Genomic DNA, 115,343 nt, shown 5'->3' with positions numbered 1-115,343 from the left:
GATGTGGGTTTCTAAAAATGGAGTACAAACCTTAAGCGGCGATAAATGTACTGTTGGAAGTTTTCAGCCTCACGTTAAAAATGCACCTGTTACACATACTTTAAATGTTCAAAACGGCGATATGATTTATTTATTCTCTGATGGCATTACCGATCAGTTTGGCGGACCCGCGAATAAAAAAATCAAGAAAGAAATTTTCAATGACCTTGCTCTCATCTATACAAATGATGTCAAAAAGCAAAAAGAACATTTTGAAACTAAGTTAAAAAACTGGCAGGGAAAAAATGAACAAACCGATGATATGGTTTTAATTGGATTTCGTATTTAATTAGCAAATAGATTTCTCTACAGATTTTTGTTAATTCTTCGTATGACTCAATTCAGCTCTGTATTTTCGATTGTTTAAGTCTGTGTTTTCAATTATTAATTCTTTATCGGTTAATTTTACAATCATCCAATCGTAGCTAGCCATTTTCGGGAAGAAATTGGTTTGTAGATTTATATGACTTTTCTTTTTTGAAAATATCCATCTGTCACCAAACCATCCTTCTTCACAATTAAATTTAGCCTTGAATGCATACATGTTATTGTCATAGGTGTCTTTACTTGTTTCAAAACCAAATCCTGTATTTTTACGTATACATGTTGCAGACGCCATACTTCCTAATCCCCCCCATGTCACAGTAACTTCATCCAGAGTATGATCATCGCCATTAATAGTATATTTATTTAAATACCAGCCTTTATTACAGAGTCTTTGTTTAGCGGTACGTAAGTTTATCATTTCATTTTCAGGATATTTTTTACATCCTAAAAACAAAACAAACAGAATAAGTGCACTTACTTTTAAATGAATATTTTTTAACATTTTGAAAGGCCTGTCGCAATCTAATGTACGAATATTCCCTGGTTATTAAAATATCTCATGGTGTTAATAAATCCCTTATTTGTTAATCAAAATTCGTCTAAGGGTTTTACCATATCTAAAGTAAAACCTTACATTAGTGCGCTCTTTTTAAAAGGGTTTAAATATTAGAATTATGAAAGAAGTTTATATAGTAGCAGCCGTTCGTACTCCAATGGGTTCGTTTGGCGGAACATTAGCAGGTGTACCTGCAACAAAATTAGGCGCAGCAGCCATTAAAGGTGCATTAGAGCGCATTAACTTAGATCCGAAACATGTTACGGAAGTATTCATGGGCTCTGTTATGCAGGCGAATTTAGGACAAGCTCCTGCTCGTCAAGCCGCGAAATTTGCAGGCTTACCTGATACTGTTCATTGTACAACTGTAAATAAAGTATGTGCTTCAGGTATGAAAGCAATTATGTTAGGCGCGCAAAGTATTATGTTGGGCGATAACGATGTTGTTGTAGCAGGTGGAATGGAAAGCATGAGCCAGGTTCCCTATTATTTAGAGAACAACCGTTGGGGCGCAAAATATGGTCACGGACAAATCATCGATGGTTTAGCGAAAGATGGTTTAACAGATGTATATGGTAATTACCCAATGGGAAATTGCGCTGAAATCTGCGCGAAGGAAAAAAGCATTACCCGCGAACAACAAGATGCTTTTGCAATTGAATCTTACAAGCGTTCAGCAGCAGCTTGGTCGGCAGGAAAATTTAATGATGAGATCATTCCTTTAACCGTTAAAACAAAAAAGGGAGATGTTCTTTTTGCGGAAGATGAAGAATACAAAAATGTAAACTTCGAAAAAATTGCGGCTTTAAAACCGGTGTTCGTTAAAGACGGAACTGTAACTGCTGCGAATGCTTCTACCATGAATGATGGCGCTTCTGCTGTTATTTTAATGAGCAAAGAAAAAGCAGATGCTTTAGGAATTAAACCTTTGGCAAAAATTAAAGGATACGCGGATGCTGAACAAAATCCGGATTGGTTTACAACTACGCCAAGTATCGCGGTACCACGTGCAGTTGAGAAAGCAGGATTAAAAATGAGTGATATTTCTTATTACGAATTAAACGAAGCATTTGCTGTAGTTGGTTTAGCGAATATGGAAATCATGAAGCTCGATCCTTCTAAAGTTAACGTAAACGGTGGAGCAGTATCATTAGGACATCCATTAGGTTCTTCAGGATGCCGTATCATTGTGACTTTAATTAACGTATTAAAACAAAACAAAGCGAAGTATGGCGCTGCCGGAATTTGTAACGGTGGAGGCGGTGCTTCAGCAGTTGTCATCGAGAACTTACAATAATAAACACAAACAAACACAAACAACGAGAAAAGGCCTGTGGAGTAATTCTGCAGGTCTTTTTGTTTTATATTTCCCGCGGATAACGCAGATTTTCGCAGAAGTCAATTTATATAACCGCTAAATTATGCGTATAGTTTTGTGTCCATCCGTGAAATTCGTGGCTAATAAGATGTCTCGACTACTACCGATAGTTATCGGGACGACATGACATTCGCTGTGATTTGTCTTTCCGACCGAAGGGAGGAATCTGTTCTTTATTTTCCCGCGGATAACGCAGATTTTCACAGAAGTTAATTATTGGATTTACTAACTAACACAGATTAGTTTGATTCGTGTCATTAGTGGCTAATATTTCCTCAAACAACATACGTGAAAATCCGTGTAATCAGTGGCTAACCCTTTAATTTGAAATCTTTATCTAAAAACTTATCTTAGTACCATGTATTTCGGTGTTTGTTTATTAAGTGTGGTGCCTTGCCGTAAGGAAGCTTCTAATACCAGCGAAATGGTAACGCAGCTTTTATTTGGGGAACATTACAGCGTAAAGGAACAAACCGAAGATTGGGTGCAGATTGTTACCGCTTACGATAAATACGAATGCTGGATTAATAAAAAGCAACACACCAAAATTTCTGAAGCAACTTTCAAATTACTCGATTTGCAAACGCCGATTGTGACCACCGAGTTAATGCAGTTAATTACCAATAAAAATTCGGGACTCACTTTTCCGATTCCCATCGGCGCTACCTTGCCTTCGTTTTTAAATGGAGAATGCAAAGTGGAGAATACAGTTTTTTCGTTTGACGGGAGCTCTACCAATTCATCTTATAAAAAAGAAGCCAAAGATATTCTTGCAAGCGCACACTTATTTTTAAACGCGCCTTATTTATGGGGTGGAAGAAGTGTATTTGGCATTGATTGCTCGGGCTTCACACAATTGGTGTACAAACTCAATGGGTATAAATTACCGAGAGACGCCTACCAACAAGCTGAATTAGGACATCCTTTAAGTTTTGTGGAAGAAGCGGAAGCCGGTGATTTAGCTTTCTTCGATAATGAGGAAGGAAAAATCATCCACGTGGGAATATTACTCGACAATCAACGCATCATTCACGCATCGGGACAAGTAAGAATTGACAGATTTGATCATTACGGCATTTTTCATTCAGAAAATAAAAAGTACTCTCACATGTTAAGAGTCATCAAGAGAATTATTTAATTTTAAGTGATTTTTTTTGTGTCTTGTTGCGAGTCTCTTGTTTTATGCAACGTAGGTCTCGTGAATAGTGGTCTTAACCTCGTAAATTTCTTTTTCTGAAAGCTTGTCCAGAACTTTTACAATACGTTGTCGGTCGATAGTCCTTATTTGATCAAGAACCACCCAGCCTTTTGTTTTATTATGTTTAACCGGAACTCTTGTCGGATAGCTTTTCGAATTACTTGTCATTGGCGCAATAACAATTGTCTGAAGGTATTTATTCATTTCATCCGGTGAGATAATGATACAAGGGCGAGTTTTTTTCATTTCACTGCCAATTGTGGGATCGAGATTAACCAACACAATTTGATATTGTTTTAACTCCATTCTTCGAAATCTTCGTCTTTAAATACATCAGAAATAATTAGCTTATCATCACCGTTCTCATGCATTTTTTTAAAAGCCTTATCCCAGCCTTTTCTTGCTTTTGTTTTTGGTTTCAGAATGATATAACCTTTTTCAAGAACCAATTCAATTGTATCTTGAATGTTATATTTTTCAAGAATGGTCTTAGAAAGGCGAATGCCTTTTGAATTACCTATAGATATTAATGAAACGTCCATTAGATGTATATGAATGTAATTACAAAGTTATTACATAAAATCTAAATGTCCAAATATATTTTTTGAGCGATAGACTTATTTAATTCCCTCTTCCTTATCCAATTCAGGTGTGCGGTAAATGGTGGCCATGAATTCCTGTGTGCCTTCTGTTCTTCGTATTGATTCAGCAAAGTATATACCGATAACAATGCTTAGTACTAAAATAAGTACGCTCATTAACCTGACGTAAATAGACTCGGAATTGAACCAAATTAAAGTTGATATTATTACTCCAATAATTACAGGTGAAGCAAATATTTTTAACCAATTTATAACCTCAAAAACATCATCTAATGGATTTTTATTACCGTTGCCTGCAACAAAGACTGCATCGCATTTGATATTTGGGTATTGATTTTTTAAATCGTAAAAGCATTGTTGAAATTTTAACCAATCTTTAGGTAACACCTTTTTGGCATGCCCACAATTTGTAAATCTAATAACATTTGGTAGGTCAACTGAATTTGAAATCATGTCCCAAAATGCATCCCAATTTTTACCATAATACGATGGGAAATTTAATTCTGCAGATAGTTTATTATGAAAGTCTAAACTTGATTTAATGCCACCAAGGTCTATGGTTTTTTGTGTCATTGTTTTGCACTATTGATATTACCTAAAAACTAATAAAGGGAGATAAAAAGATTTTAATCCATGAAATAAGGTCATATATTTTATCGAAGAAGCTCATGGTAAGATTTTATTGTATTATTATTTTAGGGTTTATCGCCTAGCTGATGTTATATCCAGTGTATTTATAAGTCAAGTAGTTTTAGCAGAGATTAATTTAAGTTTTAATTCTTCGCTAAAGTCGCTTTCGTAGATTATGGAATAAACAATTTCAGCTAGCAAGCCTTTATCAATTCTATTGTCGGCCACGTCTACCGCAATGTTTTCCATTTCAATCAAAAATCTATTTACTTCAAAACCTAGACCGTTAATTTCCATGAAATATGCTGATAATGCAATTGATGATCTTTTATTGCCGTCATTAAAAGCATGATTTTTATTTATTGAGTAAAATAGATGTGTGATTTTGTCTTCTATATTTGGATAGTAATCGTCATTTTGTATATGTTCCAAAACGCTATCCAAAAGTCCGATATTCAAAGCGCCAGAATTTCCTCCTGATTTTTCAATTATGTCATCATGCACCTGGACCGCATGGTTTGTATCGAAATATACCATGCTATCTATCTTTTAATCTTTTAAACACATCAATATTCTCGTCAATTCTTTCATTGAGTGTTTTGCTTTTTTCTCCAAGGAATCTTTGATAGTCCGAGAGGTCTATACTGCTGATATAATTTTTTAAATTATCATGAAGGGCTTGTCTGAACCCATAATCACGAGTGGCCATTTTTGTTCGAGCGTTTTCAATATGTGGTTTGTGTAGTGGATGATCAGAGAACTTCTTCAACAATTCATCCATTTCATGTTTGGAAAGTTTTCTCCCAAGCTCTTTATACCTGAGTTCCATTTCATGTGCAAGACCAGTTTCAAAAGAAGCAATTAGATTAAGAATTTCAGAATACATTGTGTCTCTAACATTTTCGCTTTCTTCGAGCATGAGTATTTGTTTGTATTCTTTTGCATTTTCAAGGAATATGCACTTGTATATTTCATCAGTGAAATAGGCGTATTTATAATTGCCCATTTCAATATATTGATGTAATGCTGTGGTGAATTCTTTTCGATAATGCGGCTCTTTTAACATGCTATGAAAAAAGTCCTCATCTCGTTGATTAATGTACTTAGTTGAGCCGCCTAACTTTTGATTTAGTGTATCTAGAACAATGTCTAACATTTTGCTACGAATTGCTTTCGCCATTTCGCTTTCAACCAGCAACATTCCGAAATTGAGAAAAGCACGAAAATTGAAGACGCCCAGTTGAGTAGTTTTAGCTGGCAGGTTAAGTATTCCGCCAAATTCTTTTTTGAAGTCTTTTAAGCTTGTTCCTTTGAATAGTTCGTATCCATTATGTCGCAATTCATTTTCATATTTTGTCAAATATGAGTCTATTGTGCTAGTGTCGACACCATAGAATTCTGCGATTTGTTCTTTAGTAAATCTATATTCACCTTGGAATAGCATTCCGGCTACTCCTAAATATTTTTGTATATTTGTAACAGCCTCAGGATTATTTAAAATATTTTGCCTGTCTATAGGCGATACTGTCAAATCTTTCATTTTAACTTTTGTTAATAAGTTGTTAGTTGCTCACCTTGTCAATAAGGTAAGCAAATGTAAACAAATTGATTGTCAGTGATTTGAATACCCTTAAAATGTTGAAAACTTGTTGATTCTGTTAGAATCTAGTCTTCGTGCCGCTGCATTGGCTATAACGTTCCCCGGATTTACGATGTGCGGCTTATTGCCGTCAACAGTCTATACCCGAAAAACTATATTTAAAGATAAATGTTTTTTAGCGAAAGCCGCAACAAATATTTCTGTCTGCGCAGCAGGCTTTGCGGCTGAAGCGATAACCCGTGTCCGCCCAATGGCACCAGACTACTTTTATTGGTTTGTGTGGCACAAAAAAATTTACCACACATATTTCTGGTTTATTTTATTTGTTTTATTATCTCTTTCATTTTCTCAATTTCCTTCTTATTGAGTTTTTCTTCATTAATCATAAAGGATAGAAGTGTCGATGGAGAGTCACTAAAATAACCAGATAGCATTTTTTTTACTTTCAATTTCCTGTATTCGGATTTAGAAATTGCCGGATAATATTCATATGTTTTTCCGTAACTATTATACTTGAGATAACCTTTACTAGCCAAAATTCTTGCTACGGACGAGATTGTATTATATGGAGGTTTTGGTTCGTCATCAATATCAGCTAGTATATCTTTTACAAACGCTTTTTGCAGTTTCCAAATTATTAGCATGACCCGTTCTTCCGCTTTTGTTAGTTCTTCCATAGTTATTGGTGTTTTTTTGATCGTATTGAGATACTAATTTTTCTTTTTAAATTCGTGAGTTACAAAATTAAGGCCTTCTCGATGGGTAAAAAGGCATCCTGTTACATCATTTTTATTATCTAGAACAAACTCGATAGTGTTGGCGTTTTTATAAAGGGTAGAGTCAGCAAATTTGTGGTCTGAGACATATTGTAGTTCTTTTGTCCAACTTGCCGGATCTTGCGTCCATGGAATTCCGGCAATCGATTTTTTTTCAAGCTCCACCAAAACCAAGTAAGTCACTAATGAGTTGTTCTTAATTTTTATTTCTAAGTTAACGGGACCAGGTTTGGATGGAAGATAAACGCCACAGTATTTTATTAATTCTAAATGATTAGCCGACGACGTTTTTGATTGGGTATTTCTATGAGTAAGCGACTTAGATCTTTCAAGATAAGAGAAAGATAATAGCAGAATTGATGTAATTGGAATAAGAACAGTGAATAAAAGCTTATGTTTTGCAGAAGTCCTCTGCTTTGCTATCATCAAAATCCTGCGTTTAATATGTTCACCAGTAAAATTTGTGGATAGATCAAACACTTTACCGTCTGATGCTAAGTTTAATAGTAAACGGGCATAAACTTTTTTGTTTTCTCCATGACCTGCAATCCTTTCATCAACTATATATTCATGAATTTCTTGTATGGATTTTTTTAAATAACCCATTAATGGGTTGAACCAAAAGACTATGCCTGCTAATTCAAAAAAGATAAGATCAAGTGTATGATATTGTTTAATATGCACTATCTCATGATTTTTAATAAGCAGCAATTCTAGAGCAGAAAGACTTTTGTAATTACTATTAATAAAAATATAATTAAAGAAGGAAAAAGCAGGCACTTCATTTTTTAAATTAACTATCCAATAATTCGCTTCTTTAACTTTAGGATTTTTCCTTATGAAGCTAAGGATGTTATTCAAATTCTTTAAAAATGAATATAATTTAAAAGCAACTCCTGTAGTGTAAATGATTAGGACGAAATATAACAGTATTATTTGGGTTGTAAATTGCGGAGTTGTATTTACTAAATTGGTCTGAGTAGGATTGTTAATATATGTGTCTGATGTCTTTGTTGGCAATTGAAGTACATTTGATATTGACTCTTTTGTGAATATATGAGTATCCCATTGAATTGGAATAATGATTAATGGTAATACTAAACTTAAAGTCAGACTACAAATAAGATAAAATCTCATCCATGAGAAGTGTGTAAGATTACATATCAAAAGTCTGTATGTTGCTACAAAGAGTAATAGGCATAATGAACTCTCAAGTAGGTAAATAACAAGGATGTTTGTCATGGGTTTACGATTTTAAGCAAAACTATAACTTATATTTCAGTTATACAACTTAATAATACGTTAATTAACTTATTTTTACGTTTAAGGCAATAAATTGTCTGCAAATTGGATAATTGATGTTTCTGTCCGTCCGAAATAATTTATCTACCGAGAGTCGACATATTACCTGTAAGTTCAATAGATGCTAACAAAATCATGCATTGCTCACCAATTTGTGGTAATGGGGAACGTTCATTAAAACTAAATTCTTTTATCTATTCAAGTAATTACTTGCTTCTTGTCCGTAGAGTTTTTTGCCGTTTTGGTACACTGAGATGAATGCATCGGTAATTCCTAATCCAATTACTTCATCACGTAATTGTTTCGCAAATTTAGCATCGGTAAAATTACCAACCGTGTAAATATATAATCCGTTTACAAACTTAGCATCTACCGGCCAGGTTTTGATGTTTAAGAATTTAGAAGCCACTTCATTTGGCACCTGATTACGGTAAGCGCCTATTTGTACCTTAAAGCTTACACCTTCATCGCCAACTTTCACACCATTTTCAGGTGTTGGAGCAGGAGCAGAGGTAACATTGTTTTTAAACGGCGCAACCGTTGGTGTAGGTTCTTCAGTGCCCGCAGTTGCTTTAGGAGGTAAACCGCCTGTATTTTCACTTGGGAATACAATCGGATTCTCAGCTTCCATCTTTAAATTCTGATTTTCCGATTTTATTTTTTGTCCTTCTGTGAACGGAACACGTTTACCATTATAATAAGCAGAAACAAACGCGTCTTTAATACCTAAGTCAACCACTTTGCGTTTATCACTCACTACTTTTACATCGTCGTTATAGATACCGGCTGTATAACGGTATAATCCGCTAGGCAATTTTTCAGTATAAATTGGTTCCAGTTTCCATAATTGAGAGCGGGTGATTTCACGCGAGTAAACACCAATCTGAACGGTAAATAAGAGACCGTTTGATTTTTCTAATTCTTTCGTTACTACTACAAATTCATTTTTAGGCACAGCAGGCGCGATGTTCTTGGCAATGTTGGCGTTGTTAGGAATACCTGCACTGGTATTGTTGGTAGCAATAACTTCTTTACCCTCTTTCTGTAAAATATTAATCGCCTCATTAACCGTAATACGCTGACCGTTATAGAACACAACTACAAATGCATCGTTGTAGCCCATTTTACGTAAATCATTTTTAACGCCGGTTGCTTCTTCAAACTTCTCAAAATTACCCACGGTATAACGTAAGAAACCGTTAGGCGTTGTTTGCGCATTAACAGGCGTTAAACCTTTGAATGTATTATTAGGAATAGGTGATTTAAACGCACCAACCTGTACGCGGAAGACAAGTCCATCCGGGATTTTTTGATCCACAGGAATTGGATTAGAAGCGCTGTAAACATTACCGGTTTTAATTTCTAAACCTTTTACATTTAAAGTAACCTGATTCGTTCCGGCGCTTGTTGTTTCTTTTGAAGTATTAGTAGTTGCAACAGGTTCAGACGTTTCTTTTACAGGTTTCTCTTTTACTGTCTTCACCAGCTTTTCTTTCATCGGTTTAGTGGTTGCCACCGGCTCAGAAGTTTCGGTTACAGGTTTTTCTTTTACAGGTTTAGTAGTTGTTTTGGTTGGTTTCGTGTTTTTAGCAATAAGGTCTTTCTCGTACGCTTTGTTTAAAGCAACCACAGCTTCCTGACTCTTTTTAGCCGCCTGGCTTAAGTAATCCTTCTTTAATTTAGCATCCGATGTTTGGTTAGCTTTATCGTTCAATTGTTTGCTAGATGTAATTAAATTTTCAGCATCCGCTTTATTCTGTTTTTGTTTTTCATTTAATACAACAGGCAATTGCTCGTTAAGCGTTTCATACTCCATCACATTAGCACGGTTCAGATTTTCAAGTTCGGTATTTTGTTTTTGCAACACGGCGTCTTTCTTCATCTTTAACTCCGGACTGATATTATCTTCCGCGTTGGTATTGATTACCAATGGAGCAGGAGAGTAAGTTAAATCGTATTTACGTAATGAACGGATGATTTCAGCTTGTTTATTTAGAACTTCCGCTTCTTTTTCTTCCGCGTTACTGTAAGCACCTAATTTAGCCGAAGAATTGGTTATGCTGTTGGCTTCATCTCTTAAATTACTTGCTTGCTTTTTGGAATTATTAATTTGTGTAAGGGCATCTTGTATTTCCGCTAATTCAGGCGCTTCTGCGGTTTTTGCTTTTTCTATGTAATTAGCAATGGCCGCGTCGTTGTATTTCAATTGCGCCTCGTTCAATTGTTTTTGTAAGTCGGCGCTATTTGTTTTTGTAATAAACGATTTGTTTTCAAGTTCTGTGATTTCTTTCACCAACTGATCTTTCTCTTCACCTGTTTTCTCAGCAGCTTCTTTACGTTTATCAGAAGCTTGTTTGTCGTAAGTATCCGCTTCGTTATTTAATTTATCAATGTTCGCTTTGGTTGCTTCGATACCCATCTGACTTCCCGGTGTTTTCTTAATCTCATCTTCGATAGCACCGTATTCGTTACCTAAAGCAATAAGGTTAGTGATGGCATTGGTTTTCACAGAAGAGGCTTCACTGTTTTTATGTGCCACAGGATTCTGATCGATAAAGCCAATCGTTGATTTAACCGATTCATCCTTCACCACTTTATATTCAGGATTGATGGTTGGTGTATTTGCGGCAACAGAAGTAGTTGTTTTAGGTGTAGAAGTTTTTGTAGGCGTTACGGTTGCAACCGGTTCCTTGGTTTCTTTTACAGCCGGTTCTTTTGTTTCCTTCACCACAGGTTCTTTCGTTTCTTTAACAGGTGTTTTTGTTTCGTTTACGGCAACTGTACCGCTGGTAACAGGTTCTTTTGTTTCCTTCACAGGTGTTTTAGTTTCAGTAACTGCTACTGTATTTGTTGTTACAGGTTCTTTAGTTTCGGTAACAGGCGTTTTCGTTTCAGTAACCGCTACTGTATTCGTCGTTACAGGTTCTTTGGTTTCCGTTACAGCAACAGTATTGGTGGTAACAGGCTCTTTAGTTTCAGTAACAGGTTCTTTTGTTTCTGTAATTGGTTTTTCATTGGAAGCAATCGCACCGCTTTGTAATTGTTCATTCGCTTTAGTTAAGAGCGCCAAGGCTTCAACTTCTTTTTTATTTGCTTCTAATAATAAGTTCTGTTTTGCTTCGCTGTTGTTTTCGGTTAAAGCTTTGCTGATTAATCCCACCGCTTGTGTATTGGCTACCTCGGCTTGTTTCTTTAAACTAACGGCTTCCGCATTGCTATTGTTTTTAATGGCAGGGTTTTGCGATAACTTGGTGTTTTGCGCTTTAAATTCGTTTTGATTGGCTTTACTTAAGGTCATATACGCATCCAGTTTTTCTTTGTTCAACTGGTTGTATTTCTGATTAACCTGACTTAACACGCCTGCATTCGGGTTTTCATTAAATTCAGCTTTTTTAAGTTCGTAACCCGGATTTGATTTTAATAATATTTTGATGGCTTCTTGTTGTTTTGCTAAAGCTTCCGCTTCTTTTTCTTCTGCATTACTGATGGTACCTAACTTAGCGGCATCACTGCCGAGTCCGTTAGCCTCGTCGCGCATCGCAATAGCCTGTTTCAAATAATTGTTAGCCTCCGTATTTAATTTATTGGCTTCATTTAAATTGGCGGTGTTTTCAGGTGTGTTTTTGTTTAAATAAGTAGCCTGATTAACTAGCTCAGTAATATTTTGGTTATTTAAATCGAAGTTAAACTTGTTTTGTTTTTTAGTTAAGTCCGCCGCTTCTAAATATTTTTTATTCGCATCTGTATCCAATTGTTTAGCCTCAGCTAATAACTTTTCTTTTTCATCGCCGGATTTAGTGTTAGCAGTCGCGCGCGTTTCTTTAGCTTTTGACGATAGAGCATCACCTTGCGCTAATAATGCCTCCTTATTTCCACCCGCACTAGTTGCTGTATTCGTTTTAATGGATTCTTCCGCTTTGCTAATGGCCTTATCTAATTCAGCTTTGGTTGTTTCGGTTGATTTTAATTTAGTTTCTGCTTCTTTCTTTAAGTTAATCGCATTCGCATCTTTATAATCATTATACGCAAAGGCCGGATTGTTAGAAGTATTTACATTGGCTTTAAGCGCCGTTAATTTATTTAAATCGTCTTTACCATCAAAGGCAATGGTGTTGGCTGTTGATGCCGATGTTGTATTCGACGTAATGGCCGTTGTTTTATCGGATGTAGCAGTTGGCGAATTGGTAATCGCCACCGCCGGTTCTTGTCCGTTTATTTTATTCGTATTAGCCGCTATCTGCTTTACGTTAGCATCTTTTTGTTTTTGATAAGCTGCAATTTCATTTTTAAGTGCTGTTTTTTCAGCTTCTGTTTTGGCAGACTTTAATTTATTATTGTCGGCAACGATTAAAGAAGTTAACTCTTTATTATAATCGGATAAAATAATATTTGAGCTTTGAAGATTTTCCTTGCTTTCGTTTCCGGCAATCGGATTGAGTTTCTCGTTATACTTCGCCGCTACACTTTCAGGTGTAACTTTGGCCGTAACCGGAGTTGAAGAAGTGGTGGTAGTTGTTGCAGACGGAAGAATAGGAGTAGCCACCGCGGTTTTGGAATCGGTTGTTTTGATTTGATTCGCTAAGTAAAGTTCTGTTTCATTTGTTTTAGCGGCAGTTTTTAAATCTTCTACTTTCTTTTCATTAGCAGCTAATTCAGTGTTTTTCTTTTCTAAATCAACTTTTAATTCATTAACTTGAGCCGTTAAACTTTTCTTAAGAGATTTATCTTTCGTGTTTTTAATTTCGGTTTCATTCAGATTAATCTCTTTATTGATATCAATAATTTCATTTTTAATTTCATTGGATTTAGCTTCCGCTTTGGCTATCTCCGTTTGTTTTTGCTCGGCGTTTGATTTTATTTTCTCATAAACGGCATCCGATTCTTTTTTAGGTTCTCCAATAGCTGATACTTGTTGCTGTAATTCATTCAGTTTGTTGGCCGCTTCTTTATTGTTCTTGTTTTTTGCAACGCTTTCCAGTTGCATGGCGTATTGATTGTTTAAATCAGCTTCGTTTTTCTTGGCAAGGGCATCCTTCTCTAAACTTTTCGCTAATTCGTTTAGCGTTTCAGCCACCTTTGCGGCCGATTCTGCATCCGATTTAATCTTCTCAGCTTCTTTTACTGCTTCTTCCTTTTTAATAGGATCTGTTACAGAAATGGCATAAGTAGCCGCTTCATCCGCTTGAGTTTTTAATTTATCCGCTTCTATTTTCTTTTGTTCAGCTAATTCTTTCGCATCACTTGCATCCTGGTTAATCTTGTTAGCTTCGGTATAAGCTTCTTGTGCATCTTCTTTAGCAATGTTTACTAATTGGTCGTTACTGTAAGTCGGTTTTACAGCCGTGGTAGAATTTGTATTGGCTGCGTTAACTTTTACATCCTCATTCGGTTTTTTTGTATCTGTAACCGGTGGCGTTACAGTCGGGTTCGTTGTGGTAACGGCTTTAGGATCTTTTTCGTTAGTAGCTAACGGTTGACTTACAGTGGCAGCTTTGACGTCGTTTTCATTAACCTCAAGTTTCGCTTTCTTTTCAATTAACTCTAAGTATTGTAAATAGCTGTTGTCATCCGGTGGTGAATCGAAGTAATTGATAATCTTCAACACTTTATTATCGTAAGAAATAGATTGCTTAAATGGCGCAAATGAAGTGGCCATTGGAAGAATTACTTTATCGGATTGTACAGGCAATCCCGGAGTTTCTACAGTGTATAATAATTTACCGCCGTTTGGAACTTCCATCGAATAATCGCCATTATCTTTTGCCTGAAACACGCCAACTACTTTACCGGTTTCCATATCCTTTACGGTAATTTTAGAAAGTAAACTTTGACGCGCATCTTCTTTTAAAACGGTTCCCTTAATAAAGGCAACAGTCATAGGAACGCGTTCTGTTTTTACTTTTAATACATCAATTTTACCCGGTGGACTTTGACGACCGGTGGAGAAGTAAGCGTATTTTTCGGATGAATCGGTAACGAATAAATAATCATCATCCGGTGAGTTTATTGGGAATTCTAAATTAACAGGAGAAGACCAGGTTCCTGTTGCATCATCATAAGTAGATTTGAAAACATCATATCCACCCATGCTGTTAAAGCCTTTTGAACTGAAGTATAAAGTACGACCATCAGGATGGAGGAAAGGATAATCCTCATCAAACTCAGTATTAATGGTTGGAAGTTTAACTGGTTTTGAGAATTTATCGGGAGAAACTTTCACGGCGTAATAAATGTCTCTTCCTGTACTGCCATCTTCACCAAAACTGGAGAAATAAATTTTATCACCTGATTTCGGAATGTAAACAACTGATTTCTCTTTTTTCTTTTTATCGTAAGAAGTGCGGAATTGATCCGGTTTTACTAGGAGCTTTCCGCCGATGGTACTTAAGTCGTAACTTCTGAAATAATCGGTTTCATTCAGTTGTTTTTTATTCATCACCACCAATTCGGAAAGGGATGCTAACAAACGTTTACCATTAACGCAGGAAGTAATCTCTTTATCGACCTGAAGTTTCTTTTGTTGTGAGGGGCTGCCCACTTTTTTATACTCTTTGTAAAAATAAATTGCCTCATCAAACAGGTAATTGATGTGGAAAGCCTTTGCATAATAAAACTTAGCGTCTTTTGGGGCATCTGAAGGGTGAGTGGCTGCAAATTTTAAGTATGAAAAACATTTTTTCTTATCTGCTTCCGAATACAACATACAAACTCCTAATTTGTAATTCAACTCCGGATCTTTTGGGTAAAGCGCCACTAATTGCGCGTAAAGATTGTAGGCTTTTGTAAAGTCATCATCATCAAAAAGTTTGTCGGCCTCTTTTCTTAATTCCTGTTCGTTTTTAAATTGCTGCGCATTTAAGTTACTGGATAGCAGTAAATTAATAAGAATAAATCCAATAAAGAAAACCCGGGTTTTGGAAAACATACCGTTTATACGGACAAATGAATTGATATGATACAGAATTTTAGTCAAAATTAGCATTTAAGCTATATATAAGATGCTATTTACCAATTTTTTTCACAATTTTTTTTTGGCGAAAAAATTAGTTTTTATCGGTGCTTTGTTAATTGTTAAAAGTCCAATAATCCAAAACTTTTTGATTAACTTTGCAACCTAACCAATAAAAAAAACCAAAATGATTAAAAAATTACTTTCTGGAGTTGCAGTTTTCGCTGCAGCATTCTCTTTCGCTCAAAGCGGTAAACAAGTTGTTGATATCGGTGTTCGCGAGACATTAAGTTCTAACACAGGTTATGCAAAAACCAGCGCAATGCCATTACAGTGTGATACACTTTACAACTTTAACGCATTTGCTCCAACTACAACTGTGACTATTTACACTATTCCAGGTTCAGCTTGTTCACCTTCATCTACAATCCCTGGTTACGGTGGATTCGTAGCAGGTAACAACTGTTATGGTGATGCTGCAAAAGCTACTTATTACGCAGGTTCAGCTTATAGCGCATTAACTTCTCCGTCTGTTACAGGATGTTTCGTAGTAATGTACAAAAACCCAACTACTGGTCGCGGTACTAAAGGTGCTCCAACTAATACTATGGGAATTAATATTTATAATGGTTCAATGGCCGGTGGTCCATCACCAACTACTGCTATCGGTGGTACTTCAGCTACAATGGGTCAGGTATTAACTGCATTTACTTCAACCAGCTCTATTGGTGTTGTTCCATTTGCATTTACAACTCCTGTTGCTATTTCAGGTTCAGGTTTCTTCGCTTCAGTTGAATTACCAACTATATTAGGAGATACTGCTGTAATTTACCAAATGTTCCAGGCTCCAACTACAAGTGGTTGGGAAAAAGATGCTACCGGTGCTTGGTTTGATATGAAAACTAACTGGGGTGGAACTATCAACTTCGAATTAGGTATTTGGCCTATTTTAGGTTGTTCTTCAATCACAGGTTTAACTGAGAATGAATTAGCAAACTTCTTCCAAGTTGTTCCAAATCCATCTAATGGTATCTTCACTTTAGTATCTACTTTGTCTAACTTAACTTATGATGTGAATGTAACAAACTCATTAGGTCAGGTTATCATTAGCAAAAAAGGTATTAATGGTGCAGCTGTTAATGAACTTAATTTAACTGAGTACAACAGTGGTGTTTATTTCGTTAATGTAACTTCTGGTAACAACACTATCACCAAGAAATTAATCTTAAACAAATAATTAATTTCTTAAATTAATTTAAAAAGCCCCGGTTTTCCGGGGCTTTTTTGTTTTGAATACTTTAAAAGCTTTTTTGCTAAGTATCAAATACCTATTTTTGCAAAGCATTGAAAAAAATCACCAAATACCTTTTCGTTTTTAGTATCATTATCCTTTTTGCTTCATGCGAAGCCTGGCGCTTTAGCCGTTTAACAAAAAGTTCAGATTACGAGAAAAAACTGGCAAAGGCAGCCGAATATTATAAAAAGGAAAATTACGTGAAAGCTATTCAGCTTTACGACGAATTAATTCCTATTTATAAGGGTAGCGAAAAGGCTGAAGAGGTATATTATTATTACACTTATTGTAATTATTACCAAGGTGATTACGCTCTTTCGCAGTACCACTTTAAGAATTTTGTGCGTCAATTTCCTTCCAGTAAACATGCCGAAGAGTGTTATTTCATGAACGCGTATTGCTATTATTTAAATTCACCATACTACACCCTCGATCAAACGGATACAAAAAACGCGATAAAGGAATTCCAAACGTTTGTGGATAATTTTCCCGAAAGCAGCCGTATTGACACTTGCAATGTTTTAATCGATAAATTACGCCAAAAGCTTGAAAATAAGGATTATGACATTATGAAACAGTATTTTAAGCTGAGTGATTACAAGGCTACGATTACCGCCAGTAAGAATTTTATAAAGGAGTTTCCTGACTCAAAACATGTGGAAGAGAGCTATTATTTGATGATTGACTCTTACTATTTGCTGGCCATTAACAGTATTCCTTCAAAAAAACTCGAAAGATTGGATGGAGCTATTGATAATTACTTAAAATTCGTAGATTTGTATCCCCAAAGTAAATTTTTGGAAAAAGTAGAAGCTGTTTATACAAGCAGCAAACAAGTAAAAGAGAATTTAATTAAAGCGCAATAAAATGGATTTTAAAAAGACTAATGCCGAATTAACTACTGTAACTCGTGATATCCGCAAATTTGATGGAGTTACCGGAAATATTTATGAAGCGGTGGCTATCATGAGCAAACGTGCTAACCAAATCAGCTCTGAAATGAAGGAAGAGTTATCGGCAAAATTACAGGAATTTTCAAGTCATTCTGATAATTTAGAAGAGATTTTTGAAAACCGTGAGCAAATCGAAATTTCAAAATTCTACGAAAAGCTTCCTAAACCAAGCTTAATTTCTGTTCAAGAATTTTTAGAAGACAAAATCTATTACCGTAACCCAAACAAAAGTGAATAAGATTTTATCTTAATTATATTAAAGGCAGTCGGCTTTACGCTTACTGCCTTTTGTTTTTATGGTGCTTCAGAATAAAAATATTGTTTTAGGTATTAGCGGAGGAATTGCTGCTTATAAATGCGCTCATCTGGTTCGACTTTTTGTGAAAGCCGGTGCTCAGGTTAAGGTGGTGATGACGCCAAGCGCTAAAGAATTTGTTACGCCCGGAACTCTTTCTGTTCTCAGTAAAAATGAAGTACTGATTGATTTTTTTGATATCCGTTCTAATTGGAATAACCATGTACAATTAGCCGAATGGGCCGATTTGATTTTAATAGCTCCGGCCACGGCAAACACCATGGCAAAAATGGCTCAAGGAATTTGCGATAATTTGCTTTGCGCGGTGTATTTATCGGCCCGTTCTAAGGTTTATATTGCACCCGCCATGGATTTGGATATGTATCAGCATCCAAGTACTAAATCAAATTTGGAGACTTTAAAAAACAATGGAAATATCATTATTCCTGCCGAGAGCGGTGAGTTAGCCAGTGGTTTAAGCGGCGAGGGTAGAATGGCTGAGCCTGAGAATATTATTAAGTTTATTGAAAGTGATTTATTAAGTACTATGCCTTTGGCAGGTAAACAGTTTTTGGTGAATGCAGGGCCTACTTATGAAGCTATCGATCCGGTAAGATTTATCGGTAACCGAAGTTCAGGTAAAACCGGAATTGCAATTGCTGACGAACTGGCTGCGCAAGGTGCTGCGGTTACTTTGGTATTAGGACCTTCGGCTTATTCGCCAAAAAACAAAAATGTTAATCTCAAGCGCGTAGAGTCGGCGCAAGAAATGTATGAGGCTTGCACAAAAGTTTATGACCAATGTGATGTGGCTATTTTAACGGCCGCTGTGGCGGATTATAAACCTTCTGCTGCGAGTGATATAAAAATTAAAAAGAAGGATAATGAAATGAGCTTAGAGCTCACAAAAACAAATGATATCCTTGCCGAATTAGGCCGTAAAAAGAAAAAACAGATATTGGTGGGTTTTGCGCTTGAAACGAATGATACTTTGGATTATGCCCGCAAAAAGCTGGAAGTAAAAAACCTGGATATGGTTGTAGCTAATACCACTTCTGAAAAAAATCCGGCTTTTGGTGCCGACTTTAACACCGTTACTATCATTGATAAACACAATAATTTGGTTAATTTTGAGTTTAAAAGTAAACAAGAAATAGCCGTTGATGTCATTAACCACATTAAAGCTCATTTTCTAACTATTAAATAATGTTCAAAAGGATTTTTATAGCACTCTTTTTTGTTTTTGCGGGATTACAGATTTCGGCGCAAGAATTAAATTGTCAGGTAAGTATTGTTTCGCAACAAGTGCAAGGTACCGTTGAAAAGCAAGTGTTCGAACAAATGCAAAAAATCGTTTTTGAGTTCATGAATAATACCAAATGGACTAAAGATTTATACACCCAACAAGAACGTATAGATTGCTCCATTTTAATTAACGTAACACAGAAGTTAAGTACGGATGAATATCTGGGAACCATACAGATACAAAGTCGCAGACCGGTTTACAAAAGCTCATATTATTCCCCGCTTTTCAATTATATTGATGAAAATTTTCAATTCAGATTTCAGCAGTTTACGCAGCTTGAATTTAACTTAAACACTTTCCAAAACAACTTAACTTCCGTTCTTGCATTTTATGCTTATGTAGTAATCGCCATGGATTACGACAGTTATTCGCCATTAGGCGGAACTCAATATTGGCAAATGGCGCAAACCATCGTTAACAATGCTCAAACCACTTCCGAAAAAGGTTGGAAATCATCTGAAGGAACAAAAAACCGCTATTGGTTAATCGAGAATCAATTGCAACCCGTATTTCAGGGCATCCGCGATTGTAACTACAAATATCACCGCGAAGGATTGGACATTATGAGTGATAAGGTAGATCAAGGTCGTGCTAACATTTTAAGTTCCCTTGATTTATTGATTCCGGTTTACAACAATCGTCCTGCTTCCTTTAACATGCAAATTTTCTTTAATGCCAAGGGCGATGAATTGGTGAATGTATTTTCTAAAGGCTTGCCTGAAGAAAAATCAAAAGCCGTAGAAAAGCTTATGTTGGTCGACCCGGCTAACACCACGAAGTATTTGAAGATCTCAAATAACTAATTTTCCTTTTCACAATACGCTGTGCATAAAAGCAAGCCGGCTTCCCCCTAAAGCACCCGTCGATTTGCAATATTTGTAATATGCGTAAATCCCTATTACTTATAGCAGCAAGCGCGCTATTGGCTTTCTCTTGCGGCGACGAAAAAAAAGAAACATCTACCAAAACGGTATTTAACTATAATGAAATGGCAGGAATCACCTCATTAGATCCTGCCGCTTCGAGTAATCTCGAAAATATTTGGGCCGTTAATCAATTATTTAATGGTTTGGTTCAAACGGATGATAAGTTAAATGTTATTCCGTGTATTGCCCAAAAATTTTCAGTGAGTAATGATGGATTAAAGTACACGTTTTATTTACGCAGCGACGTATACTTTCACGATAACCCTGCTTTCGAAAACGGAAAGGGCCGTAAGGTAACGGCAAAAGATTTTGTGTTCTCATACAACCGCTTGTTTGATGCAAAAGTGAGCAGCGCTTTATCACTTTTAAATAATATCGACCGAAGCGAAAAAACAAATTACAGTGGTTTTGCCGCTATCAATGATTCTGTTTTTGAGATTTATCTAAAAGAACCATTCAGTGCGTTCTTGAATATTTTAACCATGAAATATTTTTCAGTGGTACCTCATGAAGCTGTTGATTTATACAAACAGGATTTTAGAAGAAATCCCGTAGGCACCGGTCCCTTTGTTCTTAAAATGTGGGAAGAAGGAACGAAACTTAACATGATTAAAAATCCGAATTATTTTGAGACTGATGAGAAAGGAAATAAGTTACCTTATTTAGATGCTGTATCTGTTTCGTTTGTAAAAGACCGTGAAACTGCCTTTATGGAATTATTAAACGGAAAGTTTGATATGTTAAGTGGCGCTGATGCCTTTAATATTAACGAGGTGTTAGATAAAAGCGGAGAACTTCGCGATGTTTACGCTAAGAAGTTTATACTTCAAAAACAAACCTTCCTTAAAACCGATTATGTTGGTATTTTAATAGATGAGAACATCGACATTGTAAAAAACTCTCCTTTACGATTAAAAAAGGTACGCCAAGCAATTAATTATGGTTTCGACCGCCAAAAATTAATTACTTATTTAAGAAATAATGTGGGTGTTGCGGCTACTGCCGGATTTATTCCGAAAGGATTAAAGGCATACGATACCACTAAAATTAAGGGCTACGTTTTCAATCAGGATAAGGCACGTCAGTTACTGACTGAAGCCGGTTTCCCGGGTGGAAAGGGCTTGCCTGAAATTACTTTACATACTACAGATAATTACAAAGAGCAAGTTGAGTTTATTCAATCGCAATTAGCTGAAATCAATGTGAAAATGAAAATCAGTGTTGATAAGCCTTCTGTTTTACGTCAGGCGGTTGCTTCATGCGAATATAACATGTATAAAAAATCATGGGTGGCAGATTATGCCGATGAAGAAAACTACATGAGCATGTTCTACAGCAAAAATTTCTGTCCGGCAGGCTTTAATTTTTCACATTACAAAAATCCTGATTTTGATATCTTATTTGAAAACGCCATTCATGAGACAAATGATAGTATAAAAACGGTATTGTATCAAAAAATGGATCAAATGGTTATGGACGACGCTCCGGTTATTCCATTATACTACGACCAAATTATCCGCTTGGTTAGCCACAACATAGAAGGCTTATCTACCAATCCAATGAACCTTTTAAACCTTAAAACGGTTACTAAAAAGCAACACTAATTATTTAGTGTTTTGATTTTACGTTTTATTTTCTAAATTGCATCTAATATGATTGCGACTGACATATCCGTTTCCAAGCAGGAGGTAGAAAATGAATTTTATCGTTCCACCGAACGTTTTCAGGTAATTACCTGTTGGGTAGGGGTTGTGCTGAATTTGGTATGGTTCATCAGCGATTATTTTATCATTCCTGATTATTGGATTCCGTTTTTATTATTCAGAGCATCTGTATCCGGAATTACAGCACTTATACTGCTTTCCAAAAAATTCCATAAGCTTAACATATACATGACGCTTTTCGTTTTGGTGTTGGGTATCTCCATACAAAACGCATATATGTGGAGCGTAATGGATTTGGAACATTTACAGAAGCACGCTTTTGCCTACATGGTGTTGTTTATTGGTGTGGGTATGTTGGTGTACTGGGATTTTATTTATTCTATCATTCTACTCATCATCACTGTTATTTGCAACATTGCTTTTTACGCCGCAAACAGTAATTTAAGTGTTGATCAGTTTGTTATCAGCGGAGGTTTATTGGTGCTTACTGTAGCTCTGTTTAGCGCCTTTCTGATTCGTACACGTTATCGTTTAACCTTAAATGAAATCAGGAGTCGACTTGAATTGGCCAAATCAAAGGAAGTGATAGAGGAGGAGAGAAACACCGTAGTAGAGCAAAAGAAGGAAATTACAGATAGCATTAATTACGCGAAAAGAATTCAACGCGCTTTCATTCCTACCGAAATTGATTTTAATAAACACTTCGCCGATAGTTTCGTTTTGTTTCAACCGAAGGATATTGTAAGCGGTGATTTTTATTGGGTAAGGAAAAAGGATGATTTTATTTACTATGCAACCGGAGATTGTACCGGACATGGTGTGCCCGGCGGATTTATGACGATGTTGGGCTTGTCTTTTTTGGAAGAAATCATTGATACCAGAAAATCAATAGATCCGGCAGAAATATTAAACCTTTTGCGAGATAAAATCATTAATACACTAAAGCAGGGAGCCAGTACAGAGGAGAATAAAGACGGTATGGATATTGTTTTGTGTGGTATAAATACTAAAACAAACGAATTGCAGTATGCAGCGGCCAATAATTCATTTTATGTAGTGCGTAACAATGAAATTATGGATATGAAAGCCGACAAGCAACCTTGCGGATTTTTTCATGACCCAAAACCATTTACAACGCAAAAATTTCAATTAGAAAAGGGTGATATTGTTTATACGTTCACGGATGGTTACGCCGATCAGTTTGGAGGACCAAAAGGAAAGAAGTTTCGTTATAAGCAATTTGAAGAGATTATTCTGACTAATCACACAAAAAAATTTCAACTACAAAAAGACACTTTAATGAAAGCGTTTTATGATTGGAAAGGGAATATGGAGCAAACTGATGATGTGTTGGTAATTGGCGTTAAGATTAATTGATTTTATAGCATAAACCGAATAAGAACGAATCGGTTTTGTAACCTAAAGTTCCTTCCGCAAATAAGCCTATATCCTTATAAAAGTAGTACTTAATCGTAGCAGTGATTCCTGCCATTGGCAACCATTGTTTATCGCGATAATTTACCGGTAAACCTGCCTGTTCTTTCTCAATAAAATGATAATGGCGGTAACGAGCTCCAAAGATAACTCCGCTGCATACATCTAATTTTTCGCGAATAAAGTAGGTTAAGTGATGTGTAAACCTAGCCCCAAAAGCAAAATCACTCCAGCTTTTTTCCCATTGATTGTTTTTATCATCGGTGTAAATTCGTTTGGCCGACCAAGTAGAAAAGTACGGACCAATGCCAAGTCGTGAATTACTTACCTCTCTTATTCGGCTAAAACAATAATCTAAACCTATTGCAATAATGGGTGTTTTGTAATAATCGGTTGTTTGCGAGTTCGTGATATTTTGATCGAGATGACGAATGGCAGCAGATGAACCAAGATAGATAACTTTGGTGCCAAGGTCGTATGATTGACCTTTGATTTTAAAATTTATAAGTATGAATAATGCTATGAAAGAACACCACTTCATTAAACAGCCTTCAAATAATTTCGTATTTCATTGGCGTAAGCCTCATTCATTTGTCCGATTGGTATAGAATATATTGTAATATTGTGACTGCCTGCTATACCAAAAAGCATTTCCTCAATTTCTTTATACAGTAAAGCTTTAGTTATGAAACTTACTTTTGGAGTTTTTATTTCGCGTATCTCGGAACCATGGAGATAGAAATTCACTTCATGATCCAATTGCACACTCTTACTGAACCTGTGTTCCAGCACTTGTTGAATGATGGTATCTAGAACCTTTTCGTCTTTTGTAATTACATTTAATAAAATCATATCAATTAGGCTTTATAGTTTAAGTTACCTTTCAGGTGTACAAGTTGTAACACCGTTTCAATGAATTTAAGTTTGTATTCCGCTAACTTAAGCTCAGTTTCCAGCCATTTATTTTCACGCATATTCAATAGAAACAAGGAGCTTTCTCCATTATCAAATTTTAATTTTTCAGCTTCCAAAAGTCGTTTGCTGAGCGCCACATTTTTGGCCGCGTTATTAATTTGCTCCGTAATAACTGTGAGTGCTTTAACAGTAAAATTAATTTTATTGTTGAGCTCATTGCTTTTTGTCTCCGTTTCCAATTTGGCATTTAAAACATCTAAGCCGGCTATTTTATATTCGTTTCTTGGTGTTCTTAAAAAAAGCGGAAAGGAAAGGGTAGCGCCCCATCTGTAATTATTGCTTGTTAATTGGGGATTAAAGGCACCGTTATCGTTTGTGAGAAAATTGTATTTAACGTCTAATTGTGGTTTTATCATCTCGGCTTTTAAACGTTTATCTATTTTTAAAATATTTTGCTTGATTTTATATTGTTGAATGATGGGGTTGTTAATACTATCAATATTCAATTCACGCACCATGATGTTTTTATATACTTCAAATAATTGATCGAGAGAGTCGGGTGTGAAATCAAATTGTAAATCGGTATTACCGTTTTGAAACCAGTTAAATGAATTCACCGATGCTTTTTTCTTTCTGTTTTCGATTTCAAGGGCTTGTAATTCAAGAACGCGACTTTGATAAATGATAGACGCTTCAACCGTGTCAATAAATGGTTTTTCGCCAATTTGCGCCAAGGCGCTAATACCGTTATTTCTGATTTGAGCGAGTTGAATAAAATACCTGTAGATGGTAAGTTGTTTATTCACAAAACTTAATTCACTGTACGCATTAATCGCGTTAAATAAAACATCATTCACAATTTCATTTCTCTCCGCTTTACCATAATCGATGTATTCACGTGCTTTTAATACGCCGGCACGTCGTTTATCAAAAAACATACCTTGCAAGAGTGCCGCCTCAAAGCCAACAAATGGTAAACCATACGAACTGGTTTTTGATTCCGGATTTAAATAAATACCATCACCAAACTCATAACCCGCTTTTAAATATTGTGAAGTAAAAAGTGGTTGTTTTATTTCTGAATTTAAAACCGAATAGTAGTTATTTCCATCAAAATATTTATTGTTGTAATCGGCTTTAATAAACGGATCATACTGACCTCTTTGCGCTTTTAAATTTAATTTAGCCTGATGGATGAGATTGTCGGCACGCTGTACCAGAGGATAATTCTCTTCTATATTACTAATGTATTGTTTAAGGCTTAAGCCTGATGGCATCATCGAACTCTGTCCCATTATTAAACCATGGCAAAATACTAGTAGAAGAGTTATGTGTTTTAGGTTTGCCATTTTATTTAGTTCCTTTTGAATTTTTAGCTGTTTTTGTTTCTTGATAAAACTCAGGCGGAAAACCATTCACCTTTCGCCATAATTCATAGATAAGCGGAACATCCTTTAATAAAGCAAAGCCTTTTACACCACCACCAATTTGAATAGCGTCAGGCCATTTCTCTCCCTTTTTATTTACGGCAAGAACTCTGAATTTTCCATTATCACTAATGGTTTTATCAATTGCTGTTACTTCTGCGCTAAAAGTTCCAAAACTAACACCCGGCCATCCGCTAAATACAAATGCCGGCCAACCGTCAAATATCACTTGTACATTTTGTCCTTTACGCATTAACGGTAAATCAATTGGATCGACATATAATTCAATGCTTTGTTCTTTGCTCTCCGGAACAATACTGCATATAGGTGAACCTTCTTTAATAACTTCTCCAACTCCTTGCGAAAAAGTTTTTGTAATAAATCCGGTTTGTGGCGCTAATACGTAGTAATAAGTTTGTCTCACCGAATAATTCGCTAATTGTCCTTGCATTTTGGTTAAGGTCGCTTCCGCATCGTATAAAGCAGACATACTCGAAAATTTATCCGACTCGGCTTTCATTAATTTTTCATTGTAATCTTGTCTTACCGAATTAAGTTCAAGTTCAATGTTTAATAATTCGTTTTTACTGTTAATGAATTTGTTTTCGCTGTCAATTTTTTTAGCTAAGGCATCCTGTACTTTTACTTTTCTGTTTTCAAGATCTGTTTTTGAAATTACTCCTTTGTTTAATAAATCCTCATAGCGTTTAAATTGTTCTTCGGCAACCTTATAGTTATTAGCGCTGCTAATCATTTCGGCACTGTCGCTGGCTAATTTATTTTTTCCTTGTAAGAATTTATTTTTAATCTGTTCTGTTTTTAGTTTTAGATTAGAAGTTAAGGCGTCAACCTGTAAATCGATGGCGTTAATTTTCTGTTCATAGGACACAATCGATGATTCTTTGGCTTTAATTTGACTTTCGGAACGACTAATGAGTTGCGGATCGAAATACTCATCTTTTACTTCTGAAATGAAGGCAATGGTATCGTTTTGCTTTACATAATCACCTTCATTTACAAACCATTTTTCAATTCGACCAGCAATGCGTGAATTAATTGTTTGCGGTCTGTTTTCCGGATTCAATGTTGTTACTTTTCCGTTTGCTTCAATGTTTTGTGTCCACGGAAAAAACAATAAACCAAGCGCAGTAAATAAAACCGTATAAGAAAGCGCTTTAATTGCTTTCGAATATTTATGGCGGTATATTTTTTGAAATACGGGTTCGCTGATGCGGGCATTATTTAAAAAAGAAGAGGAGGGTTGTGCTTCAAAAATTTCTTCCACTTTATAAAGCGCGGTAATTAAATCATATACGGTGCTTAAGTTGGTCACCAGTTTCTCAACCGAATTTATCACAAGCAACACAATGATTTCGGAGGCTACAAATTGTCCGATATTCAATTCGCCTGTTTGAACCAAAAATGCACCAACGAATAAAAGAATGCTCACGAAAATGGTTTTAAATGTTAAGATAACTTTGTATTGAGTTTCTAATACTTTGTAATGTAATTGTCTGTTAACAAGGTATTCGTCTAACTCCTGCTGCGCTTTAATTTGATTTTCCGGAGACACTATGGATTGACAATAACTTGCAAATTGATTTCCCAGGTTATATTTGTTTTTAGATGTTTTAATACTCGTATCTACCGCTTTCTGTCCGTAATTTTTCAAAATAAGATAGAAAGAAATAGTCATGATGAAACTAAAAATGAGGAACCAAGAGCTGTAAGCAGGTAAAATAATTAAACCGAATAAAATACTTATAACTGCAAATGAAAACTCAAGTAATATTTTACTGATTCCTTTTTGAAGTGTTACCACCTCGAAGAATTGATTAATCTTACTTGTAATATGTGTACCTCTTTCTTTTTCGCCAAGCAAATGGGTGATTTTTTCGGATAAGGAAGCAAAGATCTTTTCATGAAGGGTTTCGTTAATACGCATTTGCCATAATTGAAATAATCCGGCAAAAAGAACAGCCAAAATGGTAATGCCTGCTAATAATATTAATGAGGCTGAGAATTGTCCCGCCATTGTGTAAGTAATAATACCTTGAATACCCAAGGGGATGATGAGATACATAGCACCCTGCAGCGTGGCTAAAAGGTAAATTCGGTACAGTGTTTCCCTTTCATTAAAGAACCATTTATATATTAATTGAATCGGCTTCATTTTCATAATTTATGCATCAAAGATAGTAATAATTGTTAAAAAGATAGTATTACTATCATATAAAGTAGTATTATTTAAGATTTTTTATACATTTGTACCATCATAACAATATTATGGAGTTCTCTGTTCATATAAAAATGAATGAAAAGTTATTTTTACGCGACCCCGAACAATCGGAACTGGGCCGTAAAATACTTAAGCATGGTCTCGAGCTTATTAATAAGCTTGGGTTCGAAGAGTTTACCTTTAAAAAACTGGCGGTTGCCATTAATACAACAGAGGCCGGTATCTACCGTTATTTTGAAAATAAACACCGCCTCCTGATTTATTTAATGACTTTTTATTGGAGTTATCTCGAATATAAGATTGTTTTCTCCATCAATAATCTCACTTCTCCTGAGAAAAAATTAAAGAAAGCCATCGAATTATTGGTGATTGAAGGGGATGATGCGGAAGTGCCTGACTATTTAAGCGTAAAAAGATTGCAACAACTTGTTATGTGGGAAGGCTCTAAAGCGTACTTAACCCGACACGTAAGCAGCGATAATAAAGACCGATTGTTTAAACCTTATAAAGATTTGTGCGCACGTCTGTCAGATTTGATTTTAAGTTACAGTCCTAAATACAAATTCCCGCATTCATTAGCCAGTACGGTGGTGGAAATGGCTCACGCGCAAAAATTCTTTAAAAATAATCTGCCTGCTTTAACAGATTTTCCAAATGAAAAGGAGGATAAAAAACTGATAGTATTCCTGGAGAACCTTTTGTTTTCAACTATAAGCACAAAATAATTTTACGGAAGTTTAAACTCCATTTTACTGTCCGGATTGCTCACTTTACTGCTTTCTTTATAATTGTCTACTTCAACATGAACAATATTTATCTGCTCTTTCAGAAAATCATACAATAAAGTGGTTTCAATTTTCAAATTTTTCGGTTTAGCGATTTTTTCAATTTCCAAATACGTCCAAATGCAGTCTTCTTCTTTTTCATAACCTAAATATTTTAGGCTACAAGCTTTACCATCGATTGAAATTTTAAGCCTCTTACTAATATATTCCGCTAATTGTTTGTCAACTTCTTTTTTATCTTTTGGGTTTAATAGGTCGGTAGTTTTTCCTGAACTTCTTTTAATGGCATCTTCCAAATCATTGGTAAACATTTTGCAGGAAATAGCCATACTTTTTTCGGCTGTATTGTATTTTAATTCAGTTACACTTAAATAGTACGGATGCATCAACATCCAATAGTATAAAAAAATACTTTTTATAAGAGCCATTTTTTATTTACTGTTATACATTGTAAATTTAGCAAAATGATTAACAACTCCATTTGGTTTAGCACGGGCTTCGAGCATATTTTAGATTGGCATGGTTACGATCATATGTTGTTTATGGCCTTATTAGCACTCTCATACCCTACAACTCAATGGAAAAAACTTTTGGGCTTAATTACCGCATTCACCCTCGGTCATTCTTTAACTTTAGCACTTAGCGTTACCAACCTTATTCATGTTAACCAATCTCTCATTGAGTTTCTGATTGTACTTACTATCGCTGTTACAGCCTTATTTGTACTCCTGAAAAACAAAAATACCCCAAATAGGGGGACGGTAATTTACGTGATAATTTGTTGCTTTGGTTTAGTACACGGAATGGGTTTTTCTTTCCTGCTTAAATCCATGCTGGGGCACCAACAATCTATCGTTATGCCTTTGCTGATGTTTAATTTAGGATTGGAAGTCGGTCAGGTCATTTTTGTGGCAGTATTATTTGGTTTGTTCTTTCTAATGAATAAAAAACTGAGCTCTGTCGAAATGTACTTTAAAACCGGACTTACATCACTTATTTTCGTTGTCGCTTTAATTTTATGTTACTCACGTTTTCTAAATATCCTTCAGGAATGAAAAAAATAACAACGGCTTTGGCCGCATTTGCTTTTTTGTTTTCGCAATCGCAAAACATTCAGAACAATCCAACTTCTAATCACGGCAATAAATTCGAACAGCTTGGTACTATTTTGCAAAGTCCGAACGAATACCGTACTGCTTCCGGTGCACCGGGAACAAAATACTGGCAACAGAAAGCGGATTACGATATCGATGTAACTTTGGATGAGAAAAATCTTACTGTGTTGGGTAGCGAGTGGATTACATATTATAATCAATCACCCGATAAACTCGAATACCTTTGGTTACAGCTCGATGAAAATCAACACGACCCAAATGTGGATGCTAATTATTTTGACGAAAACAAAATTGATCAACCGGTGACGAAAGATGAGTTAAAGGGACTTACCCGCAAACAAACTTTAGTGGAGCTTGGCTTGGGAGATAAAATTTTGGAAGTAACAGATGAGTTGGGAAAACCGCTCAAGTACACAATCAATCAAACCATGATGCGTGTTGATTTACCAAAAGCATTGAATGCAGGCGCAAAAGTTAAGTTCAAAGTAAAATGGAAATATAAAATGAGCAACCGTATGGAAACAGGTGGTCGCGGTGGTTATGAGTTTTTTCCTGAAGACGGCAATCATATTTTTACGTTAACCCAATGGTATCCGCGCATGTGTGTGTATAGCGATTTTCAAGGTTGGCAACACAAACAGTTTACAGGTCGTGGTGAGTTTGCATTGGCTTTCGGAAATTTCAAAGTGAAAATGACAGTTCCTGCCGATCACGTGGTTTGTTCTACCGGCGAAATTCAAAATGCTGCACAGGTTTTAAATGCAACACAAATGCAACGCTGGCAAAAAGCGCAAACATCAACAGACGTGATTGAAGTGGTAACATTAGAGGAGGCAAAATCAGCAGAAAAGAATAAATCAACGGCAACCAAAACCTGGATTTTCAAAGCGGATAGCGTTCGTGATTTCGCTTGGGGATCGTCAAGAAAATTTGTGTGGGACGCTATGCCTGCTTTTGTTGGGAAGCATAAAACCATGTGTATGAGTTTTTATGGAAAGGAAGCGTATCCTTTATACCGTAAGTACTCAACTAAAACGGTAGCACATACCATTAAAACATATTCTAAATACACCATCGATTATCCGTATCCTGTTGCACAAAGTATAGAAGCAGCAAATGGTATGGAATACCCAATGATTTGTTTCAATTTCGGAAGAGCGGAGAAAGATGGTACTTACACCGAAGGAACTAAAAACGGAATGTTACTCGTAATTATCCATGAGGTGGGGCATAACTTTTTCCCAATGATAATTAATAGCGATGAACGTCAGTGGAGCTGGTTGGATGAAGGATTAAATACTTTTGTTCAATTTTTGACAGAGCAGGAGTTTGATCCGAATTTTAATTCACAACGTGGACCTGCGCACAAAATGGTTGATTATATGCGTTTACCTAAAAATCAATTGGAGCCCATCATGACGAATAGCGAGAACATCATTCATTTTGGTCCGAATGCCTATGGTAAACCCGCAACAGCTTTAAACATATTACGTGAAACCGTAATGGGCCGCGAATTATTTGACTTCGCTTTTAAAACCTATTGTACGCGCTGGGCATTTAAGCATCCAACGCCGGCAGATTTTTTCCGTAGCATGGAAGATGCCTCAGCCGTTGATTTAGATTGGTTTTGGAGAGCTTGGTTTTACGATATTACACCGGTAGATATTGCCTTAGATACAGTAAAGGCTTATCGCTTGGAAAATGGAAAACAAATTCCGATGAAAATGGATACAATAAAACATTACCCTGCACCAAAGCAATTTGAGCACATTACAAAAATCCGTAACCGTGAGTCTGGCATGAAGTTTTTAATTGATGTGGATACTACTTTACGCGATTTTTATTATTACTACAAACCTGAACAAACAGTAACGAAAGAAGTGAAAAATCGTTTCGAAAATTTGGAATTAATGCCAGATAGTCAGTTTAATAAGATCAAGAATAATTACGTTTACGAATTAAAATTCAGTAATAAAGGCGGAACTGTGATGCCTATTATTATTAAGTGGAATTATGAAGATGGGACAACGGAAATTGATAGAATTAACGCTTACATATGGCGCAAAAATGAAAACGAAGTCACCAAAACATTCATGAAGCCAAATAAAGTGGTGTCAATTCAATTAGACCCGTATAGAGAGACCTGTGATATCAATGAGAAAAATAACAACTGGAATATAGCAGGAGAACCCGCTAAATTTGATGTGTTTAAAAACAAAGCTGTCATACGCGGACAAAGCACAGGTGAGAATCCGATGCAAAAGGCCAAGCAAAAGTAATTAAGCAGCTTTTAATACTTCTATTTTAATTGTATCTTCGTTATAGCACGGAAATCACCGTGTTAAACGTATGTTATCCAAATTCAACTTATCGGCCATTACTGCGATTGTCATTTGCTTGTCTCAATCTTGCATTAACCACAAGCGTTTAATCAAGGAAGAGGTTGTTTTAAATGATAGTAATTCAGTTACAGGAACTGTATTTTATACCGATTCAACTAAACTTAAATTAAAACGTATTGATGAGTCAACCACGATTGTTAAGTGGAGTGATGTAGACACCATTATTGGAAAAAAGTTCAGTACATTCTTTTTAGGCTTTAATACCGGTATTTATAACTCGCCATATTTTTCAGTGTTCAGAAATGAATCGTATCCGGGTAGTGGTGCGGGCATGCAGTTGAAGTTGGGATGGGGCTTACGCGGAACAAAAATGTATTATTTTCATTATTCCTATAATTCTGCATCACCTTATAATGTAAAGAAGTTTGGATTAGGATTTCAGCGCTATGTTTATGGAAATTACACAACCAAGAGGAATTGCTTTTTTGTAGGTTCCGATTTGAATGCCATGGCCATTCGTTATAATAACGGATTACAATTTACCTTTGAACCATACAGCGGATTTGAACGCAAATTGAACGAACAGCTACGTTTACATGTAAAGCTTGGCATGCAGTTTAATCTCGCGAATAAGAACAATCAAAGCGGCGTAAATTTCAGCGTTGGGTTACATTTCTTAAAGAAGAATTACAAGAAGTACTATACTTCATTAAATAACAATCATCGTTTACCACGTAAATGAAGAGGTTAATCATATACCTGTTTGTGTGTTTCAATCTGAGCTCCTTTGCTCAGATTGGAAGTAATGTGTTTAACGATACCGTTGTTCACGTCATAAAAGTGACAATTGACCTCGAACATTGGTTTGATACTTTAGAGAATGATTTTGATTTGAATTTTGCCAATCCTGATTTGTATCCTGAGGTGTACCGCAAAAGTAATGTGACTTTCGATGGAGTTTCCATTATGAACTGTGGCTTTCGAGAAAAAGGAAATGCCTCTAATTCCATTGCTAATTTTGGTAAAAAGAAACCTTACAAAATAGCCTTCGATGAGTTTAACAACAATCAAACATTTGATGGTTTAAAGAAAATTAACCTGAATAATTTTACTAACGATCCTTCTTTAATGCATGATGCTTTATGTAATAAATTATTCAGAGATGAAGGAATTCCTGCACCGCGTACTTCCTTTGCTCGCTTGTTTGTGAATGAAGAGTATATTGGTTTGTATATTATAATAGAAAATGTAGATAAAACCTTTTTGAAAATGCATTACGGAAGTGCCTTTAATGATGGGAACTTGTACAAAACGGATAGGGGAGCGCAGATGTTTTTGCAATGGTTGGGTAATGACAAACAGGCGTATAAAGACAAAAAGTTTAAACTCAACACCAATGAAACAGCCGACGACTGGACCGGCTTTATCAATTTTGTTGATTTAATAAATAACGATTATTCGTCCGATTTCAGACAAAAATTAGAGGCACGCTTCGATATACATACATATTTAAAAGTTTTGGCAATAGAGAAGTGTGTGAGGAGTTGGGACAGTTATTGGGGTGGAGGAAATAATTTTTATCTCTACGATCATCCCGATGGAAAAATAAGATGGATTCCTTGGGACATGAACGAAACATTTCAGGATATTAAAATCATAAGCGGAACATCCTTGTTAAACGGATATTTAATCCCAACCCCACAGATTAATGACCGACCATTAATCAAACGTATTTTCGATTATGATGATTATAAGAACGAATATTTGGATTTCAGTTGCCGGTTGATTCAAAATAACTTCACCTTAAATCATTTGGGAAAGTACGCCGTAAAGCGCCATGCCCTCATTGATTCTTCCTATAAAACCGATCCGTATAGATATAATTCTTATGAAGATTTTAAATATGCTTTAACGGAAGAAAATAAAGATGAAGTTTCATTAACTAAATCTTCTTTTGTTTTAAGAATACGATATCCCGGTATTTTTCCATTCATCGAAATGCAAAGAGAGTGGGTGGTAGATCAACTGAAAGGCTGGGATAAAACCTGTTCTATTGAAGACAAAGGACTTTATAATTTGACTGTATTTCCTAATCCTTCTTCTGATTACATCAATATTTCGAATGAAACAGGAGGATTTGAATTTGCACAATTTATGCTTTATGATTTTACCGGAAAGCAAATCGTAAAAACTGATTATCAATTAATGGAGTCGTCTTATTATACCTTACAACTTGCTACTCCACCTCCGGGCATTTATTTGTTGATCAAAAAGTCAGCGAGTGGTAAAATTGGTCGAGCCAAAATTGTGATTCAATAATCTTCTGCTAAAAACGAATATTAAAGTAATGCTTTTTAGTGTCTATTACTATGCTTTGGAAATCAGCAAGTTAACTTCTTGTTAAATGAGTGAATAGCCTTGCTGGTTTCCTGCATTTTTTTAATTTTGGATACTCTTTAACTGTCTCCCCCGGTTAACGAAACGACATTAAGAATATGAAGAAAATTTATCTGCTACTTTTTTCAATTGCCGCATTTGTTTCATTTGCACAATTACCAAACTGTAATAATTATTATGCAATGCCCGGAACTACGATGTATGAGAGTTCAACAGGCATTCCTAATACATCGACTTTATCTGCGATTAACGTTCCGGGAGCAGGTTTAGCAATTGGTCCTAATTTCGGTTTTCCTGCGCCAAATCCAACATATTGGACAACCTCTGCCGGAAACTATTGGTACCATAATGGTGCAATTTGGGTTAACACCGGACAATCTGCGGGGGTGGCCGCAGCTGTAAATCCTGGCGCAAGTAAAAATTTCTTATATAATATTGTTGGAGGTAGCGGACAAGTTTGGAGATGGAATGGAACAGGCCCGGCAGTTTTATTGGCTACAATTCCTGCACTAGCCGCGGGCGGACCTTTTGACTTGGTGGGTGATGATCAGGATAATTTTTATTATTTACGTACACAAAACCCTCAAGGATTACATGTTTACAACTCATTGGGAGTTCTAACTTGTTCTTACGCTGTAACAGGTATTGCTACGGCAGGAGCCGGTGGAGGTTTTGCAATCGTTGGAAATACAGTGACTGCCAACAACGGTACCGGTTATTATGTTGGTGTAATTTCAGGCACAACTGTCAACTTTACTTTAACACCTTCTACTTATCCGGCTCCCGGCGATTTCGGTTCTTGTTATTTACGTACTGATTTCCCTGCTACGATTACTGCTACGCCAAACGCTTCCATTAGTTGTACAAATACAATGGTAACGCTAACCACAACAGTTCCTGCTTCCATAACACCTGTAACTTATACTTGGTCAGGTCCCGGAATTATAACATCAGTGAATAATGCTAGCGTGAATGTAACTGCATCCGGTGTTTATACGTGTAACATGACAAGTCCGGGTTGTCCTACAAAATCAGCTAGCATAACTTATACTGTTATTAATGCCGGTTCAGTTATCACTCCTACAGTAACTAAATCAGGAAATTTAACTTGTACAAGTCCAGCCGCTACTTTATCTGTTTTACCTAATACAGCACCCCATACTTACACTTGGACAGGTCCGGGTGTTGTTGGGCCAAATAACTTATCCACCGCAATTGTAAATGCCGCAGGTGTGTATACCGTTATAGTTAGAAATCCGGTTACGGGATGTCTTGGCACCGGCACAATCAGTGTAACCAGTTCAATAGCTCCTCTTACAATTAGTGTTTCACCTGCTAACCCTGTAAAATGTTCTGCAGGTCCCGGAGTTACTTTAACCGCAAGCGGTGCCACGAATTATACGTGGACGCCTTCTGCTACTTTATCCTCTTCAGTGGGAACTTCTGTTATCGCAAACCCAACCGTTACCACCACTTATACCGTTAGGGGAGTGACTGGAGTTTGTACTGGCAGTACGGTAATAACAGTGTCTGTAATACCTTCACCAACCGTTAATGCGAGCGCTACTCCAACATCAGTTTGTGCAGGTTCTCCGGCTACTTTAAGTGCCACGGGAGCTACTACTTATACATGGAATCCCGGTGGATTAACCGGGGCTAACGTAGTGGTGACTCCAACTATTACAACAACTTATACTGTAACGGGTGCTAATGCAACCTGTAGTAATACGAGAACGGTAACACTTGTTGTAAATCCAGGCCCAACACTTACCGCCACCGCAAGTCCGACGAATATCTGTAGTGGAGCGGGAACGACTGTGACATTAACATCAACGGGTGCAGTGAGCTATACCTGGAATCCTGGTGGAGCAACGGGAGCAACAACAACAGTGAGTCCGAGTTCAACAACAGTTTATACAGTAACCGGTGCCAACGCATCAGGATGCCGCAGTACGCGAACCGTTACTGTTCAGGTAACACCAACTCCGACATTAACGGCAGTGAGCAACCCAACAGCAATCTGTGCAGGAAGTTCAGCGACTTTAACATCAACGGGAGCTACAACATATACATGGAACCCTGGTGCATTAACAGGTAGTTCAACGGTGGTGTCACCAACAGTAACAACCACCTATACCGTAACAGGTGCAAACGGTGCTTGTACAAGTACGAGAACCGTTACTTTAATCGTAAATCCAAATCCAACTTTAACAGCGAGTGCATCACCAACCGCTATATGTTCAGGTAACAGCACAACATTAACGGCAAGTGGAGCGGTAACTTATACCTGGATGCCTGGCGCATTGACAGGAGCGACAACTGTAGTAACACCCGGAACAACCACAATTTATACAGTAACCGGTGCAAACGCTTCAGGTTGCCGTAGTACGAGAACCGTTACTGTATCAGTAACTCCAACCCCAACAGTTAACGTAACGGCTAGTCCGACTGCGATCTGTGTTGGAAGCAGTGCAACATTAAGTGCAACCGGTGCAACCAGCTATACCTGGAATCCGGGCGGTTCAACAACATCGAGTATCGTTGTAACACCAACTACAAGTACAACTTATACAGTGAGAGGTGCTACAGGAACTTGTTCAAGTACCAGAACCATCACCTTAATCGTAAATCCAAATCCAACAGTAACAGCAGTGGTAAGTCCGACTGCGATATGTTCCGGTAGCAGTGCTACTTTAACCGGAGGCGGAGCTTTAACATATACCTGGATGCCGGGCTCCTTAACAGGAAGTAATGCTGTGGTGTCACCAACAATAACGACCACATATACCTTAACGGGAGCAAATGCTACCGGTTGCAGAAACACCAGAACAGTAACCTTGGTTGTGAATCCAAATCCAACTTTGACTGCTACAGCAAGTCCGACAAACATTTGTGGTGGAGCAGGAACAACTGTGACATTAACATCAACGGGAGCAGTGAGCTATACCTGGAATCCTGGTGGAGCAACGGGAGCAACAACAACTGTGAGTCCGAGTTCAACAACAGTTTATACAGTAACCGGTGCCAACGCATCAGGATGCCGCAGTACGCGAACCGTTACTGTTCAGGTAACACCAACTCCGACATTAACGGCAGTGAGCAACCCAACAGCAATCTGTGCAGGAAGTTCAGCGACTTTAACATCAACGGGAGCTACAACATATACATGGAACCCTGGTGCATTAACAGGTAGTTCAACGGTGGTGTCACCAACAGTAACAACCACCTATACCGTAACAGGTGCAAACGGTGCTTGTACAAGTACGAGAACCGTTACTTTAATCGTAAATCCAAATCCAACTTTAACAGCGAGTGCATCACCAACCGCTATATGTTCAGGTAACAGCACAACATTAACGGCAAGTGGAGCGGTAACTTATACCTGGATGCCTGGCGCATTGACAGGAGCGACAACTGTAGTAACACCCGGAACAACCACAATTTATACAGTAACCGGTGCAAACGCTTCAGGTTGCCGTAGTACGAGAACCGTTACTGTATCAGTAACTCCAACCCCAACAGTTAACGTAACGGCTAGTCCGACTGCGATCTGTGTTGGAAGCAGTGCAACATTAAGTGCAACCGGTGCAACCAGCTATACCTGGAATCCGGGCGGTTCAACAACATCGAGTATCGTTGTAACACCAACTACAAGTACAACTTATACAGTGAGAGGTGCTACAGGAACTTGTTCAAGTACCAGAACCATCACCTTAATCGTAAATCCAAATCCAACAGTAACAGCAGTGGTAAGTCCGACTGCGATATGTTCCGGTAGCAGTGCTACTTTAACCGGAGGTGGAGCTTTAACATACACCTGGATGCCTGGTTCCTTAACAGGAAGTAACGCAGTGGTGTCACCAACAATTACCACAACCTATACCTTAACAGGAGCAAATGCTACAGGTTGCAGAAACACAAGAACAGTAACCTTGGTTGTGAATCCAAATCCAACATTTACAGCAACAGCAAGTCCGACAAACATTTGTAGTGGAGCAGGAACGACAGTTACCTTAACATCAACAGGAGCAGTGAGCTATACCTGGAATCCTGGTGGAGCTACAGGAGCTACAACAACGGTGAGTCCAAGTTCAACAACAGTTTATACAGTAACCGGTGCCAACGCATCAGGCTGCCGCAGTACGCGAACCGTTACTGTTCAGGTAACACCAACACCAACCTTAACAGCAACAAGCAACCCAACAGCAATTTGTGCAGGAAGTTCAGCTACCTTAACATCAACGGGTGCTACAACATATACATGGAATCCTGGCGCATTAACAGGTAGTTCAACGGTTGTGTCACCAACGGTAACAACCACCTATACTGTAACGGGAGCAAATGGTGCTTGTACAAGTACCAGAACAATTACATTAATCGTAAATCCAAATCCAACTTTAACAGCGAGTGCCTCACCAACCGCTATATGTTCAGGCAACAGCACAACATTAACGGCAAGCGGAGCGGTAACATATACCTGGATGCCTGGTGCATTAACAGGAGCGACAACTGTAGTAACACCTGGAACAACCACAATTTATACAGTAACCGGTGCAAACGCATCAGGCTGCCGCAGTACGAGAACCGTTACTGTACAGGTAACTCCAACCCCAACATTAAACGTAACGGCTAGTCCGACCGCGATATGTGTTGGAAGCAGTGCTACATTAAGTGCAACCGGAGCAACCAGCTATACCTGGAATCCGGGTGGTTCAACAACATCGAGTATCGTTGTAACACCAACTACAAGTACAACTTATACAGTGAGAGGAGCCACAGGAGCTTGTTCAAGTACCAGAACCATCACCTTAATCGTAAATCCAAATCCAACGGTAACAGCAGTGGTAAGTCCTACAGCGATATGTTCCGGCAGCAGTGCTACTTTAACTGGAGGCGGAGCTTTAACATATACCTGGATGCCGGGCTCCTTAACAGGAAGTAATGCTGTGGTGTCACCAACAATAACGACCACATATACCTTAACGGGAGCAAATGCTACAGGTTGCAGAAACACCAGAACAGTAACCTTAGTGGTGAATCAAAATCCAACACTTACAGCAACAGCAAGTCCTACGAATATCTGTAGTGCTTCACTTACAACAGTAACATTAACAGCTACCGGAGCTGTATCTTATTTGTGGTTGCCTGGAGGTATGAGTGGCAGTACAACAACCGTTACTCCAACTTCTACAACAGTTTATACAGTTGTTGGAACAAGCTCTGTAGGTTGTATCAGTAACAGAACTGTCAGTGTTTTAGTCACACCAACTCCTACATTAACAATTACAAGTTCACCAACCGTATTATGTGTTGGTGGATCTGCAACGTTAACAGCAAGTGGAGCTACCGGTTATACTTGGAATCCAGGTGTAAGCACCGGAACTAATGTTGTTGTTTCTCCAACTGTAAGCACAACTTACACTGTAACGGGTGCTAACGGAATTTGTACATCTACTCAAACATTAAACTTAATTGTAAATCCTAATCCAACGATAACAGTAGCAAGTAGTAATTCGGTTGTTTGTTCGGGAAGTAGCGCTACTTTAACAGCAGGAGGCGGGATAACATACACCTGGAATCCGGGAGCACTTACAGGAACGAGTGTGGTAGTGAGTCCGACCGTTAGTACAACTTATACTGTTATTGGCAGTAATGCCTCAGGATGTGTAAGCACAGCAACCACGTCGATTGGTGTGAATGCATTACCAAGTTTAACTACGGTTGCGACACCAAGTGCAATTTGTATTGCAGATACAACCACATTAACCGTAAGCGGTGCACTAACATATACCTGGAATCCGGGTGCAATAACAGGAACAGTTATTACGGTGAGTCCGGGCACCACAACAACTTACACAGTGTTAGGAACCAACGCTAACGGATGTATTGGTGCAAGTACCATCAATGTCAATGTTTCAGCCGTGCCTGTTATTTCAGTTAGCGGAACACCAACATTAATGTGTACATCATCATTAACCAGCGTAACCTTAACAGCAACCGGCGCGACGAATTATTCATGGACGCCGGGAGCGATTACGGGTTCGGTTGCGGTTGTTTCGCCTACAACATCAACTGTATATACTGTTACCGGCAATAATGGCGCTTGTAATGTTACGGCAACGGTTGGCGTGTTAGTGATTAACTGTAACAACACGGTATTCGGATTAACGAAAGCTGCCGGAACACCTGTATTTGTGAACGGAGATTATGAAGTGACCTATACAGTAACTGCTGTGAACGCGTCGACGGTAAGTTTAACAAACATCACGCTTAACGAGAATTTAAATAATACCTTCCCTTTACCAACTACTTATACTTTGGTTGGAACGCCTTCTGTTACATCGATGGGAAGCAGTTTAACCATCAATCCATTGTTTAATGGTTCAACCGATATTAGTTTAACAACACCATCAACAAGTACATTGTTACCATTATGGAAAGACACCATTGTATTTAAAGTGAAAGTAACGCCGAATAAAGTATTTTGTCCTTTTAAGAATACAGTTATTGGATTTGCGACTCAATTCGGCAGTGTAGTGGTGGCGGATAGTTCTAACAATGGATTCATTTGGGATCCGGATGGAGATGGCGACCCAACTAATAATGATACTATGACTGTCGTTTGTTTTGAGGAGTATACTTTGGAAATTCCAACCGGCTTCTCGCCAAATGCGGATGGTGTGAACGATTTATTTGTGATTAAAGGATTAAACGGACGTAAAGTAAAGTTAACTGTGTTTAACCGTTGGGGAAATAAAGTTTATGAGAATCCTGAGTATGATAATACTTGGAATGGAACTGTGAATATTTCTTCCGTGAAGTTTGGTAACGAAAAATTACCGCAGGCGACTTACTTCTATATTGTAGAATTCCTGGATGGAGAAACAGAGCCTGTGACAGGCTATGTAGTATTACAGTACTAGAATCAACTAGAAAATAAAAAAGGCTTCCAACTGGAAGCCTTTTTTATTTGTACGGATAATGATTAATAGAAAGATTTAATAGTTTGAACAATGTAATTAATTTCTTCATCTTTTAATCCCGGATACATTGGCAGGCTTAAGCAGGTTTCCGCGATTTCTTCAGCTAATGGGAAATCTCCCTTTTTAAAATTCATTTCTTTGTAAGCTTCCTGTAAGTGTGGTGGAACAGGGTAGTGGATTAATGTGCCGATTCCGTTTTTAGTTAAATGCTCTTGTAATTCGTTACGTTTTTTTGTGCGGATAACATAGAGATGAAAATTGCTTGTGCATTTTTCAGCTAAATAAGGTAAAATTAAATCACCAACACCCTTTAATTGTGTAGAAAACTTTTCTGCGATGTCATTTCTTTCTTTATTCCAACTATCCATTACCGGAAGTTTAACATCCAATAAAGCAGCTTGTAATTCGTCTAATCGTGAATTGATACCTTTAATTTCGTTATAATATTTTTTTTGTGAGCCGTAGTTGCGAATTACGCATGCTTTTTTGTACAATGCTTCATTATCTGTTGTAATGGCACCGGCATCACCAATGGCGCCTAAATTTTTCCCCGGATAAAAACTGGTAGCATTAATATCACCAAAGCTTCCTGAGATTTTTTCATTGCAATAAGTACCTTGAGCTTGCGCATTATCTTCAATTACATAAAGATTATGTTTTTTTGCAATTGCCATTATTTTATCCATTTCGCATACCTGACCATATAAATGAACAGGAATAATGGCTTTTGTTTTTTTAGTAATGGCTTTTTCTATTAAATCAGGATTGATGTTATAGGTTTTAGGATTCGGTTCAACCGGTACAGGTGTTGCTCCAACATAAGACGCGGCCAGCCAAGTGGCAATGTAAGTATTCGATGGTACGATTACCTCGTCGCCCGGCCCCACGCCTAAAGCTTTTAAAGAAATGATAATTGCATCCAGTCCATTGGCAACACCCGCAGCATATTTTGTTTTAGAATAAGCAGCATAATTTTTTTCGAAGGTAGTTAGGCTATTGCCCATAATATACCAATGGCTGTCGTAAACTTTTTCAAATGCTTTCATCATGTCAGGTTTTACCTGATCGTGCATTTTTTTAAAAGATAAAAAAGGTATTTGCATGTTTAGAACAATTGTAATCAAATATAAGCTCAATTATTTTTTAATAAAAGGATGATTTAAACAAAATGATAAATCATTGATGTTATTATCGGCAGAGAGGAGGTGATAGCGTTAATTATATTTGCACGTAAATAGCTGAATTTATATACTGTAAATGTCTATTAATTAATCTGTTATTTAGAGAGTGAAATTTTATGAATTAGAAGCTTTTTAATATATTTGATTTTCAGTTTCTTAAATGAGAAAATTACAGCTTTTATTTTTACTTTTTTTTGTTCAGGTCACTTTTTCCCAAATTAATTTAAGGAAAGATAAGTGGAATTGGCAATTTGGCAATTCATGTGCTTTAAGTTTTAGTACTGGTGTTCCGATTGGTTATTCGAGTATGATTAATGCTTTTGAGGGAGGCGCTTCAATTAGTAGTTCAACAACGGGTCAATTATTGTTTTATACAGACGGAGCAACTGTATGGACAAGGAACAATACTGTTATGTTAAACGGAACCGGATTGAATGGTGATAATTCTTCTACCCAATCGGCTGTCATTGTACCCTTTCCGAATGATACGAATAAGTATTATATTTTCACTACCGATCAGGGGGGATATGCAGGTCCTAATATTGGCGCTTATTATTCAGTAGTTGACATGACGCTAAATGGAGGTTTGGGAGCTGTAACAATAAAGAACACCTTGCTTTTGTCCGCTCCGGTTACAGAGAAAATTGTTGCTGTTAGGTCATGTAATGGAACTGATTCATGGGTAATAACGCATAAGTTTAATTCAAATGCTTTTTACGCTTTTCCAATCACAATCACTGGTGTTGGGATGCCGGTAATTAGTAATATAGGCTCATTTCACAATAACGGTTCAACATTCTCGTATGAAACTGTAGGATGTATGGCGGCTTCAAACGATGGTAACAAGTTGGCGGTTTCAATTTACGACTTTACAAATTTGCTGGAACTTTTCGATTTTAATCGTGTTACTGGTGTTATCACTAATTCAATTTCAATTAGCACAGCTGACTTAGGTATGACCAAATTTCAACCTTACGGCTTAATTTTTTCGCCCGACAACTCGAAGTTATATGTTACGCATACAGATGAAAATATTACGCTTCAAAAGTCAAGTTTAATTCAATTGGATGTTTCCTTATGGAATAAGGCGGCAATTTTATCTTCCCAATATGTAGTAAATGTTTTGAATAGCAGTTATTTTTATTTCACCCTGGCTCTTGGTCCTGACAATAAAATTTATGCTACAAGGACTGGAAGTTCAAATAAATTTCTTGACGTTGTAAATAATCCTAATGCCGCCGGAGCAGCATGCTCATTTTCATTTAATGCCGTTAATGTTAATCCGGGTGTGCTATTAACCAGGGGCTTGCCTAACTTTATGTCGGAAAATATAAACGTTAGTGCGGTACTTTCCCCAACATCTGTGTGTGCCGGCTTTAATGCAACACTTACCGGCATTGGTGCAAGCAGTTATACATGGAATGGGGGAGCGTTTACGGGAAATTCACTAGTTATTTCACCAACAGTAAGCACTACATATACAGTTACAGGTACAAGTGGAGCATGTGTATCAACTAATACAATTGCTGTTAACGTTTTTAATACACCAAGTATTAGTTTAGCGTATTCACCAAGCGTAGCATGTGCTAGTAGTCCGTATACATTAACAGCCACAGGAGCCTTAAATTACACATGGATGCCGGGTAATATTAGCGGTAATCCAATTGTCGTTACACCAAGTACCACTACTACTTATACCGTACTTGCAACTAATGAGGCATGTAGCACATCCTCTACAATACCGGTTTTAACGAACCCTGTACCAACACTCTCGGTCGCTGTTAGCACTGCCTCTTTGTGTAGCAATTCCGTTTCATCGGTTACCTTAACAGCATCCGGTGCTACTTCTTATACTTGGAATCCTGGAAATTTAAACGGAAATAATCTTGTAGTTAATCCAACATCCACAACCATTTATTCAGTTACAGGAACTAACGCTTTTGGATGCACAGGTACAGAAACCGTTAGTGTTTTAATTATACCAACTCCTACTTTAAATGTACTCGCAAGTCATGCAGCTATTTGTACCGGTGGCTCTGCGACCTTGACTGCAAACGGAGCAGCTAATTATACGTGGACTCCGGGCCCATATTCAAATAGTGTAATTGTTGTTTCTCCAACAACTACAACAACGTATACTTTGCTTGGAGCTAACGGACTTTGTACAAGTACTGAAACGGTATCATTAAATGTAAATCCTGTACCTTCTATAACAGCTAGTGCAAGTACTACTAACATTTGTAGCGCATCTAATTCATCGGTAATATTAACAGGAGGAGGTGGTAATACGTATACATGGAATCCGGGAGGTTTAACAGGTTCAACTGTTGTTGTGAGTCCTACTTCAACAACTAATTATACAGTTACCGGTGAAAATGTTTTTGGATGCAAGAGTACTAATAACGTATCAATTTTTGTATCGCCAACTCCTACATTAAATACATCTTCAAGTGCTTTGATGTTTTGTTCTGCAACAACTGTTACTTTAACAGGTAGCGGTGCTTCGACATATACTTGGAATCCAGGTGGACTCATTGGTTCAACGGTGGCCGTTACACCAACTATATCTACTACCTACACATTAAGTGGTACACTGGGTGTTTGTTCGGACACAAAAACAATTTCCTTAACTGTAAATCCTCGGCCAATTGTTACAGCCTTTTCTAATACTGCGTCTGTTTGTGAGGGTAATAGTGCAACATTAACATCTTCGGGAAATGCAACTATTTATACATGGATGCCTGGCTCTTTGAGCGGTTCAAGCGTTATTGTAACTCCTACAGCAACTATTATTTATACTGTAACCGGGGTTAATTCATTTAACTGTACAAATACAAACACAGTGCAGTTAGGTGTTTTTCCTAATCCAACTGTTATTCCTTTAAGCAGTTCTGGTAATATTTGCAGTTCAAGTAACACTGTAATATTAACAGCTAGTGGGGCAAATAATTATACATGGAGTCCGGGTTCATTAATAGGATCAACAGTTACTGCCAACCCGGTTTCATCAACAGTTTTTACAGTTACCGGAATGAATATTAATGGTTGTATTAATACAAAAACAATTAGTGTATTAGTTACACAAACTCCATCATTGAATTTATCTGCAACACAAAATACCATGTGTGCCGGTACAACAGTTACGCTTACTTCTTTTGGAGCTCCTTCCTATGTCTGGAATCCGGGAATAACAACAGGCAGTGTATTAGTTGTTTCGCCTTCCGGCTCAATTGTTTATACTGTTACCGGATTAAATGGTATTTGCTCAGATACAAAAACAATTTCATTAACGGTTAATCCAATTCCAGTAATCTCAACAACATCAAGCCCGTCTGTACTTTGCGTAGGACAAACAGCATCATTGGCAGCTAGCGGGGCAAATACTTATACTTGGACGCCAGGATTTTTAACAGGTTCTGTGATAACTGTGACGCCTTTGGTATCAACAGTGTATACAGTGCAAGGTGTTAGCGTTGAGGGTTGCTTAGGTGTCACTTCGGTTTCTATAACCGCATCACCTGTACCAACCGTTGTTGCAGTTACTAATCAAACCGTTGTTTGTGAAGGTTCATCGCTACCAATTACATTAACTGCTAATGAGGCTAATACCTATACTTGGATGCCGGGAAGCTTAAGTGGTAGTGTAATTAGTGTGCCTATTTCTTCTTCACAGCAATTTACGGTTATAGGTGGTGTTGGTGATTGTTATTCTTCCACTACAGTATCGGTTACATCAGTGGATTGTAACAAAGTTTTCGGTATAACTAAAGCTGCCGGCACGCCGCAATATAAGAACGGTATTTATGACATAACATTTACTTTAACTGCAGTTAATGCAAGTAGCGTAAATATCACAAATATAGCACTGAATGAAAACCTTAGTTCTGCTTTCCCATTACCAACTACCTTTTCCCTTGTGGGGACGCCAACATTGACTCCGATAAGTAGCGGGCTTGCTATAAATCCCTCTTTTAATGGAACAAGTGATATACAAATAACTAAAGCATCATCCAGTACTCTCTTTGCATTTGCAAGGGATACTATAGTGTTCAAGATGCAGGTAACAGCAAATGGTGTGTTTTGTCCATTTAAAAATACTGTAATTGGCAATGGTACTTATTACAATATATTATCTCTTGCAGATAGTTCTAATAACGGTTTTATCTGGGACGAAGACGGGGATGGAAGTGCACTCGATGATAATATTGTAACTGAGATATGTTTAGAAGAATATACATTGGAGATACCTACAGGTTTTTCTCCTAATTCGGATGGTGTTAATGATTTATTTGTGATTAAGGGATTATATAACACAAAAGTAAATTTATCAGTGTTTAATAGGTGGGGAAACAAAGTATATCAAAAAGATGAGTATGATAATACATGGGATGGAATACCGAATGTTTCATCTTTCAAGTTTGGTGAGGGGAAGTTACCTCAGGGAACATACTTTTATGTTGCAGAGTTTCCGGATGGAGAACATAAACCCGTTACAGGTTATGTAGTTATTCAATACTAATTATTCGGAGAAGCATTGTCCTTTTCAAAACCAAATTTCTCATCAATTACAAAATTTGGTCTGTTACGCGCGGCATCGAATGTGCGGTATAAATATTCACCGATGATTCCTAATGAAATCATAATGAAAGAAGAAACGAATAATAATACAAGCATTAAGGAACTCCATCCTTCCACATTAATACCATTGACAAAGCGGTTGATGATAATGGATGCAGCATAAACCAAAGCTAAAAAACCTAAAACAAACCCAACAACACTAATCATTCTTAATGGTAAATAGGTAAATGCCACAAAACTGTCAATGAAGGTTTTCATCTTTTTAGAGAAGGTCCATCCTGATTTTCCAATTTCGCGTTTACGGCGTGTATACGGAATACTAACGTATTCAAAACCCATCCACATGAAAAGAGTAGGAAGGTGGAAGTTCTTCTCATTCATCTTTACAATCTGATCACGGAGTGCTCTATCGAATAACCATAAATCAAAGCCACCCTTTGGCGCATTTTTTAAAATCCATTTTCTAACCAGGTTGTGATATGTATTAGAGAATAGTTTCGTTAAAAAGGAATCTTCACGGTTTGCTTTTTGCGCTAACACTAACTTATATCCTTTTTGCCAATGTGCATATAATTGAGGAATGAGTTCAGGCGGGTCTTGTAAATCGGCTGATAGAATCACACAACAATCGCCGGTTGCATGACAAATACCGGTAAAACTTGCATTATTTGCACCGAAGTTACGGGCCAGTTTTATGATTTTCACTTTATCAGGATGCGCTTGGTGAACTTTCTTTAATTGTTCCCAAGTGTTGTCTTTTGAACCGTCATCTACAAAAACATATTCAATTTCTGTACCTGCCGGAAAGTTTTTTTCATTCTCCAATAATACCGGAAAAGTAACGGGAATGTTATCGCCGTTAAAATAGCATGGTGTTATGATACTTATTTTAGGCATGGCTCTTAAAAAAACGTTCTAATGCGTTAATGTTTTCGGTTTTGAATCGATAGTGGAACTGCGCATGAATTTTAGCGCCCCAACCTTCTTTCCATTCACACAAACCAATATTAATGTCATTCCCATTGTTATTGGCAGTTCCTAAACCAAAAAACAATTTATCTTTCTGATATAAATGTATTAAATTATTAAATAGTAAATCAATAGCTCCTGAATCGCGGCCGTAATCGTTTGAGGAAATATATTGACAATGAACACATCCGTTAAACTCAAATAATGTTACGCCGGCAACAATTTCATTATTGATATAGGCATTCACTTGTTTTATTTGTTCCGGAAAGCGCGCATGTAATAATGTAATTTCTTCCAAGCTGTGTACTGGCGCTGAACCGAATTTATCCCTCAAGTTCGGAACTAAAATATGGTTCCAGTAAGCCGCGAAATCATTATCAGATTTAATTTCCGTGTTAACCTTTTCTCCTTTTTTTACACTTCTTCTTCTTCTTTCCTGAAACTTAATTTCATTTTTATAATCTATCACAAACGCTGTATCCACTTTGCTAACTTGAGCGTTTAAAATATTCAAAACAAAATGTTCTAAGTCGTTCACCGTTTTGCATAAATAGGAGGGAACTGGTTTATAAACAATTTCAGTAACACCTAATAATGAGAAATAAGAAAAAACTGAATGATAATATTCAATGAGCTTTTTTACATTTCTTCTTTCATTTAAAACCAAACCTCCATAAGTGAGTCCTTGATGGGAAAACACTGTGTTTTCTTTTCTGTTAGCCGGAAAAATTCCAACAAGAGCATCTTCATCATAAAGTAATACGGATACATCCGTAAAGCGATCACTGTGATACTCCATGAAATTACGATTGAACAGAAAATTAGAATTGTCGGCATTGGCCACAAATGTATTCCATTCCTCTTTTAAATCGTTCGTATATGGTTTTACTGCTATCAATTTTTTTATTTTAATACGGCTAATCCGAAGCCTGTTGCGCCATGGTTGTTGCCGTTGTAGAACATGAATGTTTTGTTTTTTACTTTAATTACCGCGCCATAACACACCATTTCACTGTCCCAGCCGCTTTCAGAAACCTTGATTCCAACTTCATCATCTTTTCTTGTCCAGTCAATGCCGTTTTTAGATTCAGCATAGCCCATTCGGTAAGGTGAGTTTTTACAACGGATGGAGTACCACATGCGGTAGGTTTCGCCATCTTTCCAAACCCAAGGACGACCAAATCCGAATTCTTCTTCATTGGCTAAATCAATGCTTGGTTTTTCAAGGGCTGTCCAGTTAATACCGTCTTTTGATGTAGCATAACGGACGATGTGCACAGGCATTGGTTTGTTTTTAAATAATGCTGTATTTAAAGTTTCCCATTTCACACCTGATACATACCATGATTTGTAAATGCCTTCATCAAATATGACGCTTTGTCCAGCTCTGTCAAAATACTCCAAATCTGTGCGGTCCATCACGGGTACTTTACTGTATTTTTTAAATGATTCGCCGTCTTCTGACGTTGCTAATCCTGAAAAAATATGGTAAGGCGACATATGTGAACGGCAAAATCCGCTATAGTAAAAATGTAGTTTGTTGTTGATGTTAATTGCACTAGCCGGCGTAACACCACAATCATCAAATGTTCCTTTAACTCCTAAATCCAAAATATAATTTTTCGGATTATTAACTATTTGAGAAGGATCATCTGCATTTACATCAATATATGAAGTACGACCATAGAAATTCTCATCTACCGTTCCGAAGAAGACACGGATGATGTTTTTATCAGGAATAAAAAAAGGAGTGGGATACATCGCATACTGCTTGCTCCACCAAACATTACTGTCAGGACAATAAAGCAACCCTTTTTTTATCCATTCCATAAAATGGTAAGGTATTATTCAATAATTAGGAAATTCCTGTCCGGAGTAAACTTTGAACGCACAATACGGTATTTGTCTAAGCCAAACACTTCCATTAATGCAGTTGTTTCACCCGGCATTTCAGGACAGTTGATTTCATCAAAAACCAAAACACTTCCTTTAACCAAACGAGGTTTTAAGGTTTCCAATGTTTTTTTAGTTGCTTCGTAAATTCCTAAATCAAGGAACGCCATAGCAACAATAGTTTCAGGATGATCTTTTAAATACTGAGGCAAAGTTTTTGTTACATCACCTTGTACTAAATCAAACTTCTTTTTGTGAGGAAGCGGGTTTTCCTTTTCATGATAACCTAATACTTGCTCTAAGTAAGTTTTATAGTCTTTAGGTACTGCGTAGTTTCCTGTTTTTAACCAAGGTGAATTTTTATCTTCTTCTTTTAAGATATCAGGGTATCCGGTGAAAGTATCAAAACCGATAACTTTACGGCTGTAGTTATATGGCTCATGTACTCCACGTAAATTGTGGAATAAGGATAAATTACTTCCCCACCATGTTCCAAACTCCATGATAACACCCGGAATTGGAATAATCATTTCATAGATTTCGTTCATACAAAGCACATTTGCTAAGTAAGAACTACGCATATATAATCCAAAGTTTACAAAAATATCTTCGATTGGAATGGGAGTATTGATATACATTTCCCTGAAGGCTTTACGCGCTTCTAATTGGTCCTGAGAGGCTCTGGTCCATTCAATTTGTGCCATAAGTTTTAATTTAATTAATGTATAAATTTAGAAATTTACTTCGGCATAACCAAAACCACTGGTCCCGAACCCATTACCATTGTAAAACAGGTAATTTTTACCATTTATTGGTACCAGGGAAGTATAGCAAATCATGTCTTTATCCCATTCGCCGGAAGGAGTACTAACCTGGATTTTTGAATCATTTCGGTGCCATTTTTTACCATCCGATGATTCGGCATAACCCAATTGATACATATCGTTACTCCTTAAACGGCAAGAGAAAAGCATTTTATAAAGACTCTCGTGTTTGAAAACAAATGCTCTTGATAAAGAGAATTCTTCGGGACGAGGCTCAAGGCATGTAATAAAATTATCACGGTTAAAATTCAAGCCGTCTGATGATTCAGTATACCTGATGTTACCAACCGGAAGCTCTTTACCTAAAACATCGGTCCATTCATTTACGCCGGAATACCAAACTTTATACGTTTCATTATCTTGCATAACGTGTGGCAAGGAGCGAATATACAAGTCTGTATTGTTTCTATCCAATACCGGCACATTAGCATGACGTTTAAATGATTTTCCGCCATCTGTACTAATGGCTACTCCGGTAAACATCATAAAACGAACTTGTTTTACCAATTGAAAGCCGAAGTAGTATAAATATTTTACGCCATTAACAGTAACAATGGAGGAGGGGATCATACCGTTATCATCGAAGGTGCCCTTTATTCCTGTTTCCAGAATAGGTCGTTTAGACACTTCAAGAATTTCCTCAGGATTATTGGCATTTAAATCAACATAACCAATACGTCCGGTTTTGTTTTCATCCAATGAGGCAAAGTAAACACGAATCACATCTTTGTTTAACACATCAATGGTTGGATTCATGGCATGGGTTTTAGCCCATGGCAAACTGCCATCCGGACAATAAATTAATTTTTTGCGGGTGATGATCACAACTTATTTTTTAGCTGAACGGTTGTAACGGCGCATACGCCATGACTTAACATCTGCATCCGTATCTGTATCATAACCGAGTAAGAAACTTAGGAAAGGATCGTCGCTGTATTTACCTTTTAACTGACTAGGGAAAGAAATAGCCTGTTTCATGTAAGGGGCAACGTACATGTTATTTACACCAATACGGTCGTTATCCGAAACGTTTTGTCCGGCACGGTGATATAACATCGCATCAAAAACAATCGCGGATCCTGCAGGAGCATTAGCGCACACTTCATTAGCGCGGATGTATTCTTCCGAAGGAAATGCTTCTGTTTTATGACTCGCCGGTAAAATCCATGTGCCACCGTTTTTCTCGTTAAAATCAGCTAAACAAAATAAAGCACTTACAGTAAATGGTCTTGAATATGTAAAGTGCTGATACATTAAATCACGGTGCCAACGTAACTGGTAGTTCTGAGATTTAGCACGGTTGATAATGGCATTTTGTTCGCGTAAGATGAAGTTGTTGCCAAATATTTTTTTCAAAATGGCAATCACAGTTGGGTTAACTGTAAAATTGTACAGGAAGAAATCGTCGTATACAAGTGGGGAACGTGTAATGTCTTTGTCACCCAATTTCTCCATTACTTCCTCACCAACTTCAGCAACCTGTTTAGCGTAAATGATTTCAATTTTTTCCTTTGCAATTTTAATTTGTTCAGGTGTTAAAACATTCGGTACAATAGTGTAACCTTTTAATAAAATTTCTTCTTTATGTAAATCGATATTATCACCGGAAGGAGTCATTTCTGTTACTCCATAGTGAATGACCGGGGCTTTTGTTGTACTCATGATTTCCAGTTTTTATGGTGAATATTTATTGAATATTAAATTTCTCGTAAATACTTAATTCGTCGGCTTTGTTTGGTGTACCCTTATATAACTTTCCGTCGCCGGTATCTTTAACGATTAAACAACCTGCACCAATTAAGCAGTCCTTTCCAATGTTAATGTTATTACCTACAGTTGAGTTGACACCCATAAACGTATAGTCGCCTACTGTACAAAAGCCGCTAATTACAACATGAGAAGAGATAAATAAATGACTGCCTAAAACAGAATGATGACCAATGTGATTACCGCTCCATAAAACAATATTAGACCCCATTTTCACGAAGGGTTGAACAGTATTGTCTTCAAAAATAAATACATTATCACCCATGGTTACATTGCGCCATACAAAAGCACGCGAGCTAATGTAATTTGCCAGTTTATAACCTTTCGTTTTTGCATCATGGTAAAACTTGGCACGGGCACGATTAAGGGTGTTGTATACTAAAGCAATGTGCATTTCGTACTGAGAAGGCGGATAAAGCTTTTCAATATCTTCATATGGCACTACAGGTAATCCGAATAAAGTGTCTTTTTTTAAAAATTCTTTGGTTACTGTAAACGCTACGACTTCATATTCCGAATCGTGTGTAAATAATTCGTAAGCTACTTCACCAAAAGCGCTGTCGCCAAAAATTACAAGTTTCTTTGTTTTCGTCATTGTTATCGTTTAACTACAAGTATGTCTTCGCGGCGGTTTGCCATCGGTAAATTATCATTTTGAGGAACTAAGTAAGCTTCACAGCCAAATCGGCGTAAACGCGCAACGATTGCCAATACAATGCTGTCGTCCATTTTTTGATCACGGTTATCATGAGCGGTGGAACCTTTAATTTGATTGTTGTTGCTCAGGAATTTTTTTCCTTCTTCAGAATCTAAGAAACGATCGCGTTTATCAATGTTAGGAATATCTCCGATTAAAAAGCGGCCATTAGGTTTCAACAGATTTAAAGCCTCGTGTAAAAACAAATACATATTATCGTTCGCGAAAATGTAAAACAGAACGCTGTAACATAATACAAAATCCGATTTGCCAATATAATCTTTGAGTTCGTTATTGCTGAAAGGAAACTTGCCACCGATTTTTACCACACATTTAGAATTTGGAACATGAGCGAGCATTTCATCAGAATCAATTAAAACTAAAGTGTGACTGTTTTTCTCGCACATCTTAATTAATTCAAGTGTTAACTCATCGCAGCCGGAACCAATATCAATAATGATTTTGTTTTGGGTTTTATCGATTGGAAGTTTAGTATAAATATCTTCTAAAATGGCTTTTGAAAAACCTTTGCGATATGTATCCGGAAAGCCGATTTTTTCGGAGCCACTCAAATTCGGATTGGCTGCCATTTTTTTAAAATCGTCGAATGTCAATTCTTTATTTGAGCTCATTTTCCTGAATAATGTTTTTTAAAATCTTCGTATTTCCTGATGTAGTCCGATTCGTCGTATTTAGAGCTGGCTAATACTAACTGCACGCAGGAATGTGAGTATTGCATGGTATGCCAGCAATGTGGCGGTACGTATAAACCAATATTAGGTTTATCAAGCGTAAATATCATTTTTTCTCCATCAGGCATTTCAATGTTCACGATAATGCGTCCTGCTAATGCAATTAAAACTTGCTCTGTTTTATAATGCGCATGTCTGCCTCTCACAACCTCTTCAGGAGTATAATAAGTCCAGAACACACGTTCACAATCAAAAGGAATCTGCTGTTTATTTTCACTAACTGAAATATAACCGATTTCGCTGGTGCCTAATTTTTTGAATTCTATGAGATAGGGTTTAGTCATAAACTTTATTCCTCATAAAAGTAATAAATTAATCGGTAATTTTAAGGTAAATAGGGGGCTTGATTTTAATCAAATTTGATATTAATCATCACTCTCTGATTAGTTCCCCTCTTCCTTTACGCGTTAAATTTAAGGAATCCGGTTCTCCTTTGTAGTAAATATTACCCGCTTCCCATATTTCTAGCTTCATTAATCCACCTGTGGGATTTGTAGGGGCATTAATATAACAATGTCCGATTGTGTAACTGTTAAGGTCAATTCTGTTTTTAATAATGAGATCCTGAAATCTTAAATAATTTGTGCCATTCGTGTAATGGTTACCGTAATCAACAAATCCTTTTGCGTAAATATCACCGTTACCATGCGTACTCGTGTGTAAATATTTAAGATTTATATCAAGATGAATATCGCCTGAATTCGCAATGCTCACATACATGGAGTCCTGAGTAAATTGGTTTTCGAACGTAACCACCCCAACACCCCCGTTTCTCAATCGCTTTAAATAAGGAAGGGTAACAAACACTTTAACAATGCTGTTTTTTGGGTGACGTATGAAATTACACTTATTGATATTACTGATGTAGAGTGTTGAATCTTTTACTTCTGTTTTAATATTGCTTAAAAGGTTTTTTCCGGCCTCCACTTTTACGCTATAAACCGGACTTTGGGTTATAAATACATCAATTCTGTCCTCAACTCTAATCTTATAGAATGCGCTTAATGCACGATCGGAAATTTGAGCTTTACCTGAAGACTTGAAACAATCGCCTGCATTTTCTTTTTTACAGGAATTGACTAATACAACAGTCAACGCGAAAATAAATATGTATATTAATTTTTTCACTTTCTTTTTCCTATTGGCAGTCTGTAACCAATGCCCAAATCAAAATGATAAGCAACCACCCAATGCGACTTCATGCCAAATTGTAAAAACAAGCCTTTATTGCCGGTATATCTTATGCCGAAGCGATGGAAAAACGAACCATCGTCGTTGTAATGACTGTAAAAATAATAGCCAAATTCCAGAGGGAAACTAATTCTTCCAACATTATAGGAGTAGGCAAATTTTACGCCGGCTCGCATTTTATCTACAAAAGTATCATGTGGTTTATTAAACACTTCTAAGTCTTTGACATGACTCTCTTCGTAATATAAATCCAGACCACCTCCAATTTTATGTGTATTACGTTTATTGAAAAAATAGTTGAAGGATAATGTATGAGCAGGTAATTTTGGTTCACCCGGAGGATCTTTTTCATTCACACCAAATGCATACCAGGCTAATAATTCATGATTACTTTTCGCTTTGGTGGAAGAGTCGATTTTAGTGTACTCGCATTTAGGGTCTGATAATTTTAGCGTCAATCCCATGTGAGCCGAGATTAGATTTAATCCCAAGTTCGGAACCTGCATTCTACCATTACTCACATGTGAAATGCCAAGTCCGGGTTCTAATCTTAGCTTCTCATTTAAATTGATATTCCATAAAAAACGGTATTGAACAAAGGCATTCCAGTGACTGCCAATGGCAATGTTTTTGTGGTTTTCATTAATATCAAATCGTCTGGTTAAGTAAGCAAGTCCCCATGAAATCCTGAAGATTGGACGTGAAGCCCTCACTTTTACATTTAAGGGAATTTCAATAAAAGGCGCTAAGGAAATGGACTGACCTAGCTGCGAAGGATTACCAAAATCAATGAAAGTAGCACATAGTCCTACATCCGGCAGATTGTTCTCCAGATGCCACAATTTACTTCCATCACTCGGTTTCACTAAATTCACTTCTACCATTGGTACATAGCCCTTAATTAAATGACCGATTGTAGCACGGTGTTGCATGATATAGCCGTAATCAATCCCCGGCTTTATATACCATTTTTTATTGCAGCGCAGAAAGTCGTTTTGTGCCCAAATAATATGGATACTAAGCGAAAAAACAAGAATAAATATGTATTTTAAATTCTTAATTTTTTTAAATAATAAAGAATAGCAAATATAATCATTAGAATCTGTTTAAATTTGTGGAATATGAACGAAAAATTAGCGGCTTTTGAACGGCTTTTAAATATAATGGACGACCTGCGGGAAAAATGTCCGTGGGATAAAAAACAAACTATCGAGAGCCTCCGTCATTTAACAATTGAGGAAACTTACGAATTAAGCGATGCCATATTAAAAAATGACATGAATGAGCTTAAGAAGGAGTTGGGTGATATTATGTTGCACATTGTGTTTTATGCCCGTATTGCAAGCGAAACAAAAGAATTTGATATTGCCGACGTAATGAATGCTTTGTGCGAAAAGCTGATTTTCAGACACCCGCATATTTACGGTGATGTTAAGGTTCAGGATGAAAACGAGGTTAAGCAAAATTGGGAGAAGATTAAGCAAAAAGAAAAGGGAGGTAATAAAACTGTATTAAGCGGAGTACCGGATAGTATGCCCGCACTTTTGAAGGCTTATCGTATTCAGGAAAAAGCCAGAGCCGTTGGCTTTGATTGGGAGAAACCGGAACAGGTATTTGAAAAAGTTCAGGAGGAAATAAGTGAACTCAATTCTGAGGTGAAAAAGCAGGACAATCTAACTAAGATTGAAGATGAGTTTGGAGATGTTTTATTTTCCTTGATTAATTATGCCCGCTTTCTAAACGTTAATCCTGAAGATGCACTGGAAAAAACCAATAAGAAATTTATTAAGCGCTTCACCTATATGGAGCAAAAATTAAAGGAACAAAACAAACAAATTGGAGATTGTACTTTAGCGGAAATGGATGTGTATTGGAACGAAGCAAAAAAACTGTAATTTGAAATCATTTCTAAAAGATAACGCCCTTTTTTATAGTATATACCTGTTGGTAGTGTTAATTGTATCTTACTATTTATTGAATTACGATAAGGTTACCATACATCATTCCATTAACCAATTAGTAGGTGTAAAATGGATAGATTCGTTCTATAAATATTTTACACACATAGGTGATGGCATAACGGCTGTGTTGATTGGGATTATACTTTTATTTAAGAATGTACGTAATGGATTGTTTGTCTTATTTTCGTATGCACTCGCCGGCGGAACCGCTGCCATTATTAAAAACAGTATTAACTACACCAGACCTCACCATATGTTTGTGTACTATCAGAAGCATATTAAATTAAATTTAATTGATGGGGTGGAGGTATTAGGCGAGAATAGTTTCCCGAGCGGACATACAACGACGGCTTTTGCGCTTTTTACTTCATTGTCTTTAATAGTGAAAAATCAATTTCTTAAATTCTTATTTATCATATTAGCATTTAATGCAGCTTATAGCCGCATGCATCTTTCTCAACATTGGTTGGTGGATGTAACTGCCGGTTCAATGATTGGCATTATTTACGCTACTTTGTTGTATTTCGTTTTTTATTGTAATCAGAAAGTCGAAAAAAAATTCAATCACCCTTTATTTAACAAGAAGGCATCGTGAAAGCTGTATTAAATACTAAGTATGGGGCGATTGGATTAATTATTCTTTTAGCATCATTAGTTTTTGTTCCGTTTATAGGTAATTGCCATTTGTTTGACTGGGATGAAATAAATTTTGCGGAGTGCGCCCGCGAGATGGTGGTGACCGGTAATTACAGCAATGTACAATTGAATTATAATCCTTTCTGGGAAAAACCGCCTTTCTTTATTTGGTTGCAGGCAATTAGTATGAATGTTTTTGGAGTGAATGAGTTTGCAGCTCGTTTTCCGAATGCTGTTTGTGGTATAATTAGTTTGTGTGTGATATTTTTTATTGGCAAAAAGGTGTATTCTTCGTCTTTCGGATTAACCTGGGTGCTGGTATATGCCGGCACGTTGTTGCCACATTTTTATTTTAAATCCGGTATTATCGATCCCTGGTTTAATTTATTTATTTTCTCTGCTTTTTATCAAATCATTCTCCATTTTAATGACCCCTTAGGTAAAAACGGTTATCGAACCGCGGCATTAGCCGGATTGTTTTTGGGTTTGGCAGTTTTAACGAAAGGTCCGGCGGCTATTGTAATTGTTGGAGGATTCATCGGTGCATTTTGGGGCCTCCAGAAATTCAAAAGGGTAAGTGGATTAAAACAGATTTCTGTTTTTATGTTGAGTTTAATCTTAACCGGCTTTAGTTGGTTTTTATTTGAGCTTTTGCGGGGTAATACGGAAGTGATAAAAGCTTTTATTGATTATCAGATTCGTTTATTTAAAACGGAAGATTCTGACCATGGTGGATTTTTATTATATCATTTTGTAGTTCTGCTGATAGGATGTTTTCCAACTTCTTTGTTTATGATCATGTCGTTGAAGAAATCAGGAATGGATACACCTTTTCAAAAACATGTTAAGTTTGGAATGGTGATTCTGTTTTTTGTGGTTTTAGGAATCTTTACGTTGGTAAAAACAAAGATAGTTCACTATTCGTCTTTGTGTTATTTACCGCTAACGTATTTAGCAACTTATTCGATTCACAAATTATTTAGTGGTGAATATAAAATTAAAGCGTGGTTTGCAGCTTTGTTCATTGGCTTGAGTTTGATATTGGGAATAGCATTTTCATTATTAGGCGCAGTTGATTTCTTAAAGCCATTATTACTTTCCAACAACTTAATAAAGGACCCATTTGCCATTGAAAATTTGAAAGCGGAAGCAAATTGGCAAGGCTGGGAGTGGAGTTTAGGATTAATTTTCATACTCGTTTCGCATGCCGGTTATCGTTTTATAAGCAGAGGAAAAACACGCTTGATTTATTGGTTATATTCATTCTATATCGTCTTTATTTTTGTTTTTATAGCTGTGTTTATTCCCAAGATAGAAATGTACACGCAGAATTCGGCCATTACATTTTATGAAGTTTTAGCGAAGAAGGATTATTATGTTGAAACTTCCGGATTTAAAAGTTATGCTTATTTATTTTATACGAATAAGCAGCCTCAACAGAATCAGAATTCTGATTGTATTGAATACGTAAAGAAAAATTTATTGGATATAGAGGCCAAAGGATTTAATCCACTCACATCATATTCCATTGCCTATGCAAATTGGATGTTATACGGCAAAATTGACAAGCCGGCAATCTTCGTTTGTAAAAGCAATAATACCGAGGTTTTAATGCAAACCGGTGTTGTGAAACCTATTTATTCAAAAAACGGATATGTGTTTTTTGTAAGGATGCCCGAAATCAGCAAAAACTAAATTGATTTTTGTCATTTTTCGTTTGTTTACGGACTAGCATTTAGCTTTTTTAACAAAAAACAAAGGGGTGCCATCACAAAAGGCTGATTTTATGGTTATATTTGCTCATATAAAAAATTTAACCCAACAAAAAATGAAAAAAGTATTATTAATGTTAGCTTTCACCGGATTGGTTGGAGGCTTATCTGCTGCTAACACCGGCGACGATAAAGATAAAGACAAAGGAAAGAAAGAATGTTGCAAAAAAGCTGAAGCAAAAGCTTGTTGCAAAAAAGACGGAGCTAAAGCTTGCAGTGGCGAGAAAAAAGCTGAAGAGAAAAAAGCTGAAGAGAAAAAATAATCTCAGTTTTATCAAAATAAAAAGCCCGATACATGTATCGGGCTTTTTTTATGCATTGTATCAATTTCTAATAACATTTTTAATTACTTGGTTTAGTAAGAATTATTATAAACGACGATTTTTTTGTACAGTACTTTTCCCTCTATTCTCAATTGAAGTATATATATTCCGTCATTTACATAAGGTATGGTGTATTCCTTAGTATTAATTGAAGAAATATCTACAGGAATGCCGTTTAATGAAAAAAGCTTCACATCTTCAATATGCTTTGTGGTTTTTATTTTGAACCTATCCTCAACCGGGTTTGGAAATATTTGAATCTTGTTTAAGGCTTCCTCTTCATTTATACCTGTCCACTTTTCACAGTATAATGAATCAGTAGAAACACAAATATCGTCGAAATAATTAAAACCGGTTGGATAAAATGATCCTGTTAGGTTAGTATAAGTTGTAACTCCATCATTGAAGAAATTACCTATAGCGATATACTTGTGATTCGCGTCTGCAATAAAAGAACCTCGAACCGTTGTCCAATTTAGTGTGTCGCTCACAATGTTGCTTGAATAAACATGTGCGAAATTCGGAAAACTCACAGAGGAGATAGGATTAATAGAAAACAACAAGCCTTGTCTATTTGTTTGACAAGGTTGTTGAAGGTAATTGTTAACCGCATTAACTTTAAAAGAAACAAAGTATTTTTGACCAATACTAAGTGATGTAGTTAATTGTGAAATAGCATATTGGCGTGAATTGTTTCCGAATGTTCTAATTCCAATATAACCATTCCCTGAGGAAGGGTTTTGAAAACCATAAAGATTTTTTGGGACTCCACAGTTTGAAGAAAAACTCCCACAATTAAAACTTGTTGCTGAATAACCCTGTCCAACTGACGTCCATTGAGTTAATGGAAAATCTCCAATATTCCAAGGACATACGCTATAGGCTTCAAAACTTGGATCTTGTACAAGATTACCTTGAGAATAAGAATAATTAATTACTAAAAGGCATTTAATTAATATTAGATAAATTCTCATGATTAAATTTACAAATTCTTTAAGAAAATTAAAAACTATAATTTATAATTCTCCGTAGCTTTTCTCACGCTGCCATATTTCAATAAAAGTGCTTTCGCTTTTTCGTAATCTTCCAAGCCTGTATTTTTCATCACCATCTTCGTTCCTCTATCAACCAGCTTGTGATTGCTTAATTGCATATCCACCATTTTATTTCCCTTCACTCTTCCTAATTTAATCATCACACTGGTGCTAATCATATTCAATACCAGTTTTTGCGCCGTGCCTGATTTCATCCGTGTTGAGCCGGTTACAAACTCCGGTCCAACTACCACTTCAATTGGATATTGCGCTACTTTTGCAATAGGACTTCCTGCATTACAGGTAATACAAGCGGTGATAATGTTGTTTTTGTTACATTGTTCTAATGCACCAACAACGTAAGGTGTAGTTCCGGAAGCTGCAATTCCAATAACAACATCCTTGGAATTTATCTGGTGAACTTTTAAATCTTCCCAGCCTTGGTTCGCATCGTCTTCTGCAAATTCAACGGCTTTCCTTATTGCTTCATCTCCACCGGCAATTAAACCAATAACTCGGCCGTGTTCAATACCGTAAGTAGGCGGACATTCAGATGCATCTACAATGCCTAATCGTCCGCTTGTGCCCGCGCCGGTGTAGAATAAACGTCCTCCAATTTTCATTTTCTCCACAATCACTTCCACTAATTTTTCAATCGCAGGAATTACTTTCTCTATGGCTAATGGCACCGTTTTATCTTCTTTATTCATGTTTTGAAGTAATTCCAAAACACTCATGTTTTCAAGATTATTATAGTACGAATCGGCTTCAGTTGTTTTTTCCATTTTATTCAATTTCGTTTTTGTAATCTTCAAGGCTCTTTAAAATTACTGTTTTCGCAACTTCAACACCGTAAACGGCATCAATAATCACGGGTTGATGATTGCCGGGTAAATTTTTATAAGTTAAAAAGTAATGTTTGATACGGTCGATGACGGCTTGCGGACAATCACTAATATCTTTCCAGTTACCATAGATTTCATCTTGCTTTAAAACAGCAATAATTTTATCGTCAGCTTCTTCTTTGTCAATCATCCTTAATCCGCCAATCGGAATAGCGTCTACTAAAATATCACCGTGTGTAATTTGTTTTTCGGTCAGTACACAAATATCCAATGGATCACCATCCCCTTTACTTATTTTTTCTTTAGAATGAGATGCAGCGAAGTTAGCGATGGATGTCCCGCAATACGTTTTTGGAATAAAACCATATAGAGCAGGAACAGCATTTGAGAATTTTTGCGGGCGATCAATTTTCAAATAACCGCTTTCTTTGTCAATTTCATATTTAACAGCATCACCGGGTACAATTTCAATAAAGGCTGTAATTTCGTTCGGACAATTTTTTCCGGGTGAAATGCCGTGCCAAGGGTGTTGTTTGTTGTTGTTTTTACTCATTTAAAAAATCTTTTAAAAAGTTGAAGAAACAAGATTACTACAGCCAAGGAAATAAATAAGGTAATGATAAGTTGAGTTCGGCTTGGAATGATGTTACGTTTTCCCGCTTGATTTTCTTCGCGGTCGCGCATGGTTTTGTATGTGCCCAAATTTTTACGCAGAAAGTCTAATTCTTCATCGTAACTATTACCATACGTAACAGCGTAAAAATCTTCTTTCTCGTTTTTAATTAATTTACGACTGCGACTGCACCAATCCATTTTAGCATTATCGGCCTGCTTGTAGTTGGAATAAATAATCCATTCTTCACCCGGATTAAATTCTTGTGCACACTCTACTTTACAATCGAATAAAACTTTAAACTTGGCATTCACCCGACCTTTATATAATTCAAGGATTTCAAAAATAGCTTCGGATGAATTATTGTTGCAGGGATTTACACTCACAATTTTACCTCTGTAAATCACATCGTATTTATTGCATTCTTCAAGCGAGAGGTTCGTAAGCGGACACTGACAGGCGATTATTTCTGTCGGTTTTATAAGCACCAGACATGTAAATACAAAAAGTATTATAGAACGTATTTTCATTAATTGATAATTGAAGGTGCTTTTTGCTTGATGAAATTTAAAGAAGCATCCAGTTCTTTGTACATGATTCTGTCATTCTCAACAAACTTAACTTCTTTTCGGTATTCGGAAATGAGTTGTTCAATGAACTTAGATGATTTTAATGGTCTCCTGAACTCCAATGCTTGTGATGCATTCATGAGTTCAATGGCTAAAACTCGCTGTGTGTTTTCTATAACTTTAAAACATTTGGTAGCGGCATTCGCTCCCATACTCACATGATCTTCTTGTCCGTTTGAAGAAACAATACTATCAGCACTTGCCGGTGTACATAATTGTTTGTTCTGACTTACGATGGAAGCAGCTGTATACTGTGGAATCATGAATCCAGAATCCAATCCCGGTTTTGCAACTAAAAAGGCAGGTAAGTTTCTTAAACCTGAAATAAGTTGGTAGGTTCTTCTCTCAGAAATATTAGCCAACTCAGCAATGGCGATACATAAAAAGTCTAAAACCAGAGCTAACGGTTGTCCGTGAAAATTACCGCCGGAAATAACTTCATCACTTTCCGGAAACACCGTTGGATTATCGGTCACAGAATTAATCTCTGTTTCAATAACCGACTTTACATAATTGTATGTGTCTTTGGTGGCGCCATGAACCTGTGGGATGCAACGGAAAGAGTAGGGGTCTTGAACTTGTTGTTTACTTTTAGCTACAATTTCGCTGCCACTTAAAATCTTTCTGAAAAATTCGGAGGTTTGTAATTGTCCGCGATGAGGACGAATCGTGTGCAAATGTTCCTTAAATGGATCGATGCGCCCGTCAAACGCTTCAAGCGAAATAGCACCAATGGTATCCGCCCAAATATTAAGTTCTTCTGATTTCAGTAAACATTGAACGCCATATGCGCTCATAAATTGAGTGCCGTTTAATAAAGCAAGACCTTCTTTTGATTTTAATTTAATCGGACTAACGTTTAATTTTTTCAGAACATCTGAAGCGTTATGTCGTTTACCTTCATAGTTAACTTCGCCCATCCCTAATAGGGGCAGACATAAGTGAGCTAAAGGCGACAAATCACCTGATGCACCTAAGGAGCCTAGTTGATATACAACAGGTAGAATATCATGATTGTAAAAAAACAACAAACGTTCAACAGTAATTAATTGAACACCGCTTTTTCCGTAACACAAAGCGCGGATTTTTAAGAGAAGCATCAATTTTACTATTTCTTTCGGAACTTCTTCGCCCATTCCGCAAGCGTGACTCATTACTAAATTCTCCTGTAACTTTTCAATTTCATTTTCGGCAATACTCACATTGCATAAAGAGCCAAAGCCGGTGTTAATGCCATAAATTGGTTCAGAATGCTTTTTAACTTTCTCATCGAGATAGGCACGACAATCATTAATGTTTTTAATGGAAGAGGCCGAAAGTTCGATTTGAGAATTATTAGAGATAATTTGACGAATATCGCTTAAAGTAAAGGCTTTATTGGTATCTATAGTGAATTTCATTGGGAGAATCGAATTAAAGTTTAAAAATACCAAAGCTTAGCTTATGGAGAGGTACTTGTTACTTAAATTTTATAAAATTTAATGCACCATTCTTAATGGCATTTTGATAAATAAAGACTTAAATTTATAGCCATGAAAATTATTTGCATTGGACGTAATTATGCCGAACACGCGAAAGAAATGAACAGCGCTGTTCCAACCGAACCGGTTTTTTTTATGAAACCGGATACAGCTCTGCTTAAAGAGGGTGATTTCTATATTCCTGAATTTACAAAGGATTTGCATCACGAGATTGAATTGGTGCTTAAAATTTGCAAAGTAGGAAAGCATATTGAAGAGCAGTTTGCGCACAAGTATTATGATGATATTGGTTTAGGAATTGATTTCACGGCACGAGACATTCAGGCTAAATGTAAAGAAAAAGGATTACCATGGGAGAAAGCGAAAGCTTTTGATAATTCGGCACCTCTCGGGAAAATGGTAAAAAAAGAAGAATTAGGGGATTTAAATAGCATCAATTTTGAGTTGAAAATAAACGGAGAAAGCCGTCAGATAGGAAATAGCAAGGATTTAATTTTCAGTTTCGACAAGGTAGTAAGTTACGTATCACAATTCGTGACTTTAAAACAGGGCGATTTAATTTATACCGGAACGCCGGAAGGGGTTGGTCCGGTTAAAATAGGTGATAAAATGGAAGGATTAATCAATGGTGTTTCTTTTTTAACTCTCAATGTTAAGTAATGAAGTTCTCCTTGAAAATAATCCCTATTTTTTTAATTAAGTTTTATCAATACAGTATTTCGCCATTATTACCCAATGCTTGTCGCTATACCCCAACTTGTTCTCAGTATAGCATAGACGCCATTAACAAATACGGCATCTTTAAAGGCGGTTGGATGGGGTTTAAACGCTTGATTTCCTGCGGACCATGGGGTGGTAGTGGATATGATCCGGTAAAATAGGATTATAGTTTTGTAACAGATGTTACTAGCATTCGCCCTTTTTATTTAGTATATTTAAAGTATGAAAATTGCAAGACTTTTATCATTAGCGCTAGTAATTGGACTGGTTGTTTCATCTTGTAAAAAGGATCCAAATCCAATTGATGAAGAACATGTGCACAATCACGAAAACACCAATGATGTTGTAGTAAACATAACGAATGTGGCCGACAATCAAATCATTCAATTATCATCGGATGTTCCATATACAGCCTCTACACCTAAATATGTAAATGCTAATAACGATACCTTCTCGGTAAGTATTTTAAAATATTACATTTCAAACATCAAATTAAAACGTCCGAATGGATCTTATTATGTTGTTCCGGAAACATATTTTCTCATTAATGCAGCTGATACAATAAATACTTGCAAGTTTGTGTTGAAAGATATACCTGTAGAAAATTACATTGCCATAGAGTTTATTGTAGGAGTTGACAGTACCCGTAATTGTAGCGGCGCTCAAACAGGAGCACTTGATCCTTTAAATGATATGTTTTGGAGTTGGAATCAAGGCTATATTTTCTTTAAATGTGAAGGTTATACCGGCAGCGCGCCTCATTGGGGAATACCGAATATAGCTTACCATATAGGAGGTTTTATTCCTCCATTTAATTTAATACGTTGGGCAAATGTACCTTTCACTTCCACATCGTTAAATGTGGATCAAGACCATGTTTCAACCATTTATCTTAAAGCTAATTTACTGGAAGCATTCCGAAATCAAAACGTTATCGATTTTTCGGTAAGTCCTGCCGTTACCGGAGGTCCGGTTGCAAAGCAGTTAGCGAACAATTACTCAAATATGTTTGTATTCTCAGCTATTAAGCATTAAGATGCGATTTAAGCTCCTTACCATATTAAGTTTACTGATTTTATTTCTTAGTTTTTGTAAGAAGGATCCGGAAATTATTCCAATCAGCGAGGATGATTTAAGTGAATCGTATGAGCCAATTGTACCCACAGGATGGCCGTCGCCTGTTTATGATTTTACCGGTAATAGTGTAACAAAAGAGATTTTTACTTTGGGTCGTCATTTGTTTTATGAGCCCATGTTATCGGAAGACTCATCCATTTCTTGTGGCAGCTGTCATCAACAAATCTTTGCCTTTTCCAACGGTCCCGGTCATCCAACCAGTCATGGCGTACACAATCTTTTAGGGAAGCGCAATTCACCGGCCATGTTTAATTTAACCTGGCATCAAAAAATTATGTGGGATGGAGGTATTAGTAATTTGGAAAATCAACCAATCGGTCCGATATCTAATCCAATTGAAATGAACTTGTCGTTTAACGATGCTATTAACCGAATTGCTGCATCCTATAAATACAAAACATTATGTTACAAAGCTTATGGCGATAGCACTGTAACGTCACAGCGCTTTTTGAAATCATTCGCCCAATTTATGGGACTTATGGTTTCGTATCGCAGTAAATACGATAAAGTAAAGAGTGGTGAAGAGTCGTTTAACGCGCAAGAAAATAGTGGTTACACCGTTTTTAAAGCCAAGTGTGCTTCCTGCCATTCGGAACCTTTATTTAGTGATTATTCATTTAGAAATAACGGTTTGCCTATTACAGCATTTCAGGACAGTGGTCGTTATAGAATAACCTTAGATCCAAATGATTTATATAAGTTCAAAGTACCTTCACTTCGTAATTTAGGTTATAGCGCGCCTTATATGCACGATGGAAGGTTCAGTAGTTTAACGGCCGTATTAAATCATTATACATCAGGTGTAACCAATACACCTAATCTTGATCCTTTGTTGGTAAGCGGAATTTCATTAAGTACGCAGGAAAAGAATGATTTGATTGCGTTTTTAAATACCCTGAACGATGCTGAGTTTATAAAAGACCCGCGTTTCTCAGAAATTCATTAGTCTTTAGAAGACTTATTTAGTATATTTGTTTAAACTAAATTTTATGAAAAATTTCAAATACATTTTATTAATGGTTACGGCCCTTGCATTCTTCGGTTGTAAAAAAAATCAGTTAGGTGGTAAATCTAATATTAAGGGTAGAGTTGAACATCACGATAAGGCCATTCCACATGCTCGTGTTTATATCAAATTTAACGCTAAGGATTTTCCCGGAACTGATGTTTCGAAATATGATACATACATTGATGCCGATCATAACGGAAACTTTTTAATCAGTAATATTTACCGTGGCGATTATTATTTCTATGCAATTGGCGTAGATGATGCTATTGCCGCACCTGGAACCGTTAAAGGTGGTATCTATTTAAAAGTGAAAATGCTGAAAGAAATTACCGGTTTTGTTGTTCCTGTAACAGAAGACTAATTAAATTAGCAATATTAGGCCACGAAGAATTCTTCGTGGCTTTTTTATTTATGCTTATTTAAGTAAATAATGCTGTATCTTTTTGATAATTTTGGATTATAGTGATTTATGCAATATAGACCGTTGTTTCTTTTCTTTCTTCTTTCGTGCGCAGTGGCGCCCTTCTTTTCTTTTGGACAAAACGTAAAGATTAAGGGAAAAGCACACGCTTCCCATATTGGTAAACCAATCAGTTTATTAGCCTTTAGCGATTTAATAACCTATACTAAAACAAGGGAAGCCATTGATACTGTCGACAAAGACGGATATTTTGAATTGGATTTGCAAATCGAACACACCCAACCGGTAGAATTACAAATCGAAAATTTATTCGGCAAACTATACATTCAGCCTAATTATGTTTATGGTGTTACGTTTCCTGAAAAGGACAAGGATTTGGATATTCGCGGCGATGTGGAAGAGCAGGTGTTAATAGGCGTCATTTCTGGTGATACAACTGAACTTAATACACTTATTATCGATTACAATAAGGTTTATAACAAAATGTTTGAGAATGCTGCCACCGAATTCCTGAATAAAAACCGAATTTATAACAAGCTCGACACAATACAATTAATTGCAAGTTGGCGGTACAAGAATATTAGGAACAATTATTTTAAATCGTATGTACAATATAGCATTGCCGAGTCTAACTCAAACGCATCACGCGGAAAGAATTTTTTGGCGAGTAATTTTATTGCAGGAAAACCTGTTCAGCACACGCATTTCGAATACATGACTTTCTTTAACGCTTTCTTTAAAGGATATGTTGAGGCTTATTCATCTACCAAAAAATCAGAAAATATTCATCATTTAATAAATACAGTAACACAGTATACGGCGGTTAATTCGTATTTAAAAAGCGACCCTCTATTAAGTAACGATACCTTACGCGAATTGGTGATCATAAAAAGTTTGTGGGATTATTATTACAATCCGCAATTCAGCCGCGAATTAGTATTAGCTGTTATCGAACAAATGACCAATGATACTAAAATTAAGGCGCATAAGAAGATTTTGAATAACATGTTGCAAGTGGCCTATAATTTAAATGTAGGCATGAAGGCTCCTGATTTTGTGGCCTATGATCGCACCGGAAAAATGGTAACTCTTGGCGATTATAAGGGTCGCTATGTTTATTTAAATTTCTTTTCTACGAAAAGTGTAAACAGTTTAAAGGAAATGCCGAAGATGGCGGAGTTGGTCAAAAAATATGGCGATAAAGTAACATTCATCAGTATTTGTACCGATGACAGTATTAAGTATTACAAGAATTATTTAAAAGCTTATCCAAAATACAACTGGCCAATATGGTATAATAAAGCAGGAAATGATGGTAAAACTGCTTATGATGTGTATAATTTAAAGGCGGTTCCGGCATTCTTTTTTATTAACCAGTTCGGGAATTTGGCTCAATCACCCGCTACCGCGCCAACACAAGGCTTCGAATATAAGTTAAAGGCGCTATTTAAGCCCAAAAAGAAGGATACAAAGATTGGTATCCGCTGATTTTGAATGCAAGGTTTAATTTTTCAAAAACCTATTAACAAACCTTTATTTTTCGGGCATTAATACAGACCTTTACATTTTAGAATATAACTTCTAAAAAAATGCAATTGAAATACCAATCTCGCCCCAAAGCCATACTATTATTAGAAGACGGAAAAGTGTTTGAAGGCAAAGCTGCCGGCAAAATAGGAACTACTACAGGGGAAATCTGCTTTAATACCGGTATGACCGGCTATCAGGAAATCTTTACAGATCCAAGTTATTACGGACAAATCGTTGTGATGAATAACGTTCATGTTGGTAATTATGGTATCGAAGAGTCGGAAGTGGAAAGCGATAGCATTAAAATTGCGGGTATGGTTTGCAAAAAGTTTAATGATGGTTTTTCCCGTAAACGCGCGCAACAATCCTTACAGGAATATTTTGAGAAAGACGGTATCGTTTCCATCAGCGATGTAGATACGCGTGCTATCGTACGTTATATTCGCGATAAAGGCGCAATGAATTGTGTCATTTCTTCTGAGAATACAAATATCGAAGACCTTAAGAAAATTCTGGCTAAAGTGCCAAGTATGGCCGGATTGGAATTGTCTTCTAAGGTTTGTACAAAAAAGCCTTATGAATTTGGCGATCCAAAATCAGCACATAAAGTAGCCGTGATTGATTTCGGGGTGAAGAAAAATATATTACGTTCTTTAGCCGAAAGAGGATGCTACCTAAAAGTATTTCCAATGAAAACAACATTAAAGGAAATGGAAGCTTTTAATCCGGATGGCTTTATGTTAAGTAATGGTCCCGGCGACCCTAGTGTCATGAAAGATGAAATGAACCTGGTAAAACAAGTGGTTGATTCGGGTAAACCGGTTTTTGGAATTTGTTTAGGACATCAATTATTGGCCGAATCGCAAGGAATTAAAACATATAAAATGCATGCCGGTCATCGTGGTATCAATCACCCGGTTAAAAATTTGATTTCAGGTAAATGTGAAATCACGTCTCAAAATCATGGATTTAGTATTAAAGCTGAAGATGTAACATCGAATCCTAATATTGAAGCAACGCATGTTAATCTTAACGATAATACAATTGAAGGCATTCGCTTAAAAAACAAACCAGTGTTTTCGGTACAATATCACCCTGAAGCGTGTCCCGGACCTTATGATAGCCGTTACTTATTTGATCAGTTTGTAGAGAATATCGTTAAGAGTAAGAAACAAGTTCCGGCCTAATCGTTTTCTCTTTCTTCTAAGATACGTTTGCCTATTTGAGAATTAGCATTGTAGGCACTGGTTAAAAACACATTAAAGCCTAGCATAAATACGTCTTTAACTACAACCAAAGAGTTGTTCTTTTCGGATAGAAAATAATATTCTTCAACCTTACCTTTTGATTTGTCTTTTTTCTTTTTCGACTTTTTCTTTTTAAGAGTAAGTACTTTATAATCTTTCTTTTTTAAGTCAATCAAAAATGATTTATATAAGTTTCTGTCAGAATATTGATAAGTAATATGGTTTTCAATAGCAGAAGCATCGTACTGCTGATAAGTGAAATATGATTTCAAATCATTGTAATTATTTTTTATCACCCAAATATGTTTAACAAAGCCACTGTCTGAATGAACTTCATAGTTATACTTTTCCCACTTTTTACCTAACAACAATTCATCTATCTGATCACTTTCTTTCGTTGGGGCGGTGATGACCTCATCCAGAGAAAGTATTTGTGCCTGACTATAGGTGCTAATAAATAAAAAAGCGGCTAATAGGATTATAAAACGTTTTTGCATACGACTAAAATAAATAATAGGAGGAATTGGTTTCCCGCTTTCAAAAACGAATGATTAAGACAGTACTGTTAATAAAGTCGCTAATAGCCGGCTTTAGCGGCATCGTAACTGTTAAATGTGCCGAGTGCTTTTGCTATTACCAAGTTTTTTCTATTCACAGCAAACACATCACAGCTGATTATTAATATTCTTTTGCCTTTTTGTTCAACTTTGGCCTTGGCTAATAGCTTATCGTTTATGAGTGCGGGGTTTAAGAAATTTATTTTGTATTCAATTGTACTCACTACTTTGTTTTCCTCGTATACAGCCGAAAGTCCGGCCACGCCCAACGCAGCATCAACTAAAGAAGATATTAACCCTCCATGTGCAGATAATGGTGTAGCAAGATGCTTTTCCGAAATAACTAGATTATAATCTACTTCACCGGCTTTAAGGATGGCAAAGTCCATTCCAATCAAACGGCCGAAATGGTTTTGTAAATTATATTTTTCAATGAGTGTATTTGTCACAATTTAAAATTTTATATATTTAGCTATAAATTTAAATAAAACTATGAAAAAAGTATTGTATGTAATTTTAGGTATAGTGGTGCTGTACCTTATTTTGTGTTTGGTTGGTCCCAAAACATGCGAGGTAAGACGATCAATCACTATTAAAACGAGTCCTGAAACTTTAAAAGGACTTTTAGGCGATTTGAAATTTTTCCAGGAAAAATGGTCACCTTGGACCGAGCGCGACCCAAACATGAAAACGGCTTATGAAGGTGAAGTAGGAAAGCCGGGACATAAATATAGTTGGGAAGGGAATAGCGATGTTGGCAAAGGTACTTTGGAAATTTTAAAAATGGAGGGAGACAGTGTAATTCAAAATTTACATTTTGATGGTATGGGTGATTCACGTGTTTATTTGGTGGCGGCCAAAGCAAATGATGCAACTGAAATGACGTGGGGAATTAACATGGAGTTTGGTTTTTTTGGAAGAGGGATGATGTTATTCATGAACATGGATAAAATGATGGGGGCAGATTTTGAAAAAGGATTAAGTAAACTGAAAACAGAGGTAGAAAGCATGCCAGCACCTTCAAACGAATCTGCAATAGCTTATGAAGTAAAGGATATTAGCTGGGATAACAAGTTGTTTATTGGAAAGAAGGGAACATTTACATTCGATAAAATTCAACCGTTTTTTGCAGAGAATTATCCTAAACTTATGGCAGATATTCAAAAAGCAAAAGTAGAGCCTCTAATGGCACCAAGCGCCATTTATTTTAAATGGGATGAACAAAAAGGCGAGACAGAGTGCGCTGCAGTTATGTGCGTACCTGAAAACACAAACATCAAAGGTTGGGATAAATTTAATTCCGGAACAGGAAAGGTGTTGCATATCGAATATTATGGTGCGTATCAAAATTCAATGAACGCTCACATGGCCATGGATGAATACATGAAGAAAAATAATTTGCCAATGCAAACAATGGTGGTAGAAGAATATGTTACGGATCCTATGACTGAAAAAGACACCACAAAATGGCTAACGAATATTTATTATGTACTTCCAAATAAATAATGATGCACATTTAAGATTGAAAAAGCCCTGAAACATCAGGGCTTTTTCATTTTATCTTTAAATACTTTTTCGAACTTTTCTATTTTTGGCTGAATCACATATTGACAATAAGGTTCTTTACCATTTAAATTGAAATAATTTTGATGATAATCTTCGGCAATATAAAAAGCAGAAGCAGCAGTAATCTCAGTCACAATGGGGTTAGAGTAAGCGCCGGATTTATTTAATTCTTCCTTTATTTTTTCGGAAATTTCCTTTTGTTCAGGAGTATGATAAAAAATAGCGGAGCGGTATTGTGTTCCTGCATCTGCACCCTGACGATTAAGAGTAGTAGGGTCGTGGGTTTTAAAAAACACTTCCAATAAGTCCTTAATTTTTAATTTAGACGGATCATATGTGATTTGACAAACCTCAGCATGATCAGTTAAACCTGAACATACTTCTCGGTAGGTAGGGTTTTTTATTTTTCCGCCCATATAGCCCGACTTAACACTAATTACGCCTTCTAAACGTTGAAATACAGCTTCTACACACCAAAAGCAACCTGCGCCAAATGTAATCGTATCAATTCCTGTAGTTCTTAACTCATTGGTGTTATTAGTTTCCATAAAAGAATTTTGTGTAGTTTGGTTTTTTGCCTGATTGCAAGCAGCGCTAAAAAAAATAGCTGTAAAGAAATTTACAGCTATCAGATATTTACATTTTATAATCATTTAATTATTTGGCTTCGCTATCTTTTTTCTTTGGTTTAACGTATTTCTCTCTTCCGTTAAATACAAACATTTTCTTAAGCTTATCATTCTTTGTTATCTTAATTTCTCCGTCAATGTCATGTTGATCAATCGTACATTTCATAACCATGGTTTGATCTTTTTCATCGGTTGAACTGGATTCGAATTCAAAATATCTGATTTCATTTTCGGTTGAATCTATATAAGTTGAGTCTTTAGATAAATCATACTTTAGCCATTTGAACCCAAATTTATCCATTAAGAAATTGCTGAAAAGCTTACCGTCTTTGAACTCAAGCTCATCGGTAACACCTTTTTTAGCATTTTGTCCGTCTTTTACTTCAATGATAGTTGTATTGTATATTTTTTTATGAAGAGGGTCTTTTTCCTTAAGTACAGCGTTAGCAAATAACAGAACTGCTCCTGCAAGAACGAATATTTTGAATAGTTTCTTTGTTGACATAATGTGAATCAATATAAGGGTAAATATAATAATTTTACATTCACTTTAAAAGTTAAAAAAATCTAACATGCAACCCTTGGCAGAGCGGGTAAGACCCAAACATCTTAACGATTATATCGGCCAGGAGCATATCATTGGCGAAGGCAGCGCGTTAAGAAATGCAATTAGTCAAAATCTCTTACCATCACTTATTTTTTGGGGACCACCCGGTGTTGGAAAAACAACCTTAGCCTTAATCATCTCTGAATCGTTGAAACGTCCGTTTTATTCACTTAGCGCAATTAACTCAGGTGTAAAAGATGTGCGTGAAGTAATTGATAAAGCTCAACAAAACAATTTCTTCTCACAAAATAAACCTGTGCTTTTTATTGATGAGATTCATCGTTTCAGTAAATCACAACAAGATTCTTTATTGGGAGCTGTTGAGAAAGGTATCGTTACTTTAATTGGCGCCACTACCGAAAATCCGAGCTTTGAAGTTATTCCGGCCTTGCTTTCACGCTGTCAAATTTATGTTTTAAAGCATTTAGAGGAAAGTCATTTATTAAAAATAGTTAATCAGGCTATTGAAACAGATGAAGTTTTAAAGAAGAAAAAAATAAACGTAAAGGAAACGGAAGCTTTATTCAGAATTTCTGGTGGAGATGCCCGTAAACTTTTAAATGCTTTAGAGATTGTAGTTAATTCATCGAGTTCAGATGAGATTGAAATTACAAATGAATTTGTTTTAAAGTGCATTCAAAATAATTTAGCACTCTATGATAAGAACGGTGAGCAGCACTACGACATTATCTCGGCGTTTATAAAATCAATCAGAGGAAGTGACCCTAACGCGGCTGTATACTGGTTAGCCCGAATGTTGGAGGGTGGAGAAGACCCTCTGTTTATTGCGCGCCGAATGATAATTTTAGCCAGTGAAGATATAGGCAACGCAAATCCAACTGGCTTAGTTATCGCTAATAATTGTTTTCAGGCAGTGAATGTGATTGGTATTCCTGAAGGAAGAATTGTTCTTTCGCAAACCGCTACTTATTTAGCTTGCTCGGCCAAAAGTAACGCAGCTTATTTAGCCATTGATGATGCTATTGCGAAGGTGCGAACTACAGGTGATTTACCGGTTCCTTTACATTTGCGTAATGCGCCTACCAAATTGATGAAAAATTTAGATTACGGTAAAGATTATCAATATGCGCATGCACACGAAAATAATTTTGTGAATATTGAATTTTTACCTGAATCGATTTCAGGAAATTTGTTTTATAATCCCGGAAATAATCCGCGTGAAAATGAAATGCGCAATTTTTTAAAACAGAGATGGAAAGAAAAATACGGGTATTAAATCTATTTGAATTCTGCTATTAATTTTTCGCTTGCATTCCAAACCAAATTAAAAACGTGTTCAAATCCTTCTTCCCCGCCATAATAAGGGTCGGGAACTTCCAAATCTTCTCCTGGATGAAGCAAATTTAGAAATAAATCAACTTTAGCTATATCGTTTTCATGTCGAGCTAAATTCAAAACATTTCTCTTATTGCTTTTGTCCATCACAAAAATGCGATCAAAATTATCGAAATCGCTTTGTTGAAATTGACGGGCACGTAAAGGGCTTAAATCAACTTTATGTTTTTTGGCGTTAGCAACAGTTCTTGCATCCGGCGCTTCTCCAATATGATAGTTGGAAGTGCCGGCCGAATCAATGGTAATGTTTAGTTGATGCTTTTCTTTCAGATGTAATAATATGCCTTCGGCTAATGGTGAACGGCAAATATTTCCTAGGCAAACAACTAATATTCGACTCATGATTAACCTAATTTTTCACGAAACATTTCATTGTAATAGGCAATTCGCGTGAAGCTCTTTAAGATGCGTTCTTCTGTTAGTGTTTCATCAGCTTCGGTAGTATATTTAAGAAAAACATTTTCATCTATAATTGTAAAAGCCGTCTCGCAGAATCCATGGTTTTCTTGTAAAAGGAATTTCAAAAACTGCGCGTTGTTTTCATCACCAACCGGACAAGCATAGGATAATACCTGAAAAAAATGAAAGCCATTTTCTTCCCATACATCCAACATTAATTGTATGTTTTTGTCTTTTGAAATATTCCATTGTCCTGGATTTTCGGTGCGCGCTTCTGCGACGTTAATACCTAAACCGGCTATTACATTCTCAATTTTTTCAACTGTACTTTCAAAACTCATTTCAATTCATTTATAAGTTAGCTAATTCCCCCTTCTTTTAAACGTTCAGCATTTTCAGCAAATTGTAAAGCGTCAATCATTTCTTGAATATCACCATTCACAAATTCAGTAAGATTATACAGCGTTAAATTAATGCGATGATCGGTAATACGGTTTTGAGGATAATTATAGGTTCTGATTTTAGCACTTCTATCGCCGGTACTTACCATTGTTTTTCTACGCTTGGTAACTTCCGTCATTCGTTTTTGATATTCTATGTCGTAAAGTTTAGAGCGCAACATTTGCATTGCTTTTTCGCGGTTCCCCAATTGATTACGTTCAGTTTGACAGGTAACAACAATGCCGGATGGTTTGTGTGTTAAAATTACTTTACTCTCTACCTTATTTACGTTTTGTCCGCCGGCACCACCACTTCGTGCGGTTGCAATCTCAATATCGGCATCTTTTAATTCCACATCCAATTCTTCAGCTTCGGGTAAAACAACTACAGTGGCCGCTGAAGTGTGCACACGTCCCTGTGTTTCAGTAGCCGGTACACGCTGAACGCGGTGAACACCACTCTCAAATTTCAAAATTCCGTATGCACCGGGCCCCTTCACATTAAACACTACCTCTTTAAATCCCCCCATGGTTCCTTCACTTGCATCTACAACCTCTACCTGAAACCCTTTTTTATCGCAATAACGCTTGTACATTTCGAATAAGTTGCCGGCAAAAATAGAAGCTTCATCGCCACCGGTTCCGGCGCGTAATTCCATCACACAATTTTTAGTATCCTCAGGGTCTTTTGGTATTAAAAGTAAACGAATTTCTTCTGCTAATTTTTCTTCCTTTAATCGGTTTTCTTCCAACTCGGCTTTCGCCATGTCTAAAAAGTCTTTATCTTTTTCGTTAGCCAAAACCTCTTTAGCTTGTTCAATATTTCCAATAACTTTTTTATATTCATGGTAAACCTCCACCACGTTTTGGAGCTCTTTATATTCGATATTTAACTTCTTAAATTGCTTCATATCAGCAATAACGGCGGGATCCGACAGTTTTTGTTCAACGTCGTCATATCTGCGTTTAATCTCTTCCAGTTTTTCGAGCATAGCCTTTCAAAATAGGTGGCAAATTTAAACAAATAAACGGGCTGTTAATAGCTAGAAGGAACCAAATTTTGTTTATATTTGAGTTTTATAGATTAAATATGAAAAAGTCTCTCTTATCCGTGTTGATGTTAATATCAGCATTTTCTTTTAAGGCTCAGGATTATCTTGGGTATTCAAGTAGTAACTATAACGGAATTACCGGCGTTATTATCAATCCGGCTAATGTTGTTGAAAGCAGAATGAAGTTTGATATGACTTTAGTTGGTTTCAACATGGCGGCAGGAAATAACTATATTGGTCTTAAGCGTTCAGCTTTGGCACGCTCAGGAAAGTTGACTTCCGGATATTATCCAGCATTTGACGACCCTCAATTTCAAAATCGTTATTTAACGGAAGTAGTAAATGATAAAGATAAGTCTGTATTCTTGGCTTTACGCGTTAACGGCCCTTCTTTTTTGGTAAATCTTAATAGAAAGAATGCCATTGGCTTTACTAGCTCATCAAGAACCTATGTTAATGTGGATGGTGTGAATCCTGAATTAGCGCGTTTAATTTACTACGATATTGGTCGTGGAATAGGAGGAGATCCTGTGAAAGATTTTTACAAGAAGCCGTTTAATGTTGATTATTTAAGCGCCAATATTAATTCATGGTTGGAGTATGGTTTAACATACGGACTTGTATTCCGCGATAAGGATGAGCATTATTTTAAGGCAGGAGCAACTGTTAAGTATTTACAAGGTGTGGCCTCCGCTTATTTTAACGTTAAGGATTTAAGTTATCAGTTTAATAATGATACTATCTTAGGTGTGTTTCATACTGATATTAATTATGGTCACTCACAGAATCTTGAATTTTCCGGATTAGAAGGGGATTATAAGAATACCAATCCAACCGTAAACGACCCTACTTTGAATGGTACATTTGCAAATGGTTATCCTAAATTAGCTTCACTTCCGGGTTGGGGTTTTGATTTCGGAGTTGTTTATGAATTCCGTCCTGATTACGCCAGCCACAAGTATGATATGGATGGCGAAACCGGTTTATGGAGAAAAGACAAAAACAAATACAAATTAAAAATTGGCGCATCCTTAACTGACTTAGGTTACATTAAATACGCAAAAGGAAAATACAGTAACAACGTAACACTTGATTGGGATTCCATCCGTTTCAGAAAGTTATTGGATAACAATTATTACGACGTAGTAAATGGTGATACATTGAAATGGCAAGATTATCCGATTTATAACTTCGACCGTGTTTTAGATTCACTTTCTACTTACAACAATGAAAAAGGTACTTACAAAATGTATTTACCTACTGCATTAAGCTTTCAAATTGATTACAACATTTGGAAAGACTTTTATATTAACTTGACTCCGAATATTGCATTTAAATTTAGAAATAAAGAGGCAAAGGTTCATGAATGGACCAATGTAAGTTTAACGCCGCGTTGGGATCATCGTTGGTTTGGCGTATCAATTCCAATTTCATACAATCAGTTTTATGCTAACGCAGGGCAACCTATTAGTGTAGGTGCCGGTTTCCGTGTTGGTCCGCTAATTTTCGGAACGAATCGCTTAGCAACATATTTCTCTACTAAAAAAGATGTTTTTGGAGCTGATCTTTATGCGATGTTGAAGATTCCTGTTCCATACCACGGTCCACGTGATAAGGATAAAGATAAAGTATCTGATAAGAAAGATAAATGTAAAACAGTTCCGGGTGTATGGGAATTTATGGGTTGTCCTGATCGTGATGGTGATCACATACAAGACAGTGAAGATAAATGTCCGGATACTCCGGGTATAAAAGAATTACAAGGTTGTCCTGACCGCGATGGTGATGGTATTACCGATTCTGAAGATGCTTGTCCGGATGAAAAAGGACCGGTTGAATTCAAAGGTTGTCCTGATCGCGACGGTGATAAGATTATTGACAAGGATGATGAGTGTCCGGATGATGCAGGTTTAGCTGAGTTCATGGGTTGTCCTGATAAGGATGGCGACGGTACTCCGGATAAATTAGATGCTTGTGTGGATATCCCTGGTCCAAAAGAATACAAAGGTTGTCCTGATCGTGATGGCGACACCGTGTTGGATAAAGATGATGCTTGTCCTGATGTAGCCGGTCCGGTTGAAAACAAAGGTTGTCCATGGCCGGATACAGATAAAGACGGTGTGTTAGATAAAGACGATAAGTGTCCTACAACTCCTGGTAATAAAGAGTTAAATGGTTGTCCTCCACCGCCTCCAATTAAAGCGGCAGAGCAGAAGATTATCGAACGCGCGTTTAAGAGCTTAGAATTCGCAACAGGTAAGGATGTCATTATGTCTAAATCATTGCCTTCATTAAATGAATTAGCGAAACTAATGATTAAGCATAAAGGTGATTGGACTCTGAAATTATCAGGTCACACCGATAACCAGGGTAATGCTGATAAGAACATGGATTTATCAGAAAAACGTGCTAATGCCGTTAAGCGTTACTTAGTGAAGAAAGGCGCATCAGCGGATGGAATCATTACAGAGTGGTTTGGTCAAACACAACCAATCGATTCTAATGATACTCCTGCAGGACGTCAGAAGAACAGAAGGGTTGAGATGAAGATTCTGTTTAAAGAAACAGTGAAGTAAAAACATAAACCTATAAAGCACCCTGATTATTCAGGGTGCTTTTATTTTAAATAAAACATCCTATGAAAAAAGTTGTAGTTATTGCTGCTCTTATCAGTTCAAAACTATTTGCTCAGGAAATCGGTATTAATTTATCTTATATCGATTCTTCGGCTACGCCACAAAACGATTTTTATAAATTCTGTAATGGTAAATGGTTAAGGGATACCAAAATTCCGGAGAGTGATTCACGCTGGGGAAGTTTTAATGAAATTAATGAAAGAAATCTCGATAACATTAAAAACATTCTTAAAAAAGTAGCTGCCGATAAAAACGCTGCTCCGGGAAGTGACGCGCAAAAGTTACGCGACTTTTATTTAACTGCTATGGATTCGGTAAAAGCCGATAAAGAGGGGTTAAAACCAATTGCCGGTGAGTTAGCTAAAATTGATGCAGTAAAAACATTTGATGATTTAATCAAGTTGCAGGCAGAATTCGCGAAGATTGGAATTTCGGGTTTTATTGCAGGAGGAGTTGAAGTAGATTTAAAAAACAGTAATCGTTACCTGATTTATCTAGGACAAACAGGATACGGCTTACCTGACAGAGACTATTATTTTTTACCGCAGTTTGAAAAAAACCGTGAAGCGTATCACAAGCATGTAAAAAATATGTTTGTGATTCTTGGGAATAATGACGCAGATGCTGCAAAGAAAGAAGCCTTAATTTATGATATGGAGAAATCGTTAGCTGAGCATGCTATGAACAGAGCCTCACAACGTGATATTCAAAAACTATATAATCCGTATTCCAAAAAGCAACTTCAAGATACAGTTAAGAAAGTGAATTGGGATTTATATTTTACCGGAATTGGAATGAAGACTCCGGACACTTTGGTGATTGAACATTTATCATTCTATAAAAATCTGGATAAAGTAGTTTCTAAATACACGATTAATGATTGGAAAGAATTCATGAAGTGGAGATTGCTAAGAAGAGCCTCCGGCTATTTAGATTCTAAAACAGAACTTGAAAGTTTTGAGTTTTACGGTAAAGCATTAAGCGGAGCGAAGGAAATGAAGCCTCGTTGGAAACGTGTGCAAAATGAAATTAACAGAAACATCGGAGAAATTTTAGGTAAGCTTTATGTTGAATCCTATTTTAATCAGGAAGCAAAAGATAAAGTTTCGAAAATGGTCGAAAACTTGATCATTGCTTATCGCGAACGAATTGCGTCTCGTACATGGATGAATGACGAAACTAAAAAAGAAGCAAACCGTAAATTGGATAAGCTCATTAAAAAATTTGGTTTCCCTGACACTTGGAAAGATTACAGCACGATGGCTATTTCTACAAAAAACTATTGGGAAAATGTAAAAAGCGCTTCCTTGTATGAGCATAATCGTAATATCAATAAATTAGGCAAACCGGTTGATAAAATGGAGTGGGGCATGACTCCTCCAACGGTAAATGCCTATTATAATCCAACTACCAACGAGATAGCTTTTCCTGCCGGTATTATGCAAATTCCATTCTTCAATGCAAAGGCGGATGATGCGTTTAATTATGGAATTATGGGCGCAATTATCGGACATGAATTAACGCATGGTTTCGATGACCAAGGATCACAATTTGATGCGGATGGAAATTTGAAAATGTGGTGGACAGAAGATGATTACAAAAATTTTAAAGAGAAGAAAAAGTTAATCATTGAGCAATTCAATTCATTTGTAGCTATAGATACACTTCATGTGAATGGAGAATTAACACAAGGCGAAAACATTGCTGATTTAGGTGGTTTAACCATGGCCTATTACGCGTATAAAAAATCATTAAACGGAAAGAAATCTCCGGTAATGGGTGGCTTTACCGGCGAACAACGTTTATTTATCGCATGGGCGCAAGGTTGGAAAAATCTGGCACGCGAGGCTGCAGAAAAACAATTGTTGGCAACCGACCCTCACGCACCCGGAAAATTCAGGGGATTTGCACCTTTAACAAATATGCCGGAATTTTATGAGGCATTTAATGTGAAGGAAGGCGATAAAATGTACAAGCCGCAGAACGTTAGGGTTGAAATTTGGTAAATCTAAAACCATTTTAGATTAATGTTTTATTAAACATTTGTGATATTCACTCAATATTGTTGATACTTCATAAATCTAATTTTGTCGAAAATTTAATTATTCCTATATTCGCAAGACTTAAATGAAGACCAGACTCTTAGCAATATTTTTCTTTTTAACGGTATTTTGGGCTCACTCGCAAAATTTTGTGCGCCCCAATGAGTGGAAAAAGTACCGTCGTGAAGTGTATGGAAGTGTTGGAGCAGCCAATTTTCTTGGCGACTTAGGAGGTTTGAACCGAATAGGTACTGATTATAGTCCAATTGACTTGGAGATGGTTGAAACCCGCACGGCCTTCAGTTTGGGATATCGTTACAAAATTGCCAAATGGTTTAATGTCAGTGCTGCCTTTAATTACTTAATTGTTAAAGGTGATGACCGTTTAACAACAGAGCCATTTCGTAATAATCGTAACATCAATTTTAAATCTAATATTTTTGAATTAGCCGGTCGCTTAGAGTTTGTTTACATGGCAAATCGTGTTGGTCACCGTTATGGTATCAAGCGGACATTAAGCCGTCGTATGAAAAACCGCTCTTGGGATTTTACCGCCTTTGTTGGTATCGGAGGATTTTATTTTAACCCAAAAGCACGCGATCCAAAAGGAAACTGGGTAAAGCTAAAACCATTGCATACTGAAGGTCAAGGTTTGCCTGGTGGGCCAAAGCAATATAAAAATTATGCGCTTTGTATTCCTATGGGAATTGCTTATCGTATTTATTTTAATCGTAAAGTATGCGTTGGTTTAGAGGCAAGTTTCCGTAAAACATTTACTGACTACATTGATGATGTAAGTGGAGTTTATTACGATAAAGGAGCTATTCAGGCAGCCTACGGTCCACAAGCGGCATACTTCGCTGATCCTAGTAAAGGTGCTATTCCGGGACAAACAAATTGGGCCGATGAAACTACCGGTGCAGAGGCTCAGATGCGTGGCGATTCTCGCCAAAAAGATTCTTATATGTCACTACAGTTAACAGTAGGATACCTTATCAAGAAAAAACGTGGCAAAACCCGTTTAAGATCTAAATTCTAATTCCCACTTTTTAAATGTCAATTTGGCACAATGCGTAGCATTGGCATACACTTTGCTTTATGGCAAGCATAAAACTATTTACTATGGGCAAAATACAAGTACAAACCGAAAACATTTTTCCTATCATTAAGAAATTCCTTTACAGTGATAATGAAATTTTCTTGCGTGAATTAGTAAGTAACGCGGTAGACGCCACCCAAAAACTGAAAGCACTCGCTTCATTAGGAGAGTTTAAAGGTGAGTTGGGGGATACCAAAATTGAAGTGTTGGTAGATAAAGCATCAAAAACCATTACCATCAAGGATAAGGGTATTGGTATGACGAAAGATGAAGTGGAGAAGTACATTACACAAATTGCATTTAGTGGCGCGGAAGAATTTGTAAATAAATACAAAGACAAGGTGGATAAGAATGTTGTAATTGGTCATTTCGGACTTGGCTTCTATTCGGCTTTTATGGTCGCTAAAAAAGTTGAAATTTTTTCATTAAGCCATAAAGAAAATAGCAAAGCTGTAAGATGGGAATGTGATGGAAGTCCTGAATATCAAATTGAGGAAATTTCGAACAAAGCTGAACGCGGTACCAATATCGTTTTACACATTGCCGATGATTGCGAAGAGTATTTGGAAGAAAGTAAAATTGAGGGTCTCCTTAAGAAGTATTGTAAGTTTTTACCGGTTGAAATAAAATTCGGTACACGTAAAAAGTTTGAACCTACCGGTGAAAAGGATAAAGACGGTAATGATAAAGAGAAAGAAGTTGAAGTTGATAACATCATCAATAATCCAAGTCCGGCATGGACTAAAAAACCGGCCGATTTAAAAGATGAAGACTACAAAAGTTTCTATCGTGAATTGTATCCGATGCAGTTCGAAGAACCTTTATTCCATATTCATTTAAATGTAGATTATCCATTCAACTTAACCGGTATTTTATATTTCCCAAAGCTTTCCAACAAACTGGAAATGCCTAAAGACCGAATTCAGCTTTACAGCAATCAGGTTTTTGTAACTGATAACGTTGAGAATATCGTTCCTGACTTCCTCACGCTTTTAAGAGGGGTTATTGATAGTCCGGATATTCCTTTAAACGTTAGTCGCAGTTATTTGCAAGCCGACGGTAACGTAAAGAAAATTTCATCACACATCACCAAAAAAGTAGCGGATAAGCTGGAGGAATTATTTAAAAAAGACCGTGCCGACTTCGAAAAGAAATGGGATGATATAAAGGTGTTTGTACAATACGGTATGCTTAGCGATGAGAAGTTCTATGAGAAAGCCGTAAAATTTGCCTTGTTTAAAAATACGGATGGAAAGTACTTCATGTTTGAAGAGTATGAAAATCATGTGAAGACACTTCAAACCGATAAAGATAAACGTGTGGTGTATTTATATTCAACCAACGTTCACGAACAGCACGCTTACATTGACGCGGCAAAGGCGAGGGGATACGATGTGTTGTTAATGGACACCATGATAGACTCGCATTACATCAATCAATTAGAAAGTAAACTGAAAGACACTTCATTTGTTCGTGTGGATTCAGACACAATTGATAAATTAATTAAGAAAGAAGAAAACATCCCGAGTAAATTAAGTGAAGACGAAATCAAATCATTACAACCGGTTATTGAAGGCGTAGTGCCAAAAGAACAATTTATGGTGGTGTTTGAAAACATGAGTGAAACCGATTCACCTATGATTATTACCCGTCCGGAATTTATGCGTCGTATGAAAGATATGAATGCCTTAGGAGGAGGAATGAATTTTTATGGAAATATGCCGGAGATGTATAATTTGGTTGTCAATTCAAATCACCCGCTTATTACCAAAATCAAGAATGAGGCGGATGAAGCAAAAAAATCTATACTTGCTAAACAGGCCAGCGACCTGGCACTATTATCCCAAGGACTTTTAAAAGGCGAGCAGTTAACTAATTTTATTAAACGTTCGGTTGAATTGATTGACTGAAAACCTTGTTAGTCAGAGTGATAATTTAGCCGCAGTAATTAATAATTAATTGCTTAAAACTATTGTAAAAGCCGTTTCAGTTGAGACGGCTTTTTTGTATTTTTATTCAAACTAAACTAAACACTATGAAGAAAATTTACCTAAGCTTAGCAATTGCTTTAATTGCAATAACACAATTGAGCGCGCAGGTACCAACCTGTTCCTTAAATCCAACATTTATAGCTTCACCAAAAGTGGGGATCTTTCCCGATAGCGCCACCAATTTTATTTCCGGAACAGTAGGCGTTCCTTATGTACAAAATATCACCGTGAAAGTTCCAAAGGATACAGTGTCAGCTTCAATTACTTTTTGTTTTAATCGCTTTGTTTTAAGCACGCCATCGGGTACAGTAAATTATAATTTACCTCCGGGGTTAAATTTTGGCTCATCAACTCCTATAGTTGCAAACGGAACGGTAAACGGTGCGCCATCTTTAAAATTTCCCGGTAATGCTAATAACTGTGCTTCGATTTACGGTACTCCAACCACACCGGGTACATACACCTTATACTTAAAAGTTGATGCCTATGCCACTCCGGCATTATCATCTTGCCCAAGTACTCCAAATGTTACAGGAGGCACCAACGTTTCTACCTCTTATCTTAATTATTACATCATTACCATTAATGCTGCTACCGGCTTAACCGAGATTGGTAAAAACAAGTTTAATTTAGAGAACGTACCAAATCCGTTTAACGGAAAAACTACCATTCGCTTTTTTGTAACTGAAGCTAATGAAGCGGAATTAAGTGTTTATAATATGTTAGGTTCTCAGGTATATAAAACCAATGTAAATACAGTTGCAGGCAACAATGAAGTTGAATTTGACGGAAGTAAATTAAGTAACGGTATGTATTTATATACGATTAAGTACAAAAACTTTACTGAAACCAAACGCATGATTGTTACCGGAAATTAATGCAACGTCAAGCCTTTGAACTTTTAGTTTTAGGGAGTAGTTCTGCTGCTCCAACAACTCATAGAAATCCTTCCGCTCAGTTATTAAATATAGCTGAGCGGTTTTTTTTAATTGATTGCGGAGAATCAACACAAATTCAATTGAGGAAATACAAAGCTAAATTTCAGAAAATAGATCATATTTTCATTTCTCATTTGCATGGCGATCATTTTTTTGGTTTACCCGGATTATTATCCAGCATGCACTTGTTAGGCCGTAAGCAAGCCATCACAATTTATGCTCCGCAGGAACTAAAAGGCATCATGGATTTGCTGAACACCGTTTCTGAAACCAGAATGAATTATCCGATAAACTGGCATTTTACTAAGGATGATAAAAAGAATTTATTGTTTGAAGATGATAAAGTAAAGGTGTTTTCATTCCCCATGAAACATCGGATTTTTTGTACCGGATTTTTGTTTGAAGAAAAACCTTTGCCAAGAAAAATTGATAAAGCTGCTCTCGAAAAACACAAGGTTTCGGTAGCAGATATTCAGCGATTAAGAAATGGTGAAGATGTGGTAAATGAAGAAGGGAAGAAAATAAAAAACAAACTTCTCACCATCGATCCGGCTGAATCAAGAAGTTATGCGTATTGCAGCGATACCATTTATGATGTAGAATTGGTTAAACACATAAGTGGGGTCGATTTACTCTATCACGAGAGTACTTTTTTAAATGACAAAGCAGAACGCGCTAAAGAAACATTCCATTCAACTGCCGAACAGGCTGCTAAAATTGCAGCAGCTGCCAAGGTGAAACAATTAATGTTAGGGCATTATTCGGCCCGGTATGGTGATACCGACGTTTTTATTGCGGAAGCAGAGCCCTTTTTCAAAAACCTACTGTTAGCAAGTGAAGGCAAAAAAATTAAAATTTAGTTTGCAAATACGGTTTTGATACCTACCTTTGTTTAAAATTATTCTAAATAAGGAATATGGCGAAAGTACTGATAGCAGATCAAAATTACCTCTCAAGAGTAGGCGCTGAGCTTTTAATCAGCAGCTTAAAGGGGTATGATTTATTGCCTTCGGTTGTTTCTGAATCGGAGGATTTAAATAAAACCATACAGTTTTTGAAACCCGATTTATTAATTCTTGATTATTATTCATTAAATATTTCTTTCAGTCAGTTGAAAGCGCTTACTTCTAAATTTAAAAATTTAAAAGTGCTTGCCATCACCGAGCCTCTTGGGAAAGCTGAAATGAATAACGCACTTAAATCGGGTGTAAATAGTCATTTATTAAAAGAATGTGATCGCGAGGAAATTATTGAAGCAATTGTAGCAACCTTAAATAATGAGCGTTTCCTTTGCGGAAAAATAGCTTCTGTCTTAACTTCAGCCGAAGAAATTGTTTCCAATAAGTCTCTTATTAAAACCTTCTCTTGCGAAGGATTAAGTGTTACAGAGCGCGAGATTGAAATCATTAAATACATTGCCGAAGGTTTGTCTAACAAACAAATTGCCGATAAATTAAATTTAAGTACGCATACAGTTAACACGCATCGTAAAAACATCATGAATAAACTGGAGGTAAATAATACCGCCGGAATTGTGATGTATGCCGTAAAAAATCAACTGTTGGAAACTAATCACTTTTTGTTTTCTAATTAATTAAAAATCAATTAACTAAATAACATTAACACAGGCTTCAAACCTGTGTTTTTTGTTATATTTGCATCCTAATTATATTCTTTTAAAATGGTATTTCTTGATTTTGAAAAGCCCGTTGAAGAGCTAAGCAAAGAGTTGGAAAAGCTGAAGGAAGTGGCTTCAAAAAGCAAAGTAGATTTGTCAAAATCTGTTACTGAACTCGAAGAAAAGATTCAAGATAAAATTATTGAACTGTATTCGAATTTAACTCCCTGGCAACGCGTTCAGGTGAGCCGTCACCCTGAGCGACCATACACGCTTGCTTATATTGAGCATGTATCTAATAAATCATTTATTGAATTACATGGCGATCGCACCGTAGCCGATGATAAAGCCATGGTTGGCGGTTGGGGCGAAATTGACGGACAAACCGTAATGTTTATTGGTCAGCAAAAAGGTATCAATACTAAAATGCGTCAGATCCGTCGCTTTGGTATGGCGAATCCTGAAGGTTACCGTAAAGCTTTACGCCTAATGAAAATGGCGGAAAAATTTAATAAGCCAATCGTTACATTTATTGATACCCCTGGTGCTTATCCGGGTTTGGAAGCAGAGGAACGCGGACAAGGCGAAGCCATTGCTAAAAACCTTTTAGAAATGGTGCAGTTAAAGGTTCCTGTAATTTGTATTATCATTGGAGAAGGAGCAAGTGGTGGAGCGTTAGGAATTGGTATTGGTGATAAAGTATTGATGTTGGAAAATACCTGGTATTCGGTTATTTCTCCGGAATCATGTTCTTCTATTTTATGGCGCAGTTGGAACTTTAAAGAACGTGCCGCTGAAGCTTTAAAGTTAACGGCTGATGATATGAGCAAGCACGGACTCATCGACGGTATTATTAAAGAACCAGTTGGTGGTGCACATCGTGATCCTCAAGCAACCTTTGAAACAGTTAAGCGGGAAATAAAAAAACATTTAAACGATTTAAGTAAAATAAGCGCAGAAGAACGCATCAATCAACGTATCGAAAAATTCGGTGCTATGGGAGTTGTTCACGAACTCGACTAAACTTAAATTTATATATTTGCAATCCGAAAAATTATTAATCATAAAAAACTAAATTAAAATGGCAGATACCGGTGATATTGGAGTAGGCTCAGTAATCAGATTCAATGGTGAATTAATGCAGATTATGGAATATCAGCACCGCACTCCCGGAAACTTACGCGCATTCTATCAGGCTAAAATGCGTAACCTAAAAACAGGTAAGCAAATGGAAAACCGTTTCCGTAGCGGAGAGTTGGTGGATATTGTTCGTGTAGAATATAAAATGATGCAGTTCATTTATCCGGAAGGTGATTTTGCTGTTGTAATGGATACAGAAACCTACGAACAGATTCACGTGCCAATGATGTTATTCGGTGATGGCGCTAAATTTTTGAAAGAAGGTATGGAAGTGAAAGTTGTGTTTGAAGAAGGTGAGAATGTTATTCTTGCGGAAGCTCCAACTTTTGTTGAGGCACAAATCACCTATGCTGAACCCGGAGTTAAAGGTGATACAGCTACTAACACATTAAAACCTGCTAAAATAGATTCAGGTACAGAAATTATGGTTCCTTTATTTTTAAATGAAGGTGACTGGGTAAAAGTAGATACCCGCACCGGCGCTTATGTAGAGCGAATTAAAAAATAATAAACACAAACTTATAAAAGCCCCGTTCCAACAGGTTCGGGGTTTTTTATTAACCGACAATTAACCTGCGGCTTTGTCAGCTTTCGGCAAATTGTCTGTTGTAACAAATATTATGGCAGAAATGCGCTTTGTTAAAATATTGATTATCAATGTTTTTAATATTTAACATATGATAACACTGCCAATTAGAAACATTTGCGGGCTTTTTGCGTTCTATACATAAGAAGCACCTTTAACGCTTTAAGACTATGAGAACAACACGTAAAAAAGAAGAAGTAAAACAAGAGTACCTTGTGAAACTTCGTATCGACAAAAGAACAATCATTATGGTTCGCAACGAACAGTCATTAAAAAACTGGAAAGCGAAATACCCTAATGCAGAAATTGTTCTGTAATTATTATTTCAAATTGAAATAATCTACCGCCATGGTAGCAATTTCATTTCCGTAGGCTAATGATGCAGTAGCCGCCGGCGATGGAGAGTTTATCACGTGCATGGCATTGCCGTGCTTCTCAATTTTAAAATCATCGAGCATTTCTCCTTCCGGACCTAATGCCATCGCTCTGATTCCGCAACGCGCCGAAACAATATCATCCATTTCTAAACTCGGAATTAATTTTCTCAAACGCTTCAAGAAAAATGTTTTGCTGAATGCACCTCTGTATTCATCCAATCCAAATTTCCAATGTTTACCAAAAAACTTCCAGGTGCCTTTAAAGCCAAATGCTTCTGCCGTATCTTTTAAGCTAAATGCTGTTTTACTGTAACCTTCGCGATCAAAAACAAACACGGCGTTCGGTCCGCATTCAACGCCACCTTTAATCATACGTGTAAAGTGCACACCTAAGAATGGGAATTTCGGATTTGGTACCGGATAAATTAAATTCTTTACTTTATTTCTTCCTTTATCCGTTAAATCATAATAATCTCCTCTGAAACCAACAATGGCCGCGTCACTTTTCTGACCTTCTTTCTTCGCCATCCTGTCGGCTTGCAAACCTGCGGTTGTAATGATATAACTGCCTTCGTAGGTTGCCGATTTTGTTTTTACTTCCGTTACATTTCCTTTCTTCTCAAAACCGATGACTTCTTGTCCGGTTAAAACTTTACTGCCGTTATTTTTTGCGTGAATTAACTCAACATATTTTCTGGCCACATCGGTGTAATCAATAATGCCGGTGCATGGAACCCAAATACCTGCAATACCTTCGCAATACGGTTCAATTTCTTTAATGCGTTTGGTGTCTATCATTTCAATCCCTTCCACATCATTGGCTACACCATTATTAAATACTTTATTCATGTGTGCCAATTCACTTTCGTGCGTAGCGACAATAATTTTTCCGCAAATATCATGTGGTATGTTGTGCTCTTTCACAAACTGAACTAATTCGCGGCGACCGGAAACACAATTACGTGCTTTATACGAACCGGGTTTGTAATAAATACCTGAGTGAATAACCCCCGAGTTATGTCCGGTTTGATGGGCAGCAACTTCCTTTTCTTTTTCTAAAACCAAAATAGTTTTATTTGGAACTTTTAAGGAAAGTTTATAAGCAGTCGCTAATCCAACGATGCCCCCGCCAACAATGATAATATCGTATTTATTTGTGCTCATAGTTTTAAAAACTAACATGTCACTTCGAGCGTAGTCGAGAAGTGAAAGCCGCATTTAGTGGTCTCGACTTCGCTCGACCTGACAATTATTTCAATTTATTAATAATCTCGTCTAAACTTAATTCTTCCTGCGTGCCGCTCACCATGTTTTTTAAATTGTAGCGTTTCTTTTCCATTTCATTGCTTCCTACCACACACACAAACGGAATGCTTTTTTTATTGGCATAATCAAATTGCTTGGCTACTTTTTTGGTTACATCCGGATACACCTCGCAGCTCACTAAATTTTTTCTTAATTCAGAGGCGAGTTGCATGCAATGGTCGCGGTTACTTTCATCAAAATGTGCGAATAATAATTTGGTGGAAGAAACTTTGCTGACTGATTCAGGATACAAGTTTAATTCTTCCATCACATCGTAAATACGATCGATACCAAATGAAATACCAACGCCGCTCATATTCGGTAAGCCAAAAATACCGGTTAAATCATCATAGCGACCACCACCCAAAATACTTGGTGTAAAGGTTCCTGCATTCGCTTTTACTTCGAAAATAGTTCCTGTGTAATAATTTAATCCGCGCGCAAGGGTAATGTCTAATTCAATCTTAACGTGAGACGCCTTTGCATTTTTTAATAAGTATTCAATTTCCTCAATTCCTTTTTTTCCGGTTTCGTTTTCACCGACAAATTTCTTAAGCGTATTTACTTTATCGTTGTTATCGCCTTTAAAATCGAAGAGGGGACTCAGTTTCTCAATGGCAGCTTGATTTATTCCTTTTCCTTGTAATTCTTTCACTACACCATCTGTACCAATTTTATCTAACTTATCAATGGCTACTGTAATGTCGACAATTTTTTCTTTTTCATTTACTACTTCTGCAATCGCCGTTAAAATTTTACGGTTATTGAATTTTAAAAGAACCGGAATGTTTAACTGAGAAAATGAAATATCAATCAAAGAAATTAAATCCAATTCATTCACTAAAGAATCGCTGCCAATAATATCCGCATCGCATTGATAAAATTCGCGGTAACGGCCTTTTTGAGGTTTATCGGCGCGCCATACCGGTTGAATTTGATAACGTTTAAACGGAAAAGTAATGTTGTGCTGATTCATTACCACATAACGCGCAAAAGGAACTGTTAAATCGTAACGAAGGGCCTTTTCTGTAATGTATTTAATTATGCTATTTGAATATTTTTCAGGTAGATTCTTTATCTCAACCCCAGAAACATCATTTCCTTCTTGCTCAAAAACAGAATGTACTTTTTCTTGATCTTCTTTTGAAAGAGTTCTGAATATTTCAATGGCATTATCAGTGGGAATATTACCTAAGTAATTGCCTGAGTCTAGAATTTTAAAAATTAGTTTATCTCCTTCGTCACCATATTTTCCCATTAACGTTGATAAATTCTCCATAGCCGGTGTTTCCAAAGGTTGATAGCCGAACAATTCAAAATTCTTTTTTATCACCGAAAAAATATAATTTCTCTTCTGCATTTCTGCAGGTCCGAAATCTCTGGTGCCTCTTGGTATGCTTGGTTTCACGGGAAGTTTATAGTTTATGGTTGATAGTAATTAGTTTATAGTTTAATGTCGCGTCTCGACTCCTCCCGATAGCTATCGGGACAACGTGACATCGTGTTTTTACATTCTGTTTGGTACTTCAATTCCCAATAATTTCATTCCGTTTTTGATTATGTCTGAACATTGTTTCGCTAACATGACACGCATTTGCTTTACCTTTTCATTTTCTTCTTTCAAAATACTGTAATCATGATAAAAACGATTGAAGCTTTTGGTTAATTCGTATACATAATTAGCGATTAAAGAAGGATTATAAGCTTTAGCACTTTCTTCCAATACAGAAGGGAATTCGTACATCAGTTTTATCAATTCTCTTTCCAATTCGTTTAACGTAACACTTGCATCCGCTGCCGCAGGAATTTGTCCAGCTTTGGATAATACCGATTGAATACGCGCATAAGTGTACTGAATAAACGGACCGGTATGTCCGTTAAAGTCGATACTCTCCTTCGGATCGAAAAGCATTTTCTTTTTCGGATCAACTTTCAGCATAAAATATTTTAAAGCGCCGGAACCAATGGTATGGTATAAAGTTTTTAATTCATCATCTGAAAAACCTTCTACCTTTCCGAGCTCCTTGGTAGTTTGCTCGGCGGTACTAAACATTTCATCCAGTAAATCATCAGCATCCACAACCGTACCTTCACGGCTCTTCATTTTTCCTTCGGGTAATTCAACCATACCATAGGATAAATGATAACATTCTTTTGCCCAGTTGTAGCCTAACTTCTCTAATATTTTAAATAATACTTTGAAGTGATAATCTTGTTCGTTTCCTACAGTATAAATCAATTGATTTAATTGCGGGAATTCTTTAAAACGCTCAATGGCAGTTCCAATATCCTGGGTAATATACACTGATGTTCCGTCGCTGCGCAAAACAATTTTTTCGTCTAAACCTTCCGCGCTTAAATCAATGGCTACGCTGCCGTTATCTTTTTTGTAAAATACTTTTTTAGCTAAGCCTTCCTGAATGATTTCTTTTCCTAATACGTAGGTATTACTTTCGTAATACATCTTATCGAAATTCACACCAAGAGTAGAGTAGGTCTTCGCAAATCCATCGTACACCCAGCCATTCATCATCTTCCACAAATCAATTGTTTCTTTATCGCCGGCTTCCCATTTGCGGAGCATTTCCTGAACTTCCAACATCAAAGGAGCTTGCTTTTCGGCCTCTTCTTTTGTTTTACCGCCGGAAACTAATTCTTCAATTTCCTTTTTATAAGCTTTGTCAAACGCAACATAATATTTCCCCACCAAATGATCGCCCTTCATGCCGCTTGATTGTGGTGTTTCGCCGTTACCAAATTTTTTCCAGGCCAGCATACTCTTGCAAATATGCACACCGCGGTCGTTCACCAAATTGGCTTTTATTACTTTATGTCCTTGTGTTTTTAAAATTTCTGCCACCGAATAACCTAAGAGATTATTACGGATGTGTCCGAGATGCAATGGCTTATTGGTATTGGGAGAAGAATATTCCAGCATAATGGTTTTTCCGCTGGTGCCTTCTTTTTTAAAACCATAATTGGATACTGAACTTTCAGAGTTAAAAAAGCCTAACCAAAAATCATTACTCAAACTTAAGTTTAAGAAACCTTTTACAACATTGTATTTGGTAATATTTTTATTGTTTTCGGTTAAGAATTTTCCGAGAGCCTCGCCAACTTGTTCCGGACTTTGCTTAGTTGCTTTTATGTAGGGGAAAGTAACCAAGGTAAAATCGCCTTCAAATTCCTTGCGGGTTTTTTGAAGTGTGATTTCAGATTCATTCACTGAAATGGAATAAACTTTACTTAAAGCTTCCTGAATGGCTTTATTTAATAAGCTGTGCGCTAACATAGAGTGCAAAGGTAATAAAGCCCAGGGTTTATACAATAAAAAAGCCCCCGCATTTGCGAGGGCTCCCTTAGTAGTTGTTTAATTATTATAGGTAACCGAAAATCTTTTTATTCGTTTTCTTTTTGTAAGTCCATTCAACTTTCATACCGTAAGGACATTGATTTGCGCCAACAGTAACTGAGTTTCCGTTTTGATCCACACCGAATAAGCATTTTAAATCGAAAGCTTTATCATCCACTTTAATGTTTACTTCACCTTGAATTGGAGCCCAAGCGCCACAAGTTGTGTTCCAAACAACCGGCGTTACAACCTGGCTGGTAAAACCATCACCATCGCGAGTTGTACCGTAGTTTTCTAATTGATTAATGCTATTGTGGGTACCGATACCTTCACCAACGCAAGTAATAATTAAGTTTGAATAAGTGTAAGTGAACTTACGGTGAATATTATAAGTTGCAGTGCTTGAACCGTCGAAAGTAACTTTTAAGTTAGTACCTGTTACTTGGTGAGAAAGGTTAGCTTGTCCTAAGAAAATCAAATCAAACCAAGTTCCACCTGAGTTATTGGTTACATTTTGAGTACCGTTTAACTCAATGCTTTTTCCATCGGAAGCACGGGTAACTTTATACCCTAAATATTCCACTTGTAAAACAGCACCAACTGTTTTCCATCTAACACCACTGCCATAATTTAAAATGGTTAAACGAATAGAACCGGTACGTGTACGGTTGCTGCAAGTAGTTCCGTTATAGTTTAAAGTAACACGTCCCATGTACAAACCATTGGTATCAACAGTTAAGCCGCAAGGTGTTCCTAAAACACTGCTCACGCTTTGTCCGCCTGCCAGTTTACCATGTAATAAAGAGTTATCAGCGATCACATTATTCACGTCACTAATAGCAGCGTCGTTTTCGCCTTGAACCGAACGGTTATCGGCAGAAGCCTGTCCGTCTTCATTTTTAAAAGCTTTTTTCTTCTTACAAGAAGTAAATACTAATGAACCTGATAATACAATCAGGGAAAGAGCGTAGATAATTTTGTTGGTTTTCATTTTTTAGGTTTTTGTTTTTTATTGGATGGAGATTTTGATTAAAGGTTTAATGACTTTGAAATTAATCATGTAAATGTATAAAAATCAATTAGTTAAAATAATCAATTAAAATGATGAATTAATTTTGAAGCACTAATTTAATTCAAAATCCCTCTAAAAAACATTTTATTTCTTTAAATATATGTGTTATATTTGCCCCTCTAATTAAAACAAAAGGATAGTAATATGTATCTTACATCAGAAGCAAAAAAGCAAGTGTTTAAAAAACACGGTGGAAGCGAAAAAAACACAGGAAGCGCAGAATCTCAAATCGCGTTGTTTACTCAACGTATTGATCACTTAACAGGTCATTTAAAAAGCAATAAGAAAGATTTCGGAACTCAACGTTCTCTTTTAAACTTAGTAGGTAAGCGTCGTGCTTTATTAGACTATTTAAAGAAAACTGATATCAATCGCTACCGTGCGATTATTAAAACATTAGATATCCGTAAGTAATCTTACGAATATGATTTATTGGAGGGGGGCATTTCGAAGATATTCGGAATGCCTTTCTTATTAATAGGCAAAAGAATAAAATAAATATAAATCCGTTCCGGAAACGCCGGAACACAAAAACAGAAACATGTCACAAATAGGAACACAACACAGTTTCGACTTAGGCGATGGCCGAATCGTAACATTAGAAACAGGTAAATTAGCAAAACAAGCCGATGGCGCTGTAGTCGTAAAATTGGGTGATACCATGATTTTAGCTACCGTAGTAAGCTCTAAAGAAGCAAAGGAAGGCGTTGACTTTTTACCTTTAACCGTAGATTATCAAGAAAAATTTGCAGCTGCCGGAAGATTTCCCGGAGGCTTCTTCCGTCGTGAAGCTAAACTTTCAGATTATGAAGTATTGATTAGCCGTATCGTTGACCGCGCTATGCGTCCTTTATTCCCTGAAGATTATCATGCCGATACTCAAATCATGTTGTCTTTAATTTCTTCTGATCGTAAAACAATGCCGGATGCATTAGTAGGTTTAGCTGCTTCTGCTGCAGTGGCTGTATCTGATATTCCGTTCAACGGACCTATCTCAGAAGTTCGCGTAGGAAAAATTGACGGTAAATTAGTTCTTAATCCTAACGTGGATGATTTAGAAAAGTCTACCATCGATATGATTATTGCAGCATCTGATAAGGATATTGTAATGGTGGAAGGTGAAATGAGCGAGATTAGCGAAGACGAAATGTTAGAAGCGATTCAGTTTGCACACACTGCCATTAAAGTACAAATTAAAGCTATCAATGAATTCGCAGCAAAAGCGGGATTAAAACCAAAACGTGAATACTGCCATGAAGTAAACGATCTTGAATTAAAAGAAAAAGTAAAGGCCGCTACTTACGACAAAGTGTATAACGTAGCTAAAATGGCTAATCCTGATAAAAACAAGCGCAAGGAAGCGTTTAAAGCTGTATTAGAAGAATTCAAGGCAACTTTCACAGAAGAAGAATTAGCAGAGAAAAAAGCTTTAATTGAGAAATATTATCACGAAGTTGAATACCATGCGGTGCGTAAGGCTGCATTGGATACAAAGATTCGTTTGGATGGTCGTAAAACAAATCAGATTCGTCCGATTTGGAGTGAAGTAGGTTATTTACCTGCAGCTCACGGTAGCGCTGTATTTACACGTGGAGAGACTCAATCTTTAACCACTGTAACATTAGGTACACCTAAAGACGCATTAATGATTGATGCCGCTTTTATGCAAGATGAATTACGTTTTATGTTGCATTATAACTTCCCTGGTTTTTCAACCGGTGAAGCAAAACCAAATCGTGGTCCGGGCCGTCGTGAAGTTGGTCACGGTAACTTAGCACAACGTGCATTAAGCAAAGTGATTCCTACAGATTCAGGATATACCATTCGCGTAGTTTCTGATATTTTAGAGAGTAACGGTTCAAGTAGTATGGCTACAGTTTGTGCCGGTACTTTAGCTTTAATGGATGCTGGTGTAAAAATCAAGAAACCGGTATCTGGTATTGCCATGGGATTAATCACTGACGATAAAAACAATTATGTTGTATTGTCGGATATCTTAGGTGATGAAGATCATTTAGGTGATATGGATTTTAAAGTGTGTGGTACCAAGGATGGTATTACAGCTGTGCAAATGGATTTAAAAGTAAACGGATTACCATATGAAGTAATGCGCGAAGCTTTAATCCAGGCAAAAGAAGGTCGCTTACACATTATGGGTGAGATGATGAAAACCATGACTGAACCACGTGCGGATTATAAAGCACACGCACCTCGCTTTACTAAGATTGAAGTGCCGGGTGAATTCATTGGCGCAATTATCGGTCCTGGTGGAAAAGTGATTCAGGAGATGCAAAAAGCTACAGGTACATCTATCAGCATTACTGAAGTAGAGAAAATGGGTGTAGTTGAAATTTTTGGTGAGAACCTTGAATCCATTACTGCTGCATTAACGCGCATTAAAGGAATTGTAGCAATGCCGGAAGAAGGAGAAGTATACGACGCTACAGTAAAAACAATTATGCCTTATGGTGCCTTTGTTGAATTTTTACCTGGCAAAGAAGGTTTATTGCACATTAGTGAAGTAGACTGGAAACGTTTAGATACATTAGAAGGTGTTTTAAAAGAAGGGGATAAGATACAAGTGAAGTTTATGGGTAATGATCCTAAAACCAAGAAGTATAAATTATCGCGTAAGGTTTTGTTACCAAAACCTGAAAAGACAGAGAGCGCTGAAAATAAAGCCTAACAAAAAGCCCCCGTTAATCGGGGGCTTTTTTATTATGTATTCATTTCAATTTTATTTCTTGCCTTTTCCTTTTCCCTTGCCGTTACCATTACCATTACCATTACTATTACTATTACCATTACCTTTTCCCTTCATGCCCTTGCTTTTTCCTTTTGCATCGTTTTTGAGTGCATGAAATTCTTTGGAGCCTGGTTTAATTCCCATTTCTTTTGCAATTTCTCCCCAACCTTTTGATTTATTTTTATCAAAGCTGGTAGCTACTGTTTCAACAGGCTTGGTGGTAATTTGGGCAATCTCTAAGGTCATCAGTACATCAGATGGCTCCATTTTGTGAATGTTTAATAAATTTTCGACAATACTTTTTGTTGTATTGAATTTCTCAATGGCATCGTTTTTAAATGCTTCTAATGCGTTTTTCGCATCTTTATTTAAAGCAATTAAAGAATTATCCAAATCCGCATCGCCGGTGGTTACTTTTAATTGAGCGCTTGCTGTTGCGCTAATAATTAAGAAAAGTGCAATGAATTTTTTCATGCGATTAATTTTTAAGATACAACTACTTTTACATTATATTCGATACCTTCTAAGGTTAAGGTACAAACATAAACACCGGAACTTAATTTGTGTTGTGGTATAATTCGGAATTTTGTGTTTGTTTGGTCATTAATATAAAAAGAGGATTCGTATACGTGTTCACCTTTTTCACCTTTCAGGCTGATTTTAATTTCATGATTATTTTCGATACCCGAAACATCAGCGGTAAACTCACCATTGTTAGGATTAGGATAAATGACAAATCGAATGTTTTTTCCTTTAATGTAATTAACACTAACAATTTTACTGTAGTTATACGACAGATCTTTGTCAACTTGTTTTAAACGATAGTAACTCACACCGGATAACGGTGATACATCTTCATAAACATATTGTAAAATAGTTTGACTATTACCGTTAATTCCCGCACTTTTTACAGTACCAATAATTTCAAAAGAATGTGCGTTGGTGCTTTTTTGTACTTCAAAATGACTGTTGTTTTTTTCAGTAGATGTCATCCAGATGACATCTACTTTATGGTTGTTTAATTGCGCATTAAAATCAACTAATTCAACGGGTAAAACCACCCCCGTACACCATACGCTTGTTGCAGGTAAACAAGCAGGGCCATTCAACGGTCCATCACCTGCACTCCATAAAACGTCACCGCATATTTCAATAAAGTTAGAGTTACCTCCACCGGTTCCGGGTCTTATACTACCACTTGCCATAATATAGATTCTTGAATTACAAGGCAATCTTAGTTTATTTCCATTATCGAACTGAAGCGTACCATAAATAACGAGATTTGGTCCAGCCGGACATCCAGAATAATCTTGTTGAGTAGTAATCGTAACAACATGCGCGGCTAAAATAATAATGGAGTCGCCACATCCCGGAACAGATCCGCATGACCAAGTTGCCGCGTTATTCCATGCACCGTTTCCAGTTGAAATACAGGTAGCTGCCTTGTTAACAAAATAGCTAAAAGATAGTAACAGAGCTAAGAGGAACTTTCTAAAATGTAATAGGTTCATATAATTCTCTGAAAAATTTTTCCTAAGATAACAAATACTACTATATCTCAAAATAATATTAAAGCATTAAATGAACAATTTAACACTTAAAAACTACCACTTCGCTTGTTGGAATAAGTTAGGATCAAAAATTGTTGCATTTAGATTTTTCGGAAATTGAATATTGTAATATTTTTCTATCATTTGTAATTCGCCCATGCTTTTAAAAATTACTTTTTTTGCCACCCAATAGCCTTGCATCTTTTCGTAATCGGAAAATACAACATCCATTTGTTTTCCCTTTTTATAAATAATTCGATGCATGTATAATCTTTCTTTATCTATCCAAAATTGCGGGATACTGTCATTTCCTTTTTCTGCGCCTACCACATAAACAGCTCTGCCATCAAAAACATCTTCACGAACTGTATTTAAATTATAACCTAATGAATCTAATGTTTTGCAGGATTGTTCAGGCTGTAGATAATAAATATCAAAGCCAACCAATAACAAATCATGAATAAACGGTCGTGGTGTTTTCGCCACCCCATCTTTTATTCCGGTTACCGTATTGTTGGCAAACACAACACCGTTTCCGCTATTCATACTGTCGTATTTAATTACCAATTTTCCCGGGAAGGAGGCCGCTTCATGCCAAACTTCTTTTCGTTCTTCTTTTCCGTCCTTATAAAAAAAAGCATCCTGCGTAAATGTAAAATAGGTGTACCATTTTCCATGATACATTTTATACATTTCATTAATGACATCTTTACCGCTCTGTATTTTTTGAGAAAATACCTGAACCGATAAAAAAAGCAGGACTAAAAATAATTTGTTTTTCATGTAATGAAGTTACAACTTCATTCATGACATTTACTCACGTAAAAAAGGGGATTTATCTAAGCCAGTTTCTGATAAGTTTGCCACCAACGATCAGGGATTTCATTGTTTACTGCCATAGAGTAATCCTTATACGAGCAAGGAATTAAAGTATGCCTTTCAAATTTTAATCCTTTGTGTGGAGGATAGGGGATTTCCATCCACCAACGGTCGCTTTTTTTACTCTTATAGAAATTAATTTCATATTTCTCATCCTGTAACACCACATTAAAACGGATGTAATCAGGATTGGTGCGCGAAGGATAATCACTTTTACGATTGTAAAATCCGTCCATGAAACACCAAATCATTTGAGCAGCTAAGTGCGACGTTTTTCCGTACGCATCAAATGCCGGATTGATTTCGTAGATACCCACCGAAGTTAATTTATCACTCATGCCGGCATAACGCATAATCTGACAAGCTTCCTCGGCATACAAACCGTTAGGAGAGGCATTTGGATTAGCAGGAGCATCGGCATGCTTAATGGAAGTAATATCAAAACTAATCATGTCGGCCTGACGAATGATTGGCTCTGCTTCTTCTATTTTATCGCGTATTTGTCCTAATCGATAAGCATCAAAATATAATTTAGTCATCATGGCTGTAGAAGCCGGACTCACCAAATACGTTTGATAACCGATATTACTGTAATTAAATAAATAATTCGGTTGATGTAAAATGATCTTTCCTAAATAAGAAGTGTTAGTGATATCATCTTCCGGATTTCCTAAATCAAAAATAGAATCAATGGAAGCGATATTAATGGTTTGTTCCAAATCTTTGTAACCTAAAAATTGTGCATAGGTTAAATCCTGACTGCCGCCAATGATAACCGGAACAATATTTTTACGAATTAAAAAATCGATGCTTGCTTTTACAGCATAATAGGTATCATCCACACTATGACCCGCCATAATATTTCCTAAGTCTACCACATTAGCTCTGAAGTTACCGCTATATAAACTATATAAATAATTTCTTACTGTATCGGGAGCTAATGCGCAACCTTCATTATTCACAGCATTTCTGTCTTCGCATACACCAATAATGGCCATATCTATGTTTTCCAATTCAGGAAACTCATCACCTTCTTTGTAAATTTTAAAGTCGTGACCAAATTGTCCTTCTACAAATTCTTTATTTTCAACTACCATGTTGAAACTTACCGGGGTGAAAAAATGCGCTATATCCGACATATGTTATTGTATATTGCTAAAGTAAGAAGTCACTGCGTTGGTAATATTTCTAATAAGCAAAGTAATTAACAGTCAGAAGCTAAAAAACACCGAGTTTTTTAGGTGCTAATGAATTAACGCTTTACTTAATAAAAACCATATAATTTAACTAAAAATCAGGTGTTTGTATCGAAATAATTTATATATCTTTAATGGATTAAATAAAATCTATACCCTATGAAATTAAACACGAAAAGTGGTTATTCAAAAACGAAAGCAATAACCTTCTTGGCTGTTCTATTAGTATTATCGAATTCAGTATTTTCTCAAGCAACGGCTTGGGCTTGGGCTAAAAGAGGTGGTGGAACTGTTAACGATTTCGTAAGTCGTACTATTGTTGATGCCTCCGGGAACGTTTATGTAGCCGGAAGTTTTGAAAGTGTTTCCATTACCGTTGGAACCATCACTGTTAATAATGGCGGTACTTCGGGAAGAGATATTTTCATTGCTAAGTATAATTCGGCAGGCGATGTTCAGTGGGTACAACGTATCACAGGAACCATGAGTGAGTATGTTACCGGTTTAACTTCCGATGCATCGGGAAGAATTTATGTAGTAGGGCATTTTATTAGTCCGAGTATTTCATTCCCACCCTACACAGCTGCCAATTCAAACACAGCTTCACCAACCAACGATATGTTTGTTACCTGTATCAATTCATTGGGTACACCGCAATGGTTTAATACCTATGGAGGAACCGGTCAGGAGTTACCCGGAGGATGTGCATATTCAAATGCTGTATCCGGATTATATGTTGTAGGAACTTTTTATGATCCAACTTTATCTATTGGTGCTGTTACATTAAACAATTCAAGTTTAACAGGTAAGGCCGAAGGATTTTTAATGCGATTTAACAGCAATGGGAGTGTTAATTGGGGTAGAGTATTGGGTTCGTCTTCTTGTGATGAATATGCAAATGATGTAGAACCTGACGTGAATGGAAATCCGAATGTAGTTGGAACGTTTCAAGGTTCCATCACAAATGCGACAACTACCATTGGTACGAGTACCGTTTTAACAAGTAATGGCTCTACAGATTTATGGTTAGCAAAATATTCTTCTGCCGGAACCTTCACATGGGCACGTAATTTAGGAAGTACTTCCAGTGATTTTCCAAGCAATATTGATGTGGATGGTTCCAATAATGTGTATGTTGCAGTTAGCGGACAAGGCGCGATGAATTTCGGATCATTTGCATTACCGAATAGTGGTGGTTACGATGGATATCTTGCAAAATATAATTCATCAGGTGTGCCGCAATGGGCCGTAAGAGCTTATGGTGCTAACAATGATTATGCGGGTGGCGTTACAGTGGATGCTGCAGGTAATTCTTACTTCTTAGGTTATTTTGACGGTAGCACTTGTACTGTTGGTACATCTACCATGTCAAATACATTTCTTGGAACTTACGATTTGTTTGTTGCTAAATATAACACATCAGGCACATATCAATGGCAGGCAAAGTCAACAGGAACTGCTAATGAAGCACCGGCTGCGGCAATTGATGTAGATGCTATTGGAAATGTATACGTGGGCGGTTATGTTGATGGAATGGGCGTATTCTCTACTAATACTGTAACGTCGGTAGGTGGTTATGATATTTTCTTAGCTAAAATCGGTTGTTTAACAACAGGAATTATTGCGCCACTTACGGTATGTACAGGCAGTTCGGCCACACTTACCGCAACCGGTGCCACAACCTATTCTTGGAGTACCGGTGCTACGAGTTCCAGTATTGTTGTTTCTCCAACAGCTAGTGCCGTATATACGGCTACAGGCACAACAGGCTCTTGTGTCGGTACGCCTGCCAGTGCCAGTATAACTTTACTTCCTGCAAGTGTTAGCGCGGGATCTAACATAAACTTATTATGTAAACAAAAAGCGGTCATCAATGCTACTTGCAGTCCGGCGGCAACTTCTGTTGCGTGGACGCCAACCACCAACTTAAGTAGTTCAACTATTTTAACACCATCTGTTACCGGAAATTTTGGAACAACCATTTATACCGTAAATGTGAATTTAAATAACGGTTGTTCTAAATCGAGTACAGTTGCCGTTCAATCCGGCGCACAAGCCCCGAATATTTGTATGGTAACTGTTGATAGTTTAGGAAACGACAATGAAATTTATTGGGAGAAAACCTTGTATCCGCGTGCCGATAGTTTTATCGTGTATCGCGAAACAAGTTTAAATAATTACACGCGTATTGGCGCAGTGAGCCGTACAGCGTTTAGTATGTATGTAGATACCAATAGAAGTATTGGTCCGGCTAATGGAAATCCAAACACCAGTTATTACAGATACAAATTGCAAATAAAAGACAGTTGCGGAAACTTGAGTCCGTTAAGCTTATGGCATGAAACTATTTTTATTCAGGATCAATTGAATGGTAACTTCAATTGGAATAGTTACGCGATTGAATCTACAACGGCAACACCAATTTCTATTTATAACTTAAAACGTCGTACGCCTGCAACAGGTACAGAAACATTAGTAACAAGTACCACAGGAAATTTAGCAACCGACCCTGCCTATAATACCTTCTGGCCTTTAGGGGTAAAATGGTTTGTTGACGCGGTTGGGTTTAACTGTAATCCTACTGCAAAAGTGTTAGTGCAAAAAACCAAAACACGCAGTAACCAATCTAACGATAAATTATTCCCGACAGGAATAAATTCACTTGCTATTTTTAATGAAAATATTCAGGTGTATCCAAACCCGGCTAAAGATTTAATTAATGTTGATTTGACTTCTTTATCAAAAGAAGAAATTACCGTGGAGATAAAAAATGTGTTAGGTCAAAGTATTTACCAAACTCAGTCTTTAAATCAACATATGGTGATTAATGTTTCTACACTTCAATCGGGTGTATACATGTTAATCGTTAAGCAAGGTAATCAGGAGAGCATAAAAAAAGTAGTTATTCAATAGATAGTAAATTGAACGAAAGGAGCCTGAATTGTTAAAATTCAGGCTCTTTTGCATTATTAATGGCTGCAATTAGTTGATAATTCTACCTTGTTATATCAGGAATTTTGTTACTTTTAATCTATTATTTTTAAATATCATGAAGAAAATTATTTCGTTCTTTTTTATCGCATTTTTAGTTGCTTCAACTAATCTTTTAAAATCTCAAAATTATGTGTGGGCTCGTTCGTTCGGTAGTCCTACTTACGACGATTGGCGTGCAACTGCCATAGATGCAGCCGGAAATGTTATTGCCGTAGGTTCATTTTCAGGTACCGTCGATTTCGATCCGGGTGCAGGTGTTTATAATTTAACAGCTACTGCAGGTGGTGATGATATTTTTATTATGAAATTAACTTCTGCAGGAAATTTCGTTTGGGCTCGTCGCCTGGGTACTACAACTGACGAAGTTGCAGCAGATGTTATTTGCGATGCTTCTTCCAATATTTATGTTGTAGGTAGTTTTAACGGTACCGTAGATTTTGATCCGGGAGCCGGTGTTACTAATCTTACATCTGCAGGTAGCAGCGATGTGTGTATGTTTAAATTAAACTCTTTAGGAAATTTTGTTTGGGCACGTAAAATGGGTGGTACAGGTTCCGACTGGGCAAGCGCCATTGATATTGATAACCTTAACGCTAACGTTTATATCACCGGAACTTTTATTGGGACAGCGGATTTTAATCCAAGTGCTACAACCAATAACTTAGTTATTCGTGGCGGACAAGATATATTTGTTGGAAAGTATGATGTAAATGGAAATTACGTATGGGCTCAATCGATGGGAGGAACTGTAGCTGATTACGGATATGATCTAAAAGTTGATAATTTAAATAATTACGTTTATTGTACAGGTATTTTCGCAGGAACTACAGTTACTCTTTCTCCGGGATGTTCTTGTCCAACCTATACATCACAGGGAGGCAGCGATTTTTATGTTGTAAAATTAACCTGTAGCGGAGGCGGATTTAACTCTGCCGCTGTGATGGGCGGAACCGGAACTGATTATGGTGTTGGTATTACGCTGGATGCTAATAGCAACGTTTTTGTTTGCGGACAATTCAGTGCGGCTTGTGACATGGATCCGGGACCACTTAACCAATCATTAGGTTCTTTAGGAAGTGCGGATGCTTTTGTGTTGAAATTAAATTCAACACTCGCTTATCAATGGGCTAAACAAATTGGAGGTATAAATACACAAAGTGCTCCCGAATGTGTATTGGATCCGGGAGGAAATGTTTATGTAACCGGCGCCTTTGATGGAGTAGTAGACTTTGACCCTAATGCCGGAACTTATACTTTACAAGCTCAAGGTACTAATCAGGATTGTTATGTTTTGAAATGGGATAACAATGGGAATTTTGTATGGGCAAAATCATTTGGTAGCAATAACCTTGGTGATTATCCTTCCGACATTGATTTAGACACACAGGGAAATGTGTATACAATTGGAACATTTTGGACTACCGTTGATTTTAACCCGGATGCAGGCGTTGCGAATTTAACAGCTGTAGGACAAACCGATGGTTACATTCAAAAGTTAAGTTGTACTTTACCTTCAACTGTAACTACAACGGCATCTAATTACACGTTATGTGCCGGAACTGTTACAACATCACCTTTAACTTTATCCTCAACTGAACCTCTTACTAATTATGGATGGACTGTAGTAGGAGCAAGCGGTGTTAGTTTTTCTCCAACTACAGGTACTAATACCTCAATGAGTTTTACAGCTTCTAATACTTTTAGTGTAATCGTAACTGCCACTAACGCTTGTGGAACTACCACTACCAGTGTAAATCGTATAACGGTTAATCCATTGCCAACCGTTACCGGTGTGGCTTCACCAACGGCTGTTTGTACAGGAAGTTTGTTAACCTTAAACGGAGCCGGTGCCTCAACGTATACTTGGAGTAGCGGAGTAAGCAACGGAGTAGCCTTTACACCAACAGCAACACAAGTTTACACTGTAACCGGAACGAATTCTAATAACTGCGTAAACAGTGGAACGATTAACGTAGCGCTAATTAATAATCCAACTGTTACAATCAGTGGAAAAAATTTAGTGTGTTTAAACAAACCACAAGTTTTAACGGGTAATGGCGCATCCACTTATACTTGGTCGCCTGGTACAGTTGCTAACCAAACCATTTCAGTTACACCAACAGTAAATACCGTTTATACAGTAAGCGCTACCGGATCTAACGGTTGTCGCAACTCCGCTACATTTACAGTTAATTTAGTTAATCCGCCAACTCCGGATATTTGTCAGGTTACGGTTGACAGTTTAAGTGTTAATAATGAAATCTATTGGGAGAAAACTTTATATCCATCTGCCGATAGCTTCATCGTTTACCGTGAAGTAAGCTTAAATACTTACAAACGTATTGCATCGGTACACAAGTCTGCATTTAGCATGTACGTAGATACGAACAGAAGTGTTGGTCCGGCTAACGGCGACCCTAACTTAACCTATTATAAATATAAATTACAATTACGCGATTCTTGCGGTAATTACAGCGCCATGAGTAAATGGCACGAAACTATTTTTATTCAGGATCAAATGAATGGTAATTTCAATTGGAATAGTTATGCGATTGAATCAAGCGTGCCACCGGTAACTATTTATAATGTAAAACGCAGAACGATTGCCACCGGTACTGAAACATTAATTGCCAGCACCGTAGGAAATTTAGCGAACGATCCGTTTTATTCATCTTTCTGGCCATTGGGTGTAAAATGGTTTGTAGATGCCAGCGGCTTTAACTGTAATGCTACCGCAAAATACGGTGTCAATTCACCAATGGTTTTAAAAACCAAAACACGCAGTAATCAATCAAATGACAAAATCGGTGCAACTTCTATTGCGGATTTAAACGCTTTAGCATCGCGTATCAGTATTTATCCGAATCCTGCTAATTCAGTCATGAACATCGATTTAAATAGTTTACCAAAATCTGAAACGACGGTGGATTTAGTAAATACACTCGGACAAACAGTCTATTCAGTTAAATCATTAAATCAGCATTTAGTAATCAATACCGAAAGTTTTGCTGCCGGCGTTTACATGGTGCAGATTAAACAAAACGACAAAATCATTGCCGTTAAAAAAGCGGTAATTGAAAGGTAAAAAGGTCTTTTTTTCAAAAATTCATAAAGCCCTGAAGTCTTCGTACTTCAGGGCTTTTTTTGTAAATTAGAAGCTTGTTTACAAAACTTAAATACGCTTTATTTCTGTTTCTTTTTGCGGCTTTAACCATCCGGGCTCAAAAAGGGGAGTATTTCATTCATAATTATTTACCCAAAGAATACAACCAGGGTGCCAATAACAACGGGGTAGCGCAAGATAAAGAAGGTCGTGTGTTTATGGCTAACCAAAGTGGGGTTTTGGTTTACGACGGACTCAACTGGCAAATCATAGCCTTACCGGATTTGATTCCGGCCTATAGTATCATTAATGATTCGGAAGGAAATATTTACGTTGGGGGTGATAATGGCGAATTTTTTACCATTGAAAAAAACAAGAATGGTCGCTATGTAAGCGTTTCTTTGAAAGGAAATCTTAACACCAACGAGCAGCCGCAAGAACCCATCAAACAAATTCTTTCTTTAAACGGGAATCTCTATTTTTTATCTGCCGATAAACTCATCGAGAAAAAAGGAAATTCTTACCGCGCCTATTCACCGCAAAATGCTTTTCACATCCGTGCTTTTGCCATGGGGAAGCATTTGTTTGTAACAGACCTTGACAATAATGTGCTGGTGCTCGACAATGCGGTGATGAATTATGTAGCCAACACCGAAAGTTTAATTTCTGAAAAAGCATTTTTTAATTACCGCATCAACGCCAACACCTTCGCGATGGGTTATCGTAATCTCGGGATTTACAAAGTCACTTACGATTCCATCACGCCTACCAAAACCAAATTTGAGAAATGGAATAACAGCAGCGACGCGGAATTATTGGAGTCGGAGTTTAACAACGGTTGCGAATTAAAGGACGGAAACTTTGTGATTACTTCCAATAAGAAAGGCGCTTTCCTCATCAATAAAAATTTAGAAATCATTAAACGCTTAAATTCTAAAACCGGAATTTATGAGGATAATGTTAAGTCAGGATTTCAAGACCGAAACAATAATTTATGGTTAGCCACTTACTATGGGGTTTCCTTTGTAGAGCTAAACTCCAAATTATTTAAATACGATCGTCAGACCGGCATATCAGGACTCGTAACCGGTGCAGCCTATTACGATGGAAAATTATTTGTGTCAACCGATAAAGGCGTACAGTTTTTTAATCCGGTTAATAATGTCTTCGAATTTTTGCAAGGTTTCAACAAGCAAACCTGGAATCTCACCAAAATTGATAACGATTTATTTATCTCTACCGAGAAGGGTGTTTTTATTTACGACGGAAAAACCATCCGACAAGGAAACGACACGCGCAGTTTTTGCATTTTATCCGACCCTTATAAAAAGGAATTAATTTATACAGGTACCGATGAAGGTGTGGATGTGTACAGCTACATCGAGAAAAAATTCACCTATATCAAGACCTATCAGTTAAACATTCCGGTATTAAGTTTAGCCTCCGATTTTCATAAGAATATTTATTTTGGTTGCGCCAGTAACGGTATTTATTATTTGAATTACTACCGTTCCTTCTTATTGGATTCTATTCAAAAGAAAGAAGGATTACCTCAGATGTTAGGCGAGAATTACGTATTTACTTATAAGAACAAATTATTAATTGGTACCGACAGCGGCGTGTTTGCCGTAAGAAAAAGAGCCGACAATAGAGTAGAGTGTATTAAATCACCTGAGTTTTATACCGCGACAAAAAGTTCCGAAATATTCAGAGCGGCGGAGTTGGAAGGCGATTTAATTTGTTCGCAGTCGTACGAAAATAGAAAGCTCAACCGCATTGAAAACAAAGTGATTTATATTACTTCCGAAAACGGAAAAAGCTATATCAACAACGAAATCACCAATAAATTAAAAGACACCAAAGTCAACTTAATTACTTACGACAGCTTAAACAAAACAACGTTTATTTGTACCGACGAAGGTTTGTTTTTAGTGAACAAGCAAAAAGAAAAATTAAAACGCTCTTACAACTTCTTTCTAACCTCCGTAATTTCTAAAAAAGATACCATCATCAATAACGTAGCGTCGGGGGATGATGCTTCCGGCTTTGATTTTAATATTACTTATTCTCATAATCAATTGAGTTTTATTTTAGGGTATAATTGCTTTGAGAATAAAAACGCGGTTGAATTCAGTTACTGGATTGAAGGCAGCGATGAGGAAAATTACAGCGTGTGGAGTACACAAAATAACATTAAAACCACCAATTTACCCGAAGGAAAATATATTTTTCATGCCAAAGCCCGCTGCGACATGAACACCAAAGAATTAGAAATACATTTCCCGTTTAAAATCTTGCCGCCATGGTACCGTACGGTGTGGGCCTACATAGCTTACGCGATTTTATTTGTTTTATTCGTGGCCTTAATCGTTAAATTATATTCAAAGCGATTGGTGGAACAAAATTTAAAACTCGAAGCTGTTATTAAACAACGTACTGCCACCATTGAAGAGCAAGTGAATATGTTGGAAGAACAAAAGCACGAACTTCAAACACAGAAGAAAGAAATCACCGATAGTATCAATTACGCGCAGCGCATTCAGCAATCCATTTTACCATCTTACGCTGAGATTACCGCGGCGTATCAAGATACTTTTGTTTTCTTCCAGCCAAAAGATATTGTAAGTGGCGATTTTTATTGGTTCAGCAAAGTTAACGAAAATGAATTTTTAATAGCCTGTGCCGATTGTACCGGACATGGTGTTCCGGGCGCTTTCATGAGTACGATTTGCTCTGAGAAACTAACGGAGGCCGCCTTGCGCAGCAGTGAACCTTCACAAATTTTATTTGAAGCCAACAACGCCATTAAAAAAGTATTGAAACAAGATGCCACGGCCGATGGTACCAATAAAGACGGTATGGAGATTGCCCTCGTTAAATACAATCATAAAACAAAGCAATTACAATATGCAGGTGCGAATCGTGCGTTGTGGATTTTTAAAAATAACGGCGAGTTTGTAGAAGTAAAACCAACCAAAGCCAGTATTGCCAGCTTCACGCCATTTAATTTTAAATATGAATTAAGTGAGGTGGTGTTAGAGAAGAGCGACATGGTGTATTTAACCAGCGACGGTTATCCTGATCAGTTTGGCGGAGAGTACGGAAAAAAATTCATGGCAAAGAACATGAAAGATTTTTTACGCGGCATCAAACATCTGTCTGTTGAAGAGCAAAAGCAATTGGTAAAAGATAAAATCAATTCCTGGAAAGGAAACTACGAGCAGGTAGACGATTTATTGGTAATCGGATTAAAAGCTTAGAGCTTCTATTTCTCAATTATTTCTTTTAGTTTTTGTAGAGCCTTAGGATACGTGCCATCAAAATAGTCTTCGTATTCTTCGATTACATCAATATCAACGCTCAAATGGGTGAGGCCGTTGTTTTCTTTATAGGTATAGTTCTCGCAGCCGCCGGCCCATTTCTCTACATCCGGACCGGTGGTAATTTCATCATCACCCATCAGCATACCAATATGTTTAATGGAAACAAAATTAGCGGGAATGTGTTCTGCAATCATGGAGATCATTCCGCCGCGTTTACCATCTTCACCTGTACCTACAAAATACATCTTCGAATCTTTGTTCCAGTTGCCTTCGAAAGTAGAAGTTGGATTGAATTCGGCCGTCCATTGTTCGTAGGTTTTTTTGTTATCGATACCAAGCATGGTTGCATAAACTTTAGCAGCCGGTGCTTTGATTTGAACGGAATAGGTTTTTTTAATCATGGGTTTAAAGTGTTTGAGCGTGTTTTGCATAATTATTTAAAATCATCTGCCAGCCTTGTTGTTGCATGTCTACGGGATTTTCCGTTTCAGCATCAAACACGGTTGTTACGGTAGTGCTGTTGTTTTGCTCAACAAAAGTGGTGGTAGTTTTACGACCATCGCCCATGGTATAAGTGATTTTTTGCAGGGGAATAATTTCATCGTAGATGGCTTCAAAATCAAAACCGAAGCTGCCATCTTTGGCTTCCATGCGGGCTTTGTATTTTCCGCCTACACGCAAATCATTCTCAGCGCTCGGACATTGCCAATCATCACTGGCGAAATTCCATTTAGTAATATGTTGGGGCAGGGTATAAGCTTCCCAAGCCTTTTTGGCATTGGTATTGATGGTGACTGTTACGGTTACTTTCATTGTGTATTTATTAATGGAATAAAGATAAAAAATAATGGAAAAAATTGAGATTAAAATTAAGGTGAGTTTGTATGATTAATAGAGTGTTTGGAAGATGAAGATTATGCCTGCTGTCGGCTAGCCCCTGTTAATGATTGTGGCTACCGAAACGTATACTTAAAGATACAAATAAAAATTTTATCTCCATCCCAATATTAGATGCTAGGCGCCGGCATTAAAATTCATAGTCAGTCATTACACGTAATCCGAGAATTCCTCTCTTAAATGTGTAAGTGATTCTTTCAGTCGGACCGATATTTTCAACACTGATGAATGTCCTAATGCCCCAAAAATCTTCATACTTGTTGTTGTCGAATGAAATTTGGGTGCTCATTTGTCTGTCAGGCTGTGATAAATTTGTCCGCCCACTAGCTGCCCAATAGTAGCTTCTGTGAAATTTGTAAGTCTCTTTTTGCTCGTTGAAACTAATAAAGTAGTTTAAGCAGAGAATAATATTTATTGAAAGAGGAAAAACTACATAAGCTTTCAAAGCGGATTGTTTAACTTTTCGTTTCTTTAACACTAGAAAACCAACAATGCCTAATAAAAAATAACTTGCGATTAGCCAATTGGTGGGAATCAGTGTCTGGCATCCAATTGCAAGAAAAATATAGATATTAATAAATGTCGCAAAAAAGCTAATTATTGATGCATAGATTTTTCTTCGGTCTTCGCTTCCGTCATCGACAGGGATGTTTACTTTAATTCTTGGTCTCTTTCTTGGCATGAACTTGAGCTTAACTACAATTTAGGACTGATTTAATCATCCCGATAGGTATACTAATTTACTCAAAATCTTTATACAATAAATACTTTTTGCGTATGCTTTTAAAGGCGCTGATGTCGTTTTGCCACGTGGCGCGTATTTCATTTTCGCTTTTGCCGGCTTTTATTTGCTCTTTTAATTCATCATTGCCGCTGTGCCAGTTAAAGTTCTTATCCATAAACTCCGGCACTTTTAGGTCGGCATAAAATAATAGCAGCCATTTTAATTCTACTTTCCGCGGATGTTTTTCTACAAAGTTTTCTTGTCGTAAATCTACACCGTAACAAATTTGGTCTTTATACTTGGGTTCTTTACTCAATACCGTTGCTTTTGGAGTAAAGCTAAAGGTTTGCTTACTGTATTGCGGATGGCCTAAAACTTCAAAAGGCATATCAGTTCCTCTGCCAACACTCATCACCGTGCCTTCAAATAATCCCATGCCGGGGTACATTAATACGGCGTTTAAATTGGGTAGGTTAGGCGAGGGCTTCACCGGTAAATTGTAGGTCATGCTGTGCTCGTAATTTTTTACGGGTATAACGGTGAGCTTACAACGTACGGTCTTTAATTCAAAGCTGTCTTTTTTTACAGTCTTTACTTTCGTTTTTAACCAGCCTTCTTCATTCGCCATGCGTGCGTATTCGCCGGTGGTCATGCCATAAACAATCGGTACATTATGCAAGCCTAAAAAGCTTTTGTATTTGTCTTTCATCACCGGTCCGTCTACATAAAAACCATTGGGGTTCGGACGATCCAATACAATCACTTCTTTACCTTGCTCGGCGCAGGCTTCCATCACATAACACAAAGTTGATATGAAGGTGTAGAAACGTACACCTACATCCTGAATATCATACACCACTACATCAATGCCTTTTAAATCTTCGGCCGTTGGTTTTTTGTGCGAGCCGTATAAGGAAACAACGGGTAAGCCTGTTTTTTTATCGATATTGCTTTTTACTTTTTCCCCTGCATCCACATTTCCTCTAAAGCCATGTTCCGGTCCGAATATTTTTTTAATGTTCACTTTTAATTTAATCAAGGTGTCAACAATGCTGGTGTTTCCAATCACACCGGTAACGTTGGTAACAATGGCTACCTTTTTTTTCGCAAGCAGGGGTAAATAGGCGTTAAATTGCTGCGCACCTAATACTACGTCTTTTTCACTGAGTACTTTTAATGCCTGCGGTTTTAGCGAATAGCTGATAAAAACAAGAAGTATAACAAGGACTTTATGCATTAAATAGTATTTTTGTGTAGAGTGAGCGCCGAAAAATACATAGCCGACCGAATCACCCTTTCTAACAAAGGTAAAAATAACATTTCTAAACCCATTGTGAAAATTGGTATTACGGGCATTGCTTTGGGTATTAGTGTGATGATTCTGACTATCTCCATTGTATTGGGCTTTAAACAGGAAATCATCACAAAAATCACCGGCATTACTTCGCATATCACCATTAACAGCATGGGCATTAACAGCTCTAACGAGCGCGACCCGGTAAGGTTATCGCCCGACACGTTAAAAATGATTAAAGCCCTGCCTTTTGTGAAGCATGTGCAGTCGGTAGCCACCAAAAACTGTATTATTAAAACCAAAGCCGAAAATGAAGGCGTTTTATTAAAAGGCATTGATGCCAATTATGATGTTGAGTTTTTAAAGCAGTATTTGAGTGAAGGCCGATTGCCGCAACTAAGCGATACAGCAGTGAGCAAGGATATTTTATTGTCGAAAAAGCTGGCCGATAAATTAAGCGCTAGTGTTGGTCAGAAACTCATAGCTTATTTTATCACCAAGAAGAAATTAAACGATACAACTTTCAGTGGTTCTAATTATGTGGAATTTGAACAACGCTCGCGAGCTTTTACCGTGTGTGGCATTGTGAATACCGGCTTTTCTGATTTCGATAATAATTTGGCTCTGGTGGATTTAAAACACATTCAGAAATTAAATTACTGGGACGAAGGTCAAACGGGTAGCTACGAAATATTCATCAAGGATTTTTCGCAACTGGAAGCGAACACGGAAGCTGTTCAGGATTTAACGGGTTACGATTATCAGGTTTTGCCTGTCAACGAAATTTTCAGCAGTTTGTTTTCCTGGCTGGAGATGGTGGATGTAAATGGTGTTATCATCATTACCTTAATGTTATTGGTGGCGGGTGTAAATATGATTACGGCTTTATTGATTTTAATTTTAGAGCGCGCCAACATGGTGGGACTGGTAAAATCCATGGGCATGAGCAATGCGTCGGTAAGAAAAATATTTTTCTATGTGTCGGTGAAATTACTCGCCAGAGGATTAATCATAGGAAACATCATTGGAATAGGAGCGGTATTGATTCAATACTTCACCCATCTCATCAAATTAAACAGCGATACGTATTATGTTGATTTTGTACCCGTGATTTTTAACGTGGGATACATTGTGCTCTTAAACATGGGTATAATTATTAGCTGTATGCTGATGATGTTTTTCCCCACTTTAATTCTCACACGCCTTACTCCGATTCGGACATTGAGGTTTGAT

96 protein-coding genes (2 of these 96 only partly in view) are annotated in these 115,343 nt (G+C 36.9%); 46 read left to right on the top strand and 50 right to left on the bottom strand.

Going from position 1 to position 115,343, the window contains the following annotated elements; all coding sequences use genetic code 11:
• Positions 1-328: the final stretch of a SpoIIE family protein phosphatase gene (locus tag J0L69_09240; GenBank protein MBN8693371.1), read on the top strand. The gene continues 713 nt to the left of window position 1, outside the view; 328 of the gene's 1,041 nt are visible here — the last part of the coding sequence; the start codon falls outside the window, past its left edge; it ends in the stop codon at positions 326-328.
• Positions 329-358: 30 nt separating this feature from the next.
• Here J0L69_09240 and J0L69_09235 read toward each other — a convergent pair whose 3' ends face one another.
• On the bottom strand, positions 359-868 hold the full coding sequence (locus J0L69_09235) for a hypothetical protein (protein MBN8693370.1): 510 nt from the start codon (positions 866-868) through the stop codon (positions 359-361).
• A gap of 172 nt (positions 869-1,040) precedes the next feature.
• Here J0L69_09235 and J0L69_09230 point away from each other — a divergent pair, with 172 nt between their 5' ends.
• Positions 1,041-2,219, top strand: a complete 1,179-nt coding sequence (locus tag J0L69_09230) for an acetyl-CoA C-acyltransferase (protein MBN8693369.1) — start codon at positions 1,041-1,043, stop codon at positions 2,217-2,219.
• Between the two features lie 439 nt (positions 2,220-2,658).
• Positions 2,659-3,438, top strand: coding sequence for a C40 family peptidase (locus J0L69_09225; protein ID MBN8693368.1), 780 nt, complete (start codon positions 2,659-2,661; stop codon positions 3,436-3,438).
• A 42-nt stretch (positions 3,439-3,480) separates the two neighbouring features.
• Here J0L69_09225 and J0L69_09220 read toward each other — a convergent pair whose 3' ends face one another.
• The 8 genes from J0L69_09220 to J0L69_09185 form a co-directional block, all read right to left on the bottom strand.
• Complete coding sequence (locus J0L69_09220; protein ID MBN8693367.1) at positions 3,481-3,804, bottom strand: type II toxin-antitoxin system PemK/MazF family toxin; 324 nt, start codon at positions 3,802-3,804, stop codon at positions 3,481-3,483.
• A complete protein-coding gene (locus J0L69_09215) occupies positions 3,795-4,040 on the bottom strand; it encodes an AbrB/MazE/SpoVT family DNA-binding domain-containing protein (protein ID MBN8693366.1) in 246 nt (81 codons plus the stop codon). The genes J0L69_09220 and J0L69_09215 overlap by 10 nt, the downstream gene beginning before the upstream one ends.
• A gap of 75 nt (positions 4,041-4,115) precedes the next feature.
• Positions 4,116-4,673, bottom strand: coding sequence for a barstar family protein (locus tag J0L69_09210; GenBank protein ID MBN8693365.1), 558 nt, complete (start codon positions 4,671-4,673; stop codon positions 4,116-4,118).
• Positions 4,674-4,841: 168 nt separating this feature from the next.
• Entirely contained in the window at positions 4,842-5,267 is a 426-nt protein-coding gene (locus J0L69_09205; protein ID MBN8693364.1) for a type II toxin-antitoxin system death-on-curing family toxin, read from the bottom strand.
• Between the two features lies 1 nt (position 5,268).
• Positions 5,269-6,270 (bottom strand): DNA-binding protein, encoded by a 1,002-nt coding sequence (locus J0L69_09200; protein ID MBN8693363.1) that lies wholly within the window; start codon positions 6,268-6,270, stop codon positions 5,269-5,271.
• Positions 6,271-6,644: 374 nt separating this feature from the next.
• Complete coding sequence (locus J0L69_09195) at positions 6,645-7,007, bottom strand: BlaI/MecI/CopY family transcriptional regulator (protein ID MBN8693362.1); 363 nt, start codon at positions 7,005-7,007, stop codon at positions 6,645-6,647.
• Positions 7,008-7,040: 33 nt separating this feature from the next.
• Positions 7,041-8,348: a M56 family metallopeptidase gene (locus J0L69_09190; GenBank protein MBN8693361.1), complete on the bottom strand. Its 1,308-nt coding sequence runs from the start codon at positions 8,346-8,348 to the stop codon at positions 7,041-7,043.
• A gap of 250 nt (positions 8,349-8,598) precedes the next feature.
• Positions 8,599-15,333 (bottom strand): PD40 domain-containing protein, encoded by a 6,735-nt coding sequence (locus tag J0L69_09185; GenBank protein MBN8693360.1) that lies wholly within the window; start codon positions 15,331-15,333, stop codon positions 8,599-8,601.
• Positions 15,334-15,544: 211 nt separating this feature from the next.
• Between J0L69_09185 and J0L69_09180 the strand changes: the two genes are divergently transcribed.
• From J0L69_09180 to J0L69_09150, 7 genes are all read left to right on the top strand, one after another.
• Entirely contained in the window at positions 15,545-16,594 is a 1,050-nt protein-coding gene (locus tag J0L69_09180) for a T9SS type A sorting domain-containing protein (protein MBN8693359.1), read from the top strand.
• Positions 16,595-16,701: 107 nt separating this feature from the next.
• Positions 16,702-17,517 (top strand): outer membrane protein assembly factor BamD, encoded by an 816-nt coding sequence (bamD, locus tag J0L69_09175; GenBank protein MBN8693358.1) that lies wholly within the window; start codon positions 16,702-16,704, stop codon positions 17,515-17,517.
• A gap of 1 nt (position 17,518) precedes the next feature.
• Positions 17,519-17,842, top strand: a complete 324-nt coding sequence (locus tag J0L69_09170) for a DNA-directed RNA polymerase subunit omega (GenBank protein ID MBN8693357.1) — start codon at positions 17,519-17,521, stop codon at positions 17,840-17,842.
• Between the two features lie 58 nt (positions 17,843-17,900).
• Positions 17,901-19,106, top strand: coding sequence for a bifunctional phosphopantothenoylcysteine decarboxylase/phosphopantothenate--cysteine ligase CoaBC (gene coaBC / locus J0L69_09165; GenBank protein MBN8693356.1), 1,206 nt, complete (start codon positions 17,901-17,903; stop codon positions 19,104-19,106).
• Positions 19,106-20,008: a DUF4835 family protein gene (locus J0L69_09160; protein MBN8693355.1), complete on the top strand. Its 903-nt coding sequence runs from the start codon at positions 19,106-19,108 to the stop codon at positions 20,006-20,008. The genes coaBC and J0L69_09160 overlap by 1 nt, the downstream gene beginning before the upstream one ends.
• Before the next feature lie 80 nt (positions 20,009-20,088).
• Positions 20,089-21,735 carry an ABC transporter substrate-binding protein gene (locus tag J0L69_09155; protein ID MBN8693354.1) on the top strand — a complete coding sequence of 549 codons (1,647 nt, stop codon included), beginning with the start codon at positions 20,089-20,091 and terminating at the stop codon, positions 21,733-21,735.
• Between the two features lie 48 nt (positions 21,736-21,783).
• Positions 21,784-23,172 (top strand): SpoIIE family protein phosphatase, encoded by a 1,389-nt coding sequence (locus tag J0L69_09150; GenBank protein ID MBN8693353.1) that lies wholly within the window; start codon positions 21,784-21,786, stop codon positions 23,170-23,172.
• Here the strand turns inward: J0L69_09150 and J0L69_09145 are convergent.
• The 4 genes from J0L69_09145 to J0L69_09130 are packed head-to-tail and all read right to left on the bottom strand — an operon-like array spanning position 23,165 to position 27,750.
• A complete protein-coding gene (locus J0L69_09145; GenBank protein ID MBN8693352.1) occupies positions 23,165-23,770 on the bottom strand; it encodes a hypothetical protein in 606 nt (201 codons plus the stop codon). The two genes, J0L69_09150 and J0L69_09145, sit on opposite strands and share 8 nt — an antisense overlap.
• Positions 23,770-24,081 carry a hypothetical protein gene (locus J0L69_09140; GenBank protein ID MBN8693351.1) on the bottom strand — a complete coding sequence of 104 codons (312 nt, stop codon included), beginning with the start codon at positions 24,079-24,081 and terminating at the stop codon, positions 23,770-23,772. The genes J0L69_09145 and J0L69_09140 overlap by 1 nt, the downstream gene beginning before the upstream one ends.
• A gap of 5 nt (positions 24,082-24,086) precedes the next feature.
• Positions 24,087-25,439: a TolC family protein gene (locus J0L69_09135; protein ID MBN8693350.1), complete on the bottom strand. Its 1,353-nt coding sequence runs from the start codon at positions 25,437-25,439 to the stop codon at positions 24,087-24,089.
• Positions 25,440-25,494: 55 nt separating this feature from the next.
• Positions 25,495-27,750 (bottom strand): HlyD family efflux transporter periplasmic adaptor subunit, encoded by a 2,256-nt coding sequence (locus J0L69_09130; GenBank protein MBN8693349.1) that lies wholly within the window; start codon positions 27,748-27,750, stop codon positions 25,495-25,497.
• 107 nt (positions 27,751-27,857) lie between these two features.
• Here J0L69_09130 and J0L69_09125 point away from each other — a divergent pair, with 107 nt between their 5' ends.
• The gene (locus J0L69_09125) at positions 27,858-28,535 is read left to right on the top strand and encodes a TetR/AcrR family transcriptional regulator (GenBank protein ID MBN8693348.1); all 678 of its coding nucleotides are present in this window, start codon (positions 27,858-27,860) and stop codon (positions 28,533-28,535) included.
• A gap of 2 nt (positions 28,536-28,537) precedes the next feature.
• Here J0L69_09125 and J0L69_09120 read toward each other — a convergent pair whose 3' ends face one another.
• Positions 28,538-29,023, bottom strand: coding sequence for a hypothetical protein (locus J0L69_09120; GenBank protein MBN8693347.1), 486 nt, complete (start codon positions 29,021-29,023; stop codon positions 28,538-28,540).
• Positions 29,024-29,059: 36 nt separating this feature from the next.
• Between J0L69_09120 and J0L69_09115 the strand changes: the two genes are divergently transcribed.
• The 5 genes from J0L69_09115 to J0L69_09095 all read left to right on the top strand — a co-directional run bounded on the left by J0L69_09115 (position 29,060) and on the right by J0L69_09095 (position 41,372).
• Positions 29,060-29,650: a HupE/UreJ family protein gene (locus tag J0L69_09115; GenBank protein MBN8693346.1), complete on the top strand. Its 591-nt coding sequence runs from the start codon at positions 29,060-29,062 to the stop codon at positions 29,648-29,650.
• Positions 29,647-31,989, top strand: coding sequence for a M1 family peptidase (locus J0L69_09110; protein ID MBN8693345.1), 2,343 nt, complete (start codon positions 29,647-29,649; stop codon positions 31,987-31,989). The genes J0L69_09115 and J0L69_09110 overlap by 4 nt, the downstream gene beginning before the upstream one ends.
• A 70-nt stretch (positions 31,990-32,059) precedes the next feature.
• Positions 32,060-32,794: a hypothetical protein gene (locus J0L69_09105; protein MBN8693344.1), complete on the top strand. Its 735-nt coding sequence runs from the start codon at positions 32,060-32,062 to the stop codon at positions 32,792-32,794.
• Complete coding sequence (locus J0L69_09100) at positions 32,791-34,371, top strand: CotH kinase family protein (protein ID MBN8693343.1); 1,581 nt, start codon at positions 32,791-32,793, stop codon at positions 34,369-34,371. The genes J0L69_09105 and J0L69_09100 overlap by 4 nt, the downstream gene beginning before the upstream one ends.
• A 176-nt stretch (positions 34,372-34,547) precedes the next feature.
• Complete coding sequence (locus tag J0L69_09095) at positions 34,548-41,372, top strand: gliding motility-associated C-terminal domain-containing protein (protein MBN8693342.1); 6,825 nt, start codon at positions 34,548-34,550, stop codon at positions 41,370-41,372.
• A 62-nt stretch (positions 41,373-41,434) separates the two neighbouring features.
• Here J0L69_09095 and J0L69_09090 read toward each other — a convergent pair whose 3' ends face one another.
• On the bottom strand, positions 41,435-42,535 hold the full coding sequence (locus J0L69_09090; protein MBN8693341.1) for a DegT/DnrJ/EryC1/StrS family aminotransferase: 1,101 nt from the start codon (positions 42,533-42,535) through the stop codon (positions 41,435-41,437).
• A gap of 238 nt (positions 42,536-42,773) precedes the next feature.
• Between J0L69_09090 and J0L69_09085 the strand changes: the two genes are divergently transcribed.
• Positions 42,774-47,132, top strand: a complete 4,359-nt coding sequence (locus J0L69_09085) for a gliding motility-associated C-terminal domain-containing protein (protein ID MBN8693340.1) — start codon at positions 42,774-42,776, stop codon at positions 47,130-47,132.
• Here J0L69_09085 and J0L69_09080 read toward each other — a convergent pair.
• The 11 genes from J0L69_09080 to J0L69_09030 form a co-directional block, all read right to left on the bottom strand.
• On the bottom strand, positions 47,129-48,088 hold the full coding sequence (locus J0L69_09080) for a glycosyltransferase (protein MBN8693339.1): 960 nt from the start codon (positions 48,086-48,088) through the stop codon (positions 47,129-47,131). The two genes, J0L69_09085 and J0L69_09080, sit on opposite strands and share 4 nt — an antisense overlap.
• Positions 48,081-49,058, bottom strand: coding sequence for a GNAT family N-acetyltransferase (locus tag J0L69_09075; protein MBN8693338.1), 978 nt, complete (start codon positions 49,056-49,058; stop codon positions 48,081-48,083). Before J0L69_09075 ends, J0L69_09080 begins: the two co-directional genes overlap by 8 nt.
• Positions 49,059-49,063: 5 nt before the next feature.
• Entirely contained in the window at positions 49,064-49,990 is a 927-nt protein-coding gene (locus tag J0L69_09070; protein ID MBN8693337.1) for a hypothetical protein, read from the bottom strand.
• A gap of 14 nt (positions 49,991-50,004) precedes the next feature.
• Positions 50,005-50,601 (bottom strand): crotonobetainyl-CoA--carnitine CoA-transferase, encoded by a 597-nt coding sequence (locus J0L69_09065; GenBank protein MBN8693336.1) that lies wholly within the window; start codon positions 50,599-50,601, stop codon positions 50,005-50,007.
• A gap of 183 nt (positions 50,602-50,784) precedes the next feature.
• The gene (locus J0L69_09060; GenBank protein ID MBN8693335.1) at positions 50,785-51,702 is read right to left on the bottom strand and encodes a hypothetical protein; all 918 of its coding nucleotides are present in this window, start codon (positions 51,700-51,702) and stop codon (positions 50,785-50,787) included.
• A 3-nt stretch (positions 51,703-51,705) separates the two neighbouring features.
• Positions 51,706-52,539, bottom strand: coding sequence for a phytanoyl-CoA dioxygenase family protein (locus J0L69_09055; protein ID MBN8693334.1), 834 nt, complete (start codon positions 52,537-52,539; stop codon positions 51,706-51,708).
• Positions 52,540-52,564: 25 nt separating this feature from the next.
• Positions 52,565-53,239, bottom strand: coding sequence for an acetyltransferase (locus tag J0L69_09050; GenBank protein MBN8693333.1), 675 nt, complete (start codon positions 53,237-53,239; stop codon positions 52,565-52,567).
• Positions 53,240-53,241: 2 nt separating this feature from the next.
• On the bottom strand, positions 53,242-53,973 hold the full coding sequence (locus J0L69_09045; protein ID MBN8693332.1) for a class I SAM-dependent methyltransferase: 732 nt from the start codon (positions 53,971-53,973) through the stop codon (positions 53,242-53,244).
• Positions 53,970-54,377, bottom strand: coding sequence for an FdtA/QdtA family cupin domain-containing protein (locus J0L69_09040; GenBank protein MBN8693331.1), 408 nt, complete (start codon positions 54,375-54,377; stop codon positions 53,970-53,972). Before J0L69_09040 ends, J0L69_09045 begins: the two co-directional genes overlap by 4 nt.
• An 88-nt stretch (positions 54,378-54,465) precedes the next feature.
• Positions 54,466-55,221: a DUF2807 domain-containing protein gene (locus tag J0L69_09035; GenBank protein ID MBN8693330.1), complete on the bottom strand. Its 756-nt coding sequence runs from the start codon at positions 55,219-55,221 to the stop codon at positions 54,466-54,468.
• A complete protein-coding gene (locus J0L69_09030; GenBank protein ID MBN8693329.1) occupies positions 55,218-56,216 on the bottom strand; it encodes an acyloxyacyl hydrolase in 999 nt (332 codons plus the stop codon). The genes J0L69_09035 and J0L69_09030 overlap by 4 nt, the downstream gene beginning before the upstream one ends.
• Before the next feature lie 189 nt (positions 56,217-56,405).
• Here J0L69_09030 and mazG point away from each other — a divergent pair, with 189 nt between their 5' ends.
• The 4 genes from mazG (at position 56,406) to J0L69_09010 (ending at position 59,916) form a co-directional block, all read left to right on the top strand.
• A complete protein-coding gene (mazG, locus tag J0L69_09025; protein MBN8693328.1) occupies positions 56,406-57,179 on the top strand; it encodes a nucleoside triphosphate pyrophosphohydrolase in 774 nt (257 codons plus the stop codon).
• Between the two features lie 55 nt (positions 57,180-57,234).
• Positions 57,235-57,840: a phosphatase PAP2 family protein gene (locus tag J0L69_09020; protein ID MBN8693327.1), complete on the top strand. Its 606-nt coding sequence runs from the start codon at positions 57,235-57,237 to the stop codon at positions 57,838-57,840.
• Positions 57,837-59,576: a glycosyltransferase family 39 protein gene (locus J0L69_09015; GenBank protein ID MBN8693326.1), complete on the top strand. Its 1,740-nt coding sequence runs from the start codon at positions 57,837-57,839 to the stop codon at positions 59,574-59,576. Before J0L69_09020 ends, J0L69_09015 begins: the two co-directional genes overlap by 4 nt.
• Before the next feature lie 133 nt (positions 59,577-59,709).
• A complete protein-coding gene (locus tag J0L69_09010; protein ID MBN8693325.1) occupies positions 59,710-59,916 on the top strand; it encodes a hypothetical protein in 207 nt (68 codons plus the stop codon).
• 92 nt (positions 59,917-60,008) lie between these two features.
• On the opposite strand, the gene J0L69_09005 is transcribed toward J0L69_09010, so the two are convergent.
• The 5 genes from J0L69_09005 to hutH are packed head-to-tail and all read right to left on the bottom strand — an operon-like array spanning position 60,009 to position 64,497.
• Positions 60,009-60,950, bottom strand: coding sequence for a T9SS type A sorting domain-containing protein (locus tag J0L69_09005; GenBank protein ID MBN8693324.1), 942 nt, complete (start codon positions 60,948-60,950; stop codon positions 60,009-60,011).
• Positions 60,951-60,985: 35 nt separating this feature from the next.
• The gene (gene murQ, locus J0L69_09000; protein ID MBN8693323.1) at positions 60,986-61,795 is read right to left on the bottom strand and encodes an N-acetylmuramic acid 6-phosphate etherase; all 810 of its coding nucleotides are present in this window, start codon (positions 61,793-61,795) and stop codon (positions 60,986-60,988) included.
• A gap of 1 nt (position 61,796) precedes the next feature.
• Positions 61,797-62,408, bottom strand: a complete 612-nt coding sequence (locus J0L69_08995) for an inorganic pyrophosphatase (GenBank protein ID MBN8693322.1) — start codon at positions 62,406-62,408, stop codon at positions 61,797-61,799.
• Positions 62,405-62,998 carry a hypothetical protein gene (locus J0L69_08990; protein ID MBN8693321.1) on the bottom strand — a complete coding sequence of 198 codons (594 nt, stop codon included), beginning with the start codon at positions 62,996-62,998 and terminating at the stop codon, positions 62,405-62,407. The genes J0L69_08995 and J0L69_08990 overlap by 4 nt, the downstream gene beginning before the upstream one ends.
• Positions 62,998-64,497 carry a histidine ammonia-lyase gene (gene hutH, locus J0L69_08985; protein ID MBN8693320.1) on the bottom strand — a complete coding sequence of 500 codons (1,500 nt, stop codon included), beginning with the start codon at positions 64,495-64,497 and terminating at the stop codon, positions 62,998-63,000. Before hutH ends, J0L69_08990 begins: the two co-directional genes overlap by 1 nt.
• A gap of 132 nt (positions 64,498-64,629) precedes the next feature.
• Here hutH and J0L69_08980 point away from each other — a divergent pair, with 132 nt between their 5' ends.
• The 7 genes from J0L69_08980 to carA all read left to right on the top strand — a co-directional run bounded on the left by J0L69_08980 (position 64,630) and on the right by carA (position 70,582).
• Entirely contained in the window at positions 64,630-65,238 is a 609-nt protein-coding gene (locus J0L69_08980) for a fumarylacetoacetate hydrolase family protein (GenBank protein ID MBN8693319.1), read from the top strand.
• Positions 65,238-65,459 (top strand): membrane protein insertion efficiency factor YidD, encoded by a 222-nt coding sequence (gene yidD / locus J0L69_08975; protein ID MBN8693318.1) that lies wholly within the window; start codon positions 65,238-65,240, stop codon positions 65,457-65,459. Before J0L69_08980 ends, yidD begins: the two co-directional genes overlap by 1 nt.
• Positions 65,460-65,520: 61 nt before the next feature.
• Positions 65,521-66,333: a hypothetical protein gene (locus J0L69_08970; protein ID MBN8693317.1), complete on the top strand. Its 813-nt coding sequence runs from the start codon at positions 65,521-65,523 to the stop codon at positions 66,331-66,333.
• A gap of 1 nt (position 66,334) precedes the next feature.
• Complete coding sequence (locus J0L69_08965; GenBank protein ID MBN8693316.1) at positions 66,335-67,381, top strand: c-type cytochrome; 1,047 nt, start codon at positions 66,335-66,337, stop codon at positions 67,379-67,381.
• 43 nt (positions 67,382-67,424) lie between these two features.
• Positions 67,425-67,805 carry a hypothetical protein gene (locus tag J0L69_08960; GenBank protein ID MBN8693315.1) on the top strand — a complete coding sequence of 127 codons (381 nt, stop codon included), beginning with the start codon at positions 67,425-67,427 and terminating at the stop codon, positions 67,803-67,805.
• 153 nt (positions 67,806-67,958) lie between these two features.
• On the top strand, positions 67,959-69,353 hold the full coding sequence (locus tag J0L69_08955; GenBank protein ID MBN8693314.1) for a TlpA family protein disulfide reductase: 1,395 nt from the start codon (positions 67,959-67,961) through the stop codon (positions 69,351-69,353).
• A 101-nt stretch (positions 69,354-69,454) separates the two neighbouring features.
• Positions 69,455-70,582 (top strand): glutamine-hydrolyzing carbamoyl-phosphate synthase small subunit, encoded by a 1,128-nt coding sequence (gene carA / locus J0L69_08950; GenBank protein ID MBN8693313.1) that lies wholly within the window; start codon positions 69,455-69,457, stop codon positions 70,580-70,582.
• Here carA and J0L69_08945 read toward each other — a convergent pair.
• Positions 70,579-71,139: a hypothetical protein gene (locus tag J0L69_08945; protein MBN8693312.1), complete on the bottom strand. Its 561-nt coding sequence runs from the start codon at positions 71,137-71,139 to the stop codon at positions 70,579-70,581. The two genes, carA and J0L69_08945, sit on opposite strands and share 4 nt — an antisense overlap.
• 80 nt (positions 71,140-71,219) lie before the next feature.
• On the bottom strand, positions 71,220-71,648 hold the full coding sequence (locus tag J0L69_08940; protein MBN8693311.1) for a PaaI family thioesterase: 429 nt from the start codon (positions 71,646-71,648) through the stop codon (positions 71,220-71,222).
• 43 nt (positions 71,649-71,691) lie between these two features.
• Between J0L69_08940 and J0L69_08935 the strand changes: the two genes are divergently transcribed.
• Positions 71,692-72,705 carry an SRPBCC family protein gene (locus tag J0L69_08935; GenBank protein MBN8693310.1) on the top strand — a complete coding sequence of 338 codons (1,014 nt, stop codon included), beginning with the start codon at positions 71,692-71,694 and terminating at the stop codon, positions 72,703-72,705.
• 35 nt (positions 72,706-72,740) lie between these two features.
• Here the strand turns inward: J0L69_08935 and msrA are convergent, their stop codons facing one another.
• On the bottom strand, positions 72,741-73,418 hold the full coding sequence (msrA, locus tag J0L69_08930; protein MBN8693309.1) for a peptide-methionine (S)-S-oxide reductase MsrA: 678 nt from the start codon (positions 73,416-73,418) through the stop codon (positions 72,741-72,743).
• A 4-nt stretch (positions 73,419-73,422) separates the two neighbouring features.
• The gene (locus tag J0L69_08925; GenBank protein ID MBN8693308.1) at positions 73,423-73,899 is read right to left on the bottom strand and encodes a hypothetical protein; all 477 of its coding nucleotides are present in this window, start codon (positions 73,897-73,899) and stop codon (positions 73,423-73,425) included.
• Between the two features lie 67 nt (positions 73,900-73,966).
• Here J0L69_08925 and J0L69_08920 point away from each other — a divergent pair, with 67 nt between their 5' ends.
• Positions 73,967-75,238, top strand: a complete 1,272-nt coding sequence (locus J0L69_08920) for a replication-associated recombination protein A (GenBank protein MBN8693307.1) — start codon at positions 73,967-73,969, stop codon at positions 75,236-75,238.
• Positions 75,239-75,240: 2 nt separating this feature from the next.
• Here the strand turns inward: J0L69_08920 and J0L69_08915 are convergent, their stop codons facing one another.
• The 3 genes from J0L69_08915 to prfA are packed head-to-tail and all read right to left on the bottom strand — an operon-like array spanning position 75,241 to position 77,188.
• Positions 75,241-75,699, bottom strand: coding sequence for a low molecular weight phosphotyrosine protein phosphatase (locus tag J0L69_08915; GenBank protein MBN8693306.1), 459 nt, complete (start codon positions 75,697-75,699; stop codon positions 75,241-75,243).
• Between the two features lie 2 nt (positions 75,700-75,701).
• On the bottom strand, positions 75,702-76,097 hold the full coding sequence (locus J0L69_08910) for a hypothetical protein (GenBank protein ID MBN8693305.1): 396 nt from the start codon (positions 76,095-76,097) through the stop codon (positions 75,702-75,704).
• Positions 76,098-76,114: 17 nt separating this feature from the next.
• Positions 76,115-77,188: a peptide chain release factor 1 gene (gene prfA / locus J0L69_08905; protein ID MBN8693304.1), complete on the bottom strand. Its 1,074-nt coding sequence runs from the start codon at positions 77,186-77,188 to the stop codon at positions 76,115-76,117.
• Positions 77,189-77,286: 98 nt separating this feature from the next.
• On the opposite strand from prfA, the gene J0L69_08900 reads away from it, so the two are divergent.
• The 10 genes from J0L69_08900 to J0L69_08855 all read left to right on the top strand — a co-directional run bounded on the left by J0L69_08900 (position 77,287) and on the right by J0L69_08855 (position 89,615).
• Complete coding sequence (locus tag J0L69_08900; protein ID MBN8693303.1) at positions 77,287-79,824, top strand: OmpA family protein; 2,538 nt, start codon at positions 77,287-77,289, stop codon at positions 79,822-79,824.
• A 62-nt stretch (positions 79,825-79,886) separates the two neighbouring features.
• Positions 79,887-81,890 (top strand): M13 family metallopeptidase, encoded by a 2,004-nt coding sequence (locus J0L69_08895; protein MBN8693302.1) that lies wholly within the window; start codon positions 79,887-79,889, stop codon positions 81,888-81,890.
• 121 nt (positions 81,891-82,011) lie between these two features.
• Positions 82,012-82,965: a hypothetical protein gene (locus J0L69_08890; GenBank protein MBN8693301.1), complete on the top strand. Its 954-nt coding sequence runs from the start codon at positions 82,012-82,014 to the stop codon at positions 82,963-82,965.
• 83 nt (positions 82,966-83,048) lie between these two features.
• Entirely contained in the window at positions 83,049-84,935 is a 1,887-nt protein-coding gene (gene htpG, locus J0L69_08885; protein ID MBN8693300.1) for a molecular chaperone HtpG, read from the top strand.
• A gap of 125 nt (positions 84,936-85,060) precedes the next feature.
• On the top strand, positions 85,061-85,894 hold the full coding sequence (locus J0L69_08880; GenBank protein ID MBN8693299.1) for a T9SS type A sorting domain-containing protein: 834 nt from the start codon (positions 85,061-85,063) through the stop codon (positions 85,892-85,894).
• Positions 85,894-86,814 carry a ribonuclease Z gene (locus J0L69_08875; GenBank protein ID MBN8693298.1) on the top strand — a complete coding sequence of 307 codons (921 nt, stop codon included), beginning with the start codon at positions 85,894-85,896 and terminating at the stop codon, positions 86,812-86,814. Before J0L69_08880 ends, J0L69_08875 begins: the two co-directional genes overlap by 1 nt.
• 56 nt (positions 86,815-86,870) lie before the next feature.
• On the top strand, positions 86,871-87,548 hold the full coding sequence (locus tag J0L69_08870) for a response regulator transcription factor (GenBank protein ID MBN8693297.1): 678 nt from the start codon (positions 86,871-86,873) through the stop codon (positions 87,546-87,548).
• Positions 87,549-87,635: 87 nt separating this feature from the next.
• Positions 87,636-88,595 carry an acetyl-CoA carboxylase carboxyltransferase subunit alpha gene (locus tag J0L69_08865; GenBank protein MBN8693296.1) on the top strand — a complete coding sequence of 320 codons (960 nt, stop codon included), beginning with the start codon at positions 87,636-87,638 and terminating at the stop codon, positions 88,593-88,595.
• Positions 88,596-88,653: 58 nt separating this feature from the next.
• On the top strand, positions 88,654-89,220 hold the full coding sequence (gene efp, locus J0L69_08860) for an elongation factor P (GenBank protein ID MBN8693295.1): 567 nt from the start codon (positions 88,654-88,656) through the stop codon (positions 89,218-89,220).
• Between the two features lie 248 nt (positions 89,221-89,468).
• Positions 89,469-89,615: a hypothetical protein gene (locus tag J0L69_08855; protein ID MBN8693294.1), complete on the top strand. Its 147-nt coding sequence runs from the start codon at positions 89,469-89,471 to the stop codon at positions 89,613-89,615.
• Positions 89,616-89,618: 3 nt separating this feature from the next.
• Here J0L69_08855 and lhgO read toward each other — a convergent pair whose 3' ends face one another.
• The 4 genes from lhgO to J0L69_08835 all read right to left on the bottom strand — a co-directional run bounded on the left by lhgO (position 89,619) and on the right by J0L69_08835 (position 95,323).
• On the bottom strand, positions 89,619-90,857 hold the full coding sequence (gene lhgO, locus J0L69_08850; protein ID MBN8693293.1) for an L-2-hydroxyglutarate oxidase: 1,239 nt from the start codon (positions 90,855-90,857) through the stop codon (positions 89,619-89,621).
• A gap of 67 nt (positions 90,858-90,924) precedes the next feature.
• Positions 90,925-92,340: a histidine--tRNA ligase gene (locus tag J0L69_08845; protein ID MBN8693292.1), complete on the bottom strand. Its 1,416-nt coding sequence runs from the start codon at positions 92,338-92,340 to the stop codon at positions 90,925-90,927.
• Positions 92,341-92,487: 147 nt separating this feature from the next.
• Positions 92,488-94,272: an arginine--tRNA ligase gene (locus J0L69_08840; GenBank protein ID MBN8693291.1), complete on the bottom strand. Its 1,785-nt coding sequence runs from the start codon at positions 94,270-94,272 to the stop codon at positions 92,488-92,490.
• An 85-nt stretch (positions 94,273-94,357) separates the two neighbouring features.
• Positions 94,358-95,323 (bottom strand): hypothetical protein, encoded by a 966-nt coding sequence (locus tag J0L69_08835; GenBank protein MBN8693290.1) that lies wholly within the window; start codon positions 95,321-95,323, stop codon positions 94,358-94,360.
• Positions 95,324-95,548: 225 nt separating this feature from the next.
• On the opposite strand from J0L69_08835, the gene rpsO reads away from it, so the two are divergent.
• On the top strand, positions 95,549-95,818 hold the full coding sequence (rpsO, locus tag J0L69_08830; protein ID MBN8693289.1) for a 30S ribosomal protein S15: 270 nt from the start codon (positions 95,549-95,551) through the stop codon (positions 95,816-95,818).
• A 127-nt stretch (positions 95,819-95,945) separates the two neighbouring features.
• Positions 95,946-98,090, top strand: a complete 2,145-nt coding sequence (gene pnp / locus J0L69_08825) for a polyribonucleotide nucleotidyltransferase (protein ID MBN8693288.1) — start codon at positions 95,946-95,948, stop codon at positions 98,088-98,090.
• Positions 98,091-98,141: 51 nt separating this feature from the next.
• Here the strand turns inward: pnp and J0L69_08820 are convergent, their stop codons facing one another.
• The 4 genes from J0L69_08820 to J0L69_08805 all read right to left on the bottom strand — a co-directional run bounded on the left by J0L69_08820 (position 98,142) and on the right by J0L69_08805 (position 101,718).
• Positions 98,142-98,624 (bottom strand): hypothetical protein, encoded by a 483-nt coding sequence (locus J0L69_08820; GenBank protein MBN8693287.1) that lies wholly within the window; start codon positions 98,622-98,624, stop codon positions 98,142-98,144.
• 11 nt (positions 98,625-98,635) lie between these two features.
• Positions 98,636-99,661 (bottom strand): T9SS type A sorting domain-containing protein, encoded by a 1,026-nt coding sequence (locus J0L69_08815; protein MBN8693286.1) that lies wholly within the window; start codon positions 99,659-99,661, stop codon positions 98,636-98,638.
• A 93-nt stretch (positions 99,662-99,754) separates the two neighbouring features.
• On the bottom strand, positions 99,755-100,483 hold the full coding sequence (locus J0L69_08810; GenBank protein ID MBN8693285.1) for an outer membrane lipoprotein-sorting protein: 729 nt from the start codon (positions 100,481-100,483) through the stop codon (positions 99,755-99,757).
• 56 nt (positions 100,484-100,539) lie between these two features.
• Positions 100,540-101,718 carry a formimidoylglutamase gene (locus J0L69_08805; GenBank protein MBN8693284.1) on the bottom strand — a complete coding sequence of 393 codons (1,179 nt, stop codon included), beginning with the start codon at positions 101,716-101,718 and terminating at the stop codon, positions 100,540-100,542.
• 216 nt (positions 101,719-101,934) lie between these two features.
• Between J0L69_08805 and J0L69_08800 the strand changes: the two genes are divergently transcribed.
• The 3 genes from J0L69_08800 (at position 101,935) to J0L69_08790 (ending at position 111,132) form a co-directional block, all read left to right on the top strand.
• Positions 101,935-104,688, top strand: a complete 2,754-nt coding sequence (locus J0L69_08800; GenBank protein ID MBN8693283.1) for a T9SS type A sorting domain-containing protein — start codon at positions 101,935-101,937, stop codon at positions 104,686-104,688.
• A 136-nt stretch (positions 104,689-104,824) separates the two neighbouring features.
• On the top strand, positions 104,825-107,854 hold the full coding sequence (locus J0L69_08795; protein ID MBN8693282.1) for a T9SS type A sorting domain-containing protein: 3,030 nt from the start codon (positions 104,825-104,827) through the stop codon (positions 107,852-107,854).
• Between the two features lie 74 nt (positions 107,855-107,928).
• Complete coding sequence (locus tag J0L69_08790; GenBank protein MBN8693281.1) at positions 107,929-111,132, top strand: SpoIIE family protein phosphatase; 3,204 nt, start codon at positions 107,929-107,931, stop codon at positions 111,130-111,132.
• Between the two features lie 5 nt (positions 111,133-111,137).
• Here J0L69_08790 and J0L69_08785 read toward each other — a convergent pair whose 3' ends face one another.
• From J0L69_08785 to J0L69_08770, 4 genes are all read right to left on the bottom strand, one after another.
• Complete coding sequence (locus J0L69_08785; GenBank protein MBN8693280.1) at positions 111,138-111,596, bottom strand: SRPBCC domain-containing protein; 459 nt, start codon at positions 111,594-111,596, stop codon at positions 111,138-111,140.
• Positions 111,597-111,600: 4 nt separating this feature from the next.
• Positions 111,601-112,008, bottom strand: a complete 408-nt coding sequence (locus J0L69_08780; GenBank protein MBN8693279.1) for an SRPBCC family protein — start codon at positions 112,006-112,008, stop codon at positions 111,601-111,603.
• Positions 112,009-112,222: 214 nt separating this feature from the next.
• Positions 112,223-112,774, bottom strand: coding sequence for a hypothetical protein (locus J0L69_08775; protein ID MBN8693278.1), 552 nt, complete (start codon positions 112,772-112,774; stop codon positions 112,223-112,225).
• Between the two features lie 58 nt (positions 112,775-112,832).
• On the bottom strand, positions 112,833-114,053 hold the full coding sequence (locus J0L69_08770; protein MBN8693277.1) for a DUF1343 domain-containing protein: 1,221 nt from the start codon (positions 114,051-114,053) through the stop codon (positions 112,833-112,835).
• Positions 114,054-114,074: 21 nt separating this feature from the next.
• Here J0L69_08770 and J0L69_08765 point away from each other — a divergent pair, with 21 nt between their 5' ends.
• Positions 114,075-115,343 carry the 5' portion of an ABC transporter permease gene (locus J0L69_08765; protein MBN8693276.1) on the top strand. The gene runs 3 nt beyond the window's last position, so the window shows 1,269 of its 1,272 coding nt (coding positions 1-1,269); it begins with the start codon at positions 114,075-114,077; its stop codon lies off the right edge, out of view.

The sequence above is a fragment of the Bacteroidota bacterium genome (genome assembly GCA_017303905.1).
GTDB lineage: Bacteria > Bacteroidota > Bacteroidia > B-17B0 > Aurantibacillaceae > JAHEYG01.
The sequence above is the reverse complement of the archived record's forward strand: the minus strand, read 5'-3'. Positions and strand labels throughout refer to the sequence as shown.

Excerpts from the sequence above, each read along its gene's own strand:
- J0L69_09150 (MBN8693353.1), top strand. The coding sequence starts at position 21,784 with ATGATTGCGACTGACATATCCGTTTCCAAGCAGGAGGTAGAAAATGAA.
- J0L69_08785 (MBN8693280.1), bottom strand. The coding sequence starts at position 111,596 with ATGATTAAAAAAACCTATTCCGTTCAAATCAAAGCACCGGCTGCTAAA.
- J0L69_09215 (MBN8693366.1), bottom strand. The coding sequence starts at position 4,040 with ATGGACGTTTCATTAATATCTATAGGTAATTCAAAAGGCATTCGCCTT.
- msrA (MBN8693309.1), bottom strand. The coding sequence starts at position 73,418 with ATGATTATAAAATGTAAATATCTGATAGCTGTAAATTTCTTTACAGCT.
- J0L69_08875 (MBN8693298.1), top strand. The coding sequence starts at position 85,894 with ATGCAACGTCAAGCCTTTGAACTTTTAGTTTTAGGGAGTAGTTCTGCT.
- J0L69_09180 (MBN8693359.1), top strand. The coding sequence starts at position 15,545 with ATGATTAAAAAATTACTTTCTGGAGTTGCAGTTTTCGCTGCAGCATTC.
- J0L69_08960 (MBN8693315.1), top strand. The coding sequence starts at position 67,425 with ATGAAAAATTTCAAATACATTTTATTAATGGTTACGGCCCTTGCATTC.
- J0L69_08775 (MBN8693278.1), bottom strand. The coding sequence starts at position 112,774 with ATGCCAAGAAAGAGACCAAGAATTAAAGTAAACATCCCTGTCGATGAC.
- yidD (MBN8693318.1), top strand. The coding sequence starts at position 65,238 with ATGAAGTTCTCCTTGAAAATAATCCCTATTTTTTTAATTAAGTTTTAT.
- J0L69_08900 (MBN8693303.1), top strand. The coding sequence starts at position 77,287 with ATGAAAAAGTCTCTCTTATCCGTGTTGATGTTAATATCAGCATTTTCT.
- J0L69_08925 (MBN8693308.1), bottom strand. The coding sequence starts at position 73,899 with ATGTCAACAAAGAAACTATTCAAAATATTCGTTCTTGCAGGAGCAGTT.
- J0L69_08810 (MBN8693285.1), bottom strand. The coding sequence starts at position 100,483 with ATGAAAAACAAATTATTTTTAGTCCTGCTTTTTTTATCGGTTCAGGTA.
- J0L69_08780 (MBN8693279.1), bottom strand. The coding sequence starts at position 112,008 with ATGAAAGTAACCGTAACAGTCACCATCAATACCAATGCCAAAAAGGCT.
- J0L69_08770 (MBN8693277.1), bottom strand. The coding sequence starts at position 114,053 with ATGCATAAAGTCCTTGTTATACTTCTTGTTTTTATCAGCTATTCGCTA.
- J0L69_09070 (MBN8693337.1), bottom strand. The coding sequence starts at position 49,990 with ATGGAATGGATAAAAAAAGGGTTGCTTTATTGTCCTGACAGTAATGTT.
- J0L69_09190 (MBN8693361.1), bottom strand. The coding sequence starts at position 8,348 with ATGACAAACATCCTTGTTATTTACCTACTTGAGAGTTCATTATGCCTA.
- J0L69_08935 (MBN8693310.1), top strand. The coding sequence starts at position 71,692 with ATGAAAAAAGTATTGTATGTAATTTTAGGTATAGTGGTGCTGTACCTT.
- J0L69_09235 (MBN8693370.1), bottom strand. The coding sequence starts at position 868 with ATGTTAAAAAATATTCATTTAAAAGTAAGTGCACTTATTCTGTTTGTT.
- J0L69_09045 (MBN8693332.1), bottom strand. The coding sequence starts at position 53,973 with ATGAGCTCAAATAAAGAATTGACATTCGACGATTTTAAAAAAATGGCA.
- J0L69_09220 (MBN8693367.1), bottom strand. The coding sequence starts at position 3,804 with ATGGAGTTAAAACAATATCAAATTGTGTTGGTTAATCTCGATCCCACA.
- J0L69_09230 (MBN8693369.1), top strand. The coding sequence starts at position 1,041 with ATGAAAGAAGTTTATATAGTAGCAGCCGTTCGTACTCCAATGGGTTCG.
- J0L69_08920 (MBN8693307.1), top strand. The coding sequence starts at position 73,967 with ATGCAACCCTTGGCAGAGCGGGTAAGACCCAAACATCTTAACGATTAT.
- J0L69_08980 (MBN8693319.1), top strand. The coding sequence starts at position 64,630 with ATGAAAATTATTTGCATTGGACGTAATTATGCCGAACACGCGAAAGAA.
- J0L69_09040 (MBN8693331.1), bottom strand. The coding sequence starts at position 54,377 with ATGACTAAACCCTATCTCATAGAATTCAAAAAATTAGGCACCAGCGAA.
- efp (MBN8693295.1), top strand. The coding sequence starts at position 88,654 with ATGGCAGATACCGGTGATATTGGAGTAGGCTCAGTAATCAGATTCAAT.
- J0L69_09090 (MBN8693341.1), bottom strand. The coding sequence starts at position 42,535 with ATGCAAATACCTTTTTTATCTTTTAAAAAAATGCACGATCAGGTAAAA.
- J0L69_08910 (MBN8693305.1), bottom strand. The coding sequence starts at position 76,097 with ATGAGTTTTGAAAGTACAGTTGAAAAAATTGAGAATGTAATAGCCGGT.
- J0L69_09145 (MBN8693352.1), bottom strand. The coding sequence starts at position 23,770 with ATGAAGTGGTGTTCTTTCATAGCATTATTCATACTTATAAATTTTAAA.
- J0L69_09085 (MBN8693340.1), top strand. The coding sequence starts at position 42,774 with ATGAGAAAATTACAGCTTTTATTTTTACTTTTTTTTGTTCAGGTCACT.
- J0L69_08870 (MBN8693297.1), top strand. The coding sequence starts at position 86,871 with ATGGCGAAAGTACTGATAGCAGATCAAAATTACCTCTCAAGAGTAGGC.
- J0L69_09160 (MBN8693355.1), top strand. The coding sequence starts at position 19,106 with ATGTTCAAAAGGATTTTTATAGCACTCTTTTTTGTTTTTGCGGGATTA.
- J0L69_09195 (MBN8693362.1), bottom strand. The coding sequence starts at position 7,007 with ATGGAAGAACTAACAAAAGCGGAAGAACGGGTCATGCTAATAATTTGG.
- J0L69_09155 (MBN8693354.1), top strand. The coding sequence starts at position 20,089 with ATGCGTAAATCCCTATTACTTATAGCAGCAAGCGCGCTATTGGCTTTC.
- J0L69_08965 (MBN8693316.1), top strand. The coding sequence starts at position 66,335 with ATGCGATTTAAGCTCCTTACCATATTAAGTTTACTGATTTTATTTCTT.
- J0L69_08840 (MBN8693291.1), bottom strand. The coding sequence starts at position 94,272 with ATGTTAGCGCACAGCTTATTAAATAAAGCCATTCAGGAAGCTTTAAGT.
- J0L69_08915 (MBN8693306.1), bottom strand. The coding sequence starts at position 75,699 with ATGAGTCGAATATTAGTTGTTTGCCTAGGAAATATTTGCCGTTCACCA.
- mazG (MBN8693328.1), top strand. The coding sequence starts at position 56,406 with ATGAACGAAAAATTAGCGGCTTTTGAACGGCTTTTAAATATAATGGAC.
- J0L69_09120 (MBN8693347.1), bottom strand. The coding sequence starts at position 29,023 with ATGGCTCTTATAAAAAGTATTTTTTTATACTATTGGATGTTGATGCAT.
- J0L69_09130 (MBN8693349.1), bottom strand. The coding sequence starts at position 27,750 with ATGAAAATGAAGCCGATTCAATTAATATATAAATGGTTCTTTAATGAA.
- J0L69_08990 (MBN8693321.1), bottom strand. The coding sequence starts at position 62,998 with ATGAAAATACGTTCTATAATACTTTTTGTATTTACATGTCTGGTGCTT.
- J0L69_08845 (MBN8693292.1), bottom strand. The coding sequence starts at position 92,340 with ATGCAGAAGAGAAATTATATTTTTTCGGTGATAAAAAAGAATTTTGAA.
- rpsO (MBN8693289.1), top strand. The coding sequence starts at position 95,549 with ATGTATCTTACATCAGAAGCAAAAAAGCAAGTGTTTAAAAAACACGGT.
- J0L69_09135 (MBN8693350.1), bottom strand. The coding sequence starts at position 25,439 with ATGGGACAGAGTTCGATGATGCCATCAGGCTTAAGCCTTAAACAATAC.
- htpG (MBN8693300.1), top strand. The coding sequence starts at position 83,049 with ATGGGCAAAATACAAGTACAAACCGAAAACATTTTTCCTATCATTAAG.
- carA (MBN8693313.1), top strand. The coding sequence starts at position 69,455 with ATGCAATTGAAATACCAATCTCGCCCCAAAGCCATACTATTATTAGAA.
- J0L69_09210 (MBN8693365.1), bottom strand. The coding sequence starts at position 4,673 with ATGACACAAAAAACCATAGACCTTGGTGGCATTAAATCAAGTTTAGAC.
- J0L69_09225 (MBN8693368.1), top strand. The coding sequence starts at position 2,659 with ATGTATTTCGGTGTTTGTTTATTAAGTGTGGTGCCTTGCCGTAAGGAA.
- J0L69_09185 (MBN8693360.1), bottom strand. The coding sequence starts at position 15,333 with ATGTTTTCCAAAACCCGGGTTTTCTTTATTGGATTTATTCTTATTAAT.
- J0L69_09030 (MBN8693329.1), bottom strand. The coding sequence starts at position 56,216 with ATGCAACACCGTGCTACAATCGGTCATTTAATTAAGGGCTATGTACCA.
- J0L69_09050 (MBN8693333.1), bottom strand. The coding sequence starts at position 53,239 with ATGACGAAAACAAAGAAACTTGTAATTTTTGGCGACAGCGCTTTTGGT.
- J0L69_08945 (MBN8693312.1), bottom strand. The coding sequence starts at position 71,139 with ATGCAAAAACGTTTTATAATCCTATTAGCCGCTTTTTTATTTATTAGC.
- J0L69_08805 (MBN8693284.1), bottom strand. The coding sequence starts at position 101,718 with ATGTCGGATATAGCGCATTTTTTCACCCCGGTAAGTTTCAACATGGTA.
- J0L69_08815 (MBN8693286.1), bottom strand. The coding sequence starts at position 99,661 with ATGAACCTATTACATTTTAGAAAGTTCCTCTTAGCTCTGTTACTATCT.
- hutH (MBN8693320.1), bottom strand. The coding sequence starts at position 64,497 with ATGAAATTCACTATAGATACCAATAAAGCCTTTACTTTAAGCGATATT.
- J0L69_08995 (MBN8693322.1), bottom strand. The coding sequence starts at position 62,408 with ATGAGTAAAAACAACAACAAACAACACCCTTGGCACGGCATTTCACCC.
- J0L69_09005 (MBN8693324.1), bottom strand. The coding sequence starts at position 60,950 with ATGAGAATTTATCTAATATTAATTAAATGCCTTTTAGTAATTAATTAT.
- pnp (MBN8693288.1), top strand. The coding sequence starts at position 95,946 with ATGTCACAAATAGGAACACAACACAGTTTCGACTTAGGCGATGGCCGA.
- J0L69_08795 (MBN8693282.1), top strand. The coding sequence starts at position 104,825 with ATGAAGAAAATTATTTCGTTCTTTTTTATCGCATTTTTAGTTGCTTCA.
- J0L69_09080 (MBN8693339.1), bottom strand. The coding sequence starts at position 48,088 with ATGCCTAAAATAAGTATCATAACACCATGCTATTTTAACGGCGATAAC.
- J0L69_09205 (MBN8693364.1), bottom strand. The coding sequence starts at position 5,267 with ATGGTATATTTCGATACAAACCATGCGGTCCAGGTGCATGATGACATA.
- murQ (MBN8693323.1), bottom strand. The coding sequence starts at position 61,795 with ATGGAAAAAACAACTGAAGCCGATTCGTACTATAATAATCTTGAAAAC.
- J0L69_08895 (MBN8693302.1), top strand. The coding sequence starts at position 79,887 with ATGAAAAAAGTTGTAGTTATTGCTGCTCTTATCAGTTCAAAACTATTT.
- J0L69_08890 (MBN8693301.1), top strand. The coding sequence starts at position 82,012 with ATGAAGACCAGACTCTTAGCAATATTTTTCTTTTTAACGGTATTTTGG.
- J0L69_09140 (MBN8693351.1), bottom strand. The coding sequence starts at position 24,081 with ATGATTTTATTAAATGTAATTACAAAAGACGAAAAGGTTCTAGATACC.
- J0L69_08970 (MBN8693317.1), top strand. The coding sequence starts at position 65,521 with ATGAAAATTGCAAGACTTTTATCATTAGCGCTAGTAATTGGACTGGTT.
- J0L69_09115 (MBN8693346.1), top strand. The coding sequence starts at position 29,060 with ATGATTAACAACTCCATTTGGTTTAGCACGGGCTTCGAGCATATTTTA.
- J0L69_09065 (MBN8693336.1), bottom strand. The coding sequence starts at position 50,601 with ATGAACGAAATCTATGAAATGATTATTCCAATTCCGGGTGTTATCATG.
- prfA (MBN8693304.1), bottom strand. The coding sequence starts at position 77,188 with ATGCTCGAAAAACTGGAAGAGATTAAACGCAGATATGACGACGTTGAA.
- J0L69_08820 (MBN8693287.1), bottom strand. The coding sequence starts at position 98,624 with ATGAAAAAATTCATTGCACTTTTCTTAATTATTAGCGCAACAGCAAGC.
- J0L69_09055 (MBN8693334.1), bottom strand. The coding sequence starts at position 52,539 with ATGAGTACAACAAAAGCCCCGGTCATTCACTATGGAGTAACAGAAATG.
- J0L69_08880 (MBN8693299.1), top strand. The coding sequence starts at position 85,061 with ATGAAGAAAATTTACCTAAGCTTAGCAATTGCTTTAATTGCAATAACA.
- J0L69_09100 (MBN8693343.1), top strand. The coding sequence starts at position 32,791 with ATGAAGAGGTTAATCATATACCTGTTTGTGTGTTTCAATCTGAGCTCC.
- J0L69_09010 (MBN8693325.1), top strand. The coding sequence starts at position 59,710 with ATGAAAAAAGTATTATTAATGTTAGCTTTCACCGGATTGGTTGGAGGC.
- J0L69_09105 (MBN8693344.1), top strand. The coding sequence starts at position 32,060 with ATGTTATCCAAATTCAACTTATCGGCCATTACTGCGATTGTCATTTGC.
- J0L69_09110 (MBN8693345.1), top strand. The coding sequence starts at position 29,647 with ATGAAAAAAATAACAACGGCTTTGGCCGCATTTGCTTTTTTGTTTTCG.
- J0L69_09125 (MBN8693348.1), top strand. The coding sequence starts at position 27,858 with ATGGAGTTCTCTGTTCATATAAAAATGAATGAAAAGTTATTTTTACGC.
- J0L69_09170 (MBN8693357.1), top strand. The coding sequence starts at position 17,519 with ATGGATTTTAAAAAGACTAATGCCGAATTAACTACTGTAACTCGTGAT.
- coaBC (MBN8693356.1), top strand. The coding sequence starts at position 17,901 with ATGGTGCTTCAGAATAAAAATATTGTTTTAGGTATTAGCGGAGGAATT.
- J0L69_09095 (MBN8693342.1), top strand. The coding sequence starts at position 34,548 with ATGAAGAAAATTTATCTGCTACTTTTTTCAATTGCCGCATTTGTTTCA.
- J0L69_08865 (MBN8693296.1), top strand. The coding sequence starts at position 87,636 with ATGGTATTTCTTGATTTTGAAAAGCCCGTTGAAGAGCTAAGCAAAGAG.
- J0L69_09200 (MBN8693363.1), bottom strand. The coding sequence starts at position 6,270 with ATGAAAGATTTGACAGTATCGCCTATAGACAGGCAAAATATTTTAAAT.
- J0L69_08800 (MBN8693283.1), top strand. The coding sequence starts at position 101,935 with ATGAAATTAAACACGAAAAGTGGTTATTCAAAAACGAAAGCAATAACC.
- J0L69_08835 (MBN8693290.1), bottom strand. The coding sequence starts at position 95,323 with ATGAAAACCAACAAAATTATCTACGCTCTTTCCCTGATTGTATTATCA.
- lhgO (MBN8693293.1), bottom strand. The coding sequence starts at position 90,857 with ATGTTAGTTTTTAAAACTATGAGCACAAATAAATACGATATTATCATT.
- J0L69_08855 (MBN8693294.1), top strand. The coding sequence starts at position 89,469 with ATGAGAACAACACGTAAAAAAGAAGAAGTAAAACAAGAGTACCTTGTG.